106 protein-coding genes (2 of these 106 running past the window's edge) are annotated in these 114,300 nt (G+C 66.8%); 48 read left to right on the forward strand and 58 right to left on the reverse strand.

Annotated elements, in window-relative coordinates; translation table 11 throughout:
• The 4 genes from K2W61_RS01590 to K2W61_RS01605 form a co-directional block, all read left to right on the forward strand.
• On the forward strand, positions 1-551 hold the 3' portion of the coding sequence (locus tag K2W61_RS01590; protein WP_175133134.1) for an electron transfer flavoprotein-ubiquinone oxidoreductase. It extends 1,096 nt beyond the left edge of the window; 551 of the gene's 1,647 nt are visible here — the last part of the coding sequence; its start codon lies beyond the left edge, outside the window; the stop codon is at positions 549-551.
• 15 nt (positions 552-566) lie between these two features.
• The gene (locus K2W61_RS01595; RefSeq protein ID WP_175133133.1) at positions 567-1,412 is read left to right on the forward strand and encodes an NAD-dependent epimerase/dehydratase family protein; all 846 of its coding nucleotides are present in this window, start codon (positions 567-569) and stop codon (positions 1,410-1,412) included.
• A 74-nt stretch (positions 1,413-1,486) separates the two neighbouring features.
• Positions 1,487-2,605 carry a cytochrome P450 family protein gene (locus tag K2W61_RS01600; protein WP_236754970.1) on the forward strand — a complete coding sequence of 373 codons (1,119 nt, stop codon included), beginning with the start codon at positions 1,487-1,489 and terminating at the stop codon, positions 2,603-2,605.
• Positions 2,602-2,946: an antibiotic biosynthesis monooxygenase family protein gene (locus K2W61_RS01605; protein WP_175133131.1), complete on the forward strand. Its 345-nt coding sequence runs from the start codon at positions 2,602-2,604 to the stop codon at positions 2,944-2,946. The genes K2W61_RS01600 and K2W61_RS01605 overlap by 4 nt, the downstream gene beginning before the upstream one ends.
• 12 nt (positions 2,947-2,958) lie before the next feature.
• Here the strand turns inward: K2W61_RS01605 and ltaE are convergent, their stop codons facing one another.
• From ltaE to K2W61_RS01635, 6 genes are all read right to left on the reverse strand, one after another.
• Positions 2,959-3,969 (reverse strand): low-specificity L-threonine aldolase, encoded by a 1,011-nt coding sequence (gene ltaE / locus K2W61_RS01610; protein WP_175140706.1) that lies wholly within the window; start codon positions 3,967-3,969, stop codon positions 2,959-2,961.
• A 43-nt stretch (positions 3,970-4,012) separates the two neighbouring features.
• Complete coding sequence (locus K2W61_RS01615; RefSeq protein WP_175133129.1) at positions 4,013-4,900, reverse strand: DMT family transporter; 888 nt, start codon at positions 4,898-4,900, stop codon at positions 4,013-4,015.
• 134 nt (positions 4,901-5,034) lie between these two features.
• Positions 5,035-7,014 (reverse strand): acetate--CoA ligase, encoded by a 1,980-nt coding sequence (gene acs, locus K2W61_RS01620; RefSeq protein ID WP_175133128.1) that lies wholly within the window; start codon positions 7,012-7,014, stop codon positions 5,035-5,037.
• Between the two features lie 266 nt (positions 7,015-7,280).
• On the reverse strand, positions 7,281-8,621 hold the full coding sequence (locus K2W61_RS01625; protein ID WP_175133127.1) for an MFS transporter: 1,341 nt from the start codon (positions 8,619-8,621) through the stop codon (positions 7,281-7,283).
• A complete protein-coding gene (locus K2W61_RS01630; RefSeq protein WP_175133126.1) occupies positions 8,618-9,025 on the reverse strand; it encodes a heme-binding protein in 408 nt (135 codons plus the stop codon). The genes K2W61_RS01625 and K2W61_RS01630 overlap by 4 nt, the downstream gene beginning before the upstream one ends.
• Complete coding sequence (locus K2W61_RS01635) at positions 9,022-10,977, reverse strand: propionate--CoA ligase (protein WP_272909238.1); 1,956 nt, start codon at positions 10,975-10,977, stop codon at positions 9,022-9,024. Before K2W61_RS01635 ends, K2W61_RS01630 begins: the two co-directional genes overlap by 4 nt.
• Positions 10,978-11,225: 248 nt before the next feature.
• Between K2W61_RS01635 and K2W61_RS01640 the strand changes: the two genes are divergently transcribed.
• Entirely contained in the window at positions 11,226-11,888 is a 663-nt protein-coding gene (locus K2W61_RS01640) for a C40 family peptidase (RefSeq protein WP_236754971.1), read from the forward strand.
• Between the two features lie 200 nt (positions 11,889-12,088).
• On the opposite strand, the gene K2W61_RS01645 is transcribed toward K2W61_RS01640, so the two are convergent.
• The 4 genes from K2W61_RS01645 to K2W61_RS01660 form a co-directional block, all read right to left on the reverse strand.
• A complete protein-coding gene (locus tag K2W61_RS01645; protein WP_175133123.1) occupies positions 12,089-12,412 on the reverse strand; it encodes a DUF2325 domain-containing protein in 324 nt (107 codons plus the stop codon).
• 244 nt (positions 12,413-12,656) lie between these two features.
• Positions 12,657-13,601: a CysB family HTH-type transcriptional regulator gene (locus K2W61_RS01650; RefSeq protein WP_175133122.1), complete on the reverse strand. Its 945-nt coding sequence runs from the start codon at positions 13,599-13,601 to the stop codon at positions 12,657-12,659.
• A gap of 94 nt (positions 13,602-13,695) precedes the next feature.
• On the reverse strand, positions 13,696-15,189 hold the full coding sequence (locus K2W61_RS01655) for a CoA-acylating methylmalonate-semialdehyde dehydrogenase (protein ID WP_236754972.1): 1,494 nt from the start codon (positions 15,187-15,189) through the stop codon (positions 13,696-13,698).
• A gap of 94 nt (positions 15,190-15,283) precedes the next feature.
• On the reverse strand, positions 15,284-16,501 hold the full coding sequence (locus tag K2W61_RS01660) for an ABC transporter substrate-binding protein (RefSeq protein ID WP_175133120.1): 1,218 nt from the start codon (positions 16,499-16,501) through the stop codon (positions 15,284-15,286).
• Positions 16,502-16,670: 169 nt separating this feature from the next.
• Here K2W61_RS01660 and K2W61_RS01665 point away from each other — a divergent pair, with 169 nt between their 5' ends.
• Positions 16,671-17,591 (forward strand): LysR family transcriptional regulator, encoded by a 921-nt coding sequence (locus K2W61_RS01665; RefSeq protein WP_175133160.1) that lies wholly within the window; start codon positions 16,671-16,673, stop codon positions 17,589-17,591.
• 48 nt (positions 17,592-17,639) lie between these two features.
• On the opposite strand, the gene lptF is transcribed toward K2W61_RS01665, so the two are convergent.
• Positions 17,640-18,740, reverse strand: coding sequence for an LPS export ABC transporter permease LptF (gene lptF, locus K2W61_RS01670; RefSeq protein ID WP_175133119.1), 1,101 nt, complete (start codon positions 18,738-18,740; stop codon positions 17,640-17,642).
• A gap of 55 nt (positions 18,741-18,795) precedes the next feature.
• Here lptF and K2W61_RS01675 point away from each other — a divergent pair, with 55 nt between their 5' ends.
• From K2W61_RS01675 to K2W61_RS01715, 9 genes are all read left to right on the forward strand, one after another.
• On the forward strand, positions 18,796-20,301 hold the full coding sequence (locus K2W61_RS01675) for a leucyl aminopeptidase (RefSeq protein WP_236754973.1): 1,506 nt from the start codon (positions 18,796-18,798) through the stop codon (positions 20,299-20,301).
• Positions 20,302-20,323: 22 nt separating this feature from the next.
• Positions 20,324-20,785, forward strand: a complete 462-nt coding sequence (locus K2W61_RS01680) for a DNA polymerase III subunit chi (RefSeq protein ID WP_175133117.1) — start codon at positions 20,324-20,326, stop codon at positions 20,783-20,785.
• A gap of 81 nt (positions 20,786-20,866) precedes the next feature.
• Positions 20,867-21,295, forward strand: a complete 429-nt coding sequence (locus tag K2W61_RS01685; RefSeq protein WP_175140702.1) for a hypothetical protein — start codon at positions 20,867-20,869, stop codon at positions 21,293-21,295.
• 159 nt (positions 21,296-21,454) lie between these two features.
• On the forward strand, positions 21,455-22,165 hold the full coding sequence (locus K2W61_RS01690) for a Bax inhibitor-1/YccA family protein (RefSeq protein ID WP_175133115.1): 711 nt from the start codon (positions 21,455-21,457) through the stop codon (positions 22,163-22,165).
• A gap of 68 nt (positions 22,166-22,233) precedes the next feature.
• Positions 22,234-23,151 (forward strand): aldo/keto reductase, encoded by a 918-nt coding sequence (locus K2W61_RS01695; protein ID WP_236754974.1) that lies wholly within the window; start codon positions 22,234-22,236, stop codon positions 23,149-23,151.
• A gap of 4 nt (positions 23,152-23,155) precedes the next feature.
• Positions 23,156-24,442: an NTP/NDP exchange transporter gene (locus K2W61_RS01700; RefSeq protein WP_236754975.1), complete on the forward strand. Its 1,287-nt coding sequence runs from the start codon at positions 23,156-23,158 to the stop codon at positions 24,440-24,442.
• Between the two features lie 90 nt (positions 24,443-24,532).
• Positions 24,533-25,495, forward strand: coding sequence for a Bug family tripartite tricarboxylate transporter substrate binding protein (locus K2W61_RS01705; protein ID WP_175140699.1), 963 nt, complete (start codon positions 24,533-24,535; stop codon positions 25,493-25,495).
• A 34-nt stretch (positions 25,496-25,529) separates the two neighbouring features.
• Entirely contained in the window at positions 25,530-26,507 is a 978-nt protein-coding gene (locus tag K2W61_RS01710; protein WP_175133111.1) for a M14 family metallopeptidase, read from the forward strand.
• 3 nt (positions 26,508-26,510) lie between these two features.
• On the forward strand, positions 26,511-27,608 hold the full coding sequence (locus K2W61_RS01715; RefSeq protein ID WP_175133110.1) for a pyridoxal-phosphate dependent enzyme: 1,098 nt from the start codon (positions 26,511-26,513) through the stop codon (positions 27,606-27,608).
• Positions 27,609-27,646: 38 nt separating this feature from the next.
• On the opposite strand, the gene K2W61_RS01720 is transcribed toward K2W61_RS01715, so the two are convergent.
• The 19 genes from K2W61_RS01720 to K2W61_RS01810 form a co-directional block, all read right to left on the reverse strand.
• The gene (locus K2W61_RS01720) at positions 27,647-28,564 is read right to left on the reverse strand and encodes a LysR substrate-binding domain-containing protein (protein WP_175133109.1); all 918 of its coding nucleotides are present in this window, start codon (positions 28,562-28,564) and stop codon (positions 27,647-27,649) included.
• Positions 28,565-28,583: 19 nt separating this feature from the next.
• The gene (gene recO, locus K2W61_RS01725; RefSeq protein ID WP_175133108.1) at positions 28,584-29,171 is read right to left on the reverse strand and encodes a DNA repair protein RecO; all 588 of its coding nucleotides are present in this window, start codon (positions 29,169-29,171) and stop codon (positions 28,584-28,586) included.
• Positions 29,164-30,054 carry a GTPase Era gene (gene era / locus K2W61_RS01730; protein ID WP_175133107.1) on the reverse strand — a complete coding sequence of 297 codons (891 nt, stop codon included), beginning with the start codon at positions 30,052-30,054 and terminating at the stop codon, positions 29,164-29,166. The genes recO and era overlap by 8 nt, the downstream gene beginning before the upstream one ends.
• A complete protein-coding gene (gene rnc / locus K2W61_RS01735; RefSeq protein WP_175133106.1) occupies positions 30,051-30,812 on the reverse strand; it encodes a ribonuclease III in 762 nt (253 codons plus the stop codon). Before rnc ends, era begins: the two co-directional genes overlap by 4 nt.
• 2 nt (positions 30,813-30,814) lie before the next feature.
• Entirely contained in the window at positions 30,815-31,699 is an 885-nt protein-coding gene (lepB, locus tag K2W61_RS01740) for a signal peptidase I (protein ID WP_175133105.1), read from the reverse strand.
• A gap of 23 nt (positions 31,700-31,722) precedes the next feature.
• Positions 31,723-33,516: a translation elongation factor 4 gene (gene lepA, locus K2W61_RS01745; protein WP_175133104.1), complete on the reverse strand. Its 1,794-nt coding sequence runs from the start codon at positions 33,514-33,516 to the stop codon at positions 31,723-31,725.
• A gap of 244 nt (positions 33,517-33,760) precedes the next feature.
• Entirely contained in the window at positions 33,761-35,251 is a 1,491-nt protein-coding gene (locus K2W61_RS01750) for a DegQ family serine endoprotease (protein ID WP_236754976.1), read from the reverse strand.
• A 40-nt stretch (positions 35,252-35,291) separates the two neighbouring features.
• Positions 35,292-36,368 carry a MucB/RseB C-terminal domain-containing protein gene (locus tag K2W61_RS01755; protein WP_236754977.1) on the reverse strand — a complete coding sequence of 359 codons (1,077 nt, stop codon included), beginning with the start codon at positions 36,366-36,368 and terminating at the stop codon, positions 35,292-35,294.
• Entirely contained in the window at positions 36,368-36,877 is a 510-nt protein-coding gene (locus tag K2W61_RS01760; RefSeq protein WP_175133101.1) for a sigma-E factor negative regulatory protein, read from the reverse strand. The genes K2W61_RS01755 and K2W61_RS01760 overlap by 1 nt, the downstream gene beginning before the upstream one ends.
• 12 nt (positions 36,878-36,889) lie before the next feature.
• Positions 36,890-37,489 (reverse strand): RNA polymerase sigma factor RpoE, encoded by a 600-nt coding sequence (gene rpoE / locus K2W61_RS01765; protein WP_175133100.1) that lies wholly within the window; start codon positions 37,487-37,489, stop codon positions 36,890-36,892.
• Positions 37,486-37,944, reverse strand: coding sequence for a hypothetical protein (locus K2W61_RS01770; RefSeq protein ID WP_236754978.1), 459 nt, complete (start codon positions 37,942-37,944; stop codon positions 37,486-37,488). The genes rpoE and K2W61_RS01770 overlap by 4 nt, the downstream gene beginning before the upstream one ends.
• 37 nt (positions 37,945-37,981) lie before the next feature.
• On the reverse strand, positions 37,982-39,211 hold the full coding sequence (gene fabF, locus K2W61_RS01775) for a beta-ketoacyl-ACP synthase II (protein WP_175141973.1): 1,230 nt from the start codon (positions 39,209-39,211) through the stop codon (positions 37,982-37,984).
• A 189-nt stretch (positions 39,212-39,400) separates the two neighbouring features.
• Positions 39,401-39,640: an acyl carrier protein gene (gene acpP / locus K2W61_RS01780; protein WP_005012191.1), complete on the reverse strand. Its 240-nt coding sequence runs from the start codon at positions 39,638-39,640 to the stop codon at positions 39,401-39,403.
• 213 nt (positions 39,641-39,853) lie between these two features.
• Complete coding sequence (gene fabG / locus K2W61_RS01785; RefSeq protein WP_175133097.1) at positions 39,854-40,606, reverse strand: 3-oxoacyl-ACP reductase FabG; 753 nt, start codon at positions 40,604-40,606, stop codon at positions 39,854-39,856.
• 4 nt (positions 40,607-40,610) lie between these two features.
• Positions 40,611-41,546 (reverse strand): ACP S-malonyltransferase, encoded by a 936-nt coding sequence (fabD, locus tag K2W61_RS01790; RefSeq protein WP_175133096.1) that lies wholly within the window; start codon positions 41,544-41,546, stop codon positions 40,611-40,613.
• A gap of 91 nt (positions 41,547-41,637) precedes the next feature.
• Positions 41,638-42,624, reverse strand: coding sequence for a beta-ketoacyl-ACP synthase III (locus tag K2W61_RS01795; RefSeq protein WP_175133095.1), 987 nt, complete (start codon positions 42,622-42,624; stop codon positions 41,638-41,640).
• A complete protein-coding gene (plsX, locus tag K2W61_RS01800; protein ID WP_175133094.1) occupies positions 42,624-43,691 on the reverse strand; it encodes a phosphate acyltransferase PlsX in 1,068 nt (355 codons plus the stop codon). Before plsX ends, K2W61_RS01795 begins: the two co-directional genes overlap by 1 nt.
• 59 nt (positions 43,692-43,750) lie before the next feature.
• Positions 43,751-43,933: a 50S ribosomal protein L32 gene (gene rpmF, locus K2W61_RS01805; RefSeq protein ID WP_006389284.1), complete on the reverse strand. Its 183-nt coding sequence runs from the start codon at positions 43,931-43,933 to the stop codon at positions 43,751-43,753.
• A 52-nt stretch (positions 43,934-43,985) separates the two neighbouring features.
• The gene (locus K2W61_RS01810) at positions 43,986-44,612 is read right to left on the reverse strand and encodes a YceD family protein (protein WP_175133093.1); all 627 of its coding nucleotides are present in this window, start codon (positions 44,610-44,612) and stop codon (positions 43,986-43,988) included.
• A 175-nt stretch (positions 44,613-44,787) separates the two neighbouring features.
• Between K2W61_RS01810 and K2W61_RS01815 the strand changes: the two genes are divergently transcribed.
• Genes K2W61_RS01815 through K2W61_RS01825 form a run of 3 tightly spaced genes read left to right on the forward strand, consistent with a single transcriptional unit; the run spans position 44,788 to position 46,885 of the window.
• A complete protein-coding gene (locus K2W61_RS01815; RefSeq protein WP_175133092.1) occupies positions 44,788-45,390 on the forward strand; it encodes a Maf-like protein in 603 nt (200 codons plus the stop codon).
• Positions 45,387-46,097, forward strand: coding sequence for an SAM-dependent methyltransferase (locus K2W61_RS01820; RefSeq protein ID WP_236754979.1), 711 nt, complete (start codon positions 45,387-45,389; stop codon positions 46,095-46,097). The genes K2W61_RS01815 and K2W61_RS01820 overlap by 4 nt, the downstream gene beginning before the upstream one ends.
• Positions 46,094-46,885 carry an N-acetylmuramoyl-L-alanine amidase gene (locus K2W61_RS01825; protein WP_419761628.1) on the forward strand — a complete coding sequence of 264 codons (792 nt, stop codon included), beginning with the start codon at positions 46,094-46,096 and terminating at the stop codon, positions 46,883-46,885. The genes K2W61_RS01820 and K2W61_RS01825 overlap by 4 nt, the downstream gene beginning before the upstream one ends.
• A gap of 16 nt (positions 46,886-46,901) precedes the next feature.
• On the opposite strand, the gene msrQ is transcribed toward K2W61_RS01825, so the two are convergent.
• The 4 genes from msrQ to K2W61_RS01845 all read right to left on the reverse strand — a co-directional run bounded on the left by msrQ (position 46,902) and on the right by K2W61_RS01845 (position 50,326).
• Positions 46,902-47,555 carry a protein-methionine-sulfoxide reductase heme-binding subunit MsrQ gene (gene msrQ / locus K2W61_RS01830; RefSeq protein ID WP_217467959.1) on the reverse strand — a complete coding sequence of 218 codons (654 nt, stop codon included), beginning with the start codon at positions 47,553-47,555 and terminating at the stop codon, positions 46,902-46,904.
• Positions 47,552-48,520 (reverse strand): protein-methionine-sulfoxide reductase catalytic subunit MsrP, encoded by a 969-nt coding sequence (gene msrP / locus K2W61_RS01835; protein ID WP_175133089.1) that lies wholly within the window; start codon positions 48,518-48,520, stop codon positions 47,552-47,554. Before msrP ends, msrQ begins: the two co-directional genes overlap by 4 nt.
• A gap of 173 nt (positions 48,521-48,693) precedes the next feature.
• On the reverse strand, positions 48,694-49,359 hold the full coding sequence (locus K2W61_RS01840; RefSeq protein ID WP_175133088.1) for an HAD family hydrolase: 666 nt from the start codon (positions 49,357-49,359) through the stop codon (positions 48,694-48,696).
• Position 49,360: 1 nt separating this feature from the next.
• Positions 49,361-50,326: an RluA family pseudouridine synthase gene (locus K2W61_RS01845; protein WP_175133087.1), complete on the reverse strand. Its 966-nt coding sequence runs from the start codon at positions 50,324-50,326 to the stop codon at positions 49,361-49,363.
• Between the two features lie 508 nt (positions 50,327-50,834).
• Here K2W61_RS01845 and K2W61_RS01850 point away from each other — a divergent pair.
• The gene (locus tag K2W61_RS01850) at positions 50,835-53,909 is read left to right on the forward strand and encodes a ribonuclease E/G (protein WP_236754980.1); all 3,075 of its coding nucleotides are present in this window, start codon (positions 50,835-50,837) and stop codon (positions 53,907-53,909) included.
• A 145-nt stretch (positions 53,910-54,054) separates the two neighbouring features.
• Here the strand turns inward: K2W61_RS01850 and K2W61_RS01855 are convergent, their stop codons facing one another.
• From K2W61_RS01855 to argE, 5 genes are all read right to left on the reverse strand, one after another.
• Entirely contained in the window at positions 54,055-54,603 is a 549-nt protein-coding gene (locus tag K2W61_RS01855; RefSeq protein WP_175133085.1) for an acyloxyacyl hydrolase, read from the reverse strand.
• A gap of 272 nt (positions 54,604-54,875) precedes the next feature.
• On the reverse strand, positions 54,876-55,754 hold the full coding sequence (gene accD / locus K2W61_RS01860) for an acetyl-CoA carboxylase, carboxyltransferase subunit beta (RefSeq protein ID WP_175133084.1): 879 nt from the start codon (positions 55,752-55,754) through the stop codon (positions 54,876-54,878).
• Positions 55,755-55,791: 37 nt separating this feature from the next.
• Positions 55,792-56,658 (reverse strand): tryptophan synthase subunit alpha, encoded by an 867-nt coding sequence (gene trpA, locus K2W61_RS01865; protein WP_175133083.1) that lies wholly within the window; start codon positions 56,656-56,658, stop codon positions 55,792-55,794.
• 1 nt (position 56,659) lies between these two features.
• The gene (gene trpB / locus K2W61_RS01870) at positions 56,660-57,859 is read right to left on the reverse strand and encodes a tryptophan synthase subunit beta (RefSeq protein ID WP_175133082.1); all 1,200 of its coding nucleotides are present in this window, start codon (positions 57,857-57,859) and stop codon (positions 56,660-56,662) included.
• Between the two features lie 160 nt (positions 57,860-58,019).
• Positions 58,020-59,171, reverse strand: coding sequence for an acetylornithine deacetylase (argE, locus tag K2W61_RS01875; protein WP_175140869.1), 1,152 nt, complete (start codon positions 59,169-59,171; stop codon positions 58,020-58,022).
• A 131-nt stretch (positions 59,172-59,302) separates the two neighbouring features.
• On the opposite strand from argE, the gene K2W61_RS01880 reads away from it, so the two are divergent.
• Entirely contained in the window at positions 59,303-60,616 is a 1,314-nt protein-coding gene (locus tag K2W61_RS01880) for an MFS transporter (RefSeq protein ID WP_175133080.1), read from the forward strand.
• A 70-nt stretch (positions 60,617-60,686) separates the two neighbouring features.
• On the opposite strand, the gene K2W61_RS01885 is transcribed toward K2W61_RS01880, so the two are convergent.
• Positions 60,687-62,978 carry a RelA/SpoT family protein gene (locus K2W61_RS01885; protein ID WP_175133079.1) on the reverse strand — a complete coding sequence of 764 codons (2,292 nt, stop codon included), beginning with the start codon at positions 62,976-62,978 and terminating at the stop codon, positions 60,687-60,689.
• 107 nt (positions 62,979-63,085) lie between these two features.
• Here K2W61_RS01885 and K2W61_RS01890 point away from each other — a divergent pair, with 107 nt between their 5' ends.
• Together K2W61_RS01890 and K2W61_RS01895 are read left to right on the forward strand one after the other, a co-directional pair.
• Entirely contained in the window at positions 63,086-63,919 is an 834-nt protein-coding gene (locus tag K2W61_RS01890; protein WP_175133078.1) for a M90 family metallopeptidase, read from the forward strand.
• Entirely contained in the window at positions 63,916-64,425 is a 510-nt protein-coding gene (locus tag K2W61_RS01895; RefSeq protein ID WP_236754981.1) for a flavodoxin family protein, read from the forward strand. Before K2W61_RS01890 ends, K2W61_RS01895 begins: the two co-directional genes overlap by 4 nt.
• A gap of 145 nt (positions 64,426-64,570) precedes the next feature.
• Here K2W61_RS01895 and K2W61_RS01900 read toward each other — a convergent pair whose 3' ends face one another.
• Positions 64,571-64,924: a RidA family protein gene (locus K2W61_RS01900; RefSeq protein WP_175133076.1), complete on the reverse strand. Its 354-nt coding sequence runs from the start codon at positions 64,922-64,924 to the stop codon at positions 64,571-64,573.
• A gap of 71 nt (positions 64,925-64,995) precedes the next feature.
• Entirely contained in the window at positions 64,996-66,171 is a 1,176-nt protein-coding gene (gene pncB / locus K2W61_RS01905; protein ID WP_175133075.1) for a nicotinate phosphoribosyltransferase, read from the reverse strand.
• A 155-nt stretch (positions 66,172-66,326) separates the two neighbouring features.
• Here pncB and fdxA point away from each other — a divergent pair, with 155 nt between their 5' ends.
• The 14 genes from fdxA to K2W61_RS01975 all read left to right on the forward strand — a co-directional run bounded on the left by fdxA (position 66,327) and on the right by K2W61_RS01975 (position 80,124).
• Complete coding sequence (fdxA, locus tag K2W61_RS01910) at positions 66,327-66,650, forward strand: ferredoxin FdxA (RefSeq protein ID WP_006389264.1); 324 nt, start codon at positions 66,327-66,329, stop codon at positions 66,648-66,650.
• 46 nt (positions 66,651-66,696) lie between these two features.
• Positions 66,697-67,497: a ferredoxin--NADP reductase gene (locus K2W61_RS01915; protein ID WP_175133074.1), complete on the forward strand. Its 801-nt coding sequence runs from the start codon at positions 66,697-66,699 to the stop codon at positions 67,495-67,497.
• A gap of 234 nt (positions 67,498-67,731) precedes the next feature.
• Entirely contained in the window at positions 67,732-68,958 is a 1,227-nt protein-coding gene (locus K2W61_RS01920) for a polyhydroxyalkanoate depolymerase (RefSeq protein ID WP_175133073.1), read from the forward strand.
• A gap of 120 nt (positions 68,959-69,078) precedes the next feature.
• Positions 69,079-69,717 (forward strand): electron transport complex subunit RsxB, encoded by a 639-nt coding sequence (gene rsxB / locus K2W61_RS01925; RefSeq protein WP_236754982.1) that lies wholly within the window; start codon positions 69,079-69,081, stop codon positions 69,715-69,717.
• Complete coding sequence (gene nth, locus K2W61_RS01930; protein WP_175133071.1) at positions 69,714-70,349, forward strand: endonuclease III; 636 nt, start codon at positions 69,714-69,716, stop codon at positions 70,347-70,349. The genes rsxB and nth overlap by 4 nt, the downstream gene beginning before the upstream one ends.
• Before the next feature lie 366 nt (positions 70,350-70,715).
• Positions 70,716-71,489, forward strand: a complete 774-nt coding sequence (locus K2W61_RS01935; RefSeq protein ID WP_175140871.1) for an ABC transporter ATP-binding protein — start codon at positions 70,716-70,718, stop codon at positions 71,487-71,489.
• Complete coding sequence (locus tag K2W61_RS01940; RefSeq protein WP_006389258.1) at positions 71,486-72,196, forward strand: ABC transporter ATP-binding protein; 711 nt, start codon at positions 71,486-71,488, stop codon at positions 72,194-72,196. Before K2W61_RS01935 ends, K2W61_RS01940 begins: the two co-directional genes overlap by 4 nt.
• A 62-nt stretch (positions 72,197-72,258) precedes the next feature.
• The gene (locus tag K2W61_RS01945; protein ID WP_175140872.1) at positions 72,259-73,473 is read left to right on the forward strand and encodes an ABC transporter substrate-binding protein; all 1,215 of its coding nucleotides are present in this window, start codon (positions 72,259-72,261) and stop codon (positions 73,471-73,473) included.
• A 97-nt stretch (positions 73,474-73,570) separates the two neighbouring features.
• Entirely contained in the window at positions 73,571-74,458 is an 888-nt protein-coding gene (locus K2W61_RS01950) for a branched-chain amino acid ABC transporter permease (RefSeq protein WP_175133068.1), read from the forward strand.
• Positions 74,455-75,441, forward strand: coding sequence for a branched-chain amino acid ABC transporter permease (locus K2W61_RS01955; RefSeq protein WP_175133067.1), 987 nt, complete (start codon positions 74,455-74,457; stop codon positions 75,439-75,441). Before K2W61_RS01950 ends, K2W61_RS01955 begins: the two co-directional genes overlap by 4 nt.
• Before the next feature lie 122 nt (positions 75,442-75,563).
• The gene (locus tag K2W61_RS01960; protein WP_175140873.1) at positions 75,564-76,583 is read left to right on the forward strand and encodes an ABC transporter substrate-binding protein; all 1,020 of its coding nucleotides are present in this window, start codon (positions 75,564-75,566) and stop codon (positions 76,581-76,583) included.
• 76 nt (positions 76,584-76,659) lie between these two features.
• A complete protein-coding gene (locus K2W61_RS01965) occupies positions 76,660-77,502 on the forward strand; it encodes a branched-chain amino acid aminotransferase (RefSeq protein WP_175133065.1) in 843 nt (280 codons plus the stop codon).
• A gap of 67 nt (positions 77,503-77,569) precedes the next feature.
• On the forward strand, positions 77,570-79,720 hold the full coding sequence (locus K2W61_RS01970; protein WP_236756938.1) for a phosphocholine-specific phospholipase C: 2,151 nt from the start codon (positions 77,570-77,572) through the stop codon (positions 79,718-79,720).
• Positions 79,717-80,124, forward strand: a complete 408-nt coding sequence (locus K2W61_RS01975) for an ASCH domain-containing protein (RefSeq protein ID WP_236754983.1) — start codon at positions 79,717-79,719, stop codon at positions 80,122-80,124. The genes K2W61_RS01970 and K2W61_RS01975 overlap by 4 nt, the downstream gene beginning before the upstream one ends.
• Before the next feature lie 22 nt (positions 80,125-80,146).
• Here the strand turns inward: K2W61_RS01975 and K2W61_RS01980 are convergent, their stop codons facing one another.
• The 7 genes from K2W61_RS01980 to K2W61_RS02010 form a co-directional block, all read right to left on the reverse strand.
• On the reverse strand, positions 80,147-80,911 hold the full coding sequence (locus K2W61_RS01980) for an ABC transporter ATP-binding protein (RefSeq protein WP_175140876.1): 765 nt from the start codon (positions 80,909-80,911) through the stop codon (positions 80,147-80,149).
• Positions 80,908-82,746 (reverse strand): branched-chain amino acid ABC transporter ATP-binding protein/permease, encoded by a 1,839-nt coding sequence (locus K2W61_RS01985; RefSeq protein ID WP_175133061.1) that lies wholly within the window; start codon positions 82,744-82,746, stop codon positions 80,908-80,910. The genes K2W61_RS01980 and K2W61_RS01985 overlap by 4 nt, the downstream gene beginning before the upstream one ends.
• Before the next feature lie 5 nt (positions 82,747-82,751).
• Entirely contained in the window at positions 82,752-83,789 is a 1,038-nt protein-coding gene (locus K2W61_RS01990; RefSeq protein ID WP_175133060.1) for a branched-chain amino acid ABC transporter permease, read from the reverse strand.
• 129 nt (positions 83,790-83,918) lie between these two features.
• Positions 83,919-85,082: an ABC transporter substrate-binding protein gene (locus tag K2W61_RS01995; protein ID WP_175133059.1), complete on the reverse strand. Its 1,164-nt coding sequence runs from the start codon at positions 85,080-85,082 to the stop codon at positions 83,919-83,921.
• A 231-nt stretch (positions 85,083-85,313) separates the two neighbouring features.
• Complete coding sequence (locus tag K2W61_RS02000; RefSeq protein ID WP_236754984.1) at positions 85,314-85,871, reverse strand: biotin transporter BioY; 558 nt, start codon at positions 85,869-85,871, stop codon at positions 85,314-85,316.
• Between the two features lie 53 nt (positions 85,872-85,924).
• On the reverse strand, positions 85,925-86,521 hold the full coding sequence (locus K2W61_RS02005) for an energy-coupling factor transporter transmembrane component T family protein (protein WP_175140879.1): 597 nt from the start codon (positions 86,519-86,521) through the stop codon (positions 85,925-85,927).
• Positions 86,518-87,195 carry an energy-coupling factor ABC transporter ATP-binding protein gene (locus K2W61_RS02010; protein WP_175133056.1) on the reverse strand — a complete coding sequence of 226 codons (678 nt, stop codon included), beginning with the start codon at positions 87,193-87,195 and terminating at the stop codon, positions 86,518-86,520. Before K2W61_RS02010 ends, K2W61_RS02005 begins: the two co-directional genes overlap by 4 nt.
• A gap of 52 nt (positions 87,196-87,247) precedes the next feature.
• On the opposite strand from K2W61_RS02010, the gene msrB reads away from it, so the two are divergent.
• The 4 genes from msrB (at position 87,248) to K2W61_RS02030 (ending at position 89,334) form a co-directional block, all read left to right on the forward strand.
• Entirely contained in the window at positions 87,248-87,646 is a 399-nt protein-coding gene (gene msrB, locus K2W61_RS02015) for a peptide-methionine (R)-S-oxide reductase MsrB (RefSeq protein WP_175133055.1), read from the forward strand.
• Complete coding sequence (locus K2W61_RS02020; protein ID WP_175133054.1) at positions 87,643-88,209, forward strand: septation protein A; 567 nt, start codon at positions 87,643-87,645, stop codon at positions 88,207-88,209. The genes msrB and K2W61_RS02020 overlap by 4 nt, the downstream gene beginning before the upstream one ends.
• A gap of 61 nt (positions 88,210-88,270) precedes the next feature.
• A complete protein-coding gene (locus tag K2W61_RS02025; protein WP_175133053.1) occupies positions 88,271-88,540 on the forward strand; it encodes a BolA family protein in 270 nt (89 codons plus the stop codon).
• Positions 88,541-88,557: 17 nt separating this feature from the next.
• Positions 88,558-89,334, forward strand: a complete 777-nt coding sequence (locus tag K2W61_RS02030; RefSeq protein ID WP_175133052.1) for a peptidylprolyl isomerase — start codon at positions 88,558-88,560, stop codon at positions 89,332-89,334.
• Positions 89,335-89,499: 165 nt separating this feature from the next.
• Here K2W61_RS02030 and ligA read toward each other — a convergent pair whose 3' ends face one another.
• The 3 genes from ligA to smc are packed head-to-tail and all read right to left on the reverse strand — an operon-like array spanning position 89,500 to position 96,240.
• Positions 89,500-91,599 carry an NAD-dependent DNA ligase LigA gene (gene ligA / locus K2W61_RS02035; RefSeq protein WP_175133051.1) on the reverse strand — a complete coding sequence of 700 codons (2,100 nt, stop codon included), beginning with the start codon at positions 91,597-91,599 and terminating at the stop codon, positions 89,500-89,502.
• Positions 91,599-92,660, reverse strand: a complete 1,062-nt coding sequence (locus K2W61_RS02040; protein WP_236754985.1) for a cell division protein ZipA C-terminal FtsZ-binding domain-containing protein — start codon at positions 92,658-92,660, stop codon at positions 91,599-91,601. Before K2W61_RS02040 ends, ligA begins: the two co-directional genes overlap by 1 nt.
• A 46-nt stretch (positions 92,661-92,706) precedes the next feature.
• A complete protein-coding gene (smc, locus tag K2W61_RS02045; RefSeq protein ID WP_236754986.1) occupies positions 92,707-96,240 on the reverse strand; it encodes a chromosome segregation protein SMC in 3,534 nt (1,177 codons plus the stop codon).
• A 313-nt stretch (positions 96,241-96,553) separates the two neighbouring features.
• Here smc and lplT point away from each other — a divergent pair, with 313 nt between their 5' ends.
• Positions 96,554-97,870: a lysophospholipid transporter LplT gene (gene lplT / locus K2W61_RS02050; RefSeq protein WP_175133048.1), complete on the forward strand. Its 1,317-nt coding sequence runs from the start codon at positions 96,554-96,556 to the stop codon at positions 97,868-97,870.
• Positions 97,871-97,920: 50 nt separating this feature from the next.
• Here lplT and K2W61_RS02055 read toward each other — a convergent pair whose 3' ends face one another.
• Both K2W61_RS02055 and tsaB read right to left on the reverse strand, forming a co-directional pair.
• Positions 97,921-98,814, reverse strand: a complete 894-nt coding sequence (locus K2W61_RS02055) for a uracil-DNA glycosylase (protein ID WP_236754987.1) — start codon at positions 98,812-98,814, stop codon at positions 97,921-97,923.
• Positions 98,811-100,082 carry a tRNA (adenosine(37)-N6)-threonylcarbamoyltransferase complex dimerization subunit type 1 TsaB gene (gene tsaB, locus K2W61_RS02060; RefSeq protein ID WP_175133046.1) on the reverse strand — a complete coding sequence of 424 codons (1,272 nt, stop codon included), beginning with the start codon at positions 100,080-100,082 and terminating at the stop codon, positions 98,811-98,813. The genes K2W61_RS02055 and tsaB overlap by 4 nt, the downstream gene beginning before the upstream one ends.
• Before the next feature lie 131 nt (positions 100,083-100,213).
• Between tsaB and risA the strand changes: the two genes are divergently transcribed.
• The 4 genes from risA (at position 100,214) to K2W61_RS02080 (ending at position 103,578) form a co-directional block, all read left to right on the forward strand.
• Positions 100,214-100,948: a response regulator transcription factor RisA gene (risA, locus tag K2W61_RS02065; RefSeq protein WP_003813882.1), complete on the forward strand. Its 735-nt coding sequence runs from the start codon at positions 100,214-100,216 to the stop codon at positions 100,946-100,948.
• 34 nt (positions 100,949-100,982) lie between these two features.
• Entirely contained in the window at positions 100,983-102,377 is a 1,395-nt protein-coding gene (gene risS, locus K2W61_RS02070) for a sensor histidine kinase RisS (protein ID WP_175133045.1), read from the forward strand.
• A 59-nt stretch (positions 102,378-102,436) separates the two neighbouring features.
• Complete coding sequence (locus K2W61_RS02075; protein ID WP_006389231.1) at positions 102,437-102,985, forward strand: peroxiredoxin; 549 nt, start codon at positions 102,437-102,439, stop codon at positions 102,983-102,985.
• 74 nt (positions 102,986-103,059) lie between these two features.
• On the forward strand, positions 103,060-103,578 hold the full coding sequence (locus tag K2W61_RS02080) for a carboxymuconolactone decarboxylase family protein (protein ID WP_175133044.1): 519 nt from the start codon (positions 103,060-103,062) through the stop codon (positions 103,576-103,578).
• Between the two features lie 84 nt (positions 103,579-103,662).
• On the opposite strand, the gene K2W61_RS02085 is transcribed toward K2W61_RS02080, so the two are convergent.
• From K2W61_RS02085 to ispD, 3 genes are all read right to left on the reverse strand, one after another.
• Complete coding sequence (locus K2W61_RS02085; protein ID WP_175140881.1) at positions 103,663-105,738, reverse strand: DUF4344 domain-containing metallopeptidase; 2,076 nt, start codon at positions 105,736-105,738, stop codon at positions 103,663-103,665.
• A gap of 273 nt (positions 105,739-106,011) precedes the next feature.
• Positions 106,012-106,497 carry a 2-C-methyl-D-erythritol 2,4-cyclodiphosphate synthase gene (gene ispF, locus K2W61_RS02090; protein ID WP_175133042.1) on the reverse strand — a complete coding sequence of 162 codons (486 nt, stop codon included), beginning with the start codon at positions 106,495-106,497 and terminating at the stop codon, positions 106,012-106,014.
• Positions 106,494-107,177, reverse strand: coding sequence for a 2-C-methyl-D-erythritol 4-phosphate cytidylyltransferase (gene ispD, locus K2W61_RS02095; protein WP_175133041.1), 684 nt, complete (start codon positions 107,175-107,177; stop codon positions 106,494-106,496). The genes ispF and ispD overlap by 4 nt, the downstream gene beginning before the upstream one ends.
• Positions 107,178-107,224: 47 nt before the next feature.
• Here ispD and mfd point away from each other — a divergent pair, with 47 nt between their 5' ends.
• Positions 107,225-110,689: a transcription-repair coupling factor gene (mfd, locus tag K2W61_RS02100; protein ID WP_419761629.1), complete on the forward strand. Its 3,465-nt coding sequence runs from the start codon at positions 107,225-107,227 to the stop codon at positions 110,687-110,689.
• A 24-nt stretch (positions 110,690-110,713) separates the two neighbouring features.
• Positions 110,714-111,571, forward strand: coding sequence for a phosphoserine phosphatase SerB (serB, locus tag K2W61_RS02105; protein ID WP_175133039.1), 858 nt, complete (start codon positions 110,714-110,716; stop codon positions 111,569-111,571).
• A gap of 99 nt (positions 111,572-111,670) precedes the next feature.
• Here the strand turns inward: serB and K2W61_RS02110 are convergent, their stop codons facing one another.
• Positions 111,671-113,920: a TonB-dependent receptor gene (locus K2W61_RS02110; protein WP_175133038.1), complete on the reverse strand. Its 2,250-nt coding sequence runs from the start codon at positions 113,918-113,920 to the stop codon at positions 111,671-111,673.
• 211 nt (positions 113,921-114,131) lie between these two features.
• Here K2W61_RS02110 and K2W61_RS02115 point away from each other — a divergent pair.
• Positions 114,132-114,300 (forward strand): IS3 family transposase gene (locus K2W61_RS02115; protein ID WP_236754989.1); it runs 1,177 nt beyond the window's last position. Within the gene, positions 114,132-114,300 belong to an annotated coding region that runs on past the window's edge; the region does not span the whole gene.

Below are 114,300 nucleotides of genomic sequence, written 5' to 3' on the forward strand. Positions count from 1 at the left end.
TGGCCGCCTATCCGGAAGCCTTCAAGAATTCCTGGCTGCACGCCGAACTGAACAAGGCGCGCAACTTCAAGCAGTGGTTCAAGAAGGGCCGTACCGTGGCCACGCTGATGACCGGCATCGAGCAACTGGTGCTGAAGGGCAAGATGCCCTGGACCCTGCGCCACAGCAAGCCGGACCATGCCTGCCTGCAGCCGGCCTCGCAGTGCGCCCGCATCGACTATCCCAAGCCCGACGGCAAGCTGACCTTCGACAAGCTCAGCTCGGTGTTCATCTCCAACACCAACCACGATGAAAACGAGCCCGTCCACCTGACGCTGAAGGATCCTTCGGTGCCGGTGCAGGTCAACCTGGCCAAGTACGGCGGCCCGGAATCGCGCTACTGTCCCGCCGGCGTCTATGAGTTCGTCAAGGACGATCACGGCGAGGATCGCCTGCAGATCAACGCGCAGAACTGCGTGCACTGCAAGACCTGCGACATCAAGGACCCGACCCAGAACATCGTCTGGGTGGCGCCGCAAGGCGGCGAAGGGCCGGTCTACAGCGGCATGTGACGGGCGCCGCCGGCCATGGCTGAACGCGTGCTCTTCATCGGCTGCGGCGATCTCGGCCAGCGCGCCGCGCGCCGCCTGCTGGCGCGCGGCGATACGGTCTACGCCCTGCGCCGCCACCCGCCGGCGGACGACACCAGCGGCATCCACTGGCTGCCGGGCGATATCAGCCGGCCCGACGGCTTGCCGGCCCTGCCGGCCGGCATCACCCGCGTGATCCATGTCGCCACTGCCGGCGCGCGCGATCCCGCCGCCTATCGCGCCGTGTTCGTCGACGGCCTGAACCACGTGCTGGACGCGCTCGACACGCGCCAGGTCGCGCGCATCGTGTTCGTGTCCTCCAGCGCCGTATATGGCGAACATCACGGCGACTGGGTCGACGAAGACACCCCGCCCGCGCCGCAGGGTTTCAATGGCCGCATCCTGCTCGATGCCGAAGCGGCGCTCGCCGCGCGCGCGATCCCGCACACCACGCTGCGCTTCGCCGGCCTCTACGGTCCTGGCCGCCTGCAACTGATCGAACGGCTGCGGGCGGGCAAGGCCCGCGCGCCGCTCGAACCGCCGCACTGGGCCAACCGCATCCACATCGACGACGCCGCAGCCGCCATCACGCACCTGGCGCTGCTGCCCGACGCGTTGCCCGTCTACATCGGCTGCGACGACACACCGCTGCCGCTGCACGAGCTCTATGCCGATCTGGCGCGAATGGCCGGCGCCCCAGCACCGGCTGACGGCCCCGCGCCGGCGGGTATCGGCAGCAAGAAGCTCAGCAACGCCCGCCTGCGCGCCAGCGGCCTGACGCTGCGCTGGCCGGATTCGCGCGCAGGCTATGCCGCGCTGCTGGCGGACGCCGCGCAGGCATAGTTCGACCAAGGTCGAATCGTCGAGGGCGCGCCACGGCCATACTGGCCGTCCCTTCGATCATCCGCGCGCCGCCCATGTCCACGCCCTTCCCGCCCGATCCGCTGCAGGCGGTCACGCACCCCGACCCCTACCCCTATTACGCCGCGCTGGCGCGCGAGCGGCCGCTGTACCGGGACACCCGGCTGGGACTGTGGGTGGCCAGCGATCCGCGGACCATCCGCGCAATCATGCATCATCCCGCCGCCCGCGTGCGCCCCTTGGCCGAAGCGGTGCCCCGGGGCATCGCCTGCGGGCCGGCCGGCTTGCTGTTCGGCCGCTTCCTGCGGATGAACGACGGTCCGCGGCACGTCCGCCTCAAGGCGCTGTTCAGTCAGTTCCTGGCGCGGCAGGCGCCGCTGGCCCCTTCGCCCGACTGGTCGCGACTGGGGGCGGACACGGCATCGGCCGGCGCCATCGACCGTTATCTGCACGCCGCGCCCGTTTTTGCGCAAGCCTGCTCGCTCGGCCTGCCCGGCGCCGTGGCCGCCGACTGCGCGCGCGACATCGGCGCCTTCCTCGCGGCCCTGCCGCCTGCCACCGCCGATGCGCGCATCGCGGCCGGACACGCAGCCGCCGAACGACTGTTGGCGCGGCTCGGCGCGCACCTGGATGACCCGGCCGCCGGCCCCGCCTGGCGCGGGCTGCGCCTCCAGGGGGAACAGGCCGGCCTCGATCCGGCGCTGCTTGCCGCCAACCTGGCGGGCCTGCTGTTCCAGTCATGCGAAGCCGGCGCCGGCCTGCTGGGCAACGCCCTGCTGCGGGCCGGCCGCCAGGGCGCGGGGGGCGGCCTGACGCCGGCGCAGACCGGCGAACTGGTCGACGCGACGCTGGGGCACGATCCGCCCATCCACAATACCCGCCGCTTCCTGGCCGGCCCTATCGAACTGGACGGCCAGCGCATCGAAGCCGGCGAGACCGTGCTGCTGGTGCTCGCCGCGGCGGCCATGGCGCAGCCCGACGCGCACTGGACCTTCGGCGCACTGGGCCACGCCTGCCCCGGGCGCGACGCCGCGCGCCGCGATGCCGCCGGCGCGCTCGCGCATCTGCTGCAAGCGGGCGTCAATAGCGCCGCCCTGGCGGCGCGCTTTCGCTACCGCCCCCTGCCCAACGCCCGCATTCCCCAATTTGATCTGGCCAAGGAACCCGCCCCATGATCGCCGTAATATTCGAAGTCGAACCCGCCGATGGCGACCCCGCGACCTATCTGCACATCGCCGCGGGCCTCATCGACGAACTGAAGACCATCGACGGCTTCATCTCGGTCGAACGCTTCCAGAGCCTGGCGACCCCGGGCAAGCTGCTGTCGCTGTCATTCTGGCGCGATGAAGACGCGGTCAGGCGCTGGCGCACGCTGCAATCGCATCGCCGCGCCCAGGAGGCGGGACGGGGCGGCGTGTTCGCCAACTACCGCCTGCGCGTCGCGCAGGTGCTGCGCGACTACGGCATGCAAGAGCGCGGCCAGGCGCCGGGTGACAGCCGCAGGCATCACGGCTGACGGCGCGCGGCCTCAGGCCAGGTGGCGGGCCACCGCCTCGACCACCCGGCGCACATCGTCGGCCGACAGGTCCAGGTGCGTCACCATGCGCGTCGGGCCGCCATAGACGGCGCGCATCAGGATGCCGTCGGCCGCCAGCGCGGCGGTCAGGGCATCGCAACGCGCCGGCTCGAACTCCGCGAACACCATGTTGGTGTCCTGGCTGAGCACCCGTACCCCGGCAATGCCGCGCAGGCCTTCGGCCAGCAGGCGCGCGTTGGCATGATCTTCGGCCAGGCGCTCGACATTGTGCTCCAGCGCATACAGGCAGGCGGCCGCCAGCACGCCGGCCTGGCGCAGGCCGCCGCCCAGCACCTTGCGCCAGCGGCGCGCGCGGGCGATCAGTTCGGCGCTGCCCACCAGCACGGAACCGACCGGCGCGCCCAGCCCCTTGGAAAAGCAGATCGACACCGAATCGAACGGCACGCACATCTCGGCCAACGGCTTGCCGCTGGCCACGGCGGCATTGAAGACGCGCGCGCCGTCCAGGTGGGTGGCCAGGCCGTGGCCGCGCGCCCAGTCGGTCGCCGCGCGCACATAGTCGGCCGGGATCAGCTTGCCGTGGAACGTGTTTTCCAGCGCCAGCAGGCGCGTGCGGGCGAAGTGCGGGTCCCCTTCGGGCTTGAGCGCCGCCGCCAGTTTTTCCAACGGCAGCGAACCATCCTCGGCATGCTCGATGGGTTGCGGCTGGATGCTGCCCAGCACGGCCGCGCCCCCGCCTTCGTACTTGTAGGTGTGCGCCTGCTGGCCCACCAGGTATTCGTCGCCGCGCTCGCAATGCGCCATCAGGGCGGCCAGGTTGCTCTGCGTGCCCGACGGGAAGAACAGCCCAGCCGCCTTGCCCGCGCGTTCGGCGACGGCTTGCTGCAACTGGATGACGGTGGGGTCATCGCCCATCACATCATCGCCCAGCGGCGCGCTGATCATGGCCTGCAACATAGCCGGGGACGGCCGGGTGACGGTATCGCTGCGCAAATCGATCATGAAGCGTCCTTGAAGGAAAACGGAAATCCGGTAAACGGGCCGGTCAGCCCGCGCGCGCGGCGGGCGCCGCGCGGCTTACGACAAAAATGCCGGCGAGAATCAGGGCCATGCCGGCCAGTTCGACCGGCGTCGGGCGCTCGGACAACACGGCCCAGGCCATCAGCATCGCCACCACCGGCACCCCCAGGCTGGACAGGCCGGCAATCGATGCCGGCACCCGCCGCACCACCTGCAGCCACAGCAGCCAGCCCGCCGCGGTGGCGATCAGGACGATATAGACCATGCCGGTCCACAACTGCCAGCCCCATTGCGCCGGAATCTGCGGCACCAGCCATGCCACGGGCGTCATCACCAGCCCGCCGAACAGCATCTGCCAGGCGGTGAACGTCATCACGTCGGGCGCGTGGCGCTCGAACATGCGCTTGGACAGCACCGTTCCCACGCCCCAGCACAGGCCGCTGCCCAGCCCCAGCAGCACCGGCCGCAACGCGCCCACGCCGTGCCAGGGTTCGATGAACAGCACCAGGCCGATCGCGGCCAGGCCAATACCGATGCCATGGCGGACGGTTGGCCGCTCGCCCAGCAATCCCCACGCGAACAACACCACCCAGAACGGCATGGTGTAGGCCATCAGCGACACCTTGCCGACGCCGCCGGACACCAGCGCGGTCTGCACGAAGCCCTGGAAGCCGGCGGTCTGGGTCAGGCCGATCAGCAGAGTCAGCTTCCAGGGCGGCAAGGCCAGCGGCCGACGGGTGACGATGGCCAGCGCGAACAGCACCAGGCTGCCAGTGACGTAGCGCAGCGCCACGAAATCGAAGGGGCCGATGTACGGGACGATCAGTTTCATCGCGATCCAGCTGCCCGCCCACACGAGGATGGTGCTGAACATCAGGGCAAGCCCTGCGCGATCGAAACTGCTGCGGCTCACGGCGGCGTCTCCGGGGAAGAGGGATGGAAAAACGAAGATGCCCATGCCGGCAAACCGGCATGGGCATCTCGCATTATGCGCCCGTCAGGACGGGGACTGTCCATGCCGTCCGCATGACGGACGGCGCACGCCGCTCACAAGGGCTTGGACAGTTGTTCCAGGATGGCGGGATTTTCCAGCGTCGACACGTCCTGCGTCACTTCCTCGCCCTTGGCCACCACGCGCAGCAGGCGGCGCATGATCTTGCCGGAACGGGTCTTGGGCAGGTTGTCGCCGAAGCGGATGTCCTTGGGCTTGGCGATCGGGCCGATTTCCTTGGCGACCCAGTCGCGCAGCGTCTTGGCGATGGCCTGCGCCTCGGCGCCCTCGGGACGGGCGCTCTTGAGCACCACGAAAGCCACCACGGCTTCGCCGGTGGTGTCGTCGGGACGGCCGACCACGGCGGCCTCGGCCACCAGTTCATGCGCGACCAGCGCCGATTCCACTTCCATGGTGCCCAGGCGATGGCCCGACACGTTGAGCACGTCGTCGATGCGGCCCATGATCCAGAAATAGCCGTCCGCGTCACGCTGCGCGCCGTCGCCGGCCAGGTAATAGCCGCGCAGTTCCGGCGGGAAATAGCTCTTCTTGAAGCGTTCCGGATCGCCCCAGATGTTGCGGATCATGGCCGGCCACGGGCGCTTGATCACCAGGAAACCGCCGTTGCCCTGGTCGACGTCGCCGCCGGTTTCATCGACGATGGCGGCGGCGATGCCCGGCAGCGGCAGCGTGCACGAGCCCGGCTTGGTCGGCGTGGCGCCCGGCAGCGGCGTGATCATGTGGCCGCCAGTCTCGGTCTGCCACCAGGTGTCGACGATCGGGCAGCGCTCGCGGCCGACATTCTTGTGATACCACATCCAGGCTTCGGGATTGATGGGCTCGCCCACCGTGCCGATGATGCGCAGGCTGTCCAGGTCGTACTTGGACGGATGGGTCTCGGGCGCGGCTTCGGCGGCCTTGATCAGCGAGCGGATCGCGGTCGGCGCGGTATAGAAGGTGGTGACCTTGTGGCGCGCGATCATGTCCCAGAAGCGGCCGGCGTTGGGGAACGTCGGCACGCCCTCGAACACCACCTGGGTCAGGCCGGCGGCCAGCGGGCCATAGGTGATGTAGGTGTGGCCGGTGACCCAGCCCACGTCGGCCGTGCACCAGTAGACGTCGTCCTTGCGCGCATCGAAGGTCCACTTGACCGTCAGCAACGCCCACAGCAGGTAGCCGGCGGACGAATGCTGCACGCCCTTGGGCTTGCCGGTGGAGCCGGACGTGTACAGGATGAACAGCGGATGCTCGGCGTTGACCGGCACCGGCTCGCAGGTGTCGGCCTGGCCGGCCTCGACGTCATGCATCCAGAGATCGCGGCCTTCGTTCCAGGCAACCTTGCCGCCGGTGCGGCGATAGACGATGACGCGCTTGACGGCTTCGCAGCCGCCCATGGCGATGGCGTCTTCCACCGCCGGCTTGAGCGGGATGGTCTTGCCGCCGCGCACCTGCTCGTCGGCGGTGATGACCAGCGAGGCGCCCACGTCGACGATGCGCTCCTGGAGGCTCTTGGCCGAGAAGCCGCCGAACACCACCGAGTGCGTCACGCCCAGGCGGGCGCAGGCCTGCATCGCCACCACCGCCTCGATCGACATGGGCATGTAGATGATGGCGCGATCACCCTTCTTGTAGCCCAGCGCGGCGATGCCGTTGGCGAAGCGGCACACACGCGCCAGCAGTTCGCGGTAGCTGACCTTGGTGACTTTGCCGTCATCGGTTTCGAAGATGATGGCGGTCTTGTCGGCGTTGCCGTTGGTCAGGTGCACGTCCAGGCAATTGGCCGAGACGTTCAGTTCGCCGTCGCCGAACCAGCGGTAGAACGGCGCGTCGGATTCATCCAGCACCTGGGTGAACGGCTTGGTCCAGTGCAGGTTGTCGCGGGCCTGGCCGGCCCAGAAACCGTCGAAATCGTTCTCGACCTGCGCGCACAGCGCCCTGTAGGCGTCCATGCTGGGAATCGCGGCGCCCTGCGCCGCGCGCTCGGGCGGCGGGAAGACCCGGGTTTCCACCAGTACGGACTCAATAGCATTCGACATGATCTTGTCTCCAATCTGTGATTCTGTTGTTGATGCCGCTTTTTATGTGACTGCCCACTCGCAACCGTATCGCCGCGCTCTTACGGGCACCTTACGCAAAATACGGGCCATAAGCCCGCATCCCGCGGGAACGTGCGGCAAACGTGGCAGCAACGGCATCGACAACCGACAGCGCAATACGCAACCGGCCGGCCAGCGCGTCCGCCTTGCGGCACGCCATGACCGGAACTTCATAAGAATATCAGTTGCGGCGGCCGCACGCGCCCTCAAGCGGCGCGGCGCGCCAGGCCGCGCGCCATGTCCACGCGCGACAGCAGCGCCAGGCCGCCGACGAAGAACAGCCCGGTCACCAGGATCGCCAGGCGATGGTTGCCATGCGTGGCCCAGGTCACCAGGCCATAAGTGAGCGGACCGATGACCGCGGCCAGTTGCACCGCGAAGGTCCACAGCGAAAAGAACTCCGCCAGGCGGCCGGCCGGCGCCAGCGCGCCGGTCATGGCGCGGCCCGCGCTCTGGGTCGTGCCCATGCACAACCCGGCCAGCGTCGCCGCCACCCAGAACACCGGCGCCGTCACGGCCGCGTAGGCCACCAGCACCATCAGGATCCAGCCGCATAGCGTGATCGCCAGCGCCGGCTTGTGGCCGATGCGATCCTGCACATAACCGAACGAGAAGGCGCCCGCCGCCGCGCCGATGTTCACGGTGAACACCAGCAGCATGATCTGCGGCGTGGTGAAACCCATGACCTCGGAGGCATACACCGCCGCCAGCGTGATCACGACCGAGATGCCGGCCTGGTAACAGGCGATGCACATCAGCAGCCGGCGGAACTCCGGAAAATGCTGCCCGGTGTCGCGCCAGGCGTAGGCCAGCCGCTTGAGCATGGCCAAGGCCGCCTGCGGCTCGCCGCTGGGCCGCGCCCGTTCGCGCAACAGAAAGAAGGAAGGCAAGGCCGCCAGCGCGAACACCGCACAGGTCACCAGGATGACGCGCGGCACGAAGTGCTCGGCGTCGAGCCCGTCGGCCTCGGCCAGCTTCACCACCACCAGCGACAGGCCCAGCGTGAGCATGCCGCCGCAGTAGCCGAAGCTCCAGCCCCAACCCGATACCCGCCCCAGCGCCGATGGCTTGGCCAGCTCGGGCAGGAACGCCGCCACCACGGACTCGCCGACGCAATAGCAGTAATTGGAGATGACGATCGCGGCCAGCGCCAGCCACACGTCGCCCGGCCCGGCCTGGGTCAATACCAGGGTGGCGGCCACGCAGCCGATGGTGCTGCTGTAGAGCAGCCGCCGCTTGCCGGCGCGGGCATCGGCGCGCGCGCCCAGTGTCGGCATGGTCAGCATGATGAGCAGATAGGACAGCGACAGCGCGGCCGTCCAGGCCAGCGTGGCCCACGGCGCGCGGCCGCCGACCACGCCGACGAAGTAGGTGCTGAACACCGCCGTGAGAATCACGGTGGTGTAGCCGGAATTGGCGAAGTCATACATGGCCCAGGCCCAGACTTCGCGCCTGGCCACGCCGGGGTTCAGCGGACTGCCGCCCGCCTCCCCCGCGGCAGACACGGCCGCGCCGGCGGGCGCCTGCCGTGGCGTTTCCTGGCTCACAGGCCCAGCGCGGCGATGCCCGCCTGGGCGATCAGGGCGTCTTCGGTCGACTTCACGCCCGACACGCCGACGGCGCCCACCACGTGGCCGTTGGCCACGATCGGCACCCCGCCTTCCAGCATGCCTTCGATCAGCGGCGCCGACAGGAAGGAATAGCGGCCGTTGTTGATGATCTCTTCGTAGACGCGCGATTCGCGCCGGCCCAGGGCCGCGGTCTTGGCCTTGGCCGGCGCGATGTGCGCGGAAATCGGCGCGGCGTCGTCCAGCCGCAGCATGCCCAGCAGGTGGCCGCCATCGTCCGACACGGCGATGGTGACGGCCCACTTGTTCTGCAGGGCGTGTGCTTCGGCCGCGGCCAGGATTTTCTTGACGTCTTCGGCGTTCAGCACCGGCTTGGTATTCATTGCAGCGACTCCTTGATCTGTTCGAGGGCGGTGGGATCTTCAATGGTGGTCAGGTCGCCGGGATCGCGGCCTTCGCATACCGCGACAATGGCGCGGCGCAACACCTTGCCCGAACGGGTCTTGGGCAAGGCGCCCACGAACCGGATCCGGGCCGGTCGCGCCACCGCGCCCAGCTGATCTTCCACCAGCCGCATGATATCCGCTTCCAGCTGCTTTGCGCCCTCCGCCGTCTCCGCCGCCGCGGGATTCTTCAGTACGGCGAACGCCATTGCCACCTGCCCCTTGAGCGCATCGGCCATCCCCACCACGGCACACTCGGCGATGCCGCTGTGGCTGTTGACGGATTCCTCGATCTCGCGCGTGCCCAGGCGGTGGCCGGCCACGTTGATCACGTCGTCGGTGCGGCCCAGGATGAACCAGTAGCCGTCCTTGTCGACCAGCCCCCAGTCGAAGGTGGAATACACCTGGCGGCCCGGGATCGATGTGAAATAGGTCTGCACGAAACGCTCGTCATCGCCCCAGATGGTCGACATGGCGCCCGGCGGCAACGGCGGCACAATGGCCACCACGCCCTTCTGGTCGGGCCCCAGATCCTCGCCGCTGGATTCGCTGACGATGCGCGCATCGAACCCGTAGACCGGAAACGACGGACTGCCGAAACGGGTCGGCACCGTTTCGACGCCCGGCTGCGCCGACAGGATCGGCCAGCCGGACTCGGTCTGCCAATAGTTGTCGATGATGGGCTTGCCCAGCCCTTCGGAGATCCACTGCGCGGTGGGCTCGTCCAGCGGCTCGCCGGCCAGGTACACCGCCCGCAAGGTCGACAGGTCATGTTTTTTCAGCAGCGCCGGATCCTGGCGCTTGAGCACCCGCACCGCCGTCGGCGCCGAGAACAGCGTGTTGACGCCGAATTGCTCCACCAGCTTCCACAGGATGGCGCCGTCCGGACGTACCGGCGTGCCCTCGTACAGCACCGTCGCCTGCCCACCGATCAGCGGGCCGTACACGATATAGGAATGCCCCACCACCCAGCCGATGTCGCTGGTGCAGAAGAAGGTATCGCCGGCCTGGCCGTTGAACAGATATTCCATCGACGAGGCCAGCGCCACGGCGTAGCCGCCCGTGTCGCGCTGCACGCCCTTGGGCTTGCCGGTGGTGCCCGACGTATAGAGGATATAGCTGGGCTCGGACGACTCCAGCCAGGTGACCGGCACGCGCGCTGCGCGCCGGGCGGCGCGCAACGTGGCATAGTCCAGATCGCGCCCGGCCACCGGTTCGAACGGCGCCAGGCCGCGGTCGAATACCACCACCGCGGCCGGCGGCGTCTTGCACAGCGCCAGCGCCCGGTCCAGCAGGGGCTTGTAGGGCACCACCTTGCCCGCGCGCGAGCCCGCATCGGTACACACGATGACCTTGGGCGCCGCATCATCGATACGCTGCGCCAGATTGACCGACGCGAACCCGCCGAACACTACCGAATGCACCGCGCCGATGCGGGCGCAGGCCAACATGGTGAAAACCGCCTCGGGCACCATCGGCATATAGACCAGTACGCGGTCGCCGCGCTCCACGCCGAGGTCCCGCAGCATGGCCGCGGCGGCGTTCACCTCCTCGTAAACCTCCTGGCGGGTATACACGCGTTCACGCTCGACCTCGGTCGACACCCAGATCAGGGCAGGCTTGTCCGCCTGGGTCGGCAGCCAACGGTCAACGGCGTTGTAGCAGAGGTTGGTCCTGCCGCCCACAAACCACTTGGCGAATGGCGGCCGGGAGAAGTCCAGGACGGACTCGAACGGCGTTTCCCAGTGCACCCGGCCCGCCTGCTCGCGCCAGAAGGCATCGCGGTCATGAACCGAGCGGTAATGGAAATCCCTGGTTTTTTGCATTTTTGTCTCCTGGTATCGTGCATACGCCTTATGGCTGATTGCTTTCTTTTTGAATCCTTCGGTCATTTTGGTTGGCAAACCTTGCACCAGGCTTGCCACAAGTCAAAAAATTCTGCCACGCGTCCACGCCGCACGGGCGCCGGACTGGTTACAGTAACGAACCAGTCTTAAAAGTTTGGTAGAATCCCCGCGAAGTTGTACATAACGTATCCGTTGGTTGGCTGCTTGATTCCAGCCGTTCAGATGTTTTTCAGCGTTTTTGACGCTTTATGACAGCTGAACGCCTGAGTTGCGCCGCGACCTTCCCCAGGCGAATGCATCGACACTCCACCAACGCGCGACTGAACTCCCTCTCTGGCCAGGCAAACCGCGGTCTGCGTTTGCTGGCGCTGGCGGCGTGCGTCGCGGGTCTGGCGGGTTGTGCGGGCACACATCAGAAATCCAGCGCCTACACGTCCGAGATCGATCCCTACGAAACCGAATGGGTCGCCACCGCGGACGATCCCATCGGTATGCTGGTGGTGCAGAAATTCAAACGCGAGCGCCAGCGCAGCCAGGGCAGCGGCGTCAGCAGCGACAACGCGCTGGTCAGCGAAGCACTCAACTACCTGGGCATCCGCTACCGCTTTGGCGGCAACTCACCCGATACCGGGTTCGATTGCAGCGGCCTGGTGACCTATACCGCCGAACGCTCGCTGGGCCTGAAGCTGCCCCGCAATGCCGCCGAAATCGCCCAGCAAGGCGTTTCCGTCTCCAAGAGCGAACTCAAGGCCGGCGATCTGGTCTTCTTCAACACCATGGGCCGCCGCTACTCCCACGTCGGCATCTACCTGGGCGACGACCGCTTCGTGCACTCCCCCAGTTCCGGCGGCGTGGTGCGCGTCGAGAACATGACCCTGGCCTACTGGTCCAAGCGCTACAACGGCGCCCGCCGCATCGACACCAGCCTCGTCGCCACGGCGCGCGCCTCCAACTGAACGCCCCGGCATTCTGACCTGCCGGCCGGCCCGGCGCCATCCACCATACCGCGGCCCCTGCGGCGAACACGCACGACCGCCCTGAACAGCAAAACGCCGCCGGACTTTCCAGTCCGGCGGCGTTTTTCCTCTTCGCGGCCCGGGGCCGCGGGCCTTTGCGGCCTCCCCAGTTTGTCAATCTTGCGGGCGGCGCACAGGAATCAATGGACGGCCGCGACGCCCGCGCACAGGCCGCACTGCTGCAGGGCCTGCTGCATGCTGCACACCGAGCGGCGACAAGCCACCACCCGGATACCGCCGCGCTGGGCCGCATTGCGGAAGGTCTTCATGACGTTGTGACCCAGGAAATCCGTCAGCAGGATGACCAGCTGGGTGCCGGAGGGCAACTGCAACGTTTTCTTCTGGTGCGAGGGATCACGGCCGCTGATGTGGTGCGTGATCGAAATATTGTGTCCTTTGAGCAGATCCGGGATGTTGCCGAGCCTGTCGGCGCCGACTACCACTGCACTCAATCCTGCCGTCATGTTGAACCTCACTGGGTCGTTGAGAGACTGGATGTAATGATAATGATTCCTATTTTTTAGTCAACTCAAATGAGATCAGTTCTTATTTAATAATTTTAATGAGCTTGCGCGAAGGGATAGCGAGTCCGCCCCAGCCGCGCTGCCGGCTGGGGCCCGCCGCCCCCGGACCAGGCAAGAAAAAGGCGGCTCCCGAATGGGGAACCGCCTGGGGAAAACCGCCTGCGTGCCGGCGTCTGGGGCCCTGCTATTTCGGCGTGCCCTGCACCGCGTCGGTCACGACCGCGCGGGTCAGGGACGGCGCCAGCATTTCCAGGAAGGTGTACACATAGTCCCGCAGGAACACGCCGGCCTTGACGCCCACGCGCGTGGTGTGCGTGCCGAACAAGTGGCCCACGGGCAGCCCCACCAGGTTCGAATCGCGCCGCGGGTCATAAGCCACCCCGGCAATGATGCCGATGCCCAGGCCCACATCCACGTAAGTCTTGATCACGTCGGCATCAATGGCTTCCAGGACGATATCGGGATGAACCCCCTGGTTGGCGAAGATCTCGTCGATCGTGCTGCGGCCGGTGAAGGCGCGGTCGTAGGTGACGATGGGATATTCGGCCAGTTGCGCCAGCGACAGGCGCTTGGCCGCACTGGAGGTCAGCTCGGCCAGAGGATGATCGGGCCGCACCACCACGGTATGCTCCCAGGCGTAGACCGGCAGGGTCGCCAGCCCCGGCGTCAAGGCCAGCGACTCGGTCGCCAGCGCCAGGTCGGCCTGCTCGTGCAGCACCATTTCCGCCAGTTGCGCGGGGCTGCCTTCGGCCAGCGACAGGTGCACCTTGGGGAATTGCTTGCGGAACGCCGGGATCACGCGCGGCAGCAGATAGCGCGCCTGGGTGTGGGTGCAGGCGATCACCAGCCCGCCTTCGTCGCGGCGCGCGAACTCGTCGCTGACCTTCTTCAGGTTGTCGACCTCGCGCATGATGCGGTCGATCACCTGGGACACCGCCAGGCCGGGCTTGGTCAGCCCCTTGATGCGCTTGCCGTGGCGTTCGAAGATCTTGATGCCGAGCTCGTCCTCGAACTCGATGATCGCCTTGGACACGCCCGGCTGGGAGGTATAGAGCATCCGGGCGGCTTCGGTCAGGTTGAAGTCGCGCCGGATGGTTTCGCGCACGAAACGGAATTGCTGCAGGTTCATGAATTGGCCCCTGGTAGACGGGCCAATTATAAGTAATAAGGACGCCTTTATATATTACTTATAAATATAAGCTTAGGCACAAGGCGTCCCTCTTTCAGCGCATCGAGATCGTGGTGTTCACGGTTTTGGCATGCGCCGACCAGCGCGCCGTGACCGTCTTGGTCTGGGTCCAGAACTGCACCGCCTGCTTGCCGTTGGGGCCCAGGTCGCCCAGCTTCGAGCCGCGCGAACCGGTAAAGCTGAACCAGGCCACCGGCACCGGAATCGGCACGTTGATGCCGACCTGGCCGACGTCGATGTTGTTCTGGAAGTAACGCGCCGCGCCGCCGTCCTGCGTGAACAGCGCGACACCGTTGCCATTGGGATTGCGGTTGACGAATTCGACCGCCTCTTCCAGCGTCTCCACGCCCACCACGCACAGCACCGGGCCGAAGATCTCCTCGGTGTAGATGGTCATGTTTTCGGTCACGCCGTCGAACACGGTCGGGCCGACGAAGTTGCCCTGCTCGAAACCGGCGACCTTCAGATTGCGGCCGTCCAGCAGCAGCTTGGCGCCTTCGTCCACGCCCTTCTGGATCAGGCTTTCGACACGCTTCTTGGCATTCGGCGACACCAGCGGGCCCAGGTCGGCGGCGCGATCCATACCCGAATTGACCTTGAGCTTCTTGGCGCGCTCGACGAAATCAGGCAGCCAGTTGCGGGCGTCGCCCACCAGCACGGCGACGGAAGAAGCCATGCAGCGCTGGCCGGCGGCGCCGAAGGCCGCCCCCACCAGTTGGTTCAGCGCCACGTCCGGATCGGCGTCCGGCAGGATCACGCAGTGGTTCTTGGCGCCCATCATCGACTGGCAGCGCTTGCCGGCGGCCGAGGCGCGGTTGTAGATCTCGGTGCCGACGCGGGTCGAACCGATGAACGACACCGCCTTGATGTCAGGATGCTCGCACAGGCCGTTGGCGGTATCCGGGCCGCCATGCACCACGTTCAGCACGCCCGGCGGCAGGCCGGCTTCCAGCGCCAGCTGGGCCAGGAACAGCGACGCGGTCGGGTCCTGCTCGGACGGCTTGAGCACAAAGGTATTGCCGCAGGCCACTGCGATCGGGAACATGAAGCACGGCAGCATCACCGGAAAATTGAACGCGGTGATGCCGGCGCACACGCCCAGCGGCTGGATCAGGGTGTAGACGTTAATGCCGGAGGCGGCGTTCTCGGCGTATTCGCCCAGTTGCAGGTTGGCGATCGAGCAAGCGTGCTCGACCACTTCCAGGCCGCGGCCGACCTCGCCTTCGGCATCCGGCAGGGTCTTGCCGTGCTCGCGGGTGATCATCTCGGCCAGCTTGCCGGTGTTGGCGCGCAGCAATTCCTGGAACTTCAGCATAACGCGCATGCGCAGGCCCTGGCCGCTGTTGCGCCAGGTCTTGAAGGCTTCCTTGGCATTGGCGATGGCCTCGTCCAGTTCCTCGCGCGTGGCGAAGGGCACCTTGGCCACGACCTCCTGGGTGGCGGGGTTGATCACGTCACGCCATTCGGTGGTCTTGGACTGTACGAGCTTGCCGCCGATCAATAGCGGAACGCGGGGGACTTCACTCATTTGATGCTCCTCACACTGCATAGTCGATGCGGATGGAATCCGCGTTCTTGGATCTCGCGCGGGCGCCGCCGGACTGCCCCGGCGGCGCCACGCCTTACTTCTGCACCAGCGGGCAGGTCGAATCGGCCAGCGGCTGGAAAGCCTCGGACGCCGGAATGGTCGCCACCAGCTTGGAATAGTCCCAACCGCCCTTGGATTCGGACGGCTTCTTCACTTCATACAGATACATGTCGTGGATCACGCGGCCATCGGGACGGATCGAGGCGTTGCGCATGATCGGATCCTTGATCGGCAGCGCGCGCATCTTGTCCGCGACCACCTTGCCGTCGGTGCTGCCCGAAGCCGCCACCGCGCGCAGGTAATGCAGCACGCTGGAATACACACCGGCCTGCGTCATGGTCGGTTTCAGGCCACGGAAGGCCTTCTCGAAGCGCGCCGACCACTGGCGCGTGGCGTCGTCGTAATCCCAGTAGAAGCCGTCCACGTACGACAGGCCCTGGGCGCTTTCGAGCCCCAGCGCGCGCAGGTCGGACAGGAAGATCAGCAGCGACACCAGGCGCTGGCCGCCGGCCACGATGCCGAACTCGCGCGCCTGCTTGACCGCGTTGACCGTGTCCTGGCCGCCGTTGGCCAGCGCCACCACCTGCGCCTTGGAGCTTTGCGCCTGCAGCAGGTAGGACGCGAAATCCGGCGCGTTGAGCGGATGGCGCACGCTGCCGACGACCGTGCCGCCCAGCGCCTTGACGGCCTTGGCGGTGTCGGCCTCGAGCGAATGGCCGAAGGCGTAATCGACGGTGATGAAGTACCAGGACTTGCCGCCCGCCTTGACCGTGGCCTTGGCGCCGCCGGCGGACTGCGAGTAGGTGTCGAACATCCAATGGAAACCGACCGGCGAGCACTCTTTGTTGGTCAGGGCCGTGGTGGCCGGACCGGAAAACATCACCACCTTGTTCTTCTCGCGCGCGATGCCCTGCACCGCCAGCGCCACGGCCGAATTGGTCAGGTCGGCGATGGCGGTGACGCCGTCGCGGTCGAACCACTCGCGCGCCTTGGCCGCGCCCACGTCGGCCTTGTTCTGGTTGTCGGCCGACACCAGTTCGATCTTCATGCCCTTGCATTCCGCGGCCAGGCAATCGTCGATGGCCAACTGCGCCGCCGCCACCGAACCGGGCCCGCCCATGCCGGCGTAAGTGCCCGACATGTCGGTCAGGACGCCGATCTTCACTGGCGGTTTATCCGCCGCATACGCCTGACCCAACAGCGCTGCGCCCAGACACAAGCCTGCGGCCAGCCCGCGTGCGTGCAATTCCATGGATTTGTCTCCTGAGTGTTATGCGTTATGGCGCCGTCTTTGCGGCCTGCCGCTCCCGGGGGTTGCCCCAGGGCTGCCGACCCAGTGTAGATGTGTGAAAATCAACAAGCAACACCAGAAATGCACATTCCTTGTGCATCAATGCACAATCATGTCAGAGGCGAAAAACGTGCTGGATTGGGACAGCCTGCGGTATTTCCTGGAAGTCGCGCGGACCCAGCGCGTCAGCGCCGCGGCGCGGCGGCTCGGGGTCGAGCACACCACCGTGTCACGGCGCATCCGCGCCCTGGAAACCGAACTGGACACCCTGCTGTTCGAGAAATCGCGCAGCGCCGGCTTTGTCCTGACCGAGGACGGCCAGCGCCTGTTCGTACATGCCGAGCAGATGGAAAGCACCGTGCACAGCGCCCGCGAGGCCCTGTCGGGCATCGGCCAGGCGCTGTCCGGCCACCTGCGCATCGGCGCCACCGAGGGCTTCGGCAGCTACGTACTGACGCCGCTGGCGGCCGATTTCCAACGGCGCTATCCGCACATCACCCTGGACATTCTGCCGGTGCCGCGTTTCGTCAGCCTGTCCAAGCGCGAGGCCGACCTGGCCATCACCATCGAGCGCCCCCAGCGGGGCCCGTATGTCTGCAGCAAACTGTGCGACTACACGCTGCGCCTTTACGGCACCCCCGAGTATCTGGCGCGGCACCCGCCGATCCGTGACCGCGCCGACCTCGCCAGCCACAGTTTCATCGGCTATGTCGACGAGCTGCTGTTCAGCGAACGGCTGCGCTACCTGGAAGACCTGCTGCCGGCCAGCCGGGTGGTGTTGCGCAGCACCAGCGTGGTGGCGCAGTACCACGCGGCGCTGCAAGGGCAGTCACTGGCCATCTTGCCCTGCTTCATCGCGGCGCAGGACCCGCGGCTCAGGCCGGTGCTGGAAACCGAAGTGGAGATCACGCGCTCGTTCTGGATGTATTGCCACGAGGACCTGCGCAAGCTCAAGCGCGTGACGGTGCTGTGGGAATTCATCCGCAAGTCGGTGCTGAAGAATGCCGATCTGCTGGCCGGCAAACGCGGCACGATGAAATACCTGCCCTGAGGGCGAGCCCCGGGGCAGGTCAGGCGGCGCCGGTGGCGCGAAGCGTCCTCAACTGTTCTTGGGCGCCTTGACGCGCAGCCGCCGCGCCAGCAGGAACGCCGTGAAGGCCGCGACGATCAGGTGGATCGCCACCGTGCCCACGCCAAAACTGAGCTTGCCGTTGGAAATCCAGGCACGCGACAGGTTGATCAGGTTCATGTACAGCAGGCCCACCAGGCCGGCGATCAACAGGTCGCCGGAACGGCCCAGGCGCGGATTCACGGCACCCAGCGGGATCGCCAGCAACGCCAGGTTGAGCGCGGCCAGCGGCAGCGAGATGCGCCACATCACCTGCGACCAGCTGCTGGTGGTGTTATCGGCCATCAGTTGCGGCGTGGTGCGGGCCTTGGCCGAGCGTTCGGCGGCGGCGCGCGCGGCCGCAACGGGATCGTCGCCCCCCTTGCTCTCCAGGCGCAGCCCGTATTTGTCGAAGTGCACCAGGCGGATCTCGGGCGTGCCCGGCTTCAGGTCGTAGCGATGGCCCTCGCCCAGCACCAGGAAGCGGTCGCCATTGGGCAGGGTTTCGCTGTGGGCGCTGCTGGCGGTCAGCACGCTGAGCCATTCCGGCCCGGTTTCGCGCGCGAACACATTGCCCAGCTCGTCGGAGGGCTTGGCCGGATCCTCGGCGAAGAACACGCGGTTGCCGCCCGCCGATTCCGCGAACTGGCCCGCGGTGACCTTGGACAGGTCGGAGCGCTGCTCGAAGCGTTCGTGGTATTCGCCGATCTGGCGATAGGCCCAGGGCGCGGCCACCAGCGTCAGTCCGGCCACCGCGATGGCCACGGGAACGGCAACGCGCAGCACCGGCTTGAGCCAATCGGCCAGCGACAGGCCGCTGGCGAACCACACCACCATCTCGGATTCCCGGTAGTTGCGCGTGACCGTGGTCAGCACCGCAATGAAGACCGACACCGCCAGGATGGTCGGCAAGGCCGTGATGGTGGACAGCGCGGCCAGCACGAGCACGACGTCCGCCCCGATGTTGCCACCCGCGGCTTCACCGAGCAGGCGCACCAGCAGCACGCTGAGCCAGACGATGAGCAAGGTGGAAAAGACGACGCCAGCGTGACTGGTGATCTCGCTGACGACAGAGCGTTTGAATAGAGACATGGGAGAATATGCGGGATAATCGACCGCATCATACAGACGCACACGGGAAACCCTCATGGAATTTAGCACACAGACCACCGCTTCCCTGCACCAGATCAAAACCGCCGCGCTGGCGATCGGGGTCTACGCCGACGGCGTGCTGAGCCCCGCCGCCGACCTGATCGACCGCGCCTCCAACGGCGCCGTGCGCGCCGTCGCGAAGAACGAGTTCCGCGGCCGCGCCGGGTCCACCCTGGTGCTGCGTTCCCTGCCGGGCGTGTCGGCCCAGCGCGTGGTGCTGGTCGGCCTGGGCAAGCAGGACGAGTACTCGGCCCGCGCCCACGCCTCGGCCGAACAGGCCTTCGCCGCCGCCTGCGTCGCGGCCCAACTGACCGAAGGCGTGTCCACGCTGCTCGCCAACCCGATCGCCGACGTGGCCGTCATCGCCCGCGCCCGCAGCGCCGCCGTCGCGGCCGGCAGCGCCACCTATCACTATGACGCCAGCTTCGGCAAACCGGACCGCGACGCCCGCCCCAAGCTCAAGAAGATCGTGCAGATCGTCGAACGCGCCGACGCCGCCCAGGCTCAGAAAGGCCTGCGCGAAGGCGCCGCCATCGCCAACGGCATGGACCTGACCCGCACCCTGGGCAACCTGCCCGGCAACATCTGCACCCCCACCTACCTGGGCGACACCGCCAAGCGCCTGGCGCGCGAGTTCAAGTCGCTCAAGGTCGAGGTCATGGACCGCAAACAGGTCGAGGCCCTGGGCATGGGGTCGTTCCTGTCGGTGGCGCGCGGCTCCGAGGAAGCGCTGCGCTTCATCGTCCTGCGCCACGCCGGCAAGCCCGCCAAGAAAGGCGCCAAGGTGGCGCAAGGCCCCATCGTGCTGGTCGGCAAGGGCATCACCTTCGATGCCGGCGGCATCTCGCTCAAGCCCGCCGCCACCATGGACGAAATGAAGTACGACATGTGCGGCGCCGCCAGCGTGCTGGGCTCGTTCCGCGCCCTGGCCGAACTGGAACTGCCGCTGGACGTGATCGGGCTGATCCCGGCCTGCGAAAACCTGCCCAGCGGCAAGGCCAACAAGCCGGGCGACGTGGTCACCAGCATGGCCGGCCTGACCATCGAGATCCTCAACACCGACGCCGAGGGCCGACTGGTGCTGTGCGACGCGCTGACCTACGCCGAGCGCTTCAAGCCGTCCACCGTCATCGACATCGCCACCCTGACCGGCGCCTGCGTGGTGGCCCTGGGCCACGTCAACACCGGCCTGTTCACCAAGGACGACGCGCTGGCCGAGGCCCTGTCGACCGCCGGCCGCCAGGCCCTGGACACCGCCTGGCGCATGCCGATGGACGATGCCTACCAGGACCAGCTCAAGTCCAACTTCGCCGACCTGGCCAATATCGGCGGCCCCCCGGCCGGCGCCGTCACGGCCGCCTGCTTCCTGTCGCGCTTCGCCAAGTCGTACCGCTGGGCCCACCTGGACATCGCCGGCACCGCCTGGAAGAGCGGCAAGGACAAGGGCGCCACCGGCCGCCCCGTGCCGCTGCTGATGCAGTTCCTGCTGGACCAGGCTTGAACCGCCAAGCACGGAAACCGGCATGACGCGCATCGACTTCGCTTTCGGCGCGCCCGACCGCTTGCGCATGGCCTGCCAGGTGGTGCGCAAGCGCTATCTGGCAGGCCAGCGCCTGGTGGTGTACTGTAGGGAAGGTTCGCGCCTGGCGGCTTTCGACCGGATGCTATGGGCCTTCGACGACACCTCGTTCGTGCCGCATGTCCTGGCCAACGATCCGCTGGCGGCCGAAACGCCCGTCATCCTGACGGCCAGCGACCCATGGCAGGCGGCCCAGGCCGCGGTGGCTGACGGCCAGCCGCAGCCCTGGCTGCTCAATCTCGACGACACGTGCCCTCCGGGCTTCGAAGCCTTCGAGCGCCTGCTCGAGATCGTCTCCGACGACCCCGACGACAAGCAGGCCGCGCGCCAGCGCTGGCGGGCATATCAGGGCGCCGGCCACACGCCGCACAGCCACGACCTGAGCCAGCGCCAATCGGGCGCCTGAAGTCCCGCGCCGCGAGCGCCTTTCACCTTTACGCCCCGCGCCGCCCCCGGGCGACGCCATCTCGATTCCCGGGAGCCTTCCATGCCCCACTATCCCTCCGACGCCGGCATCCCCACCCTGACCCAGCGGGCCGAGCCCACGCTGGCACCGTACCAGCCGCCGCCGTCGGCCGGCTCCACGCCGGCTTCCCCGGCACGCGACGTTGGGCGCCCGGATGCCGGCGACACCTGGCCGGTGCTGACCGATGTGGCCGACGACGACGTGCCGCTGTTGACCGACGTGGCCAGTGACGAGGAACCGGCGCATCCGGCTGGCAGCGCCGCGCCCCTGCCGCGCGAGCCGCTGACCGAAACGCCCCCCTCCCCGATCCTGGCGGCTCGCCTGCAGGCCGAGATCGAGCAGGCCATGCGCCTGGCCCTGGCCGACGCCATCAGCCAGGTCCAGGCACGCTTGGATGCGGAACTGCCCGCCATCGTGGCGCGGGTGATGCGCGAGGTCAGGCCCGGTTGAATCCGCGACGAACGCCCCCACCATGCGATCATGCGGTATCGACGCGCGTCCCCCGAGCGTCAATTCCTCCAAGAACTGGATTCTTCAGGGAACTGTAAGGTATCCTTGGCATCTAAGCCTTCTAGGCAAATCACTTTCTGCCGTAAACAGGAGTCCTCCATGAACGAATATCGTCCGTCCCCTTTTAACCGTTCCGGCGCCCTGGCCGGCGCGCCGGGCGAGGTCGCGCGCAACAAAGTCCTGCGCAACACCTATTGGCTCCTGGCGCTCTCGCTGATCCCGACCGTGCTGGGCGCGGCCGTCGGCCTGTACACCGGCATCAACCGTGTCATGGGCGCCAGCCCGGGCCTGTCCGCCATCGTGTTCCTGGTGGGCGCCTTCGGCCTGATGTTCGCCATCGAGAAGAACAAGAACAACTCGCTGGGCGTGGTCCTGCTGCTCGCCTTCACGTTCTTCATGGGCGTGATGCTGTCGCGCCTGCTCGGCTTCGTGATGGGCTTCAGCAACGGTTCGCAGCTGGTGATGACGGCCTTCGGCGGCACCGCGGTCGTGTTCGGCACCATGGCCACGCTGGCCACCACCATCAAGCGCGACCTGTCCGGCCTGCAGAAATTCCTGTTCATCGGCGCGGTCGTGATCCTGGTCGCCGCGCTGGCCAACATCTTCCTGCAGTTGCCTGCCTTGATGCTGACCATCTCGGTGCTGGCCATCGTGATCTTCTCGGCGTTCATGCTGGTCGACCTGCAGCGCGTCGTGAACGGCGGCGAAACCAACTACGTGTCCGCCACGCTGGCCATCTACCTGGATGTCTACAACGTCTTCTCGAACCTGCTGATGCTGCTGGGCATCTTCGGCGGCAACCGCGAATAAGCGCGCGCCGCGCTACAGTCGCAAGGGCCTGCATGCAATATGCGGGCCCTTTTTCATTGGAGCGAGCCATGCCCGACCGCCGTCGATTCCTGCAGGCCGCTGCCTGCGCCCCCTTGCTGGCCCAGCCCTGGACAGCAAGCGCCCTGACCACGCGGCAGCCGATGCTGGCCCGCCCGATCTGGTCCACGGGCGACATGCTGCCGGTGATCGGCCTGGGCACTGCCGACACCTTCAACGTGCCGCCCTCGGACGCGGCAGCGATGGCGCCACTGGCGCAGGTCGTGGATGCATTGCTGGCGGCGCGCGGCGCGCTGATCGACACCGCCCCCAGCTACGGCCAGGCCGAGGCGGTTACCGGCGCGCTGCTGGCGCGCGAGCCGGACCGGCGTCCATTGGTGTTCCTGGCCACCAAGATCAGCACCCAGGGCCACGAGGCGGCCCGGCGCCAGATCGAGAACTCGCTGCGCGCGCTGCGCACGCAAAAGCTCGACCTGATCCAGGTCCACAACCTGATCGATACTCGCAACCAGTTGGCGCTGCTGCGCGAACTCAAGCAGCAGGGCGTGACGCGCTACATCGGCATCACGCACTACACCGACGCCGCCCATGACGAACTGACCGGGCTGGTCGAAAAGGAGCGGCCCGACTTCGTGCAGATCAACCTGTCGGTGGGCGCGCGCAATGCCGAAAAGCGCCTGCTGCCGGCCTGCCAGGCCAATGGCGTCGCGGTGCTCATCAACCGGCCGTTCCAGGATGGCGCGCTGTTCCGCCAGGTCAGGGGCCGGCCGCTGCCGGACCTGGCCGCCGAAATCGGCTGCACGTCGTGGGCACAACTGTTCCTGAAGTTCATCATTGGCCATCCGGCCGTGACCGCCGCCATCCCCGCCACCTCCAAGCCCGCCAACATGGCGGACAATGCACAGGCCGGTTTCGGCCGCCAACCAGACGCCGCCTTGCGCGAACGCATCGCCGCCCTGCTGGACTGAAACCATGCGAGCCGGCGATTCCTGGCGCCGCCGGGCGGCGCAAGCGCTGGGCATCGAGACCGGCGAACTGGCGGCCGGCGCCTGCGGTTTCGCCTTTTTCTTTTTCCTGTTCTGCGGCTATTTCATGCTGCGCCCGCTACGCGAAACCCTGGGCATCCAGGCGGGTGTCGACCAGTTGCAATGGCTGTTCACCGCCACTTTTCTTGCCATGCTGGCGGTGGTGCCGCTGTTCGGCTGGCTGTCGGCCCGGGTCGCGCGCGCCGCGCTGGTGACCTGGGCCTACGCCGCCTTCGCCATCACCATGGCCTGCTACGCCGCGCTGTTCCATTGGCGGCCGGACAGCATCTGGGCCGCGCGCAGCTTCTACGTCTGGCTCTCGGTCTTCAATCTGTTCGTGGTCTCGCTCGGCTGGAGCCTGATGGCCGACGTGTTCCGCATGGACTCGGCCAAACGCCTGTTCGCCTTCATCGCCGCCGGCGCCAGCGTCGGCGGCCTGTGCGGTCCGGTGCTGGGCGGCCTGCTGGCCGGCACGCTGGGGCCGGCGGGCCTGCTGCTGCTGTCGGCTCTGTTGCTGGCAGCGACGCTGCCACTCAAGCGCTGGCTGCTACGCTGGCGCGCCGCAACGCGCTCGGACGCCGACACCACCGAGCTGGCGGCGCCGATCCGCGGCGCCACCCTGGCCGGTCTGGCGCGGGTGTTCCAGTCGTCCTATCTCCTGGGCATCGCCGCGCTGGTCCTGCTGCTGGCGACGCTCAGCACCTTTCTCTACATGGAGCAAGCGCGGCTGGTGGCCGCCGCATTCCCCGACACGGCGCAACGCATCCGTGTCTTCGCCGCGCTGGACTTCACTGTCCAGGCGCTGTCGCTGTTGTCGCAATTGTTCCTCACAAGCCGGCTCGCCGCCCGGCTCGGGGTGCGCTTCCTGGTGGCGGCGGTGCCACTGGCGATGGCGCTGGCCTTCCTGCTGCTGGCGGTCCATCCGGTATTCACCGTCCTGGCCGGCGCCATGATCCTGCGCCGCGTGGGCGAATACGCCTTGGTCAAGCCCGGGCGCGAGATGCTGTTCACCGCGGTATCGCCCGAGGACAAATACAAGGCCAAGAACGTCATCGACACCGTGGTCTACCGTGCCGGCGATGCGGCCAGCGGCTGGGTCAAGGCGGGCATCGACGCGCTCGGCCACGGCGTGGCGCTGATCGCCTTGCTCGGTGCGCTGTGCGCGCTGGCCGCGGCGGCGCTCGGCTACGGCTTGGGGCGCCGGGCCGATCGGCAAGCACCCTCCAATTCTTAGGTTTTCCAGAATGACCATCTGATTCAACCAAACGGATTTCGGCCGTTGCCGCCGCACAATAGCGCAGCCCTCAACGTTCCGGGAACCGCCATGACACGCATCGCCAGCCTTGCCGCCCTGTTGCTCAGCCTGACCGCCGCGCCCGCGCTGGCCGATTATCCCGAACGCCCGATCACGCTGATCGTGCCCGCCGCCGCCGGCGGCAACGCCGACATCACCGCCCGCCTGATCGGTCAGGAAATGGCGCGCCAGCTGGGCCAGGCGGTGGTGGTGGAAAACCGTGTCGGCGCCGGAGGCCGCATCGGCACGCAGGCGCTGGTGCGCGCCGCGGCCGATGGCTACACCATCGGCTACGCCCACGTCGGCACGCTGGTGCTGCATCGCTATCTCTTCAAGCAACAACTCTACGACCTCGACCGAGACATCGTCCCCATCGGGCTGGTGGCCGAGACACCGAACGTCATCGTCGTCAAGGCAACCTCGCCCTATCGCGATCTCAAGCACCTCATCGACGCCAGCCGCGCCCAGCCCGACCGATTGACCATGACCTCGGCCGACCCGGGCACCACCAGCGAAGTCGGCGTCAAATTGTTCATCGCCCAGACCGGCGCGGCTGTACGCCAGATTCCGTACAAGGCCACCGCCGCCCAACTGGCCGACCTGCTGGGCGGCCATGTGGATGCCATGATGGAAAACCTGCCGCCGCTCATCGGCAATCTGAAGGACGGCCGGCTGCGCGCCCTGGCTGTGACGACCCGGCGCCGCGCCGCCTCGAATCCCGATGTGCCGACAGTAGCCGAGCAGGGCTATCCCGATTACGAGCAATCGGCCTGGAGCGCCCTGGTGGCGCCGGCCGGCACCCCGCCCGCGGTGATCGCGCGGCTGAATACCGCCATGAATAAAGCCCTGCATTCGGACGCGATCGCCAGGGAATTGCGCAGTCGATCGCAAGAACCGCTGGGCGGCACGCCCGACCAGGTCAAGACCCAGATCCAGAAGGAATTGCCCAAATGGGAAAACATCATCAAGGCGGCCGGCACCACGCTGGACTGATGACCGACCGCCCCGCACGCCCCGGAGACGCACCATGGCCCAGGTAAGCCGCGAAGACTTCACCTGCGCCGCGGCCACCAACGCCTCGGCCTACCGGCGCATCACCGTGCCGGTTCTGAAGATCGACGCGGGTCCCGGCCCTGCCGTCGCGCTGCTGGCTGGCGTGCATGGCGACGAGTGGGAGGGCCAGGCCGCCATCCTGCAACTCTGGCAACTGTTGCCTGGCGTACTGCAACGCGGCACCGTTTACCTGCTGCCCGCCGCCAACGCCGAGGCATCGCTGGCCGGTACCCGGTTGTCGCCGTCGGACCACGGCAATCTCAATCGCGCCTTCCTCGGCGCGCCGGCACGCGGCTACACCGAAAGCGTGGCCGCCGCGCTGCAAGCCCGGTTGCTGCCGCGCGTCCAGGCCCTGGTCGACGTACATAGTGGCGGCGCCTCGCTGCGCTACCTGCCGTCGTCGGTCATCACGCGCTATGGCGATGACGCATTCGATGAGCGCCTGCCGGCGCTGGCGCGCGCCTTCGGCCTGCCGCAATGCGTGTTCTTCCGGGGCGGCGAAAGCGGCTCCCTGCCGGCCGCCGCCAGTCGCCTGGGCGTGCTGCGCCTGAGCGCGGAAATCGGCGGCGGCGGCGAAACCACCCACACGCTGGTGGCGCGCTGCCGCGACGGCCTGCTCGGCTGCCTGGCCGAACTCGGGCTGCTGGCGGGCGCCCCGCCCCGCCCCGCCAGCCCCACGCTGCACGATCTGGACGCCCCGGCCGCCACCCTGCGCGCACGCGAAAGCGGCGTCTTCATCCCCGCCGTCGACCTGGGCCAGGCCGTGACGGCGGGCCAGGCCATCGGCCAGCTCATCGAACCGGCGCGCCCCGACCAGCCCGCGCGCACCCTCGCCAGCCCGCAGACAGGCACCGTCGTCTGCCTGCGCGCCATCGCCCGCAGCGATGACGGCGACTGCCTGCTGCAAGTGGCCCCCGCCCTCTCCCTGGACTCCCTAGCCTCGTTGTACTGACTCATGCAGATGAACCCCCGCTTGTCCGGCCTGCGCTGCCTGCGCTGCGAAGCCCTGCTGCCCCCCGCCGACTACCCCGAAGGTTGCCCGCACTGCCTCGCGGCCGGCCATCCGGCTTCGCTAGAATGCCACTACGATGCAGCGCCCGGCGATGCCATGGAACTGCCGGTATGGCAGCCCGTGACCCTCGGCGAGGGCGCCACGCCCTGCCTGGAGGCCGACGCCCTGGCAAAGACCGAAGGCGTCGGACAGCTGTGGCTCAAGTGCGAAAGCGCCAACCCCACCGGCAGCCACAAGGACCGCATGGCCGCCCAGTTGGTGTCGCGTGCGCGCCTGGCCGGCGCGCAACGCGTGGCTGCCGCCTCCAGCGGCAATGCCGGCGTCTCGCTGGCGGCCTACTGCGCCGCGGCCGGCCTGCGGGCCGACATCGCCATCACCCGCAACTGCCCGCCGCTGCAACGCGAGGCCATGCAACGCTTCGGCGCCCATCTCACTGCCTTCGACGACAGCCTGGCACGCTGGCCGCACGTGGCGGACCTGTGCCGCAATCAGGGCGCCTTCGCCGGGACCAACTACCTGAACCCGCCGGTGGGGACACATCCGTACGGCGTCGAAGGCTACAAGCCCATCGCGCAGGAAATCCTCGATGCCTGCGGCCTGCCCACCGATATCGTGGTGCCGACCGCGCGTGGCGACCTGCTCTGGGGCATTTTGCTCGGTTGGCAGCACCTGCTGCGCGCCGGCCGTATCCCGCGCCTGCCGCGACTGCACGCGGTCGAACCCTATGCCCGCCTGGCGCGCGCGCGCAGCGCCGGCGATGCCCGCGGCCTCTGGGAAGGCTCGACCGACCAGTACTCGATTGCCGGCGGCACCGTCACGCTGCAGGCGCTGGAGGCCCTGCGGCGTTCAGGCGGTTCGCCGGTCGACGTTTCCGACGCTGCCGCCGCCCAGGCACAGCAGCGCCTGGAACGCATGGGAATGGCCACGGAATTGTCGTCGGCGGCAGCGCTGGCGGCGGTCACGCGCCTGCGCCGCGCCGGCCAGTTGGATGCGGAATCATCGGTGGTGTTGATCCACACATCGGACGGCCGCCGTGGTTAGCCCCGGCCCGGCCGCCGGACAAAGCGCTTCGCCCGGCTTCAGGCGCGCTTGACGCCGTAGCGCTCCACCAGCGGCGCCAGCGCCGCGCGCAGGCAGGTCGCCCAGTACTTGCCCGCCTCGGACAGCGGCCGGCTGCCATGCACGATCATGTGGCATTCGAAATGCACCGGCGCCGCCAGCGGCCGGTGACATAACCCCGCCGCCTCCAGACCGACAGCGGTCGCCGGATTGGCAATACCGACGCCATGACCCGCCAACGCCAAATGGCATACGGTGCTGGAATAAGGCGTCTCGATGGCGACCTTCAACCCCAGGCCGGCCTGCAACAACAGGGCGTCCAGGCGCTGGCGCGAAGCATCCTCGGCGTTCAGGGCAATCACATCGACCTCGGCCAGTTGCGCCAGGCCAACCTGCTGCGCCCGGGCCAGCGGATGTCCGTCGGGAAACACCGCCACCGCCCGCAGACTTGCCAGCCGGTGGCCGCGCAAGCCCTCCAGTTCGGATTCGTCGGCCACCGCCGCCAGATCGAGTTCGCCCGACACCACCATATCGCGCAGTGTGTTCGAGTCGCGGATCTGCAAATACAAGGGGGTGTCGGGATAGCGCTGGCGAAAGCGTGCGATCGTGTCGCTGACGATCGCACCGCTGTAGGCATGGATGCAACCAATGCGCAGGCGCGGCTGCGCCGCGCCACGGATGGCGCGGATCTTGCGGCCCAGCGTTTCCAGGCCCACGTTCAGGCGGCGGATTTCCTCGTACAGCAACGTGGCCTCGGGAGTGCGCTGCATGCGCTGGCGCACGCGTTCGAACAGGCGCAGTTCGATGGCGGCCTCGAGCGCGGCCAGCGTGGCGCTGACGGTGGCGGGCGACACGTCGAGCCGCCGGGCCGCGGCGGTCACGCTTTCCGTTTCATAGACGGTGCGGAAGGTCTCGACCTGCTTGAGCGTGAAGGTCATGGCCAGGCGTGCCGCCGGTTCAGATGCGCTGCAGGTCCATCAGCACCCGGCGCGTGGCCAGGGGCCGCCCGGCCAGATTCTCGGCCAGCCGCTCGCGCAGATCGCGGCGCAGGGCCGGCTCGATCACAGGGTCGTCGAAGTCCGGCTCGGCCTCGTCCACGCCGTACCCGGTTTCGCGCAACAGCGTCCACTCGAAGCGGCGCAATGCCCCTGCCGCACGGGTCCCCCCCGCCAACTGCTGCAACGCCATGTCGTAGGCATCGAACAACAGCGGATGAGCGTCTTCACGCGGCAGCAACCGCAGAAGCAGTTCGTTCATGTACCACGCCGACATCAGCGCGGTGCCGCTCAAGGCGCGCACGCCCATGATCTCGGCGCGCGTCAGGGTCTTGACCTCGCCATTGCCGGTCCAGGACAGCAGCAGCGGCTGGAAGGCCGACAGCACGGGACGCAGCACGGAGTACGGGCGCTTGGCGCCCTTGGCGACCATGGCGACACAGCCATGGTCGCGGGAGAAAGTCTGCACGATGAGGGAGGTCTCGCGCCACGCCGTGGCGTGGAGCATGTATCCCGGGCGATCCTGGACGCGAGGCGCCCGTCTACTCATAACCCAGGTCGCGCAGCGCACTCTCGCGGTCGGACCAGCCCTTGCGCACCTTGATGTAGATCTCAAGATGCACCGGCTTGTCCAACAGCTTGGCGATGTCCTGTCGCGCTTCCGTGGCGATGCGCTTCATGTGCATGCCGCCCGTGCCCAGCAGGATCGGCTTGTGGCTGTCGCGCTCCACCACGACGCAGGCGGCGATGCTCGCCCCCTTGTCGGTTTCTTCCCATTGCTCGATCACGACCGTACAGCCATAGGGCAATTCGTCGCCCACCAGGCGGAAGATCTTCTCGCGCACCAACTCGGCCGCGATGAAGCGCATCGGCCGGTCGGTCAGGGTGTCTTCCTCGAACATCGGCTCGCCTTCCGGCAGCCGCACCGCGATTTCCTGCAGCAGCTGGTCGAGCTGCTGGTTCTTGGTGGCGCTGACCGGCACCACGGCGCCGAAGGGATGCAGCGCCATGATCTTCGAGACGAACGCGAACAGCTCGTCGCGGTTCTTGAGCGCGTCGATCTTGCTGACGACCAGGATGGTGCGCTCCGGCGCGGGCAGCAGCGGCAACAGCTTGGCGTCGCCCTCCGACCACTTGCCAGCCTCGACCACGTGCACCACTACGTCGACATCGGCCAGCGCCTGCGTCACCACGCGGTTCATCATGCGGTTCATGGCGCCGCCATGGCGGGTCTGGAACCCCGGCGTATCGACGAACACGAACTGCTCGTGGTCGCGCGTCAGCACCCCATGGATGCGGTGGCGCGTGGTCTGCGCCTTGCGCGACACGATGGAAATCTTGGAACCGATCAGCGCGTTCGTCAGCGTGGATTTGCCCACATTGGGACGGCCGACGATGGCCACGAAACCGGTACGGAAAGGGGTATCGCTCATTTAGTCTCTTGAGACACTGCCACGGGCAGCGACAACTGCGCGGTTTTGCGCGCCTTGCCCGACTTGCGGGCAGCCTTGGACGCCGGGCTGATGGCCTGCGCAGCCTCCAGCGCCAGCTTGGCGGCCGACTGCTCGGCCGCGCGGCGGCTGGCGCCGGGCGCGTTCACCTTGATCTCCAGCGCCGGAATGGCGCATTCGACCTCGAATTGCTGGCTGTGGGCCGCGCCGTGCGTGGCCACCACGGTGTACAAAGGCAGGGCCAGCTTGCGGCCCTGCAGGAATTCCTGCAGCAAGGTCTTGGCGTCCTTGCCCAGGGTCTTGGGATCGACCGAGGCCAGCACCGGCTGGTACTGGCGCACGATCACGCGGCGGGCGGCGTCGAATCCGGCGTCCAGGAATACCGCGCCGAACAGGGCCTCGACCGTGTCCGCAAGGATCGATGGACGGCGGAACCCTCCGCTTTTCAATTCACCCTCGCCCAGGCGCAGGTATTGGGACAATTCCAGGCGCTGGGCGATGTCCGCCAGCGAGGCCTGCTTGACCAGGTTGGCCCGCAGGCGTGACAGGTCGCCTTCGTCGATTTTCGAATAACGCTCGAACAGCATCGCCGCGACGACGAAGTTCAGCACGGAATCCCCAAGGAATTCCAGACGCTCGTTGTGGCGCGCACCATGGCTGCGGTGCGTCAGCGCCTGTTCAAGCAATGCTGGATCACCGAAGTGGTGATCCAACCGGTTTTCTAGCGTGGCTAGCGACATAATCAGTTGAACCGGCCGATGCGGCTGAGATCGCTGAAATTCATCCAGATGAAGAACGCCTTCCCGACGATATTGGATTCCGGCACGAAACCCCAGTATCGGCTGTCGGCGCTGTTATCCCGATTATCGCCCATGGCGAAATAATGCCCCTCGGGTACTTTGCAGCGTACCCCATCGCGGGAATATTGGCAGTTCCCAAGGTTGGGAAATTGGTATTGCGGCCGATATTCTTGCGGACGGCTCTCATCCAGCAGGATATTGTGGTTAACTTCGCCTAATTTCTCTTTATATTGTGCGATATAAGAGACACGGTCCGGCTCGAAGTAGTCGCCGTCGCGCACATGCGGCACCAATTCCCCATTCACATACAGCTTTTTGTCGATGTACGCCACTTCGTCGCCCGGCAAGCCGACCACACGCTTGATGTAATCGACGTCGGGATCGACCGGATAGCGGAACACGAACACGTCGCCACGCCGGGGCTCGCCAATGTCGATCACTTTCTTGTCGATCACCGGCAGGCGCAGGCCATAGCTGAATTTGTTCACCAGGATCAGGTCGCCCGATTGCAACGTGGGCAACATCGACCCCGAGGGAATGCGGAACGGCTCCACCACGAATGAACGCAGCACGAACACGAACAGGATCACCGGAAAGAAGCTGACCGCGTACTCGATCCACCACGGCACGCGGCGGGCCTTGTCGCCGGCTTCGCGCCGCAGGCGCTCGGCCTCCTGCGCATCGCCGATCAATGCCGCGTCGTACTGCGCCATCGCCTCCTGCGCCCGGCGCTCGCGCCCCCGCCGCAACACAGCCAGGTCGAGCACCCAGACGACGCCGGTCAGCACCAGCAGCACAAACAGGATCAGGGCAAAGTTCCAACTCATCAGCTAACCGCCTTTCTTGGGTTCTATTTGTCTTCCACCTGCAGGATGGCCAGGAAAGCCTCCTGCGGGATTTCCACGGTACCCACCTGCTTCATGCGCTTCTTGCCGGCCTTCTGCTTTTCCAGCAGCTTCTTCTTGCGCGAGATATCGCCGCCATAGCACTTGGCCAGCACGTTCTTGCGCAGCGCCTTGACGTTCTCGCGGGCAATGATCTCGGCGCCGATGGCGGCCTGGATCACCACGTCGAACATCTGGCGCGGGATCAGGCTGCGCATGCGCGTCACCACGTCACGGGCGCGATGGCGGGCGTTGCTGCGGTGGACGATCACGGCCAGCGCATCGACGCGGTCGTTGTTGATCAGCAGGTCCACGCGCACCACGTCGGCCGATCGGTATTCGAGGAACTCGTAGTCCATCGACGCGTAGCCGCGCGACACCGACTTGAGCTTGTCGAAGAAGTCCAGCACGATCTCGGCCAGCGGGATCTCGTACACCAGGTGCACTTGGCGGCCGTGATAGCTCATGTTGATCTGCACGCCGCGCTTGTTATTGCACAGCGTCATCACCGGACCAACGTAGTCCTGCGGCATGAACAGCGTGACCTTGACGATAGGCTCGCGGATATCGGCGATCTTGCCGATTTCCGGCATGCGAGACGGGCTCTCGACCGTGATCACCGAGCCGTCGCGCTGCTCGACCTCGTACACCACCGACGGCGCGGTGGTGATGATGTCCATGTCGAATTCGCGCTCCAGGCGTTCCTGCACGATTTCCATGTGCAACAGCCCGAGAAAGCCGCAACGAAAGCCAAAGCCCAGGGCCTGCGACACTTCGGGCTCGAACATCAGCGCGGCGTCGTTCAGCTTGAGCTTCTCGAGCGAGTCGCGCAGTTGGTCGTACTCGGAACTTTCGACCGGGTACAGGCCCGCGAACACCTGCGGCTTGACTTCCTTGAAGCCAGGCAGCGGCGTGGCCGCCGGCTTGCTCGCCAGCGTCACCGTGTCGCCAACCTTGGCGTCTTCGAGCTGCTTGATGCCGGCGATGATGAAGCCCACCTCGCCCGCCGACAAGTGCGGCCGCTGCTGCGATTTCGGCGTGAAGACACCGGTCTGTTCGCACAGGTGCGTGGCGCCGGAGGCCATCAGCAGGATCTTGTCCTTGGGCTTGAGGACGCCATTGACGATGCGCACCAGCATCACCACGCCCACGTAGTTGTCGAACCACGAGTCGATGATCAACGCCTGCAGCGGCGCATCCGGATCCCCCTGCGGCGCGGGCACGCGCGCGACGATGGACTCGAGAATCTCGTCGATACCCATGCCGGTCTTGGCGCTGGCCAGCACCGCCTGCGAAGCATCGATGCCGATCACGTCTTCGACTTCCTGACGGGCGCCGTCCGGATCGGCCTGCGGCAGATCCATCTTGTTCAACACCGGCAGCACTTCCACGCCCAGCTCGATGGCGGTGTAGCAGTTGGCGACCGTCTGCGCTTCCACGCCCTGCGAGGCATCCACCACCAGCAGCGCGCCTTCGCAGGCCGACAGCGAGCGGCTGACCTCATACGAGAAGTCGACGTGCCCCGGTGTGTCGATCAGGTTCAGGTTGTAGATCTTGCCGTCCTGCGCCTTGTAGTGCAGGGCAGCCGTCTGGGCCTTGATGGTAATGCCGCGCTCACGCTCGATCTCCATGGAGTCGAGCACCTGCGCCGACATTTCGCGATCCGCCAACCCGCCGCAGCGCTGGATCAGGCGATCGGCCAGGGTCGATTTGCCATGATCGATGTGGGCAATGATGGAGAAGTTGCGGATATGCTGCATGCTTGAATTTAAAAGGGACGTAACATTCGGCAAACTGCCGCAAAACGCCGCCGCCAGGGTAGGCACGGCCGACGGGGTTTGGAACCGCTAGGCCGGAACTCCGGCCGCCTGGCCCCTCTGGTTGTTGCTTCTGGGCCACGCCAGGGCGGCCTCCATACGTCTTCTGACGGCAGTCCGGGCAAAAACGAGGGGGCGCCAGGCGCCCCCTCTTGCGGCAACCAGCCATTTTAGCCGGTCTTGGACCTTATTTGCTTGCGGGCACCGCCACCCACTGGGTCTGCTCGCCGCGGCGCACCAGCAGGCCAACCGCGCGGTCCCTGTCCAGCTTGCCGACCAGCTCGGCGAACTGCTTGGCGCCGGTGACGTCGGTGTCGTTCAGAGCCAACACAATGTCGCCTTCCTGCAGGCCGGCCTTGGCCGCCACGCCCTCGGCGACCTTGACCTGCACGCCGCCCTTGATGCGCAGCTTCTTCTGCATGTCAGCGGGCACGTCGACCACGCCCAGGCCCAGCGCGTTGGTCACTTCCGGTGCGGCCGGCGCCCCCTTCTTGCCCGGAGCCGCCTTGTCGACGGGGATCTCGCCGACCTTGACCGACAGGGTCATCTTCTTGCCCTTGCGCCACACTTCCATTTCGGCGCGCGTGCCCGGCTTGGTTTCACCCACAATGCGCGGCAGGTCGGACCAGCGCTTGATGGCTTCCTTGTTGAACGTCAGGATCACGTCGCCCGGTTGCACGCCGGCCTGTTCCGCCGGACCGTCTACCTCGACGCTGCTGACCAGCGCGCCTTCGGCCTTGGGCAGGCCGATGGCCTCGGCCACATCCTTGCCGACCTCGCTAATCTGCACGCCGACGCGGCCGCGCGTGACCTTGCCGGTGGTGCGCAACTGATCCACCACCCGCATCGCCTCGTCGATCGGAATGGCCAGCGAGATACCCATGAACCCGCCGCTGCGCGAAATGATCTGGGAATTGATGCCCACCACCTCGCCAGCCAGATTGATCAGCGGCCCGCCCGAATTGCCGGGGTTGACCGCCACGTCGGTCTGGATGAACGGCAGGTATTCGCCGGTATCCCGGCCGATGGCGCTGACGATGCCCGATGTGACCGTGGAATCCAGGCCGAACGGCGAGCCAATCGCCAGCACCCACTGGCCCTTCTTGAGTTTCTTGGGATCCCCGATCACCAGCGGCGTCATGCCCTTGGCATCGATCTTGATCAGCGCCACGTCAGTGCGCTCGTCGGTGCCGATGACCTTGGCCTTGAACTCGCGGCCGTCGGTGAGCGTCACGTAGATGTCGGTGGCATCGCTGACCACGTGGTTGTTGGTCATGATGTAGCCGTCATCGGAGATGAAGAAGCCCGACCCCACGCCGCGCGGCACGGTGCGTTCCTCGGGCTGCTGCGGCTGCGGACGCTGGCGCGGGCCAGGCGCCTGGCCCGGCGGCTGGAAATCCGGGCCGAAGAACCAGCGGAACAGTTCCGCCGGATCATTGCCGCCGGGCCCCACGCCGCGAATCGGCACCGTTGCCGTGGTGCGGATGTTGACCACCGCGGGATCGGCCTTCTCGATGATGCTGGTGAAGTCAGGCAACGCCACCGTCGGCGTCGGGGTGGACGCCGTCGGGGCCTGCGCCTGCGCCACGGGCGCGAGGGCGGCCGACATCAGCAGCCCCGCCATCGCGGCCGCCAGCAGGCGGCGCAGGCCGGGGGGCGACACCATCATTGTTTTCATAGATTGCTCCGAAATCTCTTCTTGCCGCCGAGGCCGCCCATCAATTGGAACCGGCCGCCGGAGCATTCGCCACAGGTACGTATTCAGTCGCTTGCGCCAGTTGTTCCAGGGTCGCCACGGGCACTTCGCCCACGGCCGTCAGCCAGAAGTCGGCGATACGGGTGCCATAGACAGTAATCGATCCGCGCTGCGCCGCGCCAGGGGGCGGGTGATGCCCGTGCTGGCTGTCATAGGGTTCGATGAAGACCGAGATCGCCGCCAGGCCGTCGGACAGCACCATCTGGTTGACCGTGGCGCCGTGCCCCATCGAGCGCGCCACCTGCATCACCACCGCGAAACCCTTGGGCGCCGGGATGCGCCAGCCGAGCGCGCCCAGGTCGACCGGCTTCAAGGCGGGTTCGAGCACCTTCCAGTCGCGCGTGTTCCAGCGCGAGGCCAGCGATTGCGGATCGACCTCGGCCCCCAGGCGCAGCGAGGTGAACGACACCTGCTCGACCACGCCGCGGCCGGCATTGAGGGTCTGGGCCTTGAGCAGCAGATTGGTCTCGACGTCAGCACAGAGGCGATAGCCATAGCGCAACTTGTCGAGCGGTTCGATAGTGATCAACCGGCACTGGCGCCCGGCAACGCGGTGCAGGGCTGATTCGGCGCGGATCTTGTAGTGATCGGTGAGCCGGGCCGGATCACCCAGCAGCAGGCCGGGGAAACGATCGCCGCGGCGGCGTTCGAGCAGCACGGTCTTGCGGTCGGGGATCAGGCATTGCACGTTTTCGTTGTGGCGCAGGTATTCCCGCGGCTGCCCGTCGAGGATTTCGAGCCGCTCACGCTCGCCGGTGCCGTCCAGGACATGGACCAGCCGCGACGACTGGATCATCTCGCCTTGCTGATACATGAAGACGCCGGCGTAATCCTGCTTGCGCGCGGCCTGCTGGATGCGCGAGAGCAGCTGGACCACGTCATCGCCCTGCGCGGCGGGCGCGGTATCGGCGGCACGGGCCGGATCGTGCGCGGCCAGCAGTGCGGTCAGGAGGGTGGCGGCGAACCAGCCGGCACGGTGGGCCTGCCACGAAGCAGCCCGTCCCAGCGCCGGCCAACGGGTCGGAAGCACCAGGGCCATCAGCGACCCGCCCCGACATCGAAGGACACCTGACGCACCGCGCTGGGGCCGGCCATCTGGCGATGCGCCTCCAGGTAATCGCTCAGGCCCGACGTATCGGCGCCACCGCCGAGGCTGGCGTCGGCCAGCACTCGCGTCTCGGTCCCCGTGGACCCGCCGGTCAGGTACGGCTGGGCCACCCACGCCACCGTGGCGACGGCCGCCGCCACCGCCAGGCCGGACAGCCCCATACGCAGCGGCGAACGGCGGCGCGGGGCCGCCACGATCGGCAGTTCGGCATCGAGCGCGCGCGACAGGCGCGCCTGGAACGCCGCGCTGGGCGTCAGCGCCAGATCGCTGTTGCGCAGGGCATCACCAATCAGATGATAGGTATCCCAGGTCTGCCGCCCTTCGCGGGTCAACAGGCCGGGAAGAATATCGTCGGTTTCTTCTCCATCCATCCAGGCGGAAACGGATTCCTCCCAGGAGGCTTCCGAAGAAACGACGGACTTGGCTGCTGTAGTCTGCATGACTGCCACTCCTTACCAGCGACGCTCGGCATCGGTGCCTAGCAACGGACGCAATTTGTTGGCGATGGCTTCTCGCGCACGGAAAATGCGCGAGCGCACCGTACCAATCGGGCAGTCCATGCTCTGGGCGATGTCTTCGTAACTCATACCTTCGATTTCACGCAGGACGATTGCGGTGCGCAATTCCTCGGGCAATTCCTCGATGGCCGCGTTCACCGTTTCGGCGATCTCGCGACTGGCGACCATGGACTCCGGCGTGCTTATATCGGTTAGGTTGTCGGTTTCGTTAAAAGTTTCACCGTCTTCCGTTTCTATCGCATTGGGCGCGCTTGGCCGCCGCCCCTGGGAGGCGAGCCAATTGCGGGCCGTATTGATGGCGATACGATACAACCAGGTGTAGAACGCGCTCTCTCCCCGGAACTGGGGCAGGGCCCGGTAGGCCTTGATGAACGCTTCCTGGGCTACGTCCTCGATTTCGGCGGGATCGCGGATCATGCGGGCCAGCAGGCGCAGGATCTTGCGCTGGTACTTGAGCACCAACAGATCGAACGCCTTCTTGTCGCCGCGCTGGACGCGCGCCACGAGCTCGGCATCGACTTCGCGCTCGCTCATGCGGCCTCCCGCAGACGGACCGCCGGGGAGACACGCCGCGCCGCGCCGGCCAGCAGGCACAGGCGCCGCCAGCAGTCGGGTCGCAGCGTCCGCTGCCAGACGGTGAAAGTTACGTGGTGGTCGTTGAAGGCCATACTCCGGGAAGGCAAGAGCTGCAAGGTGAGCGTGAGCCACGCCGGACCGCGTCGCTGATCGACCAGCGCCGCGTCCCGCCAGCCACCCGGCAGGCGCACCTGCCAGGAGCCGGAGCCGGCCGCCGTGCGCAGAGCCGATACCGGGGACAGGCTGTGGCGGGTCAAGTGTAACAGCCCCGCCGCCAACGGCAGCGTGACCAGCATGGCCGCCATGGCCCAGGCCGTGTCGAATTGGGCGGCGCTGGCCACGACGCTGGCTACGGCGCCCGCCAGCCCCAGGGCCGGCAGCGCCGCGGCGCCGGACGGCCGCAGGACAGGCACGCGAAACGTCCAGCGCCCCTTGCCCGGGCCTTCCAAATCAGAGCCGGCGAACGGCCATCGAGCCGTTGGTGCCGCCGAAGCCGAACGAGTTGGACAGGCCGACGTCGATCTTCATCTGCCGCGCCTCGTTGGCGCAGTAGTCCAGGTCGCATTCCGGATCCTGGTTGAAGATATTGATGGTCGGAGGCGAGACCTGGTTGTAGACCGCCAGGGTCGTGAACACGGCCTCGATGCCGCCGGCCGCGCCCAGCAGGTGGCCGGTCATGGACTTGGTCGAGTTCACCACCAGCTTCTTGGCGTGATCGCCGAAAGCCAGCTTCAACGCCTCGGTCTCGTTCTTGTCGCCCAGGGGCGTCGAGGTGCCGTGCGCGTTGACGTACTGGACGTCTTCCAGGTTCAGGCCGCCGTTGCGCAGCGCGTTGAGGACGCCGCGACGCGGACCGTCCTTGTCAGGCGCGGTGATGTGGTGCGCATCGGAACTCATGCCGTAGCCCGCGAATTCGCCGTAGATACGCGCGCCGCGCTTCTTGGCGTGTTCGTATTCTTCCAGCACCAGCACGCCGGCGCCCTCGCCCAGCACGAAGCCGTCGCGGTCGCGGTCCCAGGGACGCGAGGCCGTTTGAGGATCATCGTTGCGGGTCGACAGCGCGCGCATCGCGGCGAAGCCGCCGATGCCCAGCGGCGACACGGTCGACTCGGCGCCACCGGCCACCATGACATCGGCATCGCCGTACTCGATCAGGCGGGCCGCGTCACCGATGCAATGCAGGCCCGTGGTGCAGGCCGACACGACGGCGTAGCTGGGGCCCTTCATGCCATAGGCGATGGACAGGTGCCCGGAGATCAGGTTGATCAGCGAACCCGGCACAAAGAACGGCGAGATGCGGCGCGGCCCCTTGGCCATGTATTCGACCTGGGTTTCCTCGATGCGCGGCAGGCCGCCGATGCCCGAGCCGACAATCACGCCGATGCGCTCGGCGTTGGCTTCGGTGACTTCCAGCCCGCTGTCGCGCCAGGCCTGCATCCCGGCAGCCAGGCCGTAATGGATGAAGGTATCCATCTGGCGGGCTTCCTTGGCCGAGATATAGGTGCTGATATCGAAGTCCTTGACTTCGCCGGCGATGTGCGTGGTGATGGCCGAGGGATCGAAACGGGTGATGCGGCTGATGCCAGAACGTCCGTTGACGATATTGTCCCAAGCGGTGGTCAGGTCGTTGCCGACAGGCGACACGATACCAAGGCCAGTGATGACGACTCGTCGCTTCACGGATGACTCCTCAAACAGACAAAAGAAAGGCGGTTTTCGGGATGCGCTGCGCGTGCGGCACGCGCTACTGCGGGTCGGGCGTCGATGCCCTTCCCGCGCGCGGACCACACGGCAAATTCCTGAAACCGCCCCGGTTCCCGGTTGGCGCCGAAATCGTGTTCGGAGCAACCGGAAGGATATAGGCTGAGCTTACTGCTTACCGTTCGAATTGATGTAATCAATCGCTTGTTGCACGGTCGTGATCTTTTCGGCCTCTTCGTCGGGGATCTCGGTCTCGAATTCGTCTTCGAGCGCCATGACCAGTTCGACCATGTCGAGCGAATCGGCACCGAGGTCGTCAAGGAAGGAGGATTCGTTCTTGATCTCGGCTTCGTTCACGCCAAGTTGTTCAGCGACGATCTTCTTGACGCGCTGTTCGATGCTTTCCATGCAGATCTCCAATTGGGAAAAATCCCGCGAATTATAGCCAAGCGCAGAGTACTGCAAACGCCAGGCCGTGACAAAAATAACGCCGCACTCTTTGATCTGTCGCCATCGGGGCGCAGGTGTGCCGATATGCGGCGTTTCCGGATGAACCGCGCGTCGCCGCCCCGGAGCCCCGGTGACGGCGCGGCGGCCTCGGCCGCCCGCGCGCTTCGTGACTTATTGCATGTACATCCCGCCGTTGACGTGCAGGGTGGTGCCGGTAATGTAACCCGCCTGCGGCCCGGACAAAAAGGCCACCGCATGGGCGATGTCGGCCGGCGCCCCCAGGCGGCCCAGCGGAATCTGCTGCAGCAGCGCGGCCGTCTGGGTCTCACCCAGGGCGCGCGTCATGTCGGTATCGATGAAACCCGGGGCCACGCAATTGACGGTGATGTTGCGGCTGCCCAGCTCGCGCGCCAGCGCCCGCGACATGCCGGCAACGCCAGCCTTGGCGGCGGCGTAGTTGGCTTGGCCGGGATTGCCGCTCGAACCCACCACGGAGGTGACATTGATGATGCGTCCCCAACGGGCCTTCATCATGTTGCGCAGCACCGCCCGCGACAGGCGGAAGACCGACGCCAGGTTGGTGTCGATGACCGCGGACCAGTCGTCGTCTTTCATGCGCATTGCCAGCGTATCGCGGGTGATGCCTGCATTATTGACGAGGATGTGCGGACCGCCGCCTTCCTTGCCGAGCGCGTCGATGAGGGCATCACAGGCTTCGGCGTTGGTCACATCCAGCACCACGCCACGGCCGCCGAACGGCGCCAGCGCTTCGGTGATGGCGGCCGCGCCCGATTCGGACGTGGCGGTGCCGACCACCACCGCGCCGCGCGCGGCCAGCTCCAGGGCGATCGCACGGCCGATGCCACGCGTCGCGCCCGTCACCAGGGCGGTCTTGCCCTGCAGTTCGATCGAGGTGTTTTCCATGGTCTTAGTTTCCGTTGACCGCGGCCAGCGCGGCTTCGAGGGAAGCCGGATCCGTAATGGCCAGGCCGGTGAGTTCGGGGTCGATGCGCTTGGTCAGGCCGGTCAGCACCTTGCCGGGGCCGCACTCGATGACGTGGGTCACGCCCTGCGCCTTCATGGCGCGCAGCGTTTCGACCCAACGCACAGGATGCCATGCCTGGCGCACCAGCGCATCCCGGATTGCCCCGGGCTCGGTCGGCGCGGCGACATCGACGTTGTTGATGACCGGCACCTGCGGAACCGACACCGTCACCGCCGCCAAAGCGCCGGCCAGCACATCGGCGGCGGGCTTGAGCAGGCTGGAATGGAACGGCGCGGACACGGGCAGCAGCAGCGCGCGCTTGGCGCCCGCGGCCTTGGCCAGTTCGCAGGCGCGCTCGACGGCGCCCTTGTGACCGGCGATCACCACCTGGGCCGGCGCGTTGAAATTGACGGCCTCGACCACTTCGCCCTGGGCCGCCGCGGCGCAGGCGGCGCGCACGGCATCATCGTCCAGGCCAAGGATGGCGGCCATGGCGCCGGTACCGACGGGCACGGCGGCCTGCATGGCGTCGGCGCGCACGCGCACCAGGCGCACGGCGTCTTCGAGCGTCAGCGAACCGGCGGCCGTCAACGCGGCGTATTCGCCCAGGCTGTGACCGGCGACGACATCGGGATTACGGCCACCCGCCGCGCGCCAGGCCGCGAAGAACGCGGCGCCAGCCGTCAGCATGGCGGGCTGGGTGTTGGTGGTGAGGTTGAGCTGTTCAGTGGGCCCCTGCGCAATCAGGGCGCCCAGGTCCTGGCCCAGCGCCTGCGATGCGCGCGCCACGGTATCGGTAACGGCGGCGACATCGGTCCAGGCATCCAGCATGCCGACCGCCTGGGAACCCTGGCCAGGAAAGACAAAAGCGATTTTCATGTTTGACCGTTTGGATAGATTCTGAGTCTGTGTAATGTCGGACTTGCCAGCCAGGCGGGCGCGGCATGCCGCGCCCCGGCCGATCCGGCCCTTACATGCGGGCCAGCACCGAGCCCCAGGTGAACCCGCCGCCCACGCCCTGCATCAGCACCAGTTGGCCGGGTTTGACGCGGCCATCGCGACGCGCGGCATCCAGCGCCAGCGGCACGCTGGCGGCCGAGGTATTGGCATGGCTGTCGACGGTGATGACGACCTTCTCGACCGGCACGGCAAGCTTGCGCGCCAGGAAATTGAGGATGCGGACGTTGGCCTGGTGCGGAATCAGCCAATCGACGTCGGCGATCTCGATCCCGGCTTCCGCGCAGGTGTCGCGAGCGGAGCGGTCCAGCACCGTGACAGCCTGCTTGAACACCGCCTGGCCATCCATGCGCAGGAACGGGTCGCCCGTGACATCGCCATAGGCCACGTTGCCGGCGGCACTCAGGATCTTCATCTGGCTGCCATCGGCATGCAGTTGCGCGGCCAGGATGCCGGGTTTGTCGGAAGCCTTCAGCACCACCGCGCCAGCGCCGTCGCCGAACAGCACGCAGGTGCTGCGGTCATTCCAGTCGAGGATGCGCGAGAACACTTCCGCGCCGATCACCAGCGCGCAGCGCGCACGGCCGGCACGGATGAAGCTGTCGGCGGTGCTCAGGGCGTAGACGAACCCGCTGCACACGGCCTGCACGTCAAACGCCGCGGAACCCTTGGCGCCCAGGTTGGCCTGCACCAGGCAGGCAGTGCTGGGAAAGACGAAATCGGGCGTGGATGTGGCCAGCACGATCAGGTCGATCTCGGAGGCATCGACCCCGGCATCGGCCAGCGCGCGGCGCGCGGCCTCGGTGGCCAGTTGGCTGGTGGTCACGCCGCGTTCGGCCAGGTGGCGCTGGCGAATGCCCGTGCGCTCGACGATCCATTCGTCGGACGTGGCGATATCGCGCGTCGCCAACTCCGCCGCCAGGGCGTCATTCGAAACCACGCGTTCCGGCAGGAAGCTGCCGGTGCCCGCGATCACGGAATATTTCATTGCGGTATCCATCAAGCGGTGTCCCCAGCCACGCCCGACTCGAGCGCGGAAGCGCCCGACGCCGACTGCACGCGCTGGTTTATCTGCGCCACCGTCTGGGCGGTGCGCTCCAGCAGTTTACTCACGACGGCTTCGCGCGCCCGTTGCAGCGCGAAACCGAAGGCGTAGGCATCGGCCGAACCATGGCTCTTGATGACCACGCCGCGCAAGCCGAGCAACGCCGCACCGTTGTAGCGGCGGTTATCGACGCGGTTGCGCAGGCGATTGAGCACGGGCTTGGCCAGCGCGCCGACCAGCAACGTGATCAGATTGCGTTTGAATTCTTCGCGGATGACGCTGGACAACATCTTGGCCAGGCCTTCCACGGATTTGAGCACGACATTGCCGACGAAACCGTCGCAGACGACCACATCGACCGTGCCCTTGAAAATGTCATTGCCTTCGACGTTGCCGTAGAAGTTCAGGGGGCTGGCGCGCAGAAGCTCGGCGGCTTCCTTGACGACCTCATTGCCCTTGATGACTTCTTCGCCGATGTTGAGCAACCCCACCGTGGGGTTCTCGCGATGGTCCACCGCCTGCGACAGCGCCGCGCCCATGATGGCGAATTGCAGAAGGTGTTCGGCCGTGCAGTCCACGTTCGCCCCCAGGTCCAGCACCGTGGTGGCGCGGCCCGTCTGGTTCGGAATGGACGTGGCGATCGCGGGGCGGTCGATACCGTCCAGCGTCTTGAGCACGTAGCGTGAAATGGCCATCCAGGCGCCGGTGTTGCCCGCGGAAACGCAGGCGTCGGCGCGCCCATCCTTGACGGACTGGGCGGCCAGGCGCATGGAGGAGTCTTTCTTGCGGCGCAGGGCGACCTCGACCGGGTCGTCCATGGTGACGACCTCGGAAGCCGCCACGATCTCGAAGCGATCACGCTCGACGCCGCGGTGCTCGGAGAGCGCCGCTTCGATGGCGTCGGGAAGCCCGACCAGCAATAGCCGGGTGTCCGGAAATTGCCGGGCGAACTCGATCGCAGCCGGAATCGTGACGGGCAGACCGACGTCTCCGCCCATACAGTCTATGGCGATGCGTATCACGGGTGCCAGGTATCAGCGCTCAGCCGAAATGGTCCGAGTACGAGTTCGGCCCGGGGGCCTTATTCGTCGGCCTTGGTCTTCAGGACCTTGCGGCCACGATAGAAGCCGTTGGGGCTGATGTGGTGACGCAGGTGCGTTTCGCCCGTGGTGGGCTCGATCGCCGTCGACGGATTCACCAGAAAATCGTGCGAGCGGTGCATACCGCGCTTGGACGGGGACTTCTTGTTTTGTTGAACAGCCATGATGACTCCTAGAAACGGGGCGCATTGTACGCGATGCGGCCCGATGTTGATCTCAATCTTTGTGCTTCAGTTGTTCCAGCACCGCAAACGGCGACGGACGCTTGACAACGGGCTCTTGGGAAGCCTCGCCGTCCTTGGCCTGCGCGCCCGGGCATACATCATGCTTGGGCACATACGGAACGCTCAGAATGAGCTCATCTTCGACCTGGGCCAACAGATCGAAGTGATGCGAACCCACCACCTTTTCAGGCTGGTTGGACACAAAACCATTTCCTGCGCTTCCTGCCTCGCGGCCACCTTCGCCATCCTCGTCCTCGTCGTCAAAACCCGCGGCATGATCGCCATGGGAACTGTCGTCGTCGAGATCGGCTTCGGACTTGACCAACTGCAGCAGAACCTCGCTGTCCACCGGATAGGCGAACGGCTCATTGCACCGCTGACACACCACCACCGGATTCGCCCGCACATGAATGCGCAGCAGCGGCTGACCATGCAGCAGCCCGGTCTTGCCCATTTCTCCGCGCACGGACCACGTCACGAGCCCGGCATCACCCGCCGGCTGCTCGGGAAGCCCGTCAACCGCGCGCGTCAGCCGCACAAGAGGTATGGTGCCTTGCGCTTCCTTGCCCGAATGGGCGAATGCGAATGCGTCGATGGGCTTGATGATCTGTCCTTGCAATTTCGCGGCCCGCCCGGCGTGGCATCACCCCATCCGGGGTGGCGGCACACCAGCGGCGGCACACACCCAGCAGCAGTCAGCGGCAACATTCACGTCACCGGCGGCATGCTGCCCTGCAAAAATGCCGCAAAACGTTAGATAATACTGTGACTTACGTCCCAACGTCAAATACCGAATGCCCTCACAACCCAGCCTGATCCTCGCCTCCAGCTCACGCTACCGCAAAGAACTGCTAGGCCGCCTGCGCCTGCCCTTCACCGCCATCTCGCCCGATGTGGACGAAACGCCACAGCCAGGAGAGTCGCCCGAAGCGCTGGCGCTGCGCCTGTCGGTCGCCAAGGCCATGGCGGTGGCCGGCAAGCACCCGGGCAGCATCGTCATCGGTTCGGACCAGGTCGCCACCATCGACGGCCAACCTATCGGCAAGCCCGGGGATTTTACGCGAGCCCAGGCGCAGTTGCGCGCACTTTCCGGGCAGATCGTGGAATTTCACAGCGCGTTGGCGGTTACTGATGGCCAACGGGTGGAAAAGGCCGATATTGTCACCCGCTGCCACTTCCGGCGCCTGTCTGACCGCGCCATCGACGCCTACCTGCGCGCCGAGGAGCCCTACGATACCGCAGGCAGCGCCAAGGCGGAAAGCCTGGGCATCGCCTTGATGGAAAGCATCCAGAGCGACGACCCGACCGCGATCATCGGCCTGCCGCTGATCGCCCTGACCGGCATGCTGGCCGGATTCGGCCTGGATCCCCTGGACGCCCCGGGAGCTCCCGCATGAGCGGCGCGCTGCACCTGATCCCGGTCGGCCTGGGCGAGGCCAACCCCGACAGCTGGCTGCCTGCCGACGCGCGCGCGCTGGCTGGCACCCTGGATACCTACATCGCCGAAAACGCCAAGACCGCGCGCGCCTTCCTCAAGCTGATCGGCACGACCCGCCCGCTGCAGGAAATCACCATCCACACGCTCACCGACAAGACCGACGCGGCCCAGATCAACGCCTGGCTCGAACCGCTACGCCATGGCGGTGAAATCGGCCTGGTGTCCGAAGCGGGCTGCCCCGCGATCGCCGACCCCGGCGCCAAGGTCGTGGACACCGCCCATCGACTGGGCCTGACCGTCAAACCCTGGGTCGGCCCCTCCTCCATCCTGCTGGGCCTGATGGCCAGCGGCCTGGACGGCCAACGCTTCGCCTTCCACGGCTACGCGCCGGTGGACGCCGGCGAGCGCGCCAAGCAGCTCAAGGCCTGGGAGCAGCAGTCCGCCCGGCACAACCAGACGCAGCTGCTGATCGAGACCCCCTATCGCAACGCCGCCATGTTCGCCACGCTGCTGGCCAGCCTGAAGGGCGACACCAAGCTGTGCATCGCACGCGCGCTGACCACCGCCGACGAATGGATCGCCACCCGCACCATCGCCGACTGGAAAAAACAGCCTGCCCCGCAGTTGGACAAAATGCCCACCCTGTTCCTGTACCTGGCGCGCTGACCATGATCCGACTTGCCGCAGTATTCCTGGCCCTCGCGGCCCTGGCTGGTTGCGCCCAGCGCGGCCCCGCCGGCCTGAACCTGGACACGTCGATCACTGCCGTCAGCCAGAGCAGCCGGGTGCGCTTCGTGGTCCTGCACTACACCTCGACCAACGACGCCCAGTCGATGAAACTGCTGTCACAGGGCAAGGTCAGCGCCCACTACCTGATCGACACGCCCGGACGCGCCTACCGCCTGGTCGACGAAACCCGCGCCGCCTGGCACGCCGGCGAAAGCGCCTGGTACGGCCTGAACGCCATGAACAGTACGTCGATCGGCATCGAGATCGTCAACCCGGGCTGGACCGACGGCGACGACGGCAAGCCGCAGTGGCACGCTTATGGCGACCGACAGATCCGCGCGCTGACGATCCTGTTGCGCGACATCATCCAGCGTTACGGCATCGCCCCCGAGAACGTGGTGGGCCACAGCGACATCGCCCCCCAGCGCAAGGTCGATCCCGGCCCGCTGTTCCCATGGAAGCAACTGGCCGCGGCCGGAATCGGCCGCTGGTACGACGAGGCCGGCGCCGCCTCGCACCTGGCGCGCCTGCAGGCCCAGGGCACGCCCGACGTCGCCTGGTTCCAGCAACAGTTGCAGCGATTGGGCTACACCGCGCCGCAGAACGGCACATTGGACCGGGCCACCATCAATGTGCTGGCGGCCTTCCAGATGCACTACCGCCCCGCCCGGCATGACGGCCAGCCGGACGCCGAAACCGCGGCGATCATGCTGGCCATGCTGTAGCCGGCCGGTGTGCCGCTCACCCCGGGCGGCGGCGCCACCAAACGGCCAGCCGCCAGCCCAACAGCAGCGCCAGCACCGCGGCATACAGGATCGGCTGCGACAGGTCGTTCTTGCCGGCCTTGTGCCACCAGTAGTGCAGTATCGCCAGCAGGCCGATCAGATAGATGGCGCGGTGCAGTTGCTGCCAGCGCCTGCCCAGCTTGCGCATGGCCCACTGCGTGGAGGTAGCCGCCAGCGCCGTCATCAGCACGAAGGCAGCGAAACCCACGGTGATGAAGGGCCGCTCGCCGATGTCCTGCAGCATGGCGGCGGGATCGAAACCGCGGTCCCACCAGACCCAGGCCATGAAATGCATGGCGCCATAGAAGAACGCGAACAGGCCGCACATGCGGCGCAGGCGCACCAGCGCCGGCTGCCCGGTCAGGCGCCGCAAGGGCGTGATCGCCAGGGTCACAAGCAGGCACACCAGCGTCCAGGTGCCCGACGAACGCGTCAGGAATTCCACCGGATTGGCGGTCAGGCCATTGTTGAATCCCAGCCAGATCCAGCGCGCGAATGGCGCCAGGCCGAGCAGAAACAGCCCCGGCTTGGCGCGCGCGACGGCCCGCGCCGACCACTGTGGCTTGCGCGCCGCGACCACGCCGACGGGATCGATCCCGGGCGGCTTCAATAGTTGGCCTTCAGATCCATGCCCTGGTAGAGCGAGGCGACCTGCTCGGCATAACCATTGAACATCAAGGTCTTGCGCTTGGGCGAGAACAGACCGTCCTCGCCGATGCGGCGCTCGGTGGCCTGGCTCCAGCGCGGATGCGGCACGGTGGGATTGACGTTGGCATAGAAGCCATATTCCTGCGGCGCCGCCTTGATCCACGAGGACACCGGCTGCTTTTCCACCAGCCGGATCTTGACCAGCGACTTGCCCGATTTGAAACCGTACTTCCAGGGCACGGCCAGCCTCAACGGCGCGCCGTTCTGGTTGGGCAGCACCTTGCCGTAGACGCCGAACACCAGCATTGCCAACGGATGCATGGCCTCGTCGATACGCAAGCCCTCGACATAGGGCCAGTCGAGGATGGCGGCGCGCACGCCCGGCATGTTCTCGCGCTGCACCGCGGTCACGAATTCCACGTACTTGGCGTTGGCGGTGGGCTCGACCTGCCTGAGCAGCGCCGACAGCGAATAACCGACCCAGGGGATCACCATGGACCACCCCTCGACGCAGCGCAGCCGGTAGACGCGCTCTTCCATTGGCGCCAGCTTGAGCAGTTCGTCGATGTCGAAGGTCCGCGGCTTGCCGACCTCGCCCTCCACGCTGACCGTCCATGGCCGCGTCCGCAGCTTGCCGGCATTGGCCGCGGGCTCGCCCTTGTCAACGCCGAATTCGTAGTAGTTGTTGTACGACGTGATATCACTGAAGGACGTCTGCTTGTCCATGACGCTGAAGGCGGCATTGGCCTGACCCGCCAGGGCGCCGCCAGCGGTCCCCTGGGCGAAGGCGCTGCGCGCCGCCCAGCCGGGCAGCCCCAGCCCCGCCGCCGCGACGCCCGCGCGCAGAATCAGGTCGCGGCGCGAGCGCCAGACAGCCTCGCTGGTGATTTCAGACGGAATGATGTCATCGGGCTTGCGTATCAGCATGGGATTCTCCTGGGGGCCGGCGCGTGGCGGCGCCTTTCGACCACCCCGCGCAGGGTATGGACGATGCGCGACCCCATGATATTCCGCCGACCGCGTCGGCGGCGATCAGCGATAGACCACGTCCGCCCGCGGGTGTTCCCGCGCAGGCGCCCGGTCCCAGGCATTGCGGTAACTCAGGCGGCCGCCGCCAGCGTCCGGCCCAGCAACCATTCGCGCACCAGCGGCACGCTGTCCAGGATGGCCTGCGGGTCACAACCCTCAAGCTCCTTCAGGGTATGCGCGCCGTAAGTCACGCCCAGGCCATGCACGCCGGCATTGGTGGCCATCTGCAGGTCGTGGGACGTGTCGCCCACCATCACGACGCGGGCCGGATCGACGTCCAGTTCGGTCATCAGTTCGTGCAGCATGGCGGGATGCGGCTTGCTGAAGGTTTCGTCGGCCGTGCGGGTGGCATCGAACACCGGCCCCAGGCCCGTCGCGGCCAGGGCGCGGGTCAGGCCGACCCGGCTCTTGCCGGTGGCCACGGCCAGGCGCACATTGCGTTCAGCCAGTTCGGTCAGCAATTCGGGGATGCCGTCGAACAGGCGCAGTTCGGGATCGCGCAGCAAGTAATGGGTGCGATAGCGCTCCAGGAAGCGCGGCAGCATCGCCGGCGTCAGCTGCGGCACGGCGCGGCGCAGCGCGCTTTCCAGCGACAGCCCGATCACCCAACTGGCGTCGGAAGCCGACGGCACCGGCAGCGCGAGGTCGCGGCAGGCCCCCTGGATGGCGGCCACGATGCTGTGCGTGGAATCCATCAGGGTTCCATCCCAGTCAAAAACGACCAGCGAATACGACATATCAGACCGACTCCAGTTGTTTCAGTATTTTCAGGCACGCGGGCGGCAGTTCGGCGGTCAGCGTCATCGGTTCGCCCGTCAGCGGATGATTCAGGGTCAATTGATGGGCATGCAGGAACATGCGGCCGAACCCCATACGGGCGAATTCGGCCCGCACCTCATCGTGGCCGTATTTGTCGTCGCCCACGATGGGAAAGCCGCTGGCCGCCAGGTGCACGCGGATCTGGTGGGTGCGGCCGGTGCGCAGCTCGGCGTCCACCAGGCTGTAGCGGCCGAAGCGCTGCTTGAGCGTAATGATGGTGTGGGCGCTTTGCCCATCGGGATCGACCTTGACGCGGCGCTCGCCGGACTGGGTGGTCCACTTGGACAGCGACAGCTTGATGTGCTGGCGGTCGTTGACCCAATCGCCCTCGACCAGCGCGTAATAGTGCTTGTCGCTACGGCCCTCGCGCAGCATGGCGTGCAGGGCCAGCAGCGCGCTGCGCTTCTTGGCCACCATCAGCAGGCCGGAAGTCTCGCGATCGAGCCGGTGCACCAGTTCGAGGAACTTGGCCTCGGGCCGGGCGGCGCGCAATTGCTCGATGACACCGAAGGACACGCCGCTGCCGCCATGGACCGCCACGCCGGCGGGCTTGTTCACCACCAGCATCGCGTCGTCCTCGAACACTACCGGGAACTCGGCGGCCGGCACCGGCCGGGGCTTGCCCGGGTCGGGCAGACGCAGCGGCGGAATGCGGACCATATCGCCTTCCACCACCCGATAGTCCGCCGAGATGCGTCCCTTGTTTACCCGAACCTCGCCGCCACGGATGGCCTTGTAGATGTGGGTTTTGGGGACGCCCTTGCACAGGCGCATCAGGTAATTATCCAGGCGCTGGCCGGCGTGCTCGGCCCCCACTTCCACCATGCGGACGGAGGGGGTGGCCATAGGGGAGGAAGTTTCTTTGCGCATTGCGGAAAGCGACATATAATCGGGACAGCCTTAAGGGGCTGAATCAGCCGCTGGCGTAGAGATGCAACTCAAGAACGCAACTCCGTCGAGCGCGTGGGCCGCCATTGTACTGCCTGCTCATTCAACCCCTGGGTCATTTGGTCGCCGGCGCAACCGCGCCCTGTCGGATAGTGGTGTGGCATTCATCTTGCCCGCTGTCCCTGCAGGTCCGTTGCCTGCCGCAAGCGGCTTGAAGCACTGCAAGAATCGTCGCATATTTAAAGCACCAGCTGCGTGTAGGCAACCAATCCGACCGCAACTGCCGTTCACAGCACATTTCCGTCAAACCACATTCAGTGAAGCTGACCCTCCTGCTGAAAGAACCCCGTGCCCCACGGCACGACGTGCCCGCCTGACCCGCGGCGGATACGCCTGGGCGCCGCCCAGGTACGGTCCGCATCTTCTTGCCCGCTTCAGCCGCAGCCCGAGTGGCCCGAGGTCACGCGCCGATATCGGCGCGTCATGACAACGGAGAAACCCTCTCATGAAGCGCATGCTGTTCAATGCGACGCACCAGGAAGAATTACGCGTCGCGATCGTCGATGGGCAAAAACTCATCGACCTAGACATCGAGACTGCCGGCCGCGAACAACGCAAAGGCAACATCTACAAAGGTGTCATCACCCGGATCGAACCCGGCCTTGAAGCCTGCTTCGTCAACTACGGCGAAGACCGCCACGGTTTTCTTCCCTTCAAGGAAGTGGCCCGCAGCTTCTTCAAGGAAGGCGTCGACGTCCGCACCGCCCGCATCCAGGATGCCCTGCGCGAAGGCCAGGAACTGATCGTCCAGGTCGAAAAGGAAGAACGTGGCAACAAGGGCGCCGCCCTGACCACCTTCATCTCGCTGGCCGGCCGCTACCTGGTCCTGATGCCCAACAACCCCCGTGGCGGTGGCGTTTCGCGCCGCGTCGAGGGCGAGGACCGCCAGGAACTGCGCGACACGATGGAGCAGCTCGAGCTGCCCCAGGGCATGAGCATCATCGCCCGCACCGCCGGCATTGGCCGCAACGTCGAGGAACTGCAATGGGACTTGTCGTACCTGTTGCAGCTCTGGACCGCCATCGACGGCGCCGCGCGCGACAACTCCGCGCCGATCCTGATCTATCTCGAATCCAGCCTGGTCATCCGCGCCATCCGCGATTATTTCTCGCCCGAAATCGGTGAGATCCTGATCGACACGGACGAGATCGCCGACCAGGCCACCGCGTTCATGAGCGTGGTGATGCCGGACAACGTCCAGCGCGTCAAACGCTACCGCGATGACATCCCGCTGTTCTCGCGCTTCCAGATCGAACACCAGATCGAGACGGCCTACTCGCGCACCGTGACCCTGCCCTCGGGCGGCGCCATCGTCATCGACCACACCGAAGCGCTGGTTTCCGTCGACGTCAACTCGGCCCGCTCGACCCGCGGCGCCGACATCGAGGAAACCGCGCTGCGGACCAACTCGGAAGCCGCCGACGAAGTGGCCCGCCAGTTGCGCTTGCGCGACCTGGGCGGCCTGATCGTGATCGACTTCATCGACATGGAAGACAGCAAGAACCAGCGCGCCGTCGAACAGCGCCTGCGTGATGCCCTCCATTTCGACCGCGCCCGCGTCCAGATGGGCAAGATCTCGCGCTTCGGCCTGATGGAACTGTCGCGCCAGCGCCTGCGTCCGGCCCTGAACGAAGGCTCGCACATCACCTGCCCGCGCTGCAACGGCACCGGCGTGATCCGCGACGCCGAATCCAGCGCCCTGCACGTCCTGCGCCTGCTGCAGGAAGAAGCCATGAAGGAAAACACCGCGGCGGTACACGCCCAGGTGCCGGTCGACGTGGCGACCTACCTGCTGAACGAAAAGCGCGCCGACATCACCAAGATGGAAGCCCGCCTGAAGGTCAACCTGGTGCTGATCCCCAACAAGCACCTGGAAACGCCGCACCACCACATCGAGCGCCTGCGCCACGACGATCCGCGCCTGGAAGAAGTGAAGACCAGCTTCGAGCTGGTCGAGGCGCCCGCCACGGACGCGCCCTGGCAACCGCGCGAGAACGAGGTCAAGGCCCGTCCGGAAGCGCTGGTCAAGGGCATCACGCCCGCGCAACCGGCTCCGGTGTCGACCCCTGCCCCGGCGCCCGCCCCCGTCGCGGCCGCTCCGGCGCAAGCGGGCGGCCCCGGCCTGCTCAAGCGCCTGTTCGGCTGGCTCACCGGCAACAACGAACCCGCCAAGGCAGCTCCGGCCGCCACCCAGGAAGAGGCCGGCGCCAAGCGCGCCACGTCGCCTTCGCGCGGCGGCAAGGGCCGTCACGACGGCCAGGAACGCCGCGGCGAGCGCCACGGTTCCGACCGCAACCGCAACCGCCGCGGTGAATCGCGCGCGGAAGGCGCCGAGGGCAGCGAAGGCGGCCGCCATATCCGTGGCAATCGTCGCGCCGACGGCGAGCGCCAGGAACGAGGCGAACGCCACAATCGCAACGAGCGTGGCGAACGCGATCAGGCCGCGCTGGCCTCGAATCGTCCCGATAGCGCGCCGGAAGCCACTGGTGAAGACACCGGCGCCGGCCGCAACCGCCGCCGTGGCCGTGGCCGCAATCGCCGCGAGGAAGGCCAGGCCGACACGCCGATGAACGATCAGGAAAGCATGGTCGCGGCGCTGGCCCAGACGGTCGCCACCGCGCTGCCGGAAACCCGGCAGCCTGACGCCCAGGGCGAGGCCGACGTTGTCGAACAGAGCGCCGATGGCGCGCCCGCCATGGAAGGCGCCGAAGGCGCCGCCGATCCGGAACGCAAGCGTCGCCGCCGCCGCAGCCGCCGTGGCCGCCGCAGCCAGGACGAGTCCGGCGTGGCTGGCAGCGAAGAGCAGATGGAAGAGGGTGGCGAGGAAGATGCCGGCGAACAGGCCGAGGCCGAGGCCGTAACCGCGGCCCCCGCGCCGGCCGCCCTCCCGGTCGAGCAAGCCGCGCCGCAGGCCTTGGCTCCGGAGCAACCGGCTGAAGCCGCTCAAGCCGAAGCCGAACCGGCCTCCGCGCCGGTCGAGCAGGTTCCTGCCGTTGCCGAGCCGGTGACGCCGCAACCCACGCAGAGCCCGGTTGCCGAGGCAACCGCGCCGGTAGCCGTGGAGCCCGCCAGCCAGGTTTCCGAAGCCGCCCCCGCCGCCGCGCCGGTGGAAGCCGCCACGGTCGAACCGGTGGTGGAACCCGTAGTCACGGCCGCCCCCGCCGAGCCGGTCGCCGCGCCGGTCGCGCCGGTTGCCGCCTCTACCCCGGTGGAAGAACCGTCGGCCCCGGTGGCGACGCCCGCCCAGGTTGCTGCGCCCGCCGCCTCGACCGAACAGGCCGCGCCGGCCAGCACCCAGCCCATCGTGGTGCCGGCAACCGCGCCCTCGGCCAAGGCCCAGGCCCTGCATGAGGTGGTCAACGCCGCCGGCCTGCAATGGGTGGAAACCGACCCCGAGCGCCACGCCCAGACGCAGCTGCGTATCGCCGCAGCGCACACGCCGGTCCGCCTGGGCCGCGAGCGCAAGCCGGTGGCGCCGGTTTCGAACGAACCGCTGGTTCAGGTCGAAACCCGCCACTAAGCACGGCGCCTGGCGAAAAGCCCCCATCATGCGATGGGGGCTTTTTTTTCGGGCTGGCCAATCGGCGCGCGCATGGCCGCGCAAGTTGAGGCGAAAAAAAACCCTCGTCGCCGAGGGTTCTTTCATCAGACCGGACGCAGAACGATCAGAACTGGTACGTGTAGGTCAACTGCACCGTATCCAGGCCCGGGTTCGGGCGCTTGATGCTGGCGTTGGAGAAGTGCGAATAGCGCAGGCCGATGCGGTTGTTCGGCGTCAGCAGGAAGCCCAGGCCGACGTGGTCGCCGAACTGGAAGGCGGTGCTGATGTTCTCGTTGGCGAAGCGGGTGCGCGAAAACACGGTCGCGCCAATGCCGGCTTCGAGGTAGAAGCGCTCGCCGGCCCACCAGCGGAACATCGGGATGGCGTTCAATTGCCATACATTGCTGGGCGAGCGGTCACCGTTCGCCCACCAGTACGACACGCCGAGTTCGGGCGTCAGGTCCAGGCGGCCCCAGTTGCCACCGAACTGGTAGGTCCAGACCGAGGGCGTTTCGTAATTCAGCGTAAAGCGCTGGTAATGATCACCAACACCGTAGTGCAGGCTCACGCCACCTTGGGTGCCTTCGGACGACTGGGCGCTGGCGATCGTCGCGGCGCTGGCAAGGGCCAAACCAACTAGGCGGGCAAGCATCTTCTTCTTGGTCGACTGCATTGGAAGCAACTCCGTATTTGTTTGGGATGCACATCTCGGCGCAATTCACGAGTGTTATCCAGTACTACAGAACATAGCAAAAACCGGGCCGGAAGGCTTGCAATATGTCGTAATAAGGCAACAAAAAAGATGGAAAACACTGTTCCGTCCAGCAGAGGCAATGCCCCTGTCATGACGCCAAACCTGAGCGCGCAAAAAAGCCGCCGGCACTGACGCGCGGCGGCTATTCATGCATTGCGCCCACCGGGTCGGCAAGACCCGGACGGGATGGCTCAGGCGGGGGCGACGACGTCGGCCGGCTGGTTGGTCAGCAGCGCCAGCAGGCGGGCGATTTCCTCGCGCAACTGGCGGCGATCGACGACCATGTCGATGGCGCCCTTCTGCAACAGGAACTCGGCGCGCTGGAAGCCTTCCGGCAGCTTCTCGCGCACGGTCTGTTCGATCACGCGCGGGCCGGCAAAGCCGATCAGGGCCTTGGGCTCGGCGATGACCACGTCGCCCATGAAGGCAAAGCTCGCGGACACGCCTCCCATGGTGGGGTCGGTCAGCACACTGATGAACGGCAGGCCGGCGGCCGACAGGCGCGTCAGCATGGCGTTGGTTTTGGCCATCTGCATCAGCGACAGCAGGCTTTCCTGCATGCGCGCGCCACCCGAGGCGGCGACACAGATGAAGGGCGTCTTGTTGTCGAGCGCGGCCTGGGCGCCGCGCGCGAAGCGCTCGCCCACCACCGATCCCATGGAGCCGCCCATGAACTCGAACTCGAAGCAGGCCAGCGTCGCCGGCACGCCACGGATCGAGCCGCTGACCACCACCAGCGCGTCGGTTTCCCCGGTCTGCTTGACGGCTTCGGCCAGGCGCTCGGGATACTTGCGCGTGTCCTTGAATTTCAGCGAGTCGACCGAGCGCGTGCTCTGGCCGATCTCGACCCGCCCTTCCATATCGAGCAACGAGTCGATGCGGGCACGGGCGCCGATGCGCATGTGGTGATCGCACTTGGGGCAGACGTGCAGGTTGGCTGCCAGGTCTTCGCTGTACAGCACCGTTTCGCACGACGGACATTTCACCCACAGGCCTTCGGGCACGCGACGGGCGCCGCTGTCGCTGGTTTTATTGATGCGAGGCGGCAGGAGTTTTTCGATCCAGCTCATTGTTTGTTCATCCCGTAAGGAAGTCGCGCCAGGCCGCTCAGGCCGACGCGCTCGGTCGTTTTACTTGATCCAGCGCCTGCCGGATGGTGCGCAGCCAGCCGCTGGCGGCGGCGACTGCGGCGTCGGTTTGCTGGCCGGCGGGCGCATTCGCCACCGCCTGCTCCATGGTTTCAATCAGTTTGCTGCCGATGACGACCGCGTCAGCCACGCGGGCCACGCGCTGCGCGCTTTCCGCGTCGCGGATGCCGAAGCCCACGCCGACCGGGATGTCGCGCACGTGGCGGCGGATCACCGCCACGCGTTCGGCGACGTCGTCGGTATTGAGCGAGCCGGCGCCCGTCACGCCCTTGAGCGAGACGTAATAGACATAGCCGCGAGCCACGTGGGCCACCGCCTGGATACGCGCTTCGGTCGAGGTGGGGGCCAGCAGGAAGATCGGCGCGATGCCGTGGCGGCCGAGGGTGCCGGCAAACTCGACCACTTCTTCGGGCGGATAGTCGACCACCAGCACGCCGTCGACGCCCGCGGCTTCGGCCCGGCGGGCGAATTCGGCCTGGCCCATGCGTTCGATCGGGTTGGCGTAGCCCATCAGCACCACGGGGGTGGCCGTATCGCGCTGGCGGAACTCGGCCACCAGGTCGAGCACCCGGCCCAGCCCCACGCCCTGGGCGATGGCGCGCTCGGCGGCGCGCTGGATCACCGGGCCGTCGGCCATGGGATCGGAAAACGGCACGCCCAACTCGATGACGTCGGCGCCGGCCTCGACCAGCGCGTGCATCAGGGGAACGGTGGCGGCGGGCGACGGATCGCCTGCCGCGATGTAGGGAATCAGCGCCGCGGCACGGCCGGACTCGGCGGTGCGCCCGAAGGCGGCGGCGATGCGATCGGAACGGGTTGTCGTCATGTTAGAGCTCGATGCCGGCACGTTCGGCGACAGTATGCATATCCTTGTCGCCGCGGCCCGACAGATTGACCAGGATGACGGCGTCGTGCGGCAGCGTGGGGGCCATCTTCACGGCCTGGGCGATGGCGTGGGAAGATTCAAGCGCCGGCATGATGCCTTCGATGCGGCAGCAATCATGGAAGGCCTTGAGGGCTTCGTCGTCGGTGATGCCGACGTATTCGGCCCGGCCGCTGTCCTTGAGCCAAGCATGTTCGGGACCGACGCCGGGGTAATCCAGGCCGGCCGAGACCGAGTGCGTTTCCTGGACCTGGCCGTCGGCATCCTGCATGACGTAGGTGCGGTTGCCGTGCAGCACGCCGATCCGGCCGGCGGCCAGCGATGCGGCGTGCTTGCCGCTGTCCATGCCCTCGCCCGCGGCTTCGACGCCGATCAGGCGCACGTTCTCGTAGGGGATGTAGGGATGGAAGATGCCCATGGCGTTGGAGCCGCCGCCGACCGCGGCCACGACGTAGTCGGGCTGGCGACCGATGGCCTCGGGCATCTGCGTCAGGCATTCGTTGCCGATGACGGTCTGGAAATCCCGCACCATGCGCGGATAGGGGTCGGGCCCCGCCACCGTGCCGATGATGTAGAAGGTGTTCTCGATGTTGGTGACCCAGTCGCGCATGGCTTCGTTGAGCGCGTCCTTGAGGGTGCGCGAACCGGACGTGACCGGCACCACCGTGGCGCCCAGCAGCTTCATGCGGTAGACGTTGGAAGCCTGGCGGCGCACGTCTTCGCTGCCCATGTAGACCACGCATTCCATGCCGTAGCGGGCAGCCACCGTGGCCGTGGCCACGCCATGCTGGCCAGCGCCGGTTTCGGCGATGACGCGCGGCTTGCCCATGCGCTTGGCCAGCAGCGCCTGGCCGATGCAGTTGTTGACCTTGTGCGCGCCGGTGTGGTTGAGGTCTTCGCGCTTGAACCAGATCTGGGCGCCGCCCAGTTGTTCGGACCAGCGGCGGGCATGATAGACCGGGCTGGGACGGCCGACGAAATGCTTGAGTTCGTAGTTGAACTCTTCCAGGAAGGCGGGATCGACACGATAGCGGTCATAGGCCGCGCGCAGCTCGTCGAGCGCGTGCATCAGCGTTTCCGCCACGAAAACACCGCCATAAGGGCCGAAATGGCCCTGGGCATCCGGAAAATCGTAAGGTTTCACCAAGCATCTCCCCCGGCATCACGACCGGCCACTGCGGCCCGCGAATCCGGTTTGCAACCCGTCATTTTACCTGACGCCGGCCAGGGCGGGGACGCACCCCGGCCCTGGGCCGGACGCCGCTGGACCGGGTATCGTCGACCGGGCACCCCGGCCGGGCGTGTCAGAGCGACTGCCCCAGGCGGCGCAGGAAGGTCTCGCAGGCCGCCAGTTGATCGAGCGCGACGAATTCGTCGGGCTTGTGCGCCTGTTCGATGTGGCCCGGGCCGCAGACCACGGTCGGGATGCCGATGCCCTGGAACAGGCCGGCTTCGGTGCCATAGGCCACCTTGCGGGTGGCGCGGTCCTCGGTCAGGGCGCGCACCAGCTGAGTGATGGCCGCCTCTTCGGACGCTTCCAGCGCGGGCGCGGCGGCGCCGGTCTCGATCTCGATGCTGGCGCCGTCGAATTCGGCCTTCATGCGCGGCAGGAGCTCTTCGCGCACGTATTTTTCGACTTCGGCCTGGATCTGGTCGGGTTGCATGCCCGGCAGGTTGCGGAATTCGTAGGTGAATTCGCACAGCTCGGGAATGGTGTTGACCGCGATGCCGCCGCGGATCTGGTTGGTGGTCATGGTCGAGAACGGCACGTCGTAGAACTGGTCGTACGGGCCATTGGCCTTGAAGCTGTCGGCCAGGTCGCGGATGCGGCAGATCAGGCGGGCGGCGTATTCGATGGCGTTGCAGCCGCGCGGGGTCAGCGACGAGTGCGCCGCCTTGCCATGCACCTTGCAGCGGAACAGGTTGATGCCCTTGTGCGCCACCACCACCTGCATGCCGGTGGGCTCGCCCACCACGCAGCCTTCGGGGCGGATGCCGCGGTCGTGCAGATCAGCCAGCATGTACGGCGCGCCGGCGCAGCCGACTTCCTCGTCGTAGGAAAATGCCAGATGGATCGGCTTCTTGCGCGGCATGGCCAGGAAATCCGGCACCAGCGCCAGCGAACCGGCGATGAACCCTTTCATGTCGCAGCTGCCACGGCCATACAACAGGCCGTCTTTCTCGACCAGCTTGAACGGGTCCGTGCTCCAGTCCTGGCCGTCGACCGGCACCACGTCGGTGTGGCCCGACAGGACGATGCCGCCCTGCTGGTTGCCGTCCTGCGCGGGCAGGGTCGCGAAAAGGTTGGCCTTGGTGCGCTCGGGATTGTGCGCCAGCCACGCCTCGACGCCCTGGCCCTTGAGCCAGTCGCGGACGGTCTCGATGAGGGCGAGATTGGAATTTCGGCTGGTGGTGTCGAAACCGACCAGCGTCTCCAGCCAGGTGCGCGCGTTCATGTAGCAACTCTCTTGGGGAAAAGCAGCAGTGTAAAGCCAGGAAGCGTCCGCGTCCCGCGCCCCAGGGCGTTGTGACGGCGCGCCTGGGCCTAGAATGTCGGCCTTCAAGCAGCAAGCCCCTAGGAGCAATCGTGCAGCACAAAGCAGTTCCCACGCGCAACATCGTGGCGGCAGTCATCGGCAATGCCCTCGAATGGTATGACTTCCTGGTGTTCGCGTTCATGACGCCGATCATCTCGAAACTGTTCTTCCCGACCGATCCCAGCGTTCCCGGCAGCGAACTGAATGCCATCCTGATGACCACGGCGATCTTCGGCGTCGGTTTCTTCATGCGGCCGGTGGGCGGCATCATCCTCGGCCTTTATGGCGACAAAAAAGGCCGCAAGGCGGCCATGGTGCTGGTAACGTCGCTGATGGCGGTGTCGATCGCCCTGATCACCGTGGCGCCCACCTATCACGCCGCCGGCATCCTGGCCCCCCTCTTCATCCTGATCGCGCGGCTGCTGCAGGGCTTCTCGGCCGGCGGTGAGTTCGGCACCTCGACCGCCCTGCTGATCGAGATGGCGCCCAATGGCAGGCGCGGTTTCTACGGCTCGTGGCAGATGGCCGGACAGATGCTGGCGCTGCTGATCGGCGCGGCCTGCGGCACGCTGATCACCGAGTTCTTCACGCAGGAGCAGATCGCGGCCTGGGCCTGGCGCCTGCCGTTCGCTTTCGGCCTGGTGATTGTGCCGATCGCCATCTATATCCGCCGCAACATCGACGAAACCGATGCCTTCAAGCAGCTCAAGGAAGAGGAGCGCCAAGCCGCCGCGCGCGGCGAGGTGCAGCGCCTGAGCCTGGCCGAGATGGTCCGCAGCCACACCCGCGAGACGCTGATCGGCGTGGGCCTGGTGGTCACGGCGACGGTGTCGATCTACATCACCTTCACCTATCTGGTGACCTATTCGACCCAGATCCTCAAGCTGCCGCTGAACCAGACCTTTCTGGTGCAGATGGCGGGCGCGGCATTGATGGTGCTGCTGACGCCGTTCATGGGCGCCTGGTCCGACCGTGTCGGCCGCCGCCCTCTCGTGATCGGCTCGCTGATCGGCTACCTGGTGGTGCTGTATCCGCTGTACCACTGGCTGTCGGATGCGCCGTCGATTGGCCGCCTGCTGACGGTGCAGATCGTGGTGTGCTTCTTCGTGTCGGCCTTCTTCGGCGTATTCAGCACCGTCATGGCGGAACTGTTCCCGGCCCGGGTGCGTTCAGTGGGCCTGTCGCTGGCCTATAACGTGGCGGTGATGATCTTCGGCGGCTTCGCCCAGTTCATCGTGACCTGGCTGATCAAGACCACGGGTTCGCCGATGGCGCCCGCCTACTACGTGATGTTCGGCGTCGCGCTGGGGCTGGTGGCCTCGTTCTTCATGCGCGAACGCGCCCACGAGAACCTGGACCACTGAAGCCCGCCGGCAGGATCCCGGGCCGCCCCGGCCCGGGGCGCGACCTGCACGCCCGAGCCGGCGCGCCCGGCTAGCGCCGCGCCGCCGACGACACGCCCGGCACTTCGGCCAGCGCGGCCAGCGCGCGCGCCAGCGATTCGCCGCCGCGCACTTCCACCGTGAACACCATATGGGCCAGCGACTGCCGGCTCTGGGTGTTCACGCCCACCACGTTCAGGCGCAGCCGCGCGAACACTTCGGACAGGTCGCGCAGCAGGCCGGGGCGGTCGTGCGCGCGCACGCTGATGTCGACCGGATAGAAAGTGTCCGCCGGCGTCTCGCCCCAAGCCACTTCGATCACGCGCTCGGGTTCGCGCGCCGCCAGCGCCAGGTAGCTGTGGCAGTCGCCGCGGTGGATCGACACGCCGCGCCCCCGCGTCACGAAGCCGGCGATCGCGTCGGGCGGCGCCGGACGGCAGCAGCGCGCCAGTTGCGTCAGCAGCGAGTCCACGCCCACCACCAGCACCCCGCTCTTGCCGCTTTTCTCGGCGCTGCCGGCGCTGGCGTGGCGCAGGGCGGCCGGCTGCGGCTCGACGGCGGGCGCCGGCTGCTGGAACACGGCGTCGATCTGGCGCAGGCTGAACTCTTCCTTGGCGGCGGCCACGTACAGGTCGTCGGCGCGGGCGAAACCGAGGTTCTGTGCCAGCTGTTCGAGGTTGACCGCGGTTTTGCCCAGCCGCTGCAATTCCTTCTCGACCAGCGCCTGGCCCTGCGTGATGCGCTGTTGCAGTTCGATGGCGTTGAACCACATGCGCACCTTGGCGCGGGCCCGCGGACTGGCCAGGAACCCCAACTGAGGATTGAGCCAGTCGCGCGACGGCCCGCCGGACTTGGCGGAAATGATCTCGACCGTCTGGCCGGTGGCCAGGCGCGTCTGCAGGGGCACCATCTGGCCGTCGACGCGCGCGCCGCGGCAGCGGTGGCCCAGGTCGGTGTGCAGGTGGTAGGCGAAATCGACCGGCGTGGCGCCGGCCGGCAACTCGATCACGCGGGCCTGCGGCGTCAGCACGTAGATGCGCTCGTCGGTCGGCGCGGGCGCGACCGAGGCATGGCGGTTCTTGCCGGGCCCGGACTTGGCGGCGGCCGGCCTGGCCGCGTCCGGCTTGTCGGCGGCGGGCGTCTCGCCGGCCTCGACATCGCTGTTCCAGGCGAGCAGCTGGCGCATCCAGGCCAGTTGCCGGTCGTATTCGCTGGAGGCGGCCACCTGCCCGCCCTTGGCGCCGGCCTCCTTGTAGCGCCAGTGCGCGGCCATGCCGTACTCGGCGAACTGGTGCATTTCGCGGGTACGGATCTGCACCTCGAACGGCCGGCCGTCGTCGTCGGTCACCACCGTGTGCAGCGAGCGGTAGCCGTTGGGCTTGGGCCGCGAGATGTAATCGTCGAACTCATCGGACAGCGGCGTCCACATCTCGTGCACCATGCCCAGGGCCATGTAGCACGCGCGCACGTCCTCGACGATGATGCGCAGGGCGCGCAGGTCGTACATCTGCGAGAAGTCGAGCCGCTTGATCCGCATCTTGTTCCAGATGCTGTAGATGTGCTTGGGCCGGCCGCTGACCTCGGCCTCGATGCCGTGTCTGGCCAGCGCCGTCTGCAGACGCTCGATGGCGTCGGCGATGAAGGCCTCGCGCTCGGCCCGCTTTTCCTCGAGCAAACGGGCAATCTGCTTGTAGCGGTCGGGCTCCAGGAAGCGGAACGCCAGGTCTTCCATTTCCCACTTGATCTGCCAGATGCCCAGGCGGTTGGCCAGCGGCGCGTACAGATCCAGGGTTTCGCGGGCGAAAGCGGTCGAACAGGGGGTCTTGCTTTCGGCATGCCAGCGCAGCGTGCGCAGGCGCGAGGCCAGGCGCATCAGCACAATGCGCAGGTCGGCCGCCATGGCCAGCAGCATCTTGCGCTGCATTTCCTTCTGGGTGCCGGTTTCCGCTTCGACATCGCTGGCCTGGCGCGCCACCACGCCAAGGCGCAGCAGGGCGCGCGTGCCCTGCACCAGGCGAGCGACCTCGGCGCCGAAGGCGGCGGCGATCGGGTCGTTACGCAGCGCAGGCGCCGGCGCGGTCAGGTCGGTGGGCAAGGCTGCCAGCAGCGCCGCGGCGCGCGTGGCGGCGTCGGTGTGCAGGCCCGCCAGGATCCGCACCACGCCGGCGCCGTGCGAGGCGAGCGGTTCGCCGGTCAGGGCGTGCTGGCCCTCGAAACGGGGAACCGACCAGGCCACCGCCTGGTCGATAAGCGCCAGGCCGTCGGCGTCGAGGCCCGCGCCCGCCTCCTGCCGCCAGGAAGCGTCGAAAGGCGAAGGCGCATCAGGTACAGGCGGGGCGGACATCGCGAACGTCGTGCGGAACGGTAATCGAAGATTCCGACACTCTACACTAGGAATCGACGCTGAAAACCCTGGCCCGTGCCAGGCCTATATACAAGGAACCCAAGCTTATGTTGCGCTGGCTCAAGGGCCGGGGCGCTCGCGCTGCCGAGGTGGCGCAGATGCAGGCCCGGATCGCACCCGACCTCTGGCGGCAGGTGCTCGATGCCCATCCCTTCCTGGCGGCGCTGGACGCCGAGGAAACCGCGCAGTTGCTGGCGCGCTCGGCCTGGCTGCTGGCCAGCAAAACCATCAATGGCGCGCAGGGCCTGGAAGTCACCGACTTCATGCGCCTGTCGATCGCGGCCCAGGCCAGCCTGCCGATCCTGAACCTGACGCCCACGCTGTACGAGGGCTGGGACGAGATCATCGTGTATCCCGCCGGGTTCCGCATCCCGCGCCAGCAGATGGACGAGAACGGCGTGATGCACGAATACCTGGAAGACGCCGCCGGCGAGGCCTGGGAAGGCGGTCCGCTGGTGCTGTCGTGGGCGGATACGCAACTGTCCGAGGGCGGTTTCAACGTGGTGATCCACGAGTTCGCGCACAAGCTCGACCTGCAAGCCGGTCTTGCCGACGGCATGCCGTCGCTGGCGGCGCATGGCGATCTCAAGCCGCGCGACTGGCGCCGCGTCCTGGACGACAGCCTGGAGCGCTTCATTGCCGCGGTGGACGCGGTGGAGGCCGCCATTCCCCATGACGTGGATCCGGAAAGCGCCGAGGCCGATGCCTGGTATGGCCGCTTGCCGCTCGACCCCTATGCCGCCACCGATGAGGCGGAGTTCTTCGCCGTCAGCTCCGAGCACTTCTTCGTCGATCCCCACCCCATGGCCGAGGCTCTGCCCGAATGGTTCGGCCTGCTGCGGGCCTACTACCGCCAGGACACCCTGGCGCGCTACCCATGAAACGGCTGCTGATCGTGTGGCATTCCCGCACCGGCGCGGCGCGCCAGATGGCCGAGGCAGCCGCCCGGGGCGCGGTCGCCGCGGCGGCGCTGCTGGAACAGCCGGACGATCTGGCGGTGACGCTGCGCCGCGCCGCGGACGCCGGGGTGGACGAGGTGCTGGCCAGCGACGGCTTGTTGTTCTGCGCGCCGGAAAATCTGGCCAGTCTGAGTGGCGAAATGAAGGAATTCTTCGACCGCTGCTACTACGGCGCGCTCGACCGCATCGCAGGACGGCCCTACGCCTGCCTGGTCAGCGCCGGCAGCGACGGCGCCGGCGCGGCCCGCCAGGTGGAGCGCATCTGCACCGGCTGGCGCCTGCGGGCCGTGGCGCCGGCCCTGATCGTCAACCTGGGCGCGCAGACACCCGCGCAGATTGCCGCCCCCAAGCGCGTGGCGCCGGCCGAGCTGGCGCGCTGCGAGGAAGCCGGCGGCCTGCTCGCGGGCCTGTTGCTGACGGCGGGTTAGCGCGAGCCAGCCGGCGCGAAAGGCCGCCCAGGGCCCGCGATCCTCGCAGGCGATCAGCGCGCGGGCCTGGCATCGGTCACCACGCCCCCTGGAAACAAAAAGCCCTCCGGCATGCGGAGGGCTCTTCATTCTGCGGCCGCGCCGATCAGGCGACGGCGGCGGTGACGACGATCTCGACCTTGAAGTCGGGGTTGGCCAGGCGAGCCTCGACGGTAGCGCGCGGAGGCGAGTTGCCGTCGGCGACCCAGGCGTCCCACGCCTTGTTCATGCCGTCGAATTCCTTCATGTTGGCCACGTAGATCTGGGCCATCAGGATCTTGGTCTTGTCGCTGCCGGCCTCGGCCAGCAGGCGGTCGATGGTGGCGAGCACTTGCTCGGTCTGACCGGTGATGTCCAGCGTGGCATCGTCCGGCACCTGGCCCGCCAGGTACGCGACGCCGTTGTAGACGGCCATGTCCGACAGGCGCTTGGCGACGTGGAAGCGCTTGATGCTGCTCATGAATATTCCCCTAATGACGAGTTGCGGGTTGGAACAATACGAAGAATGGCGAACTTTACCCTGCCGCCGCGTCAGGCGGGCGGCAACTGGAAAACCTGGCGCAGATAGGCCAGGTAGGCCGGATCGTCGCACATGGTTTTCTCGGGCGCGTCCGACACCTTGGCCACCGGCTGGCCGTTGCAGCGAACCATCTTCATGACGATCTGCAGCGGCTCGTGGCCCAGGTCGTTGGTGAGGTTGGTGCCGATGCCGAACGAGACCTTGCAGCGTCCGGCGAACTGGCGCGCCAGCTCGATGGCGCGCGGGAAGGTCAGCGAGTCCGAGAACACCAGCGTCTTGGCGCGCGGGTCGACGCGGTTCTTGCGGTAGTGCTCGAGCAGCCGCTCGCCCCAGACGAAGGGATCGCCCGAGTCGTGCCGCGCGCCGTCGAACAGCTTGCAGAAATACATGTCGAAGTCGCGCAGGAAGGCGTCCATGCCGTACACGTCGGACAGTGCGATGCCCAGATCGCCCCGGTATTCCTTGGCCCACACTTCCAGCGCGAACACCTGCGAATCGCGCAGCCGCGGACCGAGCGCCTGGCAGGCCTGGAGGTATTCGTGGCCCATGGTGCCCAGCGGCAGCACCTCATGCTGCTTGGCCAGCAACACGTTGCTGGTGCCGGCGAAGTGCGGCCCCATCTGGGCCTTCATGGTCGAGACGATTTCTTCGTGCCAGACCTTGGAGAAACGACGGCGGGTGCCGTATTCGGCCACGCGGAAATCGGCCAGCGCCGGATCATCCAGCACCAGGTGCATCTTCGATTGCAGGCGCTTGCGGCCTTCGGCCCAGTCCGGGTTCTGGCGCGTGTTGCGGAAGTAGACCTCGTTGACGATGGCCAGCACCGGGATCTCGAACAGGATGGTGTGCAGCCAGGGGCCTTTGACCTCGATGCTGATTTCGCCCGGCCCCTCGCCTTCCTCGATGCGGATGCAACGTTCCGGCAAATGGAACAGTTCGAGAAAATCGACGAAGTCGCTTTTGATGAAACGCAAGCCGCCCAGATATTTAAGTTCGTCCTCGGTGAAGCGCAACTGGCACAACTGGTGCACTTCCTCGCGGATTTCGTCCAGGTAGGGGCGCAGATTCACCCCCGGCGTGCGGCACTTGTAACGGTACTCGACCTGGGCGGCGGGAAACTGATGCAGCACCACCTGCATCATGCTGAATTTGTACAGGTCGGTGTCGAGCAGCGAGGTGATTATCATGATTACGCGTATCGTTTCGCGACACCATAGCATAGCGGGGCCGGCCAAACTCCGAATGCGCCACGATGTCAACAGGGTATTGGCGGCGGTTTGGCGCCGCATTGGGTAAAATTCGCCCAACAAGACACAATGCCGCCTGCCCGGAGTTCCTGAGAATGACCCACGTTGTCACCGAAAACTGTATCAAGTGCAAGTACACCGATTGCGTCGACGTATGCCCGGTGGACTGTTTTCGTGAGGGTCCGAACTTCCTGGTGATCGACCCCGACGAATGCATCGACTGCGCCGTGTGCATCCCCGAATGCCCGGCCAACGCCATCTATGCCGAGGAAGACGTGCCGCAGGACCAGCTCAACTTCATCGCCCTGAACGCCGAGCTCTCGCCCGAGTTCGCCAGCATCAGCCGCGCCAAGAAGCCGCTGCCCGACGCCGACGAATGGAATGGCAAGCAGGACAAGCTGCAATACCTGGAAAAATAATCCGCGAGCGCGCGGCCGTCCCCGGCCCGCGCCGCGCGATGCGCCGATGACCGACGATTCCAAATACACACGCCAGACCGTCACCCACGTCCACACCTGGGTGCCCGACAAGCTGTTCTCGGTGCGCACCACGCGCGATGAGGCCTATGCCTTCCTGCCGGGCCAGTTCGCCCGCGTCGGCCTGCCAGGCGCGGAGGATCCCGCCGGCCCGCCCACGCTGTGGCGCGCCTACTCGATGGTCTCGGCCCCGCACCAACCCTGGCTGGAGTTCTATTCCATCGTCGTGCCCGAAGGCCTGTTCAGCCCGCGCATGGCGCGGCTGCAGCCGGGCGACACCCTGTATGTCGAAAAAGCGCCCTACGGCTTCCTGACGCTGGAGCGCTTCGCCCCCGGTGGCGACCTGTGGCTGCTGGCCTCCGGAACCGGGCTGTCGGCCTATCTGTCGATCCTGCGCGACCCGGCCGTGTGGCGCGCCTATCGCCGCATCGTCCTGGTGCACGGCGTGCGCACCGCGGCGGAGCTGGCTTACCGCGACGAAATCGAGGGCTGGCGCAATGATCCGTCCCTGGCCGAGGGGTTCGCGGCCGAGCCGGACAAGCTGACGTACCTGCCGATCGCCACCCGCGAGGCCCTGCCCGGCATGCCGCAGGCGCGCCTGACCACCCTGATCGCCGACGGCGGACTGGAACGGCTGGCGGGCCTGCCGCTGGACCCGGAGCAAGCAAAGATCATGCTTTGCGGCAATCCGGACATGCTGGCCGATGCCCGCAAACTGTTGGGCGAACGCGGCTTCAAGCCGGGCCGTCGCGGCATCCCCGGCAACCTGGCGGTGGAAAACTACTGGTGATTGCGCGCCAGCGCGGACCCGCCTCCTGGCCCATCCGGCCTACGGCAAAAATCCCTCTTTTTTACGCTGCCGCTGTCGCCCGATTCGGCCCTAAACTGGTGCACAAGGGATGACGGGTCGTATTTTTGCAACAAAATTTCCGGTTTTCGGACGCTTTCGTCAGACAAATTGGAAATACCGTTACTCCCCGGCGCAATAATCGGGGCACACGCACGACCCAGAAGGACTTCCCCAATGCTGTACCAATTGCACGAAATGCAGCGCGCCTTCCTGACTCCGTTCGCTGCATTCACGGACGCCGGTTCCCAGCTGTTCTCCAGCCCCTACAGCCCCCTCGCCTACACCCCGATCTCGCGCCAGATGGCCGCGGGATACGAGTTGATGACGCGCATCGGCAAGGAATACCAGAAACCCGCCTGGAACCTGCCCGCCACGCAAATCAACGGCAAGTCGGTCCGGGTCACCGAATCGGTCGCGCTGGACAAGCCCTTCTGCCGCCTGGTGCACTTTCACCGCGACGTGCGCCAGGCCCCGCAGGACGATCCCAAGGTGCTGCTGGTCGCGCCGCTGTCCGGCCACCACGCCACCCTGCTGCGCGATACCGTGCGCGCCCTGCTGCCCGGCCACGACGTCTATGTGACCGACTGGATCGACGCGCGCATGGTGCCGCTGTCGGCCGGTCCGTTCCATCTGAACGACTACGTGCGCTACGTGCAGGACTTCATCCGCCATCTGGGGCCGGACGTGCACGTGATCTCGGTCTGCCAGCCCACCGTGCCGGTGCTGGCCGCCGTGTCGCTGATGGCCTCGGCCAACGATCCGCGCCAGCCGCGCAGCATGGTCATGATGGGCGGACCGATCGACCCGCGCCAGTCGCCCACGCAAGTGAACCGCCTGGCCACCACCAAGCCCTATTCGTGGTTCGAGAACCAGGTCATCCACCCGGTGCCGCCGCGCTATCCGGGGTCGGGCCGCAAGGTCTACCCGGGGTTCCTGCAGCATGCCGGCTTCATGGCCATGAACCCCGACCGCCACATGAAGTCGCACTACGACTTCTACCTGGATCTGCTGCGCGGCGATGACAGCGACGCCGAGGCCCACCGCCGCTTCTACGACGAATACAACGCCGTGCTGGACATGCCGGCCGAGTTCTACCTGGACACCATCCGCATGGTGTTCCAGGAATTCGCCCTGCCCAACGGCACCTGGGAAGTGGACGGCCAGCTCGTGCGTCCGGCCGACATCAAGCAGGTGGCGCTGTTCACCATCGAGGGCGAACTGGACGATATCTCCGGCCAGGGCCAGACGCGCGCGGCCATCAAGCTGTGCAAGAACATTCCGGCCGAGCGCAAGATGCACTACACCGCCCCCAACTGCGGCCACTACGGGATTTTCTCGGGCCGCCGGTGGCGTGAAATGATCTGTCCTAAAATCGCGGAATTCATCCGCCAGTCGGCCTAGGACGATCCGTCCTTGCCCACCGTAGTCCACGGGGCCCGAGCGGCCCCGTTGGTTTTTGCGCCCGCGCGGCCACGCCCGGATTCGCGCCCGCGCGGCGCCTTACGTTTTTCACTGTTCGCCATGTCCTGTCGTTCACTCGCCGACCGCGTCGACGCCCTGCTGCCCCAGACGCAGTGCACCAAGTGTGGCTATGACGGCTGCCGGCCCTATGCCGACGCCATCGCCGCCGGCGACGCCCCCATCAACCGCTGCCCGCCGGGCGGCGAGGAAGGCATCGCCGCGCTCGCCGCGCTGCTGCAGACGCCCGTCCTGCCGCTGGACCTGAGCCGCGGCGCACCCGGGCCGCTGCTGGTGGCCCGCATCGACGAGGCGCACTGCATCGGCTGCACGCTGTGCATCCAGGCCTGTCCGGTCGACGCCATCGTTGGCGCCAACAAGCGCATGCACACCGTGCTGGCTGACTGGTGCACCGGCTGCGACCTGTGCGTGGCGCCCTGTCCGGTCGATTGCATCCAGATGGTGCCCGCCGGCCGCGCCTGGAGCGCCGCGGATGCGTCCGCCGGCCGCCAGCGCCACCACCGCCACCAGGCGCGCATGGAACGCCTGGCCGCCGACAACGCCCGCCTGATGGCCCCCGAGCCCGTGGCCGCGGCGGCCCCAGCCGCCATCGCCGACGCGCAGGACGAAGACCGCAAGCGCGCCGCCATCGAGTCCGCGCTGGCCCGCGCCCGCGCCCGCCGCCCCCCCCAACGCCCATGAACGCCGCCAAACGCCGAGAGATCTTCGCCCGCCTGCAGGCGGCCAATCCTCATCCCACTACCGAACTCGAATACGAGACGCCGTTCCAGCTGTTGATCGCGGTGCTGCTGTCGGCGCAGGCGACCGACAAATCGGTGAACATCGCCACGCGCAAGTTCTTCCCCGAGCACGGCACGCCGCAGGGCTTGCTGGCGCTGGGCGAAGCCGGACTGGCGGACTACATCAAGACCATCGGCCTGTACCGTACCAAGGCCAAGAACGCGATCGCCACCTGCCGGCTGCTGCTCGAACGCCATGGCGGCGACGTGCCGCAAACCCGCGAAGCGCTGGAAGCCCTGCCCGGTGTCGGCCGCAAGACGGCCAACGTGGTCTTGAACACGGCCTTCGGCCAGCCCACCATGGCGGTCGACACGCATATTTTCCGCGTCGCCAACCGCACCGGTATCGCCCCGGGTAAGAACGTGCTGGAAGTCGAATTGAAACTGGAAAAGTTCGTGCCGCGCGAATATATGCAGGACGCGCACCATTGGCTGATTCTGCAAGGCCGGTATGTGTGCGTGGCGCGCAAACCAAAATGCCCGCAATGCGGCATTTCCGATCTCTGCGAATACAAACATAAAACCCCCGCGTGAGCGGGTCGCGTCATCCCGCCAGGCCGGTGTTGAATAGTCATCCACGCGACGCCAAAACCGGGTTTTCCCCGAGGCGCGCGATGATGACGGAGCGATGACCGCCAAGCCGGCTTTGCTGCAACGCATTGCATGTCGACATAGGGTTTTCTCCCAGCAGGAATGCGAATTGTCCGCTATCCGACAATTCGCCATTGCGCACCGCAAAACCTATGACAAACCCTCATGGAATTTTGATTCAGAGGTGCGCATACTCGCCGGCAACTCTTATAGAAAACCGTGCGGTTTCGACGGTTTTCCTTACCCCGCGGGGGCCCTGCGCATAACGCCGGGCAGGGTCCATATAAATACAACGCCGGTGCAGCGGACATGGACGACACGATCCTGGAGACAAAAGGCCTCACCAAGGAATTCCGCGGTTTTGTCGCGGTCAATGGGGTCGATTTGCGTATCAAGCGAGGCGAGATTCATGCCTTGATCGGGCCGAACGGCGCGGGCAAGACCACATGCTTCAACCTGCTGACCAAGTTTCTTTCTCCCACCTCGGGAACCATCAAGTTCAATGGCATCGACATCACCGGTGAGCGTCCGGCGCAGATCGCGCGGCGCGGGGTGATCCGCTCGTTCCAGATTTCGGCGGTGTTCCCGCACCTGACCGTGCTCGAGAACGTGCGCATCGGCCTGCAGCGCAAGACCGGCCTGTCGTTCCACTTCTGGCAGAGCGACAAGCGTCTGGCCGCGCTGAACGAGCCGGCGCGCGAACTGCTCGAGCAAGTCGACCTGGGCGCGTTCGCCGACGAAACCACGGTCAACCTGCCCTATGGCCGCAAGCGCGCGCTCGAAATCGCCACCACGCTGGCGATGGAACCCGAGCTGATGCTGCTGGACGAGCCCACGCAGGGCATGGGCCACGAAGACGTGGACCGCGTCACGCAGCTGATCAAGCGCGTGAGCGCCGGCCGCACCATTCTGATGGTGGAACACAACATGAACGTCGTGTCCTCGATTGCCAACACCATCACCGTGCTGGCGCGCGGCGCCGTGCTGGCGGAGGGCACTTATGCCGAAGTGTCACGCCACCCCGCGGTGATGCAAGCCTACATGGGCACCACCGACGGCGAACTCGAAGGAGCGCACGCATGAGCACCCCGGCACTGGAAATCTCGGGCCTGCAGGCCTGGTACGGGGAATCGCATATCCTGCATGGCGTGGATATGCGTGTGGGCCAGGGCGAGGTCGTCACGCTGCTGGGCCGCAACGGCGCCGGCCGCACCACCACGCTGCGGGCCATCCTTGGCCTGACCGGCTCGCGCAAGGGCTCGGTGCGCATCCACGGCACCGAAGCCATCGACTTGCCCACCTACAAGATCGCCCACCTGGGCGTGGGCTATTGCCCCGAGGAACGCGGTATCTTCGCCAGCCTGTCGTGCGAGGAAAACCTGTTGCTGCCTCCGGTGGTCGGCTCGCTCGGCGGCGGCATGTCGCTGGCCGAGATCTACGACATGTTCCCCAATCTGCAGGAACGCCGGCACTCGCCCGGCACGCGCCTGTCGGGCGGCGAACAACAGATGCTGGCGGTGGCGCGCATCCTGCGCACCGGCGCCAACCTGCTGCTGCTGGACGAGATCTCCGAAGGCCTGGCGCCGGTCATCGTGCAGGCGCTGGCCCGCATGATCACCGCGCTCAAGCAGCGCGGCTACACCATCGTCATGGTGGAGCAGAATTTCCGCTTCGCGGCGCCGCTGGCCGATCGCTTCTACGTCATGGAGCACGGCCAGATCGTCGAACACTTCGAAGCCGCAGAACTTTCAGAGAAACAGGACACGCTCAACGAACTGCTGGGCGTCTAAAGCAACCTGTCACCCGCCGGGTTCCCGGCATCCCATACACCGAAGGGAAGAGGAGTCATCCCATGAAGCTGCACACCATCACTGCTGCACTGGCCATGGCAGGCCTGGGATTCGCCGGGGCAACCGCCCAGGCACAAGGAATCTCCGACGATGTCATCCGCATCGGATTCATCACCGACATGTCCGGCGTCTATTCCGACATCGACGGCAAGGCCGGCCTGGAAGCCATTCGCATGGCGGTCGAGGATTTCGGCGGCTCGGTCAACGGCAAGAAAATCGAAGTGCTGTCGGCGGACCACCAGAACAAGGCCGACGTGGCGTCGGCCCGCGCCCGCGAATGGTTCGACCAACAGAAGGTCGACGTGATCATCGGCGGCACCAACTCGGCCACCAGCCTGGCCATGGCCGCCGTGGCGGCGGAAAAGAAGAAGCCCTTCATCGCCATCGGCGCCGGCGCTTCCGACCTGACCAACGCCCAATGCACGCCCTACACCGTGCACTATGCCTACGATACCGTGGCGCTGGCGCGCGGCACCGGCTCGGCGGTGGTCAAGGACGGCGGCAAGAGCTGGTTCTTCCTGACCGCGGACTACGCCTTCGGCCACGCGCTCGAGCGCGACACGATGGCGGTGGTCAAGGCCGCCGGCGGCGAGATCAAGGGCCAGGTGCGCGCGCCGCTGGGCGCCTCCGACTTCTCCTCGTTCCTGCTGCAGGCGCAAGCCTCCAAGGCGCAGATCCTGGGCCTGGCCAATGCCGGCGGCGACACCATCAATTCGATCAAGGCGGCCAACGAGTTCGGCGTCACCAAGACGATGAAGATGGCGGGTCTGCTGGTGTTCATCAACGACATCCACTCGCTTGGCCTGGAAGCCACCAAGGGCATGTACCTGACCGACGGCTGGTACTGGGATCAATCCGACGCCTCGCGCGCCTGGTCCAAGAAGTTCGAAGCCAAGGCCGGCCGCAAGCCGTCCATGCTGCAGGCGGGCGATTATTCCTCGGTCACGTTCTACCTGAATGGCGTGAAGGCCACCGGCACCGACGATGCCGACACCCTCATGAAGTGGATGAAGTCGAACAAGATCAACGACTTCTTCACCCAGGGCGGCTATGTGCGCGAAGACGGCCGCATGATCCATGACATGTACCTGATGCAGGTGAAGACGCCGGCCGAATCCAAGGCGCCGTGGGACTACTACAAGGTCGTCGCCACGCTGCCGGGCGACGAGGTCTACACCAAGCTGTCCGAGTCGACCTGCAAACTGGTCAAGAAGTAATTCCCGTCGATGCGACCCTTGATGCGACCTGGCCCGCGCGGCCGGGTCGCCTCTCGAATTTGCCCGCTTCCCTTCGTACGCGCAGGATTTTTACAAGATGACTGATATTTTCGGCATCCCCATACAGGCCTTGTTCGGCCAGTTGCTGCTGGGACTGGTCAATGGTTCCTTCTATGCCATGCTGTCGCTCGGCCTGGCCGTTATCTTCGGACTGCTGAACGTCATCAACTTCGCGCACGGCGCACTCTACATGCTGGGCGCGTTCGTCGCCTGGATGGGGCTGTCGTACCTGGGGTTGAACTACTGGATCATGCTGATCCTGGCGCCGATCGTGGTCGGCCTGTTCGGCATCGTCATCGAGAAGCTGCTGCTCAAGCATCTGTACAAGCTCGATCATCTTTACGGACTGCTGCTGACTTTCGGCCTGACACTGCTGATCGAAGGATTGTTCCGCAGTTTCTATGGCGTGTCCGGCCAACCGTACCCCACGCCGGATGCCTTGCGCGGCGCCACCAACCTGGGCTTCATGGTGCTGCCCAATTACCGCGGCTGGGTCGTGGTGGCATCGGTGATCGTCTGCATGTCGACCTGGTTCGTGATCGAGCGCACCCGGCTCGGCGCCTTGCTGCGCGCCGGCACCGAGAACCCCAAGCTGGTCGAGGCCTTCGGTGTCAACGTGCCGCGGATGATCACGCTGACCTACGGCTTCGGCGTGGCGCTGGCGGGTTTTGCCGGCGTGCTGGCGGCGCCGGTGCTGCAGATCTCGCCGCTGATGGGATCCAACCTCATCATCGTGGTGTTCGCCGTAGTCGTGATCGGCGGCATGGGCTCGATCATGGGCGCCATTGTCACCGGGCTGGGCCTGGGCGTGATCGAGGGCCTGACCAAGGTGTTCTGGCCCGAGGCGTCCAGCACGGTCGTCTTCATCATCATGGCCATTGTTCTGTTGCTCCGCCCGGCCGGGCTGTTCGGAAAAGAGAAATGAATCGTCAATTCCTGGGCTATGCGGTCCTGGCCGTCGTGGTGGCCATCCTTCCCTTCCTCGGGGTGTATCCGATCTTCGTCATGAAGATCATGTGCTATGCCCTGTTCGCCTGCGCCTTCAACCTGCTGCTGGGCTTCACCGGCCTGCTGTCGTTCGGCCACGCGGCCTTCCTGGGCAGCGCCGCCTATGCGGCGGGCCACGCGCTCAAGGTCTGGGGCGTACCGACCGAGATCGGCCTGTTGTTCGGCGTCGCGGTGGCCGCGCTGCTGGGCCTGGCGATGGGCGCGCTGGCGATCCGCCGCAGCGGCATCTACTTCGCCATGATCACGCTGGCGCTGGCGCAGATGGTGTTCTTCTTCTTCCTGCAGGCCCATTTCACCGGCGGCGAGGACGGCCTGCAGAGCGTGCCGCGCGGCACCCTGCTGGGCATCGTCGACCTGTCCGACGACCTGAACCTGTATTACCTGGTGATGGGTGTGTTCGTGATCGGCTACTTCATCATCTGGCGCACGGTGAATTCGCCGTTCGGCCAAGTGCTGCAGGCGCTGCGCGAAAACGAACCGCGCGCGATCTCGCTCGGTTACGACGTGGACCGCTTCAAGCTGCTGGCATTCGTGCTCTCGGCCGCCATCGCCGGCCTGGCCGGCGCCACCAAGACGCTGGTGTTCGTGTCGGCCACGCTGTCGGACGCCACCTGGCAGATGTCGGGCCTGGTGATCCTGATGACGCTGATCGGCGGCCTCGGCACGCTGACCGGGCCGATCCTGGGCGCCTTCATCGTGGTGCTGCTGGAAAACAAGGTCGGCGACTTCGGCCAGATGTTGGCCAACCTGACCGGCGTGGACTGGTTCCTGCGCCTGGGCGAATCGGTCACGATCGTGATCGGCCTGATCTTCGTCATCTGCGTGCTGGCGTTCCGTCGCGGCATCGTCGGCGAGATCAGCGCGCTGGTCGAGAAACGGCGCGCCACCGCGCGCGTCTGAGGCGCGGCCCGGCGCCGCCCTCCTCCCGATCCCACAGGGCCGCGCGATGCGGCCCTGTTCTCATGGCGCGCCCGCGCCGCGCCTTTACAATGAACGGCACGCAATCCGAAAGGTGCTCCACCATGCGCATCAAGCCCTTGTCTGCCGCCATCCATGGCGTCCTGGCGCTGTCCGCCCTCCTGTTCGCGCCCACGGCCGCCCAGGCCGCCAAGCCGGTCTGTGAAATCGACCGCCCGGTGCGCTTCAGCGGCCTGAACTGGGAATCGAACCTGGTGCTGGCCGGCATCGAACGCTACGTGATGGAACACGGCTACGGCTGCAAGACCAGCGTCGAGATCGGCGAGACCCTGCCCATGCTGGCCGCGCTGCAGCGCGGCGACGTCGACGTCACGCCCGAAGTCTGGCCCGGCCAGATCGAAGTTGCCTGGAACAAGGCCCTGGCCAGTGGCCGCGTGCAGGGCCTGGGCCACGTCTACGATGCCGGCGAAGGCTGGTACGTGCCGCGCTACACCGTGCAACGCCATCCGGACCTGAAGACCGCCGCGGACCTGGCGCGTTTCAAGCACGTTTTCGCCGACCCCGAGGACCCGGGCCGTGGCCGCATCTACGGTTGCCCGGCGGGCTGGGCCTGCGGCACGCTCAACGACAATCTGCTGCGCGCCCTGGGGCTGGAACGCGACTACAGCCTGTTCGCGCCCGGCTCCGGCGCGGCGCAGAAGGCCGCCATCCTATCCGCCTACAGACGCCAGCGCGACATCGTCTTCTACTACTGGACCCCGACCGCGCTGGTTGGCGCGCTCGACCTGGTCAAGCTGGAACTGCCGGCGTTCGACCAGGCTGCCTATACCTGCCTGACCGACCCCAAATGCGCCCATCCGGTCGCCACCGCATTCAAGCCCAATCCAGTGGTCACCGGCGTGAACACCGCCTTCGCCAAGGACGCGCCGCAACTGGCCGCCTTCCTGGCCCGGCTCACCATCCCTGGCGATGCCATCGACGCCACGCTCGGCTGGCTCGAGAACGAAGGCAAGGAACCCGAGGATGCAGCCCGCTACTTCCTCAAGCAATATGGCCCGGTCTGGCGTCAATGGATGCCGGACGACGTCGCCACACGGGTGCAGGCGGCGCTGGATCGGGAGTGACCCGGCCCGCGCCTCATGTATCCTGACGTTTCGGCGCCGCTCTCGCGCCCACCCGATACTCCGAAGGAAAGCCATCATGGATGCCTTGTTCTGGCACAACGGTCACTGGACCACCGAAAACCCCAAACTGCTCGGCCCCGCCGACCACGCCTTCTGGATGGCCAGCATGGTCTTCGACGGCGCGCGCGCGTTCCGCGGCCTGACGCCCGACCTGGACCTGCACTGCCAGCGCGTGGTGCGCTCGGCCGAGAAGATGCTGATGAAGCCGCAGCTGGGCTGGCAGGAAATCCAGGCGCTGTGCCTGGAGGCGGTGGCCAAGTTCCCTGAGGGCAGCGAACTCTACATCAAGCCGATGTTCTTCTGCGCCGACGGCTTCCTGCTGCCGGATGCCGACAAGACCCAGTTCGTGCTGCACGTCTTCAAGGTGCCGATGCCGGGCGACCAGGGCTTTGCCGCCTGCTTCTCCAGCTTCGCGCGCTCCTGGCCCAACATGGCGCCGACCGACGCCAAGGCTTCGTGCCTGTACCCCAACGGCCAGCGCGCCATCCGCGAGGCGATGGACAAGGGCTTTGACAACGCCATCATGCTGGACGGCGCTGGCAACGTTGCCGAGTTCGCCTCCAGCAACCTTTGGATCGCCAAGGACGGCGTGGTCTCGACCCCGGTGGACAATGGCACCTTCCTGAACGGCATCACCCGCCGCCGCGTGCTGGCGCTGCTCAAGGCCGACGGCGTGCAGGTTCAGGAACGCAGCCTGACGCGCGCCGACATCGAGGCCGCCGACGAAGTGTTCTCGTCCGGCAACTACGGCAAGGTGGTGCACGTGAACCGCGTCGAAGACCGCAACCTGGAATACGGCCCGCTGGCGCGCCGCGCCCACAAGCTGTACATGGACTACGCCGAAAGCACCCGCAAGTAGGCGCCCCGCGCGGCGCATGGAACGCGCGGCCCCGGGGGCCGCGCCGCACGACAAGGACACGCCCAGCATGCATTTCCGACGCGAGTTCCTGCGCGGTGGCGCCGCGGTCGCCGGCGCCGGCAGCGCCCTGGCGCTGCTGCCCGCGTCAATCCGCCGCGCCTTGGCGATTCCCGCCAGCCGCCGCACCGGCACCATCGAGGATGTCGAGCACATCGTCATCTTCATGCAGGAAAACCGTTCCTTCGACCACTACTTCGGCGGCCTGGCCGGGGTACGCGGCTTCGGCGACCGTTTCCCCATCCCGGCGCCGGCCAGCCCCGATTTCGAACGCCGCACGGTCTGGGCGCAATACAACGGCCGCCCCGACGAAGGCGCACCGCGCAGCGTGCTGCCGTTCCGGCTGGACACCCGCGCGGCCTACCAGGCGATGCGCGTGGCCAGCACCCCGCACACCTGGTCCAACGCCCAGGACGCCTGGGACGCGGGCCGCATGGGCCAATGGCCGGCCGCCAAGAAAAACCACTCGATGGCCTACTACACCGAAGCGGACATGCCGTTCCAGTACGCCATGGCGCGTGCCTTCACGGTGTGCGACGCCTACCATTGCTCGTTCACCGGCGGCACCAACACCAACCGCCTGTTCCTCTGGAGCGGCACCAACGATGGCCTGGCGCGCGGCCACGGCCCCGCGCTCGGCAACACCTACAACAAACTGGGCGGCGGCGATCCGGCCGGCGCCTACACCTGGACCACCTATCCCGAACGCCTGGAACGCGCCGGCATCCGCTGGCGCATCTACCAGGACATGGCGGATAACTATTCGCTCAATCCGACCGCCGGCTTCAAAGCCTATCGTGACGCCTTTCACGGCGTGCCGGGCGCGCTGGCCGCGCTCAAGGACAAGGCGCTGACCACCCGCGGCCTGGACGGGCTGCGCCAGGACGTGCTTGACGGCACGCTGCCGCAGGTGTCCTGGATCTGCGCCACCAAGGCCGGCTCCGAACATCCCAGCCCCTCCAGCCCGGCGCAGGGCGCGGACTACACTGCGCAGGTGCTGGATGCGCTGACTGCCAATCCCGAGGTCTGGAGCAGGACCGTCCTGCTGCTGATGTTCGACGAAAACGACGGCTTCTTCGATCACATGCCGCCGCCCGCCCCGCCCTCGCGCGGCCACGATGGCCAGTTGGCAGGCGCGTCCACCGTGGATACCGCCGGCGAATACCACGAGATTGTCACCGGCGCCGAGAAGGACGATACGGCCGCGCACCTGCACGGCGTCTACGGGTTGGGACCACGTGTGCCCATGTACGTGCTGTCGCCCTGGACCAAGGGCGGCTGGGTCAATTCGGAAGTGTTCGACCACACCTCGGTGCTGCGCTTCGTCGAACGCCGCTTCGGCGTCGCCGAACCCAACATCTCGCCGTGGCGCCGCGCGGTCTGCGGCGACCTGACCTCGATCTTCGATTTCGCCACGCCCGATGACGCCAATTTGACACGCGCCCTGCCGGCCACCGCCGCGCGCGCGGCACAGGCCGCCGCGTTGCCCGGCGCCATCACCCCGCCCGCGCCCGAACGGCCTGCGCTGGCGCGGCAGGCGGCCGGCACCCGGCCTTCGCGCGCGCTACCCTACGCGCTGTCGGCGCGGGCCGACGTCGGCAACGAAGGCATCGTATTGCATATGTCCAACACCGGCGCCGCCGGCGCCGTGCTGCACGTATACGACCGCCTGCGCCTGGAGCAAGGCCCGCGCCGCTACACCATCGAGGCCGGCAAACAACTGCAAGCCAGCTGGCCGGTGATGGGCAACGATGGCCGCTACGATCTGTGGCTGCTCGGCCCCAACGGTTTTCATCGCCATGTGGCGGGACGGCTGCATGCGGATGCCGAGCCGCTGTCGGTCGAAGCCATCTGCGATCCTGCCGGACCGACATTGCGCCTGAAGCTGCACAACCCTGGCGCGTTGTCACGCGGCTTCCAGATCGAGGCCAACGCCTACCACTACGCCGGCCACCACGAACCGGCGCTGGCGCCTGGCGTCGGCGCCACCCTGGCCTGGAACCTGGCCGCCAGCGGCGGCTGGTACGATTTCAGCGTGCGCGCCGACGACGCGCCCGGCTTCATCCGCCGCTTCGCCGGGCGCATCGAGACCGGCGCGCCGTCCTCCTCCGACCCCGCGATGGGCCAGGAATTGATCCTGCGATGGACGCCGCCCGCATGAAACCACCCGCCCCCTACGAAAACGCCGTGACCTTCCGGTTCGGCGATTCGCCCGAACTGGCCGATGAACTACTGGCGTTGGTATTGTCGGGCGCCAAGACCGCCACCTGCGGCGCGCTGCGCGACTTCGACGAGAAGGAACCCGTGCCCGAGCCGGGTCGGCGCGACGTGGTGTTGGACGGCCGTGGCCGTCCGGCCTGCGCCATCGAGACGCTCAGCGTCGTGATCCAGCGTTTCGACGAGGTGGACGAGGCCTTTGCCACGGCCGAGGGCGAAGGGCCCTACGAGGTGTGGCGATCGGAGCACATCGCCTATTTCGACCGCAACGGCGGCTACGCGCCTGGCATGTTGCTGGTGTGCGAACGTTTCCGCGTGGTCGAGGTGTTCGAACGCGAGGCGGACTGACGCGTCCGCCTCGCCATCGGCATCAGGCCTCGGCCTGCTCGGCAGCCTTGCCCAGGCCGAGATAGCTCTCGATCACCTTGGGATCGCCGGCCAGCTCGCGCGCCGGGCCATGCAGGATGACCTCGCCGGTTTCCAGCACGTAGCCATAGTCGGCCACCTGCAACGCCGCGCGGGCGTTCTGTTCCACCAGCAGGATCGCCACACCGGTTTCACGCAGGCGCGCGATGATGTGGAAAATCTCCCGCACGATGCGCGGCGCCAGTCCCAGGCTGGGCTCATCCAGCATCAGCAGCGCCGGCTTGGCCATCAGCGCGCGGCCGACCGCCAGCATCTGGCGCTCGCCGCCCGACAGCGTGCCGGCCTGCTGGGCGCGGCGTTCGCGCAGACGCGGGAACAGGTCGAAGACCTCATCAAGCGTGTCGCGCCAGCCGCTTTCACGGGCGCGGTAACGGCGGAAACCGCCCAGCAGCAGGTTATCTTCCACCGACATGCTGCCGAACAGCTCGCGCCGTTCGGGCACCAGCGACATACCGGCGGCGACCCGGCGCTCGACCGGCCAGCCCGACACATCGGTGCCGGCGTACTGCACACTGCCGGTCGCGTGACCGGTCTGCGGCAGGGAGCCCATCATGGCGTTCAGCATGGTGGACTTGCCGGCGCCGTTGGCGCCGATCACAGTCACAATGCTGCCAGCGGGCACGGTCAGCGTGGCGCCGGCCAGCGCGCCGACCTTGCCGTAGCGGGCCGACAGGTTGCTGACTTCGAGAACAGGTTTGGACGCGTTCATTGCACGCCTCCCGTGGCGACGGGCTTGGCCTGGTCTGCTTCCGGCAGGTCGTCGTCGATGCCGCCCAGGTAGGCTTCCAGCACCGCCGGGTTCTGTTGCACCTCGGCCGGCACGCCTTCGGCCAGCTTGGTGCCGAAATCCATCACCACCAGGTGGTTGGTCAGGCGCATCACAAAATCCATGTCGTGTTCAACCAGCAGAATGCTCATGCCCTCGGCGCGCAGTTGTTCCAGCACGCGGGCCAGGTCTTGCTTTTCCTTGTAGCGCAGGCCGGCGGCCGGCTCGTCCAGCAGCAGCAGCACCGGGTCGCTGGCCAGGGCCCGCGCGATTTCCAGAATGCGTTGCTGGCCCAGCGCCAGGTTGCCCGCCTGCTCGTAGAGGTATTCCCCCAGGCCGACCCGCTTGATCTGCTCGGCGGCCTCATGCAGCAGTTGCGCTTCACGGCCGCGGTCCGTGTGCAGGGCGCCGGCCCAGACCCCGACATCGGAGCGCAGGTGCGCGCCCAGCGCCACGTTCTCCAGCACGGTCATGCCGGGCAGCAACTGCACGTGCTGGAAGGTGCGCCCCACGCCCAGCCGCGCGATCTCGCGCGCCGACCGGCTGTCGATCCGCTGGCCCATGAACGTGACCTGGCCGCGCGTCACCGGCAGCACGCCGCTGATCAGGTTGAACGTGGTGCTCTTGCCGGCGCCGTTGGGACCGATCAAGCCCATGATCTCGCCCGAGCGGACCTTGAAGCTGATGTCGTTGACCGCCACCAGGCCGCCGAATTCCTTGCGGATGGCGTCCACTTCCAGCACCACCTGCCCGGCCTGCGGACGCGCGCGCAGCGGCAGGGCCGGCGCCGGCTTGGGCGGCGCCAGGTTGCGGCGCGAGCCCTCAGCGCCGGTAAGGTTGCCCCACCAGCCCGCCAGGATCGGCCAGAGGCCGTTGCGGGCATACTGCAGCATCAGGATCAACAGCACGCCGAAGACGATCATCTCGAAGTTGGCGTTGGTGTCCAGCAGCTTGGGCAGCAGGTTCTGCAATTGGTCCTTCAGCACCAGGATGACGCTGGAACCGAGCAACGCGCCCCAGACGTAGCCCGCGCCGCCGACCACGGCCATGAACAGGTATTCGATGCCATAGTTCAGGCCGAAAGGGCTGGGGCTGACCGCGCGCTGCATGTGGGCATAGAGCCAGCCCGACACGCAGGCGAGCAAGGCCGCCCAGACGAAGATCACGACCTTGTAGGCGGCCGTGTTCACGCCCATCGACTCGGCCATGCCGGCGCCGCTCTTGAGGGCGCGGATGGCGCGGCCGGGACGCGAATTCAGCAGGTTGCGCGTCGCCCACAGCGCCAGCAGCACGAACACCCATATCAGGTAATAGATGTGGCGGCCGCTGGCCAATGACACGCCGAAGATGCTGATGGGCTCGATGCCGGCAATGCCGTCATGCTTGCCCAGCCAGTCGAGATTGCCGAACAGGAAATATAGCGACAGGCCCCAGGCAATGGTGCCCAGCGGCAGGTAATGGCCCGACAGCCGCAGCGTGATCGCGCCCAACAGATAGGCCACCACCGCGGTCAGGACCAGGCCGGCAGGCAGCGCCAGCCAGGGCGAGACATCGTGCTGCGTGGTCAGGTAGGCCGTGGTGTACGCGCCCAGGCCGACAAACGCGGCCTGGCCGAACGAGGTCAGGCCGCCGACACCGGTCAGCAGCACCAGCCCCAGCACCACCAGGCTGGCCAGCCCGATGTAATTCAATTGCGTCACCCAGAACTCGGGCGTGACCGACAGCAGCGGCAGCCCCGCCAGGACGACGATGAAGACGGCAAGCAGAATACGGTTCATGGCGGTTACTCCTCTTCGTCCACGTGATGGGTGCTGAACGAACGCCAGACCAGAACCGGGATAATCAGGGTGAAGACGATCACTTCCTTGTAGGCGCTGGCCCAGAAGGACGAGAACGATTCCAGCACGCCCACCAGCAGCGAGCCGGCCGCCGCCACGGGGTAGCTGGCCAGGCCGCCGATGATGGCGCCGACGAAGCCCTTCAGGCCGATCAGGAAGCCGGTGTCGTAGTAGACCGTGGTGATGGGCGCGATCAGCATGCCGGACATGGCGCCGATGGCGGTAGCCAACGTGAAGGTCAGGCTGCCCGACATGGTGGTGCTGATGCCGACCAGGCGGGCCCCGCGGCGGTTGACCGCCGTGGCGCGCAGCGCGCGGCCATAAAGCGTCTTGCCGAAGAACAGCCACAACGCGATGATCAGCAGCGCGCAGGTCGCCACCACGAACAGGCTCTGCGCCGACCAGGTGGTGAAACCCAGGTTGACCTGACCGCTCACGAACGCGGGCGTGCGCCAGCCTTCGGCGCCGAAGAACACCAGGGCCAGGCCGGTCAGCGCGAAGTGCACCGCCACCGACACGATCAGCAGCACCAGCACCGTGGCCTCGGCCAGCGGCTGGTAGACGATGCGGTAGACCATCGGGCCCATCGGAATCACCAGCAGCAGCGTCAGCAGCATGTTGAGCCACAGCGAATTGCCGGCGGCGGTGTAGGTGACCGTCAGCCACAGCAGCGCCAGCGGCACCACGAGACAGGTCAACACGGCTTTGAGCAGGCCTGCCGCGCTGCGGGTCCGCAGCGCGCGCAGCAATTCGAGCGCCAGGCAGACCACGCCCAGCAGCGGCAGGAGATAGGCGGTGCCGGGCACCTTGCCGTCCACCAGCATCGCGAGCGTCAGGGCGCCGAACGCCACGAACTCGCCCTGGGGAATGAAAATGACGCGCGTAACGGCGAATACCAGCACCAGCGCCATGCCCAACAGGGCATAGATGGCGCCGTTGACGATACCGTCTTGCAGCAGAATCAGCGCAATTGAGGAATCCATCTAACAACCTTATTGATTCTTGGTGTTCCGACCCCGCCCGGAACACTGATACGACACACCGGCCGGAAAGGCCGGTGCGAAGCATGGGGCGCCCTCATGGGCGCCCGTGGATCGGGCAATCCAGGGGAATTACAGGTTGGGCTGGTAGACCCACTTGCCGCCCTCGACCTTGACGATGACGCGCGAGCGTTCGTCAAAGCCGGCGTGGTCGGTCGGCGACATGTTGAACACGCCCTGCGAGGCGGCCAGGTCCTTGATGTTTTCCAGGGCGTCGCGCATGGCGGCGCGGAACTCCGGCGTGCCGGGCTTGGCGCCGGTCTTCAAGGCTACCGGCAAGGCGGCCACCACCAGCTGGCCGGCATCCCACATGTGGCCGCCGAAGGTGTTGGTCGATCCGGCGCCATTGGCCTTTTCGTAGGTCGCAACGTAGGCCAGGGCCGACTTCTTGACCGGATTGCTGTCGGGCAACTGGGCCGCGACCAGCAGCGGACCGGCCGGCAGGTACATGCCGTCGCAGTCCTTGCCGCACACGCGCAGCACGTCGTTGTTGGCGGCGCCGTGGGTCTGGTAGATGGTGCCGCCGTAGTTGCGGGCCTTCAGTTCCTTCTGCGGCAGGGCCGACGGGGTGCCGGCGCCGGCGATCAGGATGGCGTCCGGCTTGGCGCCGATCAGCTTGAGCACCTGGCCCGTCACGCTGGTGTCGGTGCGGCTGTATTTCTCGATGGAGACGATCTCGATGCCCTTGGCCTTGGCGGCCTTCTGCATCACGTCCAGCCAGCCGTCGCCGTAGGCGTCGGCAAAACCGATGAAGCCCAGCGTCTTGATCTTGGACTTGGCCATGGCGTCGGCCAGCGCGCCGGCCATCAGGGCGTCGTTCTGCGGTGTCTTGAAGACCCAGCGGCGCTTCTCGTCCACGGGTTCGACGATCTTGGCGCTCGCGGCCACGCTGATCATCGGCACCTTGGCTTCGGCCGCCACGTCCACCATGGCCAGCGAGCCCGGCGTGACCGAGGTGCCGATCAGCACATCGACCTTGTCGTCCGTCGCCAGCTTGCGCGAATTCTTGACGGCTTGCGTCGTGTCGGTGGCGTCGTCCAGGACGATCCATTCGATCTTCTGGCCGGCCACTTCCTTGGGCAACAGCGCGACGGTGTTGCGCTCGGGGATGCCGAGCGATGCGGCGGGGCCGGTGCTGGACACCGTCACACCCACCTTGACCTGGGCGCTGGCCAGCAGCGGCAGGGTCAGGGCAACGGCGGCGGCGGCCGCGGTCAAGCCGAAGTGCTTGCGCATGTTTTGTCTCCTGTGGTGGCTCTTGGATGCCCCGGACGAGGCGGAAGCGAGCCTAGTTAAAGTTATACAGAAAAAAATATTATAGGGTTAAAACAGTATCAGATGACCTGGCACAACTACGGTAAATCCCTGATGTGCTACGGAAACCCTATTTCAGCAAACGCATTCGTTAATGGCGAACTTGTACTTGAAAGCCCGGCGGGCGTCAGTTGGGGGATTCCCTTGCCCGGCTCAACGGCCACGCATGGGCCAGACCCGCTCGACACGCGTTGCCACCCAAGCCGCCAGCAGCGCCTTGATCAGGTCGCCCGGCACGAACACCAGCACCGCGAGCGCGGCCTTGGACAGCCCCATCTTGGTGACTACGGCCAGCCACGGCACCCCGCAGGCGTAGACCACCAGGATGCCGCCCACGATGCAGGCGGCGGCACTGCCGGCCAGTTGGCGGCCAAAGCCGGCCGCCGCGCCCGCCAGACGCCGTGCCAGCCAACCGGTGACGAACGCGCCGACCACCAGCCCGACCAGGAATCCACCAGTCGGGCCGAAGAACGCCCCCAGGCCGCCACGGCCTCCCGGCAGCACCGGCAGGCCGATCGCCGCCAGCACTAGGTACAGCAGGCAGGCCAGCGCGCCGCGCCCCGGCCCCAGCATGGCGCCGGCCAGCATGGCCCCCAGCGTCTGCAACGTGACCGGCACCGGGATACCCGGCAGCGGAATCGGCGGAATCAGGCTCAGCACCACGATCAGCGCAGCGAACAGCGCCACCAGCACAGTATTGTTGGATTTCATTGCAATGCCCTTTCTATATGTAGAGAGACCGGGGATCGGAGCAGGCCGGGAAACTACGGGCTGCGGGCGTCGATGGCCTCGGCCACTTCCTGCGCCCGCTTCAGGGTCAGCACCACCAGCGGCACGATCAGCGCCACCGGGTTGGCGCCCAGGCCGCGCGCCGCCTGGGCCTCGCGGATCTCATGGAAATTGCGCCAGATCTCGGGCACGAAGCGCAAGGCCAGCGCCAGCGCCAGCGCCACCTTGCCCGCGTCCAGCAGGCCGATGCGCTGCAACGGCATCAGCACCCGCTCGCACACGGCGATCAGGTCGGAACTGCGGCTCGACAGCGTCACCGCCAGCGCCAGCCCGACCATCGCGGCGATGCGCAAGACTACCGCCAGCGCCTCGCGCCAGCCCTGAAACCAGGCGGTGAACGCAGCGACCGCCAGCAGCACCCAGACCAGGCCGCGCACCTGGCGCCAGACACCGCCGGGCGACGCGCCGGCGCACCACAGCAGCAAGCCGGCGACCAGGCAGGCGGCCGCCAGGACAAGCGGATCGCGCAGCAGGAACAGCCCGGCGCCGGCCCCGGCCAGCGCCAGCAGCTTCAGGCCGGCGGGCAGCCGGTGCAGCGCCGAGTCGCCGGGAATATATAGGGGCTCGATCACGCGCAGTGGTCCCGGTACCAGCGCAGCGCGGCGGCCGGCGTGTCGTCGGCGGCGATGGCCCCGTCCTGGACCACCAGTACCCGCTCGAAATCCTCCAGCAATGCCAGGTCGTGGCTGACCACGATGGCGTCCTGCGGCAGGGCGGCGATGGCGTCGCGCACCCGGTTGCGGTTGCGCAGGTCCAGCTGGGTGGTGGGCTCGTCGAACACCACCAGCCCGGGGCGCATCACCAGCACCGCCGCCAGCGCCACCAACTGGCGCTCGCCGCCGGAAAGCGTGTGGCTGGTGCGATCGGCCAGGTGGGCCACGCCCAGCGCGGCCAACTCAGCCTCGATGCGGGCCTCGCGTTGCGCGCGGTCGGGCTCCAGGTGCTTCAGGCCGAATGCCAGATCCTCGCGCACGATCGGGAAGACGATCTGGTTCTCGGGGTTCTGGAACACGAAGCCGACCTGGCGGCGCACCGCCTTCAATTCATGCCGGGTATCCAGGCCACCGACCCGCACGCTGCCCGAGGTCGGCAGCACCAACCCGTTGACCAGCCGCGCCAGCGTGCTCTTGCCCGCGCCGTTGGGGCCGACGATGCCGACCCGGCGCCCGCCCAGCGCCAGGCTCACCCCGCGCAACACTTCCGCCTGGGGCGTCGATACAATCGCCTGGTCAAACTCGATTAACATGGGGCGGAATTATGCCCGAACCATTTCGGGCATCGGCACTCCAAGAGTTGATATGGACAAAGTACGCAAAACCGACGCCGAATGGCGGGCCCAGCTGTCCCCGGAAGAATACGTCGTCACCCGCGAAAAGGGTACTGAACGCGCATTCACCGGGCGCTACTGGAATACCTTCACCCCGGGCATCTACCGCTGCGTGGGCTGTGGCACGGCGCTGTTCGCGTCGGACACCAAGTTCGACGCCGGCTGTGGCTGGCCCAGCTATTTCCAGGCGCTCGACCCGGACCTGGTGCGCGAGGAACGCGACACCACCCACGGCATGGTGCGCACCGAGGTGCTGTGCAACGTCTGCGACGCGCACCTGGGCCACGTCTTCCCCGACGGCCCGGCGCCCACCGGCCTGCGCTATTGCATCAACTCCCTGTCGATGACGTTCGAGCCGGAAGCCGAATGAAGAAGTTCCTGTTCGACCTCTTTCCGCTGTTCCTTTTCTTCCTGGCCTACCGGTTCACCGACATCTTCGTGGCAACCGGGGTGGCGATGGCGGCGGCGGTGCTGCAGATCGTCTGGCTCAAGGCCACCGGCCGCGCCACCGAGGCGATGCACTGGATCAACCTGACCGTGATCCTGGTGTTCGGCGGCGCCACCATCTGGCTGCACAGCGACGTCTTCATCAAATGGAAGCCCACGGTGCTGTACTGGCTGTTCGGCGGCGCCCTGGTGTTCGCGCGCCTGCTGTTCGGCCGCAACCTGATCCGCCGCCTGATGGAAAAGCAGATCCAGTTGCCGGATGCCGCCTGGGACAAGCTCAATCTGATCTGGGCCGCCTTCTTCCTGTTCGCCGGCGCCATCAACCTGTACGTGGCCTTCTCGGGGCACTTCACCGAGTCCCAATGGGTCAGCTTCAAGGCCTTTGGCCTGATGGGCCTGATGATCGTCTTCGTCATCGGCCAGTCGATCTGGCTGGGCAAGCACATCGAGGCCGAAGACAGCGCCAACGCCCCGCCCAAGCCCTGACGCCCGCGGCCCCGCCCTTTTCCCGGCGCGCGCCGCGCGCCGGAACTTTACGATCACCACCATGTCAGAGACCACCGACCGCATCACCCTGATCCGGGAGCGCCTGGCCGTCCTGGAGCCGGTTTCCCTGGACATCCAGGACGACTCGCATTTGCATGCCGGTCACGAAGGCAGTAAAAACGGCGCCGGCCATTATCGCGTCCACATCGTGGCATCCTGCTTTGTAGGACTGAACCCCGTGGCGCGACATCGGCTGGTGTATCATCATTTGCAAGATTTGATCCCCTATCCGATTCATGCGCTTGCGCTCGACGCCCAGGCTCCCAAATAGAAAGTAAAAGGATATTCATGAAACGCATCGTCATGCTGGCCGCCGCCTGCGTCATCGCCGTGCCCGCTTTCGCCCAGAACGTCGCCACCGTCAATGGCAAGGCCATTCCGCAGAAGAGCCTGGATCAATTCGTCAAGCTGCTGGTCAGTCAGGGCGCCACCGATTCGCCGCAACTGCGCGAGCAGGTCAAGCAGGAGATGATCAACCGCCAGGTCTTCGTGCAAGCCGCCGAGTCCGCCGGCATCGCCAAGCAGCCCGACGTCCAGACCGAAATCGAACTGGCGCGCCAAGGCATCCTGGTGCGCGCCCTGATGGCCGATTACCTGGCCAAGCACCCGGTCTCGGATGCCAAGGTCACGGCCGAATACGAGAAGATCAAGAAAGAACAGGCCGGCAAGATGGAGTACAAGGTCCGTCACATCCTGGTCGAAGACGAAAAGACCGCCAACGACCTGCTGGCCCAGTTGAAGAACAACAAGGGCAAGTTCGAGGAACTGGCCAAGAAGAACTCCAAGGACCCCGGCAGCGCCGAAAAGGGTGGCGACCTGGGTTGGGCGCCTCCGACCAACTACGTCCAGCCGTTCGCCCAGGCCGTGACCCAGCTCAAGAAGGGCCAACTGGTCGACAAGCCGGTCCAGACCCAGTTCGGCTGGCACATCATCATGGTCGACGACACCCGTCCGGTCGAATTCCCGCCGCTCGAACAGGTCCGCACGCAACTGGAAGAAATGCTGCGCCAGCAAACCCTGGCCGACTACCAGAAGCAACTGCGCGAAAAGGCCAAGATCCAGTAAATCCGGCCTCGCCCCGCGAACAACTGCCCGCCCTGCGCGGGCAGTTTTTTTTGTCTGAACAAGATGCCGCGGGACGACGGCGACCACGCCGGAAATGAAAACAGGCCGCGCGCCGGAAGCGGGCAGCCTGTTCGACAGGGCCAGGGAGCGATGCGCCAGGCGCGATCAGGACGCGCCCAGCAGCGCCTTCAGCCCGTCCTCGTCGAGCACCGTGACGCCCAGTTCCTGGGCCTTGGTGAGTTTGCTGCCGGCATCCTCGCCGGCCACCAGATAGGCGGTCTTTTTGGACACCGAGCCGCTGACCTTGCCGCCGGCGGCCTGGATGCGCATGGAGGCTTCCTCGCGCGTCCAGTTCGGCAGCGTGCCGGTCAGCACGAAAGTCTTGCCGGCCAGCGTGGTGTCCTGCGGCACCGCCTCGGCTACCGGATGCACCCCCTGCGCCTTGAGCTGTTCGATCACGTCACGGTTGTGCTGCTCGGCGAAGAAGCGGCGGATCGAGCCCGCCACCACCGGCCCCACGTCCGGCACCGACGACAGCGCGTCCTCGTCGGCGTCCATGATGGCTTCGATGCTGCCGAAATGCCGGGCGACGTCGCGCGCGGTGGTCTCGCCCACGTGACGGATGCCGAGCGCGAACAGCAGGCGCCCCAGCGCCGGCGCGCGCGCCTTGTCGATGGCCTCGACCAGATTGTCGGCCGACTTCTGGCCCATGCGGTCCAGCCCGACCAGTTCGAGCGGGCGCAGGCCGAACAGGTCGGCCAGCGACTTGACGCGACCGCTGTCCACCAGTTGTTCGACCAACTTCTCGCCCAGTCCTTCGATGTCGAGCGCCTTGCGGCTGGCGGCATGCCATAAGGTCTGCTTGCGTTGCGCCGCACAGAACAGGCCGCCGGTGCAGCGGGCGATGGTTTCGTCTTCCAGGCGCTCGATCGCCGAGCCACAGACCGGGCAGGCCTTGGGCATGACGAATTCGCGCGCATCCGCAGGGCGCTTGTCGAGCACCGCGCTCACGACTTCCGGAATCACGTCACCGGCGCGGCGCACGATGACCGTGTCGCCGATGCGCACGTCTTTGCGGCGGATTTCGTCTTCGTTGTGCAGCGTGGCATTGGTGACAGTCACCCCGCCCACGAACACCGGCTTGAGCCGGGCGACCGGCGTGATAGCGCCGGTGCGGCCGACCTGCACCTCGATGTCCAGCAGCGTGGTGGTGGCCTCTTCGGCCGGGAATTTGTGCGCCAGCGCGAAGCGCGGCGCGCGCGCCACGAAGCCCAGCAGCTTCTGCGCCGGCAGCGAGTCCACCTTGTAGACCACGCCATCGATGTCGTAAGGCAGCTCGGGACGCAAGGCGCCGACCTTGGCGTAGAAGGCCATCAGGCCCTCTGCGCCGCTGGCGCGATGATTGTGCCGGACATTGACCGGCAGGCCCAGCGAGGCCAGCCAGTCGAGCATGGCGCCGTGCGATGTCTCGGGCAGGGTCGAAGCATCCGCCGCGCCCGCCGTGGCTTCGTCGAACAGGCCGCTCTGCGTGCCCGGCAGGCCACGCACTTCACCCCAGCCGTAGGCGAAAAAGCGCAACGGCCGCTTGGCGGTAATACGCGGGTCGAGCTGGCGCAGGCTGCCGGCGGCCGCATTGCGCGGATTCACGAATACTTTCTCGTCGCGCTTGGCCTGGGCCGCGTTGAGCTTCTCGAAATCGGCGCGGTTCATCAGCACCTCGCCGCGCACCTCCAGCACCTCGGGCGCCGCGCCGCTCAACTGCAGCGGAATCGCCTTGATGGTGCGGATATTGGAGGTGACGTCCTCCCCGGTCTGGCCGTCGCCACGGGTGGCGGCCTGCACCAGGCGGCCGTTCTCGTAACGCAGGCTGATCGCCAGGCCGTCGAGCTTCAGTTCACAGAAGTACTCCGCCTGCTGCGCCGGGCCCAGCAGGCCCGCGCCGCGCAGCGTATCGGTGACGCGGCGATCGAACGCCACCACGCCCTCTTCGTCGAAAGCATTGCCCAGCGACAGCATCGGCACCGCATGGCGCACGCTGCCGAAGGCCGCAACCGGCGCCGCGCCCACCCGCTGGGTGGGCGACTCGGGCGTGACCAGTTCGGGATGCGCGGCCTCCAGATCCTGGAGTTCGCGCATCAGGCGGTCGTATTCGGCGTCGGAGACCGACGGGTCGTCGTAGACGTAATAGCGGACGTTGTGCTGCTCGATTTCCGCGCGCAGCCGTGCCGCGGTTTCCGCCGCGCGGGTCCCTGCGGCCTTGCTCATTATGCAAACACCCGCTGGGCGCGTTCGCTGCCGGCGGGCAGGCCAGCCTGTTCGAGCAGGCCGAACAGCACTTGCAGCCGTTCGTCGATGACGCTTTCCGAGCCTTCGGCCAGCGGTTTGCCCTGGTCGTCGACCAGGTCGGCGCGCAGGCGCGCCGACAGTTCGCGACCCACATCGACCATGCGGCCGAAGGCGCGGCTGTCGGCCGGGCTGCAGGGCACGTCCAACAGCAGGTACAGGCGCTCGACGCCGCCCATGCCGGCGTCGAAGGCGGCGCCATCGGCGCGCGCCAGCGTGAAGCGGGCCACGCCGTTCTCGGCGGGCCAGGCCAGGCGGCTGCCATCGGCGACGAAACCGGCGTCGCGCGCCACGCTCAACACTTCGGCGGCCGGCTGGGCGGCACCCAGCAGCAGGGTCAGGCCAACCTGGGTGTCCAGGGCGGCGCAGGTGTCATCCAGGCGCGCCGCCTGTTCCAGGACGGCCTGCTGGTCGGGGCCCTCGATGGTGGCATCGAAGCGTTCGGCCAGATCCTGGGCGCGGGCCCAGGCCTGCGACCATTCGATGGCGGTCAGCGGGCCACTGCGATTGGCCAGCAGCACGGCCAGCTGCATCGACGCATAGGACTCGCCGCCGTGCAGGCGCGCGCGGTGGCGGCGCTGGTCGGTTTCGGCGAACACGCGCATGGGCTTGCGGCCCACCTGGCGCAGGCTCTGCAGGTAGGGCAGCAGATCGGCGCCCCGCACCGGCTCGGCGAAATTGACCTCGATGACCACTTCGCAGGCGGGATCGGGTTCCTCGGCGTCATCGGCGTCACTGCCCGGATCGACCGGCCGGGGTTGCTCGGGGTGCGCCTTGGGCGCGTCGCCCATGCCCGGTTCGCGGCGCGCGGGCGCGCTGCCAGCCTGCGCCGCGTCCGCGCCCAGCAGCGGGTCCTGCTCGGTGGTGGGGAAATGGGTCTGCATCTTGCGGCGGACACGGCGGTCCTGCCACCAGTTGAAGCCCAGCACCAGCAGTATCAGCAAGACGCCCAGGGCAATCAGCCCGATCTGCAAATCACTCATGTGTAAATCCCGCGCCATGAAGCCGGCGCCATTCTGAATATTGGGTTTATGCCGCTTCGGAGGCCATCATCTGGACGGCCGAATCTATGTCTACCGCAACGATACGCGAAACCCCTTGCTCTTGCATGGTCACGCCCACCAGTTGCTTGGCCATCTGCATCGCGATCTTGTTGTGCGAGATGAACAGGAATTGGGTCTGCTCGCTCATGTTGGCGACCAGGTTGGCGTAGCGCTCGGTATTGGCGTCATCGAGCGGCGCGTCCACCTCGTCCAGCAGGCAGAACGGGGCCGGGTTGAGCTTGAATAGCGCGAACACCAGCGCGGTGGCCGTCAGCGCTTTCTCGCCCCCCGACAGCAGGTGGATGGTGCTGTTGCGCTTGCCTGGCGGCTGCGCCATGACCTGCACGCCGGCGTCGAGGATTTCCTCGCCGGTCATGGTCAGCTTGGCCTCGCCACCGCCGAACAGCTTGGGGAACAGCTCGCCAAAATGGCCGTTGACGACGTTGAAGGTCTCTTGCAGCAGTTCGCGGGTTTCGCGGTCGATCTTGCGGATCGCGTCTTCCAGCGTCTCGATGGCGGTCATCAGGTCTGCGTGCTGGTCGTCCAGGAACCCCTTGCGCTCGCGCGAGGTGTTCAGTTCATCCAGCGCGGCCAGGTTGACCGAACCGAGCGACTCGATCTGGCGCGAGATGCGGGTGACTTCCGATTGCAGCCAGTTGGCGCGGCGCCATTCGTCGGGCTGATTGGCCAGATCCTGAGCCAGGGCCTCGCGGTCGACCTCGCGGGCATCGAGCTGCTCGGTGAATTGTTCCTCGGCCAGGCGCGCGGCCTGCTCCTGCAACTGCAATTCGGTGATGCGGGCGCGGCGCGGCTCGAGCGTGCGCTCTTGTTGCAGGCGGTCTTCGTCGGCGCCGCGCAGCAGCGCCGCCAGGTTTTCCATCTCCTGGCGCGCGCGCGCCAGCGCGTCTTCACGCTCGGCGCGAACTTCCAGCGCGTCCTGCAGGCCGGCCTGGGACGCGGAGGCGTCCAGGTCGACCAGGTCGGCCAACAATTGTTCGAGTTCGACGCTGCCGCGCTGGCTCTGGTCGGCCGCCAACTGCTGGTTGCGCTGCAGGTCGGTGATGCGGACCTGGATCGCGCGCTCGGCGAACTCGGCTTCCTGGGCGGCGCGCTCAAGTTCGCGCAGGCGGGCGCGGGCGGCCTCGGCCTGGGCGGCCAGGGTCTCGCCGTCCATTTCGGCGTCGGCGAACCGCGATTGATGCTCGGCCAGTTCCTCGTCCAGCGCCTCGAAGCGGGCCTCGGCCTCTTCGCGGGTGGCGCGCAGGTCTTCCTCGTGCGCCGAGATCTCTTCGAGATCCTGGCGCAGGCGCGCGGCGTGCTGGCCGGACTGCTCGGCCTGCTGCTGCAGGCGCGAATGTTCGAGTTGGATGTCATGCACCCGGCGGGTCACTTCGGCGACCCGCTGGCGCGCCGGCGCGATCGCCTGGGTCACCTGCTGCCAGGCCACTTCGGCGCGGGCCACGGCGGCGCGGGCCTGATCCGTGATCAGTTGCTGGGCCTTGATCTCGCGCTGCAGGTTCTCGATTTCCTGCTGGCGCGCCAACAGACCGGCCTGTTCGGAATCCGGCGCGTAGAAACGCACGCTGTGCGCATCCACCAGGTGGCCGGCCTTGACCACGCAGGCGGCGCCTGCGGGCAGGCTGGCGCGGGTGGCCAGGGCCTGGGCCAGATCGGTCGCGGTATAGATGCCGCCCAGCCATTCGTTAAGCAGCGTGCGCAGGTCCGGATCGGTGATGCGCAGCAGGCTGGCCAGCGGCGTCAGGCCGGCCGGCGCCGCCGGGGCGGGCGCCGCGGGCGGCAGTTGGTAGAAGGCCAGGCGGGCCGGCGGCGCATCGTCGGAGAAGGCGCGGGCCCAGTCCAGGCTGCGCACCTCGAGCGAGGCCATGCGCTCGCGCAGGGCGGCTTCCAGCGCGGTTTCCCAGCCGGGCTCGATGTGCAGCTTCTGCCACAGGCGCGTCAGGCCGGCCAGTTCGTGCTTGGCCAGCCACGGCTCCAGCGCGCCCTGCTTCTGCACATCCTCTTGCAGCTTCACCAGCGCCGACAGGCGAGCCTCCAGACGCGCGAGGTTCTGCGCATCGGTCTGGGCGGCCGCCTGGGCGCGGCTGCGCTCGGCGTCGGCCTCCGGCACCTTGCCCTCGAGGGCGGCCAGCTCTTCCTGGGCCTGTTCGAGCTGCTCCTCGCCGGCGACGCGGTCGCCGGCCAGTTGTTCCAGGCGCACCGGATCGGGGCTGTGCAATTCGCGCAGTTCCTGCTGCAGGCGCTCGCGGCGCTGCTCCAGGGCCTGCAGTTGGCGGTCGGCATCGCGTTGGGTCTGGGCCACCAGGGCCAGGTTCTGTTCCACGCGGGCCAGCGCGGCGCGCATCTCGTCGCGGCCGGAGGCAGCTTCGCGCACGCGTTGTTCGACAGCGGGCAAGGCGGCCTGGGCGTCCTCGGCGGCGGCCCGCGCCTCTTCGGTGCGGGCGGCGCCAGCGGCCAGGTCTTCCTCGGCCTGCGCGATCTGCTCGGCGCAGTGTTCACGCTGGCTGGTCCATTCGGCGATCTGCTGCTGCAACTGGTCGCGGCGCGCCTGCAGGCGGTTGCGCGAATCCACCACGTGGCGGATCTCGGCCTCCAGGCGGCTGACCTGGGCGTTGGCCTCGTACAGCGCGCCCTGGGCGGTATGGACCGCATCGCTGGCGGCGTAATGGGCCTGGCGCCGGGATTCGAGCGCGGCCTCGCCGGCCCGCAGGCCGGCGATGGCGGCTTCCAGCTCGTTCTGGGCCTGGGCCATTTCCTGGGCCTTCCTGGCGCGTTCTTCACGCGCGCCGGTTTCCTTCAGGAACCACAGCGCATGCTGCTTCTTTTCGCCGTCGGCCTGCAGCTCGCGGTAGCGCGTGGCGACCTCGGCCTGGGCCTCCAGCTTTTCCAGCTGGCTGTTCAGTTCGCGCAGGATGTCTTCGACCCGGGTCAGGTTCTCGCGCGTGTCGGACAGGCGGTTTTCGGTTTCGCGGCGGCGTTCCTTGTAGCGCGACACGCCGGCGGCCTCTTCCAGGAACACCCGCAGTTCCTCGGGGCGCGCCTCGATCAGCCGGTTGATCATGCCCTGGCCGATGATGGCGTAGCCGCGCGCGCCCAGGCCAGTGCCCAGGAAGATGTCGTGGATGTCGCGGCGGCGGACCTGCTGGTTGTTGACGAAATAGCTGCTGGTGCCGTCGCGCGTCAGCACGCGGCGCACGGCGATCTCGGCGTAGGTGCTCCATTGCCCGGCGGCTCGGCCTTCGCTGTTGTCGAACACCATTTCGACCGACGCCCGGGCCGCCGGCTTGCGGTTGCCCGAGCCGTTGAAGATGACGTCCTGCATCGACTCGCCGCGCAACTCCGAAGCCTTGGCCTCGCCCAGCACCCAGCGCACCGCGTCGATGATGTTGGATTTGCCGCAGCCATTGGGCCCCACCACGCCCACCAGTTGGCTGGGCACGGGAATCACGGTGGGGTCGACGAAGGACTTGAAGCCGGCGAGTTTGAGCTGAGTGAGACGCACAGTACGATGACGACGGGGTGGGTTGAACGAAAGGCGTTAACGGACCTGCCGCACACATTGCAAACCGGCCCCTGAAGGGCCGGCATGGGGATGGATCGTATGATACCGCAGGCAGTCTGTCCCCAAACGTGAACAACGGTCAAGCCCGCAGGCGGCCCCGTCCCAGCCCCCCGGCCGCATGACACGCCTCAACCCACGGGCAAACGCTGAATAGCCCTACCTGCGCCACGGGCTATACTCGCTGACACTTTTTCGCAAGACGCATAATTTTCACGCAGACCGACCGGGCTCAGGTCAAAGTACGGGGACATTCTTGAAACGAGGTTTCTATCTGGTCATGGCCGCGCAGGCCTTCTCGTCATTGGCGGACAACGCGCTATTCATCGCGGCGATCGCCTTGATCCAGGAACTGCACGGCCCCGACTGGCTGGCCCCGATCATGAAATGGTCCTTCGCCCTGGCGTACGTGGTGCTGGCGGCTTTCGTCGGCGCCATCGCCGACTCCTATCCCAAGGGCCGCGTGATGTTCTCGACCAACGCCCTGAAAGTCGCCGGCTGCCTGCTGATGTTCTCCTATGCGAGCCTCGGCATCGCCTCGCAGTACCAGACCTACCTGGTCTGCGCCGCCTACGGCGTGGTGGGCATCGGCGCGGCGGCCTACTCGCCGGCCAAGTACGGCATCGTCACGGAAATGCTGCCCCCCACCATGCTGGTCAAAGGCAACAGCTGGATCGAGGGCCTGACCGTCTTCTCCATCATCCTGGGCACGGTGCTGGGCGGACTGCTGATCTCCACCACGGTCTCGACCGCGCTGCTGCAACATTCCTTCATCGGCAAGCTGGTGCATACGCCAGCCGAGGCCGCCATCCTGGTGATCGCCTTCGTCTACCTGCTGGCGGCGCTGTGCAACCTGCTGATCCCGCACACCCACGTGCGCTATCCGCCGCAGCAGAAGAACCCGGTCAAGCTGGTGCGCACCTTCTGGGGCTACGTCCGCGTGCTCTGGAAGGACAAGCTGGGCCAGATCTCCCTGGCCGTCACCACCCTGTTCTGGGGCGCCGGCGCGACGCTGCAACTGATCGTCATCGAATGGGGCCGCAGCCACCTGGGCTACCAACTGGACAAGGCCTCGATGCTGATGGGCGTGGCCGCCCTGGGCACCGTGGTGGGGTCGATCCTGGCTGGCCGCATCCCGCTGCGCCGCGCGCTGTCGGTGCTGCCGGTCGGCGCCGCCATGGGCCTGGTGGTGCTGCTGATGCCCATGGTCTATTCGCCCTGGAGCGTCTACCTGCTGTTGCTGATCACCGGCGGGCTGGCAGGCTTCTTCGTGGTGCCCATGAATGCGCTGCTGCAGCACCGCGGCCACGTGCTGCTGTCGGCCGGCCATTCGATCGCCGTGCAGAATTTCAACGAGCAGCTCAACATCCTGCTGATGGTGGCCATGTACACGCTGCTGCTGTGGCTGCAACTGCCCATCAACATCATCATCGTGATCTTCGGCACCGTGGTGGCCGTACTGATGGTGGTGTTCATGCGCTGGAGCAAGCGCAATCTGGCCGACAACCCCGAGCTGCATGATCAGATTGGCCAGGAAGGCCACGGTCACGCGCTGGATTCAACCCCGCACTGAAGGCGTCTCGCCGTCCGGCAATGCCCAGGCCCGCCACCCGGCGGGCCTTTTCATACCCGCGCGGCCAGCTTCAGGTCTTGCCAGGCACGCGCCTTTTCCGCCGGGCTGCGCAACAGATAAGCCGGGTGATAGCTCACGATCACCGGAATCTCGCGCCCCTCGTCCGTCTTCATCTGGTGCACGCGGCCGCGCAGGCTGCCAATGGTGGCATCGGTGCCCAGCAGTGTCTGGGCCGCGAACCGGCCCAGCACCAGGATGCGCTCCGGCTTGAGCAGCGCGATCTGGCGCATCAGGTAGGGACTGCAGGCGGCGATTTCCTCGGGTTTGGGATTGCGGTTGCCGGGCGGCCGGCACTTGATCACGTTGGCGATGAACACGTCGCGCTCGCGGCTCATGCCCACGGCCGACAGCATCGCATCGAGCAACTGGCCGGAACGGCCAACGAAGGGCTGGCCCTGCCGGTCCTCCTGTTCTCCCGGCGCCTCGCCCACCACCAGCCAGCGCGTGGGCTGGCCGCCATGGCCGAACACGGCGTGGCGGCGACCGCCGCACAGGCCGCAGGCGGTGCAGGCCACCACCTGCTCGCGCAATTCGTCGAGGTTGGCGTGCTTGACCGCCATGGCCACCGGCATCGGCGCAGGGGCGGCCTCCACGGCGGCCTCGGCCTTGGGCGCCGGCTTGGGGGGAGGACCGTTGCGCAGGCCAGGGCCCGCCGGACGGAGCGTGTCGGTCGGCGCCGGCACGGCGTCCGGCACCGGCGCCACCGCGGCCGGCGGCGTCGAAAAATCCTGTTTCAGGACAGGCACTTGCGGCGCCGGCGCGGCGACCGCCGGGGGGGCCGGCCGCAGCCACAGGCGCTCCATGCCCAGCTCGCGCAGCCACAGGCGCTGCAGCGGATTGACGCGCGGCGCGGCCGAAGCCGGCGTGGAATGCGGCGCCGTCACGCTGCCGCCCCCTGAGACGCGGCTGCGACGGGTCCGTCCAGGCGCTTCTGCATCACCAGCGCATCCTCGCGCCCGCCCCGCTCGGCCGGGTAATAACCGCGCCGCAGGCCGATCTGCAAATAGCCACGGGCCTTGTAGAACTCGACCGCGGCCGTATTGGAAGGCCGCACCTCGAGCAACACGCCGTCCAGGCTGCGCTCGCGCGCCTGCTGCTCGCACCAATCCAGCAAAATGCTGCCCAGGCCCTGGCGGTGCAGGTCGCGCGCCACGGCGATCACCAGCAGGTGGGCCACGTCGGGCGCGAACATCAAGATACAGAATCCCGCCAGCCGGCCATCGCGACGTAATGTCCAGGCGCCATAGCCGGCCGCCAGCGCGTCGGCGAAATTGCCGCGGGTCCAGGGGAAGGACTGGACGTTGGCCTCCAGGGCCACCACCTCGTCCAGGTCGGCATCGGTCAACCCCTGCGGCGCCACGGGCGCCAGCGTCGATTGCGCCTTGGGATTACCCCCCTCCCCGCGCAGGCGTTCAGCGGTCGTGAACGCGACCTTGTCGCGCACATAAAGCGGCGCGGCCTGCTCCGGCGGCAGGGCCTGGCCACGCAGCCAGGCCTGGCTGGCCAGGCGCGCCACACTGGCGGCCTCGGGCCGCAGGGCCGCGCTGGCGCGGCGCCACCCGGCCGGAACCGGCATCTGGGCGGCATAGGCGTCCCAGGCGTCGCCCGCCAGCAATGGCGTCAGTGGCCGGCCGGCGGCCCGTGACCAGGCCGGCAGATGATGCGCCGTCCAGGCCACCACCTCGTCCGCCGCGATCAGCAGGGGCGCCTGCAGCGTGTCCCAGGCGGGCTCACCCGCGGCGTCGACGTCCGGGCGATAAACCGCCAGGTAGACTTCATTCATGCGAGCGTCCAGTGCCACCACGATGGCCTGCGCCGGCGAGCCTTCCGCCTGGGCCGCCACGGCTTGGTGCGACACCACCGGCAATACCGGGATCCCCAGGCCCATGGCCATGCCCTGGGCCACGCCGCAGGCCACCCGCAGCCCGGTGAAGCCGCCCGGTCCCTGGCCGAACGCCACCGCCTGCAAGGCGTCCGGCGCCAGCCCGGCCTGCGCCAGCAATTCGTTGGCCATGGGCAAAAGACGTTCCGCGTGCTCCTGGGAGCCCTCGTGCTCGCGCACCGCGACCTCCAGCCGGCCGCCCGAGGCGCGCAAAAGGGCCACGCCGCACCGCGACGAAGAGGTTTCCAGAGCCAGCAGGTTTAGTTCCATAGGTGCAGATTGTACGAAATACCGGGGCGGTTCCCCCGTATGTAAGGGGGATTTCAACCATGGTTCGCAATGTGTAATATCTTGTGAACGCCCACTAGCCGCTGGTTCTTGTCACTGTTACATTTCCGGCCATGAATACGCAAAACACCACCCCCACCCGAAAAATCCTCGTCGTCGACGATGATCCGCGCTTGCGCGATCTGCTGCGCCGGTATCTGTCCGAGCAGGGATTCAACGTTTTCGTCGCCGAAGACGCCAAAGAGATGGGCAAACTCTGGCAACGGGAGCATTTCGACCTGCTCGTGCTGGATCTGATGCTGCCCGGCGAGGATGGCCTGTCCATCTGCCGCCGGCTGCGCGGTGGCCACGACAATACCCCCATCATCATGCTGACGGCCAAGGCGGAAGAGATCGACCGCATCGTCGGCCTCGAGATGGGCGCGGACGACTACCTGTCCAAGCCGTTCAATCCCCGTGAGCTGCTGGCCCGGATCAATGCGATCCTGCGCCGCCGCGGCACCGAGGAACATCCCGGCGCCCCCAGCCAGGAAAACGAATCGATCGCCTTCGGCCCCTACGTGCTGAACCTGTCGACCCGCACCCTCACCCGCAATGGCGAGCAGGTGCCGATCACGACCGGCGAATTCTCCGTGCTCAAGGTGTTTGCGCGCCATCCGAAGATTCCCCTGTCGCGCGACAAGCTCATGGAGCTGGCCCGCGGCCGCGAATACGAAGCCTTCGACCGCAGCCTCGACGTACAGATTTCGCGCCTGCGCAAGCTGATCGAGCCGAACCCGTCCAAGCCCGTATTCATCCAGACCGTCTGGGGCCTCGGATACGTGTTTGTGCCGGACGGTGGCAGTTGATCGATACGCCCGCCCCGGGCAGGAGCGCAGCCTCGTGCCCCGCTTGCGCAAAACCTTCAGGAACCTGACGTCACGTCTGCGGCTCGGCTTGTTCGGCCGTACGTTCCTGCTGCTGGCTGCCCTGATGCTGGTCAGCCTGGGGGCGTGGCTACAAGTCTTCTTCAGCATGGAGCTGGGACCGCGCGCCAACCAGATGGCGCAGCGGGTGATCACGGCCGTCAATATCACGCGCACCGCGCTGATCTATTCCCACAACGACGAACGCAGCAAGCTGCTGCTCGACCTGGCCACCAACGAAGGCATCCAGGTCTATCCGCGCGAGGTCACCGACTTCGCCGAAGCCCTGCCCGACGACGATTACTGGCAGCGCGTGGCCCAGCACATCCGCACGCGCTTCGGCCCGGAAACCCAGATCGCCTGGGGCGTGAATCAGGTGCCCGGCTTCTGGGTGAGTTTCCAGATCGAGAAAGACCTATATTGGCTGGTGTTCGAGCGCGAGCAAATCGGGCTGACGGGCGGCATCGAATGGCTGGGATGGGGCGCCACGGCGCTGCTGCTGTCCCTGGTGGGTGCGGCGGTCAGCGTCGGCTTCGTCAACCGGCCGCTGTCGCGCCTGGCGCGGGCCGCCCAGGTGCTGTCGCGCGGCGAGACCCCGGCGGCCCTGCCCGAGCAGGGGCCGCTGGAAATCCGCGACCTGAACGCCTCCTTCAACCGCATGGCCAAGGACCTGCGGCAGGCCGAAGCCGACCGCGAACTGATGTTGGCGGGCATTTCCCACGACCTGCGCACGCCGCTGGCGCGCATGCGCCTGGAAATCGAGCTGAGCGGCGTATCCGAGGACGCGCGCCAGGCCATCGACGAAGATCTGGGCCAGATCGACCACAGCATCGGCCAATTGATGGAGTACGCCCGCCCCGCCGGCACCCTGCCGCAACTGGCGACCGACATCTCCGCGGTGCTGGCCGAACTGTATGAACGCGAGCGCAGCCATACCTCGTCACTCGGCGGCGAACTGGAAGCCACGCTCGAGCCAGGCCTGCGCGCGCGTATCACGGCGCTGGACCTCAAACGCATCGTCAGCAACCTGATCGAGAACGCGCGCCGCTATGGCCGCTCGCCCGATGGCATGGCCCACCTGGTCATGACATTGCAAGCCGAGGGCGGCATGATCATCATCGAGGTGTCCGACCGCGGTCCCGGCATCGCCCCCGAGGACGTCGACCGGCTGCTGCGGCCCTTCTCGCGCGGCGAGGCCGCGCGCACCGGCGTCAGCGGCGCCGGCCTGGGCCTGGCCATCGTCGAGCGCCTGCTCAAGCATGTCGGCGGCGCCCTGCGCATGCTGCCGCGCGAGGGCGGCGGCCTGACCGCCCGCATAGAGTTGCCCAAAGCGAAGTTTAGGAATTATCAATTAGACAACGATAATCCATAGCGTAGAATTTATGGTTTGAGGCACAGCCTTAATTCCACCAACAACTACTGGGAGTAAACATGAAAACTGTTGGCGACAAACTCGAGCCCTTCAAGGTTACCGGCGTCAAGCCCGGCTTCAACCAGCACGAAGAAAATGGCGTCTCGGCTTTCGAAGACATCACCGAAAGCTCGTTCCCCGGCAAGTGGAAGGTGATCTACTTCTACCCGAAGGACTTCACGTTCGTGTGCCCCACCGAAATCGTCGGCTTCAACAAGCTGGCCAAGGATTTCGAGGACCGCGATGCCGTCCTGCTGGGTGGCTCGAGCGACAACGAGTTCGTCAAGCTGGCCTGGCGCCGTGAGCACCCGGACCTGAACAAGCTGGGTCACTACCAGTTCGGCGACACCACCGGCGCCCTGATCGACCAGCTGGGCGTGCGCGAGAAAGGGGCGGGCGTTGCCCTGCGCGCCACCTTCATCGTCGACCCGGACAACACCATCCAGCACGTTTCGGTGAACAACCTGAACGTCGGCCGTAACCCGGAAGAAGTGCTGCGTCTGCTCGACGGCCTGCAAACCGACGAGCTGTGCCCGTGCAACCGTACGGTTGGCGGCGCCACGCTGTAAATTCCAGCCCGGCCGGGGACCTGTCCACAGGTCCTTCGCCGGGCTTTAACTGCGCTAGATTATAGGTAAAAACTATGGAATTTCTGACGACCATTAAGGAACAACTGCCGGATTGGGCCAAGGACATCCGCCTGAATCTGGACGCCGTGATTGCCCGCTCGACCCTGGCCCCGGAAGACGCCGTCGGCGCAGCCCTGTCGGCCGCCTACGCCGCGCGCAGCCCGGTGCTGGTCGACGCCTTCAAGAGCGGCCTGTCGGAAGCCGACGCCAATGCCGCGCTGACCGCTTCTGCGCTCATGGGCATGAACAACACCTGGTACCCGTACGTCGAAATGACCGGCGACGCCCAGTTGAAGAGCCTGCCGGCGCAGTTGCGCATGAATGCCTACGCTACCCACGGCGGCGTGGAAAAGAAGCGCTTCGAGCTGTTCGCCCTGGTGGCCTCCATCATCGGCAAGTGCCACTTCTGCGTGGCGTCGCACTACGAGAACCTGAAGAAGGACGGCCTGTCCACGGAACAACTGCGCGACGCCGGCCGCATCGCTTCGGTGGTCAACGCCGCCGCCCTGGCGCTGGCCGCCCAGGGCAAGTAAGCCCGCCGCGGCCGGCCCTGCCGCGGGGCCATGAAGAAAGCCCGCTTGCTCACGCAAGCGGGCTTTTTGCTGGAGACAGCCCCGCTATTGCCCCTGGGATTTGACGGCCTTGGTCGGCAGACCATTGGCCACCCATGCCTCCAGGCCGCCGCGATACCAATAGACCGGCCAACCCATCATCCCGGCGCGCAACGCGGCGTTATAGGCCGAACGGTCATTCATGCCGGCCCCCAGGATGATCAAGGGCACATTGTGTTCTTTCTCGGTGCCCGCCTTCTTGTGCAGCCAGCCATCGAACGCTTCCTGCATCTGGTCGGTGATGCTGCCATCCGAGCCGGCATCGCTCAGCGGGAAGGCCCCGGGGATGGTTTCGCGCTGCCCGCTGGTGTCGATCACCAGGAAATTCTTGTTCTTTTCGTCGGTCAGCAAGGCCACCACGTCCTTGGTGGTGATCACTTTGGCCCGCGGATGCGTGGTCGGCGTCGGCCCCTTGTAGGGCGCCGAGAACAGCAAGGTAGTCGGCGGCACGCCGCTGTCCTGCAGTTCGTCGAAGCCCCCGCCCGGCGCGCGTTGCGGCTGGCCCGCCGGCGCCTGTTGGCGCGGCGGCGGCTGCGGCACCTGCCGCTGCGGCGCTCCGGCCTGCTTGGGCTCGCCGCCGACCGTGCCCATCTCGATGTCGGAGATCATCACCGCGATGTTCTCGATCAACTCGTAGCACATCGTGATCGAGCCTTCGCGCGGGCTGTACCAGGCGTTGAGCTTGCCGCAATCCTTGAAGACCACATTCACCGGCCGCGGCAAGACGTAGGTCTGGCCGAGCAGCTTGATGTTCGTGGTGATGGCGTCGGACAGATTGTTGGCGAACAGGTTGCCGATACGCCGCGATGACGGTTCGAACGTCACGTTCACCGGCGCGCCGGGCGCGTTCGCCGGCTGTTGGCCGTCGGGCGACCAGGCGCCAACGCGCGTATGCGGCGCCAGGATGCGGCGCCAGGCCCGGTTCTGCTTGGTGAATTCATCGGCGCAACGCGCTTTGGTGCGATCTTCGAACCCGACCTGATCGACCAGCGAAGCGAACACCCCCGGATTGCCGCCATACATGATGCACAGCATGTTGCGGAAGCGCTTGAGATCGCCCGTGTGCTCATCCTGCCAGGGCGAATTGCCAGCGCCCCGGGCCTCGGCCAGCTTGCCGCTGTAGTACCACTGCAGGGCCGCGTACTTGGCCGCGCCCTGGGCCATGGCGTTGGTGTCCTCGTCGCTCGACGGGTACATGGTCGGCTCGACGATCTGCAGCGCCGAATAGATATCGACCGCGTCTTCCTCGGCGCCGGTCGAAGGCAGTTCCAGTTCGCCGATCAGGGCGTGGCCGAACTCATGCATGAAGATGCTGCGCATGATGCCGATGTAGACTGCCACGATGCGCAGCGAATCGCCGCCGAAGCGCGGGTACGGGCCAGCGCCCGGCAAACCGCTGTTGCTGCCGGAATCCGGCGCCGCCTGGGGGGGGCGCGGCTGTGGTGGCGGAGCGTTGCCGCCCTGGGCCGCCTTGCCACCCTGGGCGGGAGCGATGTTCGAATTGATGGCGAAGTCGGCGATGCCGAAGGTGCCGACGTCGTAGGCCATGATGCCGAGTTCGGAACCCAGCGCGGGTTCATTCTCGATATCGCCGATCTTCTGGCCATTGACAATGAAGCGGGCCGCGCCCGGCACCTCGACCACCTTGATGCGGTCGGAGCCATCCAGCTTGGCCACATTGGCCACATTGGCGATATCGCGGCGCTTGTCGCCGTCCAGACAGAACAGGATGGTCTGCTTGGCGGCCGTGAGTTCCAACAGGCACAGACCCTTGCGCGCGCGGTTGGTCAGCGCCAGGCCAATGGATGCCTTGGGATTCTTTGAGTTCAGGACCACATTCACGTCGGTGATGCGGCCGGTCTCCGGCGGCTGCCCGACTTTCAGGTAAAGCGTCTGCTCGCTGCCGGCCAGGGCCTTGTTGCGCAGCGTGAACCAGCCATCCTCGACCCCGGCGGTCCAGCCTTGCAGCATCTGCGTGCGAACCGCGCCCGAGAGCGGGCCGAGCTGCTGCTCGAATTCTGCATGTGCAGGCGAACCAACGGCGGCAAGCGCCAAGAACAAGGCAGCGCCACGTACATGCATCTTGGTGTCCCTATTATCCAGGCGTTAAGTAGCGGCAGAATATTCCAGTTCAAATTCACCTGCAAGACGAAAACACCGGTGTTTCCGGCCCCCCGCGCGCCACAGGACGCGGGAACCACGCCCAACCGCAGCAGCCACGCGGCTTCCGCCCTATTTTGCGGTTTGTTAATTTGTTATGGACATGTATCTGTGCGCGTTAAACAACGCCGGCGCGCGAAAAAAAGCGCGGTGAATACCGCGCCATCGATTCCGGCAGAGGCCGCCAGCCGCGTTTCAGGCGCGTGCCAGCAGCGCCACCACCGTGGCGGAAATGCCTTCCTTGCGGCCCAGGTATCCCAGGCCCTCGTTGGTCTTGGCCTTGATGTTGACCTCGGTTTCGGCCAGACCGGTATCGGCGGCGATGTGTCGCACCATGGCCGGCGCGTGCGGCCCGATCTTGGGGGCCTGGGCATGTACGGTGGCGTCGATGTTGACCGGCGCCCAGCCGGCCTGGCGCACGCGCGCCACGGCCTCGCGCAACAGCACGCGGCTGTCGGCGCCCTTGAAGGCCGGGTCGGTATCGGGGAAATGGCGGCCAATGTCGCCCAGGCCGGCGGCGCCCAGTAACGCGTCGGTGATGGCGTGCAGCAGCACATCGGCATCGGAATGGCCCAGCAGGCCGTGGGTGTGCGGAATGGTCACGCCGCCGATGATCAGCGGCCGCCCCTCGACCAGGGCGTGCACGTCAAAACCCTGTCCGACGCGAAAAGGAATACTCATAGCCATTTTTCCATCAGTTCGAAATCGTCCGGCCAGGTCACTTTGAAATTGCGCATCGCGCCGGGCACCAGCAGGGGAGCATAGCCCGCGGCCTCGATCGCCGAGGCTTCGTCGGTAACCACGGCGCCGCTGACTGCGGCCGCCGTCAGTGCATCGCGCAGCGCCCCGGCGCGGAACATCTGCGGCGTCTGCGCGAGCCACAGGCCGTTGCGGTCCAGGGTGCGCTCGACCCGTTCGTGGCCGGCCTTGACGGTGTCGGCCACCGGCAGTGCCAGCAAACCGCCGACCGGATCCGCGAGGCAGGCGTCGATCAAGCGCGCCAGCGCCGATGCCGGCAGGCCGGGACGGGCCGCGTCGTGCACCAGGACCCAGGTGTCATCGGCCACGCCGCTCTCGGCCAGGGCGCCGGCCACGGTATCGGCGCGGGTGGCGCCGCCGCAGGCCCGCCAGACGGTGCGCGGCAGCCCCGCCAGCGCCTGATCGACCCAGCCATCGCCGGGCGTCACCGCCACGCGCACCTGCGACACGCGCTCGTCGGCCAGCAGCGCGGTCACGGCGTGGCGCAGCATGGGCTGTCCGGCCAACGGACGATATTGCTTGGGCACGCTCTCGACGCCGGGGTGGCTGGCGCGGGCGCCGACGCCAGCGGCGGGAACGATTGCGATGATTGAGTCAGACATGGTGCGGTGATTTTATAATCTTCCGCTTGATGCCTGCTCCCAGCCTGATGCCCGCTCCCACCTCCCCCGCCACGGCAGCGCCGCCCGTCCCCGCGACCGCCCCTACTCTCGCCGCGCTCAAGCCCGGCACACGCTACGCTCAACCGCGCCCGCCCGGTTCGGGCGACGCCTGGCTGCTGGCCGACCTGGCCCGGCAGGCCGCCGCGCCGCTGGTGGTGCTGACCGCCGAACCGCTGGAGGCGCAGCGCCTGGCCGAAGAGATCGCGCTATTCGCGCCCGGCCTGCGCGTGCGCCAGCTGCCCGACTGGGAAACGCTGCCGTACGACGCCTTTTCGCCGCACCAGGACCTGATCTCCGAGCGCCTGCACACCCTGCATTCGCTGATGATGAAGACGGTGGACGTGCTGACGGTGCCGGTCACCACCGCGCTGTACCGGCTGGCGCCGCCGTCGTTCCTGGCGGCCTACACCTTTTCCTTCAAGCAGAAGGACAAGCTCGACGAAGCGGCGCTGCGCGCGCAGCTGACGCTGGCCAACTACAACCACGTCACCCAGGTCACCGCGCCGGGCGAATTCTGCCTGCGCGGCGGCCTGATCGACCTGTTCCCGATGGGATCGGCTCTGCCCTACCGGCTCGACCTGTTCGACGACGAGATCGAGACCATCCGCAGCTTCGACGTCGACACCCAGCGCAGCCTGTATCCGGTGCGCGACGTGCAACTGCTGCCGGGGCGCGAATTCCCCATGGACGAGGACTCGCGCAACCGCTTCCGCGCGCGCTTTCGCGAAGAGTTCGAGGGCGATCCATCGCGCGCCCTGCCCTACAAGGACATCGGCAACGGCATCCCGTTTGCCGGGGTCGAGTACTACCTGCCGCTGTTCTTCGACGAGACCGCGACGCTGTTCGACTATCTGGCCGACAACGCCATCACCGTCACCGTCGGCGACATCGACGACGCGATGCTGCGCTTTCACCAGGACACCGGCAGCCGCTACAGCTTCCTGAAAAGCGACCGCGAACGCCCGGTGCTGCCGCCGTCGGCACTGTTCCTGGACGAGCAGGCGCTGTATGCCCGCCTGAAGGAATTCCGCCGCCTGGCGTTGACTGCCGGCCAGCCGCATCCCGACTTCCGCGCCGCGCCCGACGTCAGCGTGGCGCGCCGCGCCGACGACCCGATCGCCAAGCTGCGCACGCATGTCGGCACGCCGCAGGGCCGCGTGCTGCTGTGCGCCGATTCGGCCGGCCGCCGCGAAACGCTGGTACAGATGCTCAACGAGTTCGGCGTCACGCCGGACGCGCAGCCCGACAGCATTGAAGCCTTCCTCGCCTCCGACGCCCACTTCGGCATCGTCGCCGCGCCTCTGGGCACGGGCTTCGAACTGCCGCAGGCCAACCTTGCCTTCCTGACCGAGAACGACCTTTATCCGGGGCTGGCCAGCACCGGCCGGCGCGGCAAGCGCGACCAGGAGCGCGCCAGCAACGTCGAAGCGATGGTGCGCGACCTGTCCGAACTGCGCGCCGGCGACCCGGTGGTCCACGCGCAACACGGCATCGGCCGCTACCATGGCCTGGTCAACATGGACATGGGCGAAGGCGAGATGGAGTTCCTGCATCTCGAATACGCCAACGGCAGCACGCTGTACGTGCCGGTGTCGCAACTGCACGTGATCGCCCGCTACAGCGGCGCGGATCCGGAAGCCGCGCCGCTGCACCAGCTCGGCTCGGGCCAGTGGGACAAGGCGCGCCGCAAGGCCGCCAGGCAGGTGCGCGACACCGCCGCCGAACTGCTGGCGCTGTATGCCCAGCGCGCGGCGCGCGAGGGCTTCGCCTTCAACCTGCCGCTCAACGATTACCAGGCCTTCGCCGAAGGCTTCGGCTTCGAGGAAACCGCCGACCAGGCCGCCGCCATCGAGGCCGTGCTTGCCGACATGACCTCGGGCCGGCCGATGGACCGACTGGTGTGCGGCGACGTCGGCTTCGGCAAGACCGAAGTGGCGTTGCGTGCCGCCTTCCTGGCGGTGGCCAATGGCAAGCAGGTCGCGCTGCTCTGTCCCACCACGCTGCTGGCCGAGCAGCACGCGCAGACTTTCTCCGACCGCTTCGCCGACTGGCCGGTGCGGGTGGTGGAGCTGTCGCGTTTCCGCTCGGCCAAGGAAGTGGCCGCCGCCATCGAAGGCATCAACGATGGCCGCGTCGACATCGTCATCGGCACTCACAAGATCCTGTCCAAGGATGTGAAGTTCAAGCGCCTCGGGCTGGTCATCATCGACGAAGAGCACCGCTTCGGCGTGCGCCAGAAGGAAGCGCTCAAGGCGCTGCGCGCCGAGGTCGACGTGCTGACCCTGACCGCCACGCCGATCCCGCGCACGCTGGGCATGTCGCTGGAAGGTATCCGCGACTTCTCGGTCATTGCCACGGCGCCGCAGAAACGGCTGGCGATCAAGACCTTTGTGCGGCGCGAAGACGGCAGCACGCTGCGCGAGGCGCTGCTGCGCGAACTCAAGCGCGGCGGCCAGTGCTACTTCCTGCACAACGAGGTCGAGACCATCCACAACCGCCGCGCCCGCCTCGAAGAGCTGGTGCCCGAGGCCCGCATCGCGGTGGCCCACGGCCAGATGCCCGAGCGCGACCTGGAACAGGTGATGAAGGGCTTCTACCAGCAGCGCTACAACGTGCTGCTGTGCACCACCATCATCGAGACCGGCATCGACGTGCCCAGCGCCAACACCATCGTGATCCACCGCGCCGACCGCTTCGGTCTGGCGCAGCTGCACCAGTTGCGCGGCCGTGTCGGCCGCTCGCATCACCAGGCCTACGCCTACCTGCTGACACCGGGCGAGGACGCCATCACCAGCAACGCCAAGAAGCGGCTGGAGGCAATCCAGGCCATGGAGGAACTGGGCTCGGGCTTCTACCTGGCCATGCACGACCTGGAGATCCGCGGCACCGGCGAGGTGCTGGGCGACTCGCAGTCCGGCAACATCCAGGAAGTGGGCTTCTCGATGTACAACGAGATGCTCAACGAAGCGGTGCGCGCCCTGCGCGCCGGCGAAGAGCCGGACCTGGACGCGCCGTTCAACCTGGCCTGCGAAGTCAACCTGCACGCGCCCGCGCTGCTGCCATCCGACTACTGCGCCGATGTCCACGCGCGCCTGAGCGTCTACAAGCGCCTGGCCCACGCCGCCGACGAGGACGACCTGATCCAGATCCAGGAAGAGCTGATCGATCGCTTCGGCAAGCTGCCGGAGGCGGCGCAGACCCTGCTTGCCACTCATCGCCTGCGCCTGGCCGCGCAACCGCTGGGCATCATCAAGATCGACGCCAGCGAAACCCAGGCGCTGCTGCAATTCGGCCCCAAGACCAGTGTCGATCCGGCCAGAATCATCGAACTGGTGCAGCGGCAACGCCACATCAAACTCGCCGGACAGGATAAATTGCGGGTTGAGATCAAGGCAGCGCAGATCCCCGCCCGTGCCGATGCCGTACGCGCTGTGCTGCGCGCCTTGAAGTAACCCGCCCCCGACCCTCGCATTTTTATGACTATCCATCACCTCGTCGTCCAATCCCCCGGCCTGACGGTCGAACATGCCGAACAGCTCGCCGCACTGGCGCAGGCCCAAGGCGTGGCCCGTATCAGCGCCACGGCCGCGCGCCTGCTCGACGTGCAGCACGACGAGGCGACCCGCGCCGACGTGGTGGCCTGGGCCGAGCGCCACGGCATCGACACCGCCTTCGTGCCGGCCGGCCTGAAGCTGGCGCACTGCAAGGTGCTGGCGATGGACATGGACTCGACGCTGATCAACATCGAGTGCATCGACGAGATCGCCGGCGTGGCGGGCGTCAAGGACAAGGTCTCCGAAATCACCGAAGCGGCCATGCGCGGCGAGATCAAGGATTTCGCCGAAAGCCTGCGCCGCCGCGTGGCGCTGCTCAAGGACGTGCCCGCGCAAGCCCTGGAGCAGGTCTACACCGACAAGCTGCGCCTGAACCCGGGCGCCGAGCGCCTGATCACCACCGCCCAGGCCGCCGGCATCAAGGTGCTGCTGGTGTCGGGCGGCTTCACCTTCTTCACCGACCGCCTGCGCGAACGCCTCAAGCTGGACAGCGCGCACGCCAACACGCTGGAGATCGACAACGGCGTGTTGACTGGCCGCGTGCTGGGCGACATCCTCGATGCCGACGCCAAGGCCGTCTATCTGCGCGAGTTCGCGCGTACCCACGGCGCGACCAAGGAAGAGATCATCGCCATGGGCGACGGCGCCAACGACCTGAAGATGCTGGCGGCCGCGGGCTTCCCCGTGGCGTATCACGCCAAGCCGCTGGTACGGCAGCAGACGCGCTACGCGCTGAACGTGTCCGGGCTGGACGGCGTGCTGAACTGGTTTGAAAGCTGAGCGTGGCACGTTCCGCCACGCAAAACAACGCGCCATGAAAAATGCCGTTCATCCGGCTGGATGAACGGCATTGCCGGGAATGCCTATCGTGCGCGCCGCTCAGTAGCGAAGGCGTACAGACAACATGGCTGCCCGCCCCGTCCCGAGCGCGGCATGGTTGCTCGGCCGGGCCCGCGTGTAGAAGGTCTGGTCGAACAGGTTCATCACGTTGAGTTGTACCGACAGGCTGGGATTGACCTTGTACTTGGCCATCACGTCGAAGCGCCAGTATGACGGCACCCAGCGCGCCCTGGGCGCGCCGTTCGCCGCGACGCTCGCATCGGCGTTGCCATAGGCCTTGGCGACATAGTAGGCGCCGCCGCCCAGCGTCAGTTCAGGCAGCACCTTGTAGGAAGACCACAGGCTGAACGCGTGGCGCGGCGTATTCGGCAGCTCCTGGCCCTCGGCGCCGACGTCCCTGCGACCGCCGCGGATCAGCTTGCTGTCCATGAAGATATAACCACCATAGACATTCCAGGCCGGCGTGATGGCGCCCGAGAAGCCCAGTTCGATCCCGCGCACGCGGGTCTGGCCCACCTGCTCGTATTCGCCCGGCAGCACCTCGACATTGGTGTTCTTGCGCCTGTCATGAAACACCGCGCCCGACAGCGTCAAGCGTTCGTCGAACATCTGCCATTTGACGCCTGCCTCCATCGAGCGGCTCTTTTCCGGAGCCGCAGCCTCGTCACGGTCTCTGCGCAAGATGTCGGAAGCCGTGGTGCCCGCCACCGCGGAGGGCGTGGACGCGGTGCCATAGCTCGCGTAGAGGGTGCCTGCCGGCACCGGCTTGTAGACCAGGCCCAGCTGATAGTTCACGAGATTGTCGGTGCGGCTGTAGTGTTCCGTCGCCGAAGGACGGCCGCTGGTGCGGTAGTTATCCCAGCGCAGCCCACCACTGGCCTGCCAGTGTTCGCCGAACTTGATGGTGTCGAAGGCGTACAGCGCCAAGGTGTCGGTGGCATAGGGAGCCGCCAGACCGCGGGCGGTACGGCAAGGGTAGGACACATTCGGATCGGGATTGTGCAATGAGGTATGCGCCAGCGCGTCCGGGCAAGCCGTAATACCGTCGGACACCAGGACCTGGTCGTTGTTTCTCGCCATGGTCTGCTTGACTGAGCTGTATTCGAAGCCCAGGTCAAAGCCGTGCTTGAGCGCACCCGTTTGGAACTCCCCGCTCAAATCGGTCTGGTTAGTGAACGCCTTGGTGACGAAATACCTGCCATATGCCGGCCTGTCCACAATCCCGGCAGGCAGGTTCGCGAGCGTGAGGTTGGGCTGGGTGGCGAGATAGTCGGCGGTTTCATGGCCGTATCGCAGCACGTTGCGCAGCTTGAGCTTATCGGAGAAATCGTGCTCGAAGTCAACGGTGGCCATATCGTCGCGCGTCTTCATGAAATCGCGTCCGGCCAGGCCGTAGAAATTCTTGCGGCTGATGCCAAGCGTCTCCGTGACCGGCAGTCCCACCTGCGGGTCATACGGAATGGAGTAGTCCGGCATGCTGTCGTTCTGGTAATGGTAGTAGCTGAGCGTGATGCGGGTCGGCGTGCCCATCCCCAGCGTCAGCGACGGCGCCATGCCCCATCGCTCGAAGTTCACCGCCTTGTCGCGTCCCGGCACGTCGCCCTTGGAGCCCATGACGTTCAGGCGGAATGCCGTCTTTTCGCCCAGGCGCCAGTTGCTGTCGAGGGTGCCGCGATAATTGTGATCCGTGCCGATCTGGCCGGTGGCTTCGATCGCATCCTTGGCCTTGGGCGCCTTGCTGACCATGTTGATGCTGCCGCCCGCGCCGCCCCGGCCGGCATAGACCGAGTCGGGCCCCTTGATGATCTCGACCTGTTCCAGGTTGAACGTGTCGCGCGCCTGCATGCTGACGTCACGCACGCCATCGAGGAACAGGCTGCTGGCGGCGTTCTGGCCGCGGATGATGGGCAGGTCACCGCCAGCGCGGCCGCCCTCGCCGGCCGCGAAGGTAATGCCCGGCGAATTTTGCAGCACGTCCTGCAACGATGTCGCGGACTGATCGGACATGACCTGCTTGGGCACCACCTGCACCGAGCGCGGCGTGTCCAGCAGCGGCGCCGTCATCTTGGGCGACTGGACGCTGTCCGGCTGGTAGGGCGAGGTCTCGCCCTGCACCTGGACCGGCGCGAGCTGCGGGACGTGCCCGGCGCCGGACTGCGCCATCGCATAGGGACTGATGAACAGCGCGGGGACCGCCACCGCGGCCGCCAACGACCCGGCCAATGAATTCAACGCGTACGAATCTTCGTGTTTCACGATTAATCTCTCCCGAGCAGAAATGACAATCATTCCTGCTTATGAAAGATTGCGATTCTCTACGGGAAAGTGGCCCGACCCCGCCCCAATCAGGGAAATCGGACGCGGTAACGCGAGCATGACGAAGCTTGACGGCTTTTAACCACAAAAACGGTAATCGACGCCCACACCGCCAAAACAAAAACGCCCCTTATGAACTGACCCCCGAAAGTTGGACGAAATCCGACCTTCGGGGGTTTTTCACATGGCGAAGTACGAAGAGCAATTCAAGATCAAGGTGGTGCAGGCATACCTGCAAGGCACAGACGGCTTCAAGTCGGTGGCGCGCCGACACGATGTGCCGTACTCAATGGTGCGCCGGTGGGTCGAGAGCTTTCGAGTGCATGGCGTTGCCGGGTTGCGCAGGCAATCTG

The organism is Achromobacter pulmonis (genome assembly GCF_021733725.1).
Taxonomy (GTDB): domain Bacteria; phylum Pseudomonadota; class Gammaproteobacteria; order Burkholderiales; family Burkholderiaceae_B; genus Achromobacter; species Achromobacter pulmonis.

Bases quoted from the DNA above. Each gene is read 5' to 3' on its own strand.
- K2W61_RS02085 (WP_175140881.1), bottom strand. From the start codon at position 105,738: ATGCATGTACGTGGCGCTGCCTTGTTCTTGGCGCTTGCCGCCGTTGGT.
- K2W61_RS01890 (WP_175133078.1), top strand. From the start codon at position 63,086: ATGTTGCGCTGGCTCAAGGGCCGGGGCGCTCGCGCTGCCGAGGTGGCG.
- K2W61_RS01985 (WP_175133061.1), bottom strand. From the start codon at position 82,746: ATGAACCGTATTCTGCTTGCCGTCTTCATCGTCGTCCTGGCGGGGCTG.
- lepA (WP_175133104.1), bottom strand. From the start codon at position 33,516: ATGCAGCATATCCGCAACTTCTCCATCATTGCCCACATCGATCATGGC.
- K2W61_RS01855 (WP_175133085.1), bottom strand. From the start codon at position 54,603: ATGCAGTCGACCAAGAAGAAGATGCTTGCCCGCCTAGTTGGTTTGGCC.
- K2W61_RS01600 (WP_236754970.1), top strand. From the start codon at position 1,487: ATGTCCACGCCCTTCCCGCCCGATCCGCTGCAGGCGGTCACGCACCCC.
- K2W61_RS01955 (WP_175133067.1), top strand. From the start codon at position 74,455: ATGAATCGTCAATTCCTGGGCTATGCGGTCCTGGCCGTCGTGGTGGCC.
- K2W61_RS01650 (WP_175133122.1), bottom strand. From the start codon at position 13,601: ATGAACCTGCAGCAATTCCGTTTCGTGCGCGAAACCATCCGGCGCGAC.
- K2W61_RS01640 (WP_236754971.1), top strand. From the start codon at position 11,226: ATGCATCGACACTCCACCAACGCGCGACTGAACTCCCTCTCTGGCCAG.
- K2W61_RS01710 (WP_175133111.1), top strand. From the start codon at position 25,530: ATGGCCCAGGTAAGCCGCGAAGACTTCACCTGCGCCGCGGCCACCAAC.
- K2W61_RS01950 (WP_175133068.1), top strand. From the start codon at position 73,571: ATGACTGATATTTTCGGCATCCCCATACAGGCCTTGTTCGGCCAGTTG.
- msrP (WP_175133089.1), bottom strand. From the start codon at position 48,520: ATGCTGATACGCAAGCCCGATGACATCATTCCGTCTGAAATCACCAGC.
- K2W61_RS01820 (WP_236754979.1), top strand. From the start codon at position 45,387: ATGAGCGGCGCGCTGCACCTGATCCCGGTCGGCCTGGGCGAGGCCAAC.
- K2W61_RS01685 (WP_175140702.1), top strand. From the start codon at position 20,867: ATGCCCCACTATCCCTCCGACGCCGGCATCCCCACCCTGACCCAGCGG.
- era (WP_175133107.1), bottom strand. From the start codon at position 30,054: ATGAGCGATACCCCTTTCCGTACCGGTTTCGTGGCCATCGTCGGCCGT.
- rsxB (WP_236754982.1), top strand. From the start codon at position 69,079: ATGTCCTGTCGTTCACTCGCCGACCGCGTCGACGCCCTGCTGCCCCAG.
- K2W61_RS01630 (WP_175133126.1), bottom strand. From the start codon at position 9,025: ATGAATACCAAGCCGGTGCTGAACGCCGAAGACGTCAAGAAAATCCTG.
- K2W61_RS01970 (WP_236756938.1), top strand. From the start codon at position 77,570: ATGCATTTCCGACGCGAGTTCCTGCGCGGTGGCGCCGCGGTCGCCGGC.
- K2W61_RS01655 (WP_236754972.1), bottom strand. From the start codon at position 15,189: ATGAGTGAAGTCCCCCGCGTTCCGCTATTGATCGGCGGCAAGCTCGTA.
- ispF (WP_175133042.1), bottom strand. From the start codon at position 106,497: ATGAGTATTCCTTTTCGCGTCGGACAGGGTTTTGACGTGCACGCCCTG.
- rnc (WP_175133106.1), bottom strand. From the start codon at position 30,812: ATGTCGCTAGCCACGCTAGAAAACCGGTTGGATCACCACTTCGGTGAT.
- K2W61_RS01675 (WP_236754973.1), top strand. From the start codon at position 18,796: ATGGAATTTAGCACACAGACCACCGCTTCCCTGCACCAGATCAAAACC.
- K2W61_RS01755 (WP_236754977.1), bottom strand. From the start codon at position 36,368: ATGGCCCTGGTGCTTCCGACCCGTTGGCCGGCGCTGGGACGGGCTGCT.
- pncB (WP_175133075.1), bottom strand. From the start codon at position 66,171: ATGATAATCACCTCGCTGCTCGACACCGACCTGTACAAATTCAGCATG.
- K2W61_RS02110 (WP_175133038.1), bottom strand. From the start codon at position 113,920: ATGATTGTCATTTCTGCTCGGGAGAGATTAATCGTGAAACACGAAGAT.
- K2W61_RS01845 (WP_175133087.1), bottom strand. From the start codon at position 50,326: ATGTCGCTTTCCGCAATGCGCAAAGAAACTTCCTCCCCTATGGCCACC.
- K2W61_RS01700 (WP_236754975.1), top strand. From the start codon at position 23,156: ATGCGAGCCGGCGATTCCTGGCGCCGCCGGGCGGCGCAAGCGCTGGGC.
- lptF (WP_175133119.1), bottom strand. From the start codon at position 18,740: ATGTCTCTATTCAAACGCTCTGTCGTCAGCGAGATCACCAGTCACGCT.
- K2W61_RS01850 (WP_236754980.1), top strand. From the start codon at position 50,835: ATGAAGCGCATGCTGTTCAATGCGACGCACCAGGAAGAATTACGCGTC.
- K2W61_RS01990 (WP_175133060.1), bottom strand. From the start codon at position 83,789: ATGGATTCCTCAATTGCGCTGATTCTGCTGCAAGACGGTATCGTCAAC.
- acs (WP_175133128.1), bottom strand. From the start codon at position 7,014: ATGTCGAATGCTATTGAGTCCGTACTGGTGGAAACCCGGGTCTTCCCG.
- K2W61_RS02025 (WP_175133053.1), top strand. From the start codon at position 88,271: ATGTCAGAGACCACCGACCGCATCACCCTGATCCGGGAGCGCCTGGCC.
- acpP (WP_005012191.1), bottom strand. From the start codon at position 39,640: ATGGAAAGCATCGAACAGCGCGTCAAGAAGATCGTCGCTGAACAACTT.
- fabD (WP_175133096.1), bottom strand. From the start codon at position 41,546: ATGAAAATCGCTTTTGTCTTTCCTGGCCAGGGTTCCCAGGCGGTCGGC.
- accD (WP_175133084.1), bottom strand. From the start codon at position 55,754: ATGAGCTGGATCGAAAAACTCCTGCCGCCTCGCATCAATAAAACCAGC.
- msrB (WP_175133055.1), top strand. From the start codon at position 87,248: ATGGACAAAGTACGCAAAACCGACGCCGAATGGCGGGCCCAGCTGTCC.
- K2W61_RS02040 (WP_236754985.1), bottom strand. From the start codon at position 92,660: ATGAGTGATTTGCAGATCGGGCTGATTGCCCTGGGCGTCTTGCTGATA.
- K2W61_RS01915 (WP_175133074.1), top strand. From the start codon at position 66,697: ATGACCGACGATTCCAAATACACACGCCAGACCGTCACCCACGTCCAC.
- K2W61_RS01920 (WP_175133073.1), top strand. From the start codon at position 67,732: ATGCTGTACCAATTGCACGAAATGCAGCGCGCCTTCCTGACTCCGTTC.
- K2W61_RS01690 (WP_175133115.1), top strand. From the start codon at position 21,455: ATGAACGAATATCGTCCGTCCCCTTTTAACCGTTCCGGCGCCCTGGCC.
- K2W61_RS02010 (WP_175133056.1), bottom strand. From the start codon at position 87,195: ATGTTAATCGAGTTTGACCAGGCGATTGTATCGACGCCCCAGGCGGAA.
- K2W61_RS01760 (WP_175133101.1), bottom strand. From the start codon at position 36,877: ATGCAGACTACAGCAGCCAAGTCCGTCGTTTCTTCGGAAGCCTCCTGG.
- K2W61_RS01940 (WP_006389258.1), top strand. From the start codon at position 71,486: ATGAGCACCCCGGCACTGGAAATCTCGGGCCTGCAGGCCTGGTACGGG.
- K2W61_RS01635 (WP_272909238.1), bottom strand. From the start codon at position 10,977: ATGACCGAAGGATTCAAAAAGAAAGCAATCAGCCATAAGGCGTATGCA.
- trpA (WP_175133083.1), bottom strand. From the start codon at position 56,658: ATGACGACAACCCGTTCCGATCGCATCGCCGCCGCCTTCGGGCGCACC.
- fdxA (WP_006389264.1), top strand. From the start codon at position 66,327: ATGACCCACGTTGTCACCGAAAACTGTATCAAGTGCAAGTACACCGAT.
- K2W61_RS01975 (WP_236754983.1), top strand. From the start codon at position 79,717: ATGAAACCACCCGCCCCCTACGAAAACGCCGTGACCTTCCGGTTCGGC.
- K2W61_RS01885 (WP_175133079.1), bottom strand. From the start codon at position 62,978: ATGTCCGCCCCGCCTGTACCTGATGCGCCTTCGCCTTTCGACGCTTCC.
- K2W61_RS01750 (WP_236754976.1), bottom strand. From the start codon at position 35,251: ATGAAAACAATGATGGTGTCGCCCCCCGGCCTGCGCCGCCTGCTGGCG.
- fabG (WP_175133097.1), bottom strand. From the start codon at position 40,606: ATGGAAAACACCTCGATCGAACTGCAGGGCAAGACCGCCCTGGTGACG.
- recO (WP_175133108.1), bottom strand. From the start codon at position 29,171: ATGAGTAGACGGGCGCCTCGCGTCCAGGATCGCCCGGGATACATGCTC.
- K2W61_RS01595 (WP_175133133.1), top strand. From the start codon at position 567: ATGGCTGAACGCGTGCTCTTCATCGGCTGCGGCGATCTCGGCCAGCGC.
- K2W61_RS01695 (WP_236754974.1), top strand. From the start codon at position 22,234: ATGCCCGACCGCCGTCGATTCCTGCAGGCCGCTGCCTGCGCCCCCTTG.
- mfd (WP_419761629.1), top strand. From the start codon at position 107,225: ATGCCCGCTCCCACCTCCCCCGCCACGGCAGCGCCGCCCGTCCCCGCG.
- K2W61_RS01715 (WP_175133110.1), top strand. From the start codon at position 26,511: ATGCAGATGAACCCCCGCTTGTCCGGCCTGCGCTGCCTGCGCTGCGAA.
- K2W61_RS01935 (WP_175140871.1), top strand. From the start codon at position 70,716: ATGGACGACACGATCCTGGAGACAAAAGGCCTCACCAAGGAATTCCGC.
- K2W61_RS02075 (WP_006389231.1), top strand. From the start codon at position 102,437: ATGAAAACTGTTGGCGACAAACTCGAGCCCTTCAAGGTTACCGGCGTC.
- K2W61_RS02000 (WP_236754984.1), bottom strand. From the start codon at position 85,871: ATGAAATCCAACAATACTGTGCTGGTGGCGCTGTTCGCTGCGCTGATC.
- K2W61_RS01660 (WP_175133120.1), bottom strand. From the start codon at position 16,501: ATGGAATTGCACGCACGCGGGCTGGCCGCAGGCTTGTGTCTGGGCGCA.
- K2W61_RS01720 (WP_175133109.1), bottom strand. From the start codon at position 28,564: ATGACCTTCACGCTCAAGCAGGTCGAGACCTTCCGCACCGTCTATGAA.
- rpmF (WP_006389284.1), bottom strand. From the start codon at position 43,933: ATGGCTGTTCAACAAAACAAGAAGTCCCCGTCCAAGCGCGGTATGCAC.
- K2W61_RS01960 (WP_175140873.1), top strand. From the start codon at position 75,564: ATGCGCATCAAGCCCTTGTCTGCCGCCATCCATGGCGTCCTGGCGCTG.
- K2W61_RS01945 (WP_175140872.1), top strand. From the start codon at position 72,259: ATGAAGCTGCACACCATCACTGCTGCACTGGCCATGGCAGGCCTGGGA.
- K2W61_RS01795 (WP_175133095.1), bottom strand. From the start codon at position 42,624: ATGGATACCGCAATGAAATATTCCGTGATCGCGGGCACCGGCAGCTTC.
- tsaB (WP_175133046.1), bottom strand. From the start codon at position 100,082: ATGGAACTAAACCTGCTGGCTCTGGAAACCTCTTCGTCGCGGTGCGGC.
- K2W61_RS02030 (WP_175133052.1), top strand. From the start codon at position 88,558: ATGAAACGCATCGTCATGCTGGCCGCCGCCTGCGTCATCGCCGTGCCC.
- risA (WP_003813882.1), top strand. From the start codon at position 100,214: ATGAATACGCAAAACACCACCCCCACCCGAAAAATCCTCGTCGTCGAC.
- rpoE (WP_175133100.1), bottom strand. From the start codon at position 37,489: ATGAGCGAGCGCGAAGTCGATGCCGAGCTCGTGGCGCGCGTCCAGCGC.
- ltaE (WP_175140706.1), bottom strand. From the start codon at position 3,969: ATGATCGATTTGCGCAGCGATACCGTCACCCGGCCGTCCCCGGCTATG.
- ligA (WP_175133051.1), bottom strand. From the start codon at position 91,599: ATGAGCAAGGCCGCAGGGACCCGCGCGGCGGAAACCGCGGCACGGCTG.
- K2W61_RS01705 (WP_175140699.1), top strand. From the start codon at position 24,533: ATGACACGCATCGCCAGCCTTGCCGCCCTGTTGCTCAGCCTGACCGCC.
- nth (WP_175133071.1), top strand. From the start codon at position 69,714: ATGAACGCCGCCAAACGCCGAGAGATCTTCGCCCGCCTGCAGGCGGCC.
- serB (WP_175133039.1), top strand. From the start codon at position 110,714: ATGACTATCCATCACCTCGTCGTCCAATCCCCCGGCCTGACGGTCGAA.
- K2W61_RS01895 (WP_236754981.1), top strand. From the start codon at position 63,916: ATGAAACGGCTGCTGATCGTGTGGCATTCCCGCACCGGCGCGGCGCGC.
- K2W61_RS02020 (WP_175133054.1), top strand. From the start codon at position 87,643: ATGAAGAAGTTCCTGTTCGACCTCTTTCCGCTGTTCCTTTTCTTCCTG.
- K2W61_RS01815 (WP_175133092.1), top strand. From the start codon at position 44,788: ATGCCCTCACAACCCAGCCTGATCCTCGCCTCCAGCTCACGCTACCGC.
- lepB (WP_175133105.1), bottom strand. From the start codon at position 31,699: ATGAGTTGGAACTTTGCCCTGATCCTGTTTGTGCTGCTGGTGCTGACC.
- K2W61_RS01900 (WP_175133076.1), bottom strand. From the start codon at position 64,924: ATGAGCAGCATCAAGCGCTTCCACGTCGCCAAGCGCCTGTCGGACATG.
- K2W61_RS01645 (WP_175133123.1), bottom strand. From the start codon at position 12,412: ATGACGGCAGGATTGAGTGCAGTGGTAGTCGGCGCCGACAGGCTCGGC.
- K2W61_RS01980 (WP_175140876.1), bottom strand. From the start codon at position 80,911: ATGAACGCGTCCAAACCTGTTCTCGAAGTCAGCAACCTGTCGGCCCGC.
- K2W61_RS01995 (WP_175133059.1), bottom strand. From the start codon at position 85,082: ATGCGCAAGCACTTCGGCTTGACCGCGGCCGCCGCCGCCGTTGCCCTG.
- K2W61_RS01680 (WP_175133117.1), top strand. From the start codon at position 20,324: ATGACGCGCATCGACTTCGCTTTCGGCGCGCCCGACCGCTTGCGCATG.
- ispD (WP_175133041.1), bottom strand. From the start codon at position 107,177: ATGTCTGACTCAATCATCGCAATCGTTCCCGCCGCTGGCGTCGGCGCC.
- K2W61_RS02080 (WP_175133044.1), top strand. From the start codon at position 103,060: ATGGAATTTCTGACGACCATTAAGGAACAACTGCCGGATTGGGCCAAG.
- K2W61_RS01965 (WP_175133065.1), top strand. From the start codon at position 76,660: ATGGATGCCTTGTTCTGGCACAACGGTCACTGGACCACCGAAAACCCC.
- K2W61_RS01840 (WP_175133088.1), bottom strand. From the start codon at position 49,359: ATGTCGTATTCGCTGGTCGTTTTTGACTGGGATGGAACCCTGATGGAT.
- K2W61_RS01605 (WP_175133131.1), top strand. From the start codon at position 2,602: ATGATCGCCGTAATATTCGAAGTCGAACCCGCCGATGGCGACCCCGCG.
- argE (WP_175140869.1), bottom strand. From the start codon at position 59,171: ATGAACGCGCGCACCTGGCTGGAGACGCTGGTCGGTTTCGACACCACC.